General features: G+C 62.3%; 112 protein-coding genes and 3 pseudogenes (1 of these 115 only partly in view). 45 read left to right on the forward strand and 70 right to left on the reverse strand.

What is annotated here, in order from left to right; all coding sequences use genetic code 11:
* Positions 1-876 carry the 3' portion of a dienelactone hydrolase family protein gene (locus L6639_RS27785; RefSeq protein ID WP_237864810.1) on the forward strand. It extends 267 nt beyond the left edge of the window, so only the last 876 of its 1,143 coding nucleotides appear in the window; the start codon falls outside the window, past its left edge; the stop codon is at positions 874-876.
* Between the two features lie 30 nt (positions 877-906).
* Here the strand turns inward: L6639_RS27785 and L6639_RS27790 are convergent, their stop codons facing one another.
* Both L6639_RS27790 and L6639_RS27795 read right to left on the reverse strand, forming a co-directional pair.
* On the reverse strand, positions 907-1,095 hold the full coding sequence (locus tag L6639_RS27790; protein ID WP_237864811.1) for a hypothetical protein: 189 nt from the start codon (positions 1,093-1,095) through the stop codon (positions 907-909).
* Between the two features lie 80 nt (positions 1,096-1,175).
* Entirely contained in the window at positions 1,176-1,394 is a 219-nt protein-coding gene (locus L6639_RS27795; RefSeq protein ID WP_237864812.1) for a hypothetical protein, read from the reverse strand.
* A gap of 296 nt (positions 1,395-1,690) precedes the next feature.
* Here L6639_RS27795 and L6639_RS27800 point away from each other — a divergent pair, with 296 nt between their 5' ends.
* Both L6639_RS27800 and L6639_RS27805 read left to right on the forward strand, forming a co-directional pair.
* A complete protein-coding gene (locus tag L6639_RS27800) occupies positions 1,691-2,887 on the forward strand; it encodes an alpha/beta hydrolase family protein (protein ID WP_237864813.1) in 1,197 nt (398 codons plus the stop codon).
* Positions 2,888-2,961: 74 nt separating this feature from the next.
* On the forward strand, positions 2,962-3,366 hold the full coding sequence (locus L6639_RS27805) for a DUF5413 family protein (protein ID WP_237864814.1): 405 nt from the start codon (positions 2,962-2,964) through the stop codon (positions 3,364-3,366).
* On the opposite strand, the gene L6639_RS27810 is transcribed toward L6639_RS27805, so the two are convergent.
* The 3 genes from L6639_RS27810 to L6639_RS27820 form a co-directional block, all read right to left on the reverse strand.
* Entirely contained in the window at positions 3,363-4,235 is an 873-nt protein-coding gene (locus L6639_RS27810; RefSeq protein ID WP_237864815.1) for a dienelactone hydrolase family protein, read from the reverse strand. The genes L6639_RS27805 and L6639_RS27810 overlap by 4 nt on opposite strands.
* 166 nt (positions 4,236-4,401) lie before the next feature.
* Complete coding sequence (locus L6639_RS27815; protein WP_237864816.1) at positions 4,402-5,262, reverse strand: hypothetical protein; 861 nt, start codon at positions 5,260-5,262, stop codon at positions 4,402-4,404.
* 508 nt (positions 5,263-5,770) lie between these two features.
* Positions 5,771-5,956 (reverse strand): hypothetical protein, encoded by a 186-nt coding sequence (locus L6639_RS27820; RefSeq protein WP_237864817.1) that lies wholly within the window; start codon positions 5,954-5,956, stop codon positions 5,771-5,773.
* A gap of 397 nt (positions 5,957-6,353) precedes the next feature.
* On the opposite strand from L6639_RS27820, the gene L6639_RS27825 reads away from it, so the two are divergent.
* Positions 6,354-7,133: a dienelactone hydrolase family protein gene (locus L6639_RS27825; protein ID WP_237864818.1), complete on the forward strand. Its 780-nt coding sequence runs from the start codon at positions 6,354-6,356 to the stop codon at positions 7,131-7,133.
* A 131-nt stretch (positions 7,134-7,264) separates the two neighbouring features.
* Entirely contained in the window at positions 7,265-7,486 is a 222-nt protein-coding gene (locus tag L6639_RS27830) for a hypothetical protein (RefSeq protein WP_237864819.1), read from the forward strand.
* A gap of 476 nt (positions 7,487-7,962) precedes the next feature.
* Here L6639_RS27830 and L6639_RS27835 read toward each other — a convergent pair whose 3' ends face one another.
* Complete coding sequence (locus tag L6639_RS27835; protein ID WP_237864820.1) at positions 7,963-8,529, reverse strand: cytochrome b; 567 nt, start codon at positions 8,527-8,529, stop codon at positions 7,963-7,965.
* 346 nt (positions 8,530-8,875) lie between these two features.
* Here L6639_RS27835 and L6639_RS27840 point away from each other — a divergent pair, with 346 nt between their 5' ends.
* Positions 8,876-9,982, forward strand: coding sequence for an OpgC domain-containing protein (locus L6639_RS27840; RefSeq protein ID WP_271607233.1), 1,107 nt, complete (start codon positions 8,876-8,878; stop codon positions 9,980-9,982).
* Positions 9,983-10,434: 452 nt separating this feature from the next.
* Here the strand turns inward: L6639_RS27840 and L6639_RS27845 are convergent, their stop codons facing one another.
* Positions 10,435-12,477, reverse strand: coding sequence for a protein-L-isoaspartate(D-aspartate) O-methyltransferase (locus tag L6639_RS27845; RefSeq protein ID WP_237864822.1), 2,043 nt, complete (start codon positions 12,475-12,477; stop codon positions 10,435-10,437).
* A gap of 336 nt (positions 12,478-12,813) precedes the next feature.
* Between L6639_RS27845 and L6639_RS27850 the strand changes: the two genes are divergently transcribed.
* Positions 12,814-13,797, forward strand: a complete 984-nt coding sequence (locus L6639_RS27850; RefSeq protein ID WP_237864926.1) for a zinc-dependent alcohol dehydrogenase family protein — start codon at positions 12,814-12,816, stop codon at positions 13,795-13,797.
* An 850-nt stretch (positions 13,798-14,647) separates the two neighbouring features.
* Positions 14,648-14,965 carry an ArsR/SmtB family transcription factor gene (locus L6639_RS27855; protein WP_237864823.1) on the forward strand — a complete coding sequence of 106 codons (318 nt, stop codon included), beginning with the start codon at positions 14,648-14,650 and terminating at the stop codon, positions 14,963-14,965.
* Positions 14,966-14,967: 2 nt separating this feature from the next.
* On the opposite strand, the gene L6639_RS27860 is transcribed toward L6639_RS27855, so the two are convergent.
* The 14 genes and pseudogenes from L6639_RS27860 to L6639_RS27925 form a co-directional block, all read right to left on the reverse strand.
* Positions 14,968-15,519 (reverse strand): YeeE/YedE thiosulfate transporter family protein, encoded by a 552-nt coding sequence (locus tag L6639_RS27860; protein WP_338076559.1) that lies wholly within the window; start codon positions 15,517-15,519, stop codon positions 14,968-14,970.
* A gap of 12 nt (positions 15,520-15,531) precedes the next feature.
* Entirely contained in the window at positions 15,532-16,083 is a 552-nt protein-coding gene (locus L6639_RS27865) for a YeeE/YedE thiosulfate transporter family protein (RefSeq protein WP_237864825.1), read from the reverse strand.
* A gap of 84 nt (positions 16,084-16,167) precedes the next feature.
* Positions 16,168-17,253 carry a YeeE/YedE family protein gene (locus L6639_RS27870; RefSeq protein ID WP_237864826.1) on the reverse strand — a complete coding sequence of 362 codons (1,086 nt, stop codon included), beginning with the start codon at positions 17,251-17,253 and terminating at the stop codon, positions 16,168-16,170.
* A gap of 87 nt (positions 17,254-17,340) precedes the next feature.
* A complete protein-coding gene (locus tag L6639_RS27875; protein WP_237864927.1) occupies positions 17,341-17,784 on the reverse strand; it encodes a DsrE family protein in 444 nt (147 codons plus the stop codon).
* Between the two features lie 90 nt (positions 17,785-17,874).
* Positions 17,875-18,699, reverse strand: a pseudogene (locus L6639_RS27880) (serine aminopeptidase domain-containing protein); the annotation flags it as partial.
* 15 nt (positions 18,700-18,714) lie between these two features.
* A complete protein-coding gene (locus L6639_RS27885) occupies positions 18,715-19,179 on the reverse strand; it encodes a DsrE family protein (RefSeq protein ID WP_237864827.1) in 465 nt (154 codons plus the stop codon).
* Positions 19,176-19,868 (reverse strand): c-type cytochrome, encoded by a 693-nt coding sequence (locus tag L6639_RS27890; RefSeq protein ID WP_237864828.1) that lies wholly within the window; start codon positions 19,866-19,868, stop codon positions 19,176-19,178. Before L6639_RS27890 ends, L6639_RS27885 begins: the two co-directional genes overlap by 4 nt.
* Entirely contained in the window at positions 19,852-21,123 is a 1,272-nt protein-coding gene (gene soxC, locus L6639_RS27895; protein ID WP_237864829.1) for a sulfite dehydrogenase, read from the reverse strand. Before soxC ends, L6639_RS27890 begins: the two co-directional genes overlap by 17 nt.
* A gap of 6 nt (positions 21,124-21,129) precedes the next feature.
* Positions 21,130-22,821, reverse strand: a complete 1,692-nt coding sequence (gene soxB, locus L6639_RS27900; protein ID WP_237864830.1) for a thiosulfohydrolase SoxB — start codon at positions 22,819-22,821, stop codon at positions 21,130-21,132.
* Between the two features lie 27 nt (positions 22,822-22,848).
* The gene (gene soxA / locus L6639_RS27905; RefSeq protein WP_237864831.1) at positions 22,849-23,670 is read right to left on the reverse strand and encodes a sulfur oxidation c-type cytochrome SoxA; all 822 of its coding nucleotides are present in this window, start codon (positions 23,668-23,670) and stop codon (positions 22,849-22,851) included.
* Between the two features lie 28 nt (positions 23,671-23,698).
* Entirely contained in the window at positions 23,699-24,025 is a 327-nt protein-coding gene (gene soxZ, locus L6639_RS27910) for a thiosulfate oxidation carrier complex protein SoxZ (protein ID WP_237864832.1), read from the reverse strand.
* Positions 24,026-24,043: 18 nt separating this feature from the next.
* Complete coding sequence (gene soxY / locus L6639_RS27915; RefSeq protein WP_237864833.1) at positions 24,044-24,496, reverse strand: thiosulfate oxidation carrier protein SoxY; 453 nt, start codon at positions 24,494-24,496, stop codon at positions 24,044-24,046.
* Between the two features lie 18 nt (positions 24,497-24,514).
* A complete protein-coding gene (gene soxX / locus L6639_RS27920; protein ID WP_237864834.1) occupies positions 24,515-24,970 on the reverse strand; it encodes a sulfur oxidation c-type cytochrome SoxX in 456 nt (151 codons plus the stop codon).
* A gap of 128 nt (positions 24,971-25,098) precedes the next feature.
* Positions 25,099-25,719, reverse strand: coding sequence for a SoxW family protein (locus L6639_RS27925; protein ID WP_237864928.1), 621 nt, complete (start codon positions 25,717-25,719; stop codon positions 25,099-25,101).
* Between the two features lie 47 nt (positions 25,720-25,766).
* Between L6639_RS27925 and L6639_RS27930 the strand changes: the two genes are divergently transcribed.
* A complete protein-coding gene (locus tag L6639_RS27930) occupies positions 25,767-26,483 on the forward strand; it encodes a hypothetical protein (RefSeq protein WP_237864835.1) in 717 nt (238 codons plus the stop codon).
* Between the two features lie 3 nt (positions 26,484-26,486).
* Here L6639_RS27930 and L6639_RS27935 read toward each other — a convergent pair whose 3' ends face one another.
* Positions 26,487-27,218 carry a cytochrome c biogenesis CcdA family protein gene (locus tag L6639_RS27935; protein WP_237864836.1) on the reverse strand — a complete coding sequence of 244 codons (732 nt, stop codon included), beginning with the start codon at positions 27,216-27,218 and terminating at the stop codon, positions 26,487-26,489.
* Positions 27,219-27,293: 75 nt separating this feature from the next.
* Here L6639_RS27935 and L6639_RS27940 point away from each other — a divergent pair, with 75 nt between their 5' ends.
* From L6639_RS27940 to L6639_RS27955, 4 genes are all read left to right on the forward strand, one after another.
* Positions 27,294-27,665 carry a thioredoxin domain-containing protein gene (locus L6639_RS27940; protein ID WP_237864837.1) on the forward strand — a complete coding sequence of 124 codons (372 nt, stop codon included), beginning with the start codon at positions 27,294-27,296 and terminating at the stop codon, positions 27,663-27,665.
* 36 nt (positions 27,666-27,701) lie between these two features.
* Positions 27,702-28,052: an ArsR/SmtB family transcription factor gene (locus L6639_RS27945; RefSeq protein WP_237864838.1), complete on the forward strand. Its 351-nt coding sequence runs from the start codon at positions 27,702-27,704 to the stop codon at positions 28,050-28,052.
* Between the two features lie 75 nt (positions 28,053-28,127).
* Positions 28,128-29,207 carry a YeeE/YedE family protein gene (locus L6639_RS27950; RefSeq protein WP_237864839.1) on the forward strand — a complete coding sequence of 360 codons (1,080 nt, stop codon included), beginning with the start codon at positions 28,128-28,130 and terminating at the stop codon, positions 29,205-29,207.
* A 570-nt stretch (positions 29,208-29,777) separates the two neighbouring features.
* Positions 29,778-31,136: a tyrosine-type recombinase/integrase gene (locus tag L6639_RS27955; RefSeq protein WP_237864840.1), complete on the forward strand. Its 1,359-nt coding sequence runs from the start codon at positions 29,778-29,780 to the stop codon at positions 31,134-31,136.
* A 44-nt stretch (positions 31,137-31,180) separates the two neighbouring features.
* On the opposite strand, the gene L6639_RS27960 is transcribed toward L6639_RS27955, so the two are convergent.
* The 8 genes from L6639_RS27960 to L6639_RS27995 form a co-directional block, all read right to left on the reverse strand.
* Positions 31,181-32,305: a mandelate racemase/muconate lactonizing enzyme family protein gene (locus L6639_RS27960; RefSeq protein ID WP_237864841.1), complete on the reverse strand. Its 1,125-nt coding sequence runs from the start codon at positions 32,303-32,305 to the stop codon at positions 31,181-31,183.
* Positions 32,306-32,344: 39 nt separating this feature from the next.
* Positions 32,345-33,382: a tagatose 1,6-diphosphate aldolase gene (locus L6639_RS27965; protein WP_237864842.1), complete on the reverse strand. Its 1,038-nt coding sequence runs from the start codon at positions 33,380-33,382 to the stop codon at positions 32,345-32,347.
* Positions 33,379-34,329, reverse strand: coding sequence for a sugar kinase (locus L6639_RS27970; RefSeq protein WP_237864843.1), 951 nt, complete (start codon positions 34,327-34,329; stop codon positions 33,379-33,381). Before L6639_RS27970 ends, L6639_RS27965 begins: the two co-directional genes overlap by 4 nt.
* Positions 34,326-35,399, reverse strand: a complete 1,074-nt coding sequence (locus L6639_RS27975; protein WP_237864844.1) for an ABC transporter ATP-binding protein — start codon at positions 35,397-35,399, stop codon at positions 34,326-34,328. Before L6639_RS27975 ends, L6639_RS27970 begins: the two co-directional genes overlap by 4 nt.
* Positions 35,400-35,405: 6 nt before the next feature.
* On the reverse strand, positions 35,406-36,410 hold the full coding sequence (locus L6639_RS27980; RefSeq protein WP_237864845.1) for a zinc-dependent alcohol dehydrogenase family protein: 1,005 nt from the start codon (positions 36,408-36,410) through the stop codon (positions 35,406-35,408).
* Between the two features lie 7 nt (positions 36,411-36,417).
* Positions 36,418-37,245 (reverse strand): carbohydrate ABC transporter permease, encoded by an 828-nt coding sequence (locus L6639_RS27985; protein ID WP_237864846.1) that lies wholly within the window; start codon positions 37,243-37,245, stop codon positions 36,418-36,420.
* 4 nt (positions 37,246-37,249) lie between these two features.
* Positions 37,250-38,137 (reverse strand): carbohydrate ABC transporter permease, encoded by an 888-nt coding sequence (locus tag L6639_RS27990; RefSeq protein ID WP_237864847.1) that lies wholly within the window; start codon positions 38,135-38,137, stop codon positions 37,250-37,252.
* 61 nt (positions 38,138-38,198) lie between these two features.
* On the reverse strand, positions 38,199-39,497 hold the full coding sequence (locus L6639_RS27995) for an ABC transporter substrate-binding protein (RefSeq protein ID WP_237864848.1): 1,299 nt from the start codon (positions 39,495-39,497) through the stop codon (positions 38,199-38,201).
* 192 nt (positions 39,498-39,689) lie between these two features.
* Here L6639_RS27995 and L6639_RS28000 point away from each other — a divergent pair, with 192 nt between their 5' ends.
* The 6 genes from L6639_RS28000 (at position 39,690) to L6639_RS28025 (ending at position 46,903) form a co-directional block, all read left to right on the forward strand.
* Positions 39,690-40,730 (forward strand): LacI family DNA-binding transcriptional regulator, encoded by a 1,041-nt coding sequence (locus L6639_RS28000; RefSeq protein ID WP_237864849.1) that lies wholly within the window; start codon positions 39,690-39,692, stop codon positions 40,728-40,730.
* 11 nt (positions 40,731-40,741) lie between these two features.
* Positions 40,742-41,476 carry an SDR family NAD(P)-dependent oxidoreductase gene (locus L6639_RS28005; protein WP_237864850.1) on the forward strand — a complete coding sequence of 245 codons (735 nt, stop codon included), beginning with the start codon at positions 40,742-40,744 and terminating at the stop codon, positions 41,474-41,476.
* Between the two features lie 966 nt (positions 41,477-42,442).
* Positions 42,443-43,462 carry a substrate-binding domain-containing protein gene (locus L6639_RS28010; RefSeq protein WP_237864851.1) on the forward strand — a complete coding sequence of 340 codons (1,020 nt, stop codon included), beginning with the start codon at positions 42,443-42,445 and terminating at the stop codon, positions 43,460-43,462.
* Positions 43,463-43,497: 35 nt separating this feature from the next.
* On the forward strand, positions 43,498-44,973 hold the full coding sequence (locus L6639_RS28015) for a sugar ABC transporter ATP-binding protein (protein WP_237864852.1): 1,476 nt from the start codon (positions 43,498-43,500) through the stop codon (positions 44,971-44,973).
* A gap of 35 nt (positions 44,974-45,008) precedes the next feature.
* Entirely contained in the window at positions 45,009-45,956 is a 948-nt protein-coding gene (locus tag L6639_RS28020; RefSeq protein ID WP_237864929.1) for an ABC transporter permease, read from the forward strand.
* A complete protein-coding gene (locus L6639_RS28025; protein ID WP_237864930.1) occupies positions 45,956-46,903 on the forward strand; it encodes an ABC transporter permease in 948 nt (315 codons plus the stop codon). Before L6639_RS28020 ends, L6639_RS28025 begins: the two co-directional genes overlap by 1 nt.
* A gap of 99 nt (positions 46,904-47,002) precedes the next feature.
* Here the strand turns inward: L6639_RS28025 and L6639_RS28030 are convergent, their stop codons facing one another.
* From L6639_RS28030 to L6639_RS28045, 4 genes are all read right to left on the reverse strand, one after another.
* Positions 47,003-48,079, reverse strand: coding sequence for a putative bifunctional diguanylate cyclase/phosphodiesterase (locus tag L6639_RS28030; RefSeq protein ID WP_237864853.1), 1,077 nt, complete (start codon positions 48,077-48,079; stop codon positions 47,003-47,005).
* Positions 48,080-48,176: 97 nt separating this feature from the next.
* Positions 48,177-48,404, reverse strand: coding sequence for a hypothetical protein (locus tag L6639_RS28035; RefSeq protein ID WP_237864854.1), 228 nt, complete (start codon positions 48,402-48,404; stop codon positions 48,177-48,179).
* Between the two features lie 649 nt (positions 48,405-49,053).
* Positions 49,054-49,293 carry a hypothetical protein gene (locus tag L6639_RS28040; protein WP_128962246.1) on the reverse strand — a complete coding sequence of 80 codons (240 nt, stop codon included), beginning with the start codon at positions 49,291-49,293 and terminating at the stop codon, positions 49,054-49,056.
* A gap of 967 nt (positions 49,294-50,260) precedes the next feature.
* Positions 50,261-50,470, reverse strand: a complete 210-nt coding sequence (locus tag L6639_RS28045) for a cold-shock protein (protein WP_128962248.1) — start codon at positions 50,468-50,470, stop codon at positions 50,261-50,263.
* A 662-nt stretch (positions 50,471-51,132) separates the two neighbouring features.
* Between L6639_RS28045 and L6639_RS28050 the strand changes: the two genes are divergently transcribed.
* Complete coding sequence (locus tag L6639_RS28050; RefSeq protein WP_128962250.1) at positions 51,133-51,318, forward strand: hypothetical protein; 186 nt, start codon at positions 51,133-51,135, stop codon at positions 51,316-51,318.
* Between the two features lie 214 nt (positions 51,319-51,532).
* Here the strand turns inward: L6639_RS28050 and L6639_RS28055 are convergent, their stop codons facing one another.
* Complete coding sequence (locus L6639_RS28055) at positions 51,533-51,727, reverse strand: hypothetical protein (protein ID WP_237864855.1); 195 nt, start codon at positions 51,725-51,727, stop codon at positions 51,533-51,535.
* 398 nt (positions 51,728-52,125) lie between these two features.
* Between L6639_RS28055 and L6639_RS28060 the strand changes: the two genes are divergently transcribed.
* The gene (locus L6639_RS28060) at positions 52,126-52,464 is read left to right on the forward strand and encodes a hypothetical protein (RefSeq protein WP_237864856.1); all 339 of its coding nucleotides are present in this window, start codon (positions 52,126-52,128) and stop codon (positions 52,462-52,464) included.
* Positions 52,465-53,978: 1,514 nt separating this feature from the next.
* Here L6639_RS28060 and L6639_RS28065 read toward each other — a convergent pair.
* The 14 genes from L6639_RS28065 to fdhD form a co-directional block, all read right to left on the reverse strand.
* Positions 53,979-54,833 carry a formate/nitrite transporter family protein gene (locus L6639_RS28065; protein WP_237864857.1) on the reverse strand — a complete coding sequence of 285 codons (855 nt, stop codon included), beginning with the start codon at positions 54,831-54,833 and terminating at the stop codon, positions 53,979-53,981.
* A gap of 1,042 nt (positions 54,834-55,875) precedes the next feature.
* Positions 55,876-56,742: a hypothetical protein gene (locus tag L6639_RS28075; RefSeq protein WP_237864859.1), complete on the reverse strand. Its 867-nt coding sequence runs from the start codon at positions 56,740-56,742 to the stop codon at positions 55,876-55,878.
* Between the two features lie 403 nt (positions 56,743-57,145).
* Positions 57,146-57,679 carry a DUF4142 domain-containing protein gene (locus L6639_RS28080; RefSeq protein ID WP_128962254.1) on the reverse strand — a complete coding sequence of 178 codons (534 nt, stop codon included), beginning with the start codon at positions 57,677-57,679 and terminating at the stop codon, positions 57,146-57,148.
* A gap of 140 nt (positions 57,680-57,819) precedes the next feature.
* Positions 57,820-58,863 (reverse strand): SDR family oxidoreductase, encoded by a 1,044-nt coding sequence (locus L6639_RS28085; protein WP_128962255.1) that lies wholly within the window; start codon positions 58,861-58,863, stop codon positions 57,820-57,822.
* A gap of 1 nt (position 58,864) precedes the next feature.
* Positions 58,865-59,308: a PPC domain-containing DNA-binding protein gene (locus L6639_RS28090; protein ID WP_128962256.1), complete on the reverse strand. Its 444-nt coding sequence runs from the start codon at positions 59,306-59,308 to the stop codon at positions 58,865-58,867.
* Positions 59,286-60,974 carry a GMC family oxidoreductase gene (locus L6639_RS28095; RefSeq protein ID WP_128962257.1) on the reverse strand — a complete coding sequence of 563 codons (1,689 nt, stop codon included), beginning with the start codon at positions 60,972-60,974 and terminating at the stop codon, positions 59,286-59,288. The genes L6639_RS28090 and L6639_RS28095 overlap by 23 nt, the downstream gene beginning before the upstream one ends.
* Positions 60,964-61,623, reverse strand: coding sequence for a gluconate 2-dehydrogenase subunit 3 family protein (locus tag L6639_RS28100; RefSeq protein WP_128962258.1), 660 nt, complete (start codon positions 61,621-61,623; stop codon positions 60,964-60,966). The genes L6639_RS28095 and L6639_RS28100 overlap by 11 nt, the downstream gene beginning before the upstream one ends.
* Positions 61,616-62,599, reverse strand: a complete 984-nt coding sequence (locus tag L6639_RS28105) for a hypothetical protein (protein ID WP_237864860.1) — start codon at positions 62,597-62,599, stop codon at positions 61,616-61,618. The genes L6639_RS28100 and L6639_RS28105 overlap by 8 nt, the downstream gene beginning before the upstream one ends.
* Positions 62,596-63,711, reverse strand: coding sequence for an enolase C-terminal domain-like protein (locus tag L6639_RS28110; protein WP_237864861.1), 1,116 nt, complete (start codon positions 63,709-63,711; stop codon positions 62,596-62,598). Before L6639_RS28110 ends, L6639_RS28105 begins: the two co-directional genes overlap by 4 nt.
* On the reverse strand, positions 63,708-65,483 hold the full coding sequence (locus L6639_RS28115) for a thiamine pyrophosphate-requiring protein (protein WP_128962261.1): 1,776 nt from the start codon (positions 65,481-65,483) through the stop codon (positions 63,708-63,710). Before L6639_RS28115 ends, L6639_RS28110 begins: the two co-directional genes overlap by 4 nt.
* Positions 65,484-65,576: 93 nt before the next feature.
* Entirely contained in the window at positions 65,577-66,296 is a 720-nt protein-coding gene (locus tag L6639_RS28120; RefSeq protein WP_237864862.1) for a DUF4396 domain-containing protein, read from the reverse strand.
* 57 nt (positions 66,297-66,353) lie between these two features.
* Positions 66,354-67,151 (reverse strand): Crp/Fnr family transcriptional regulator, encoded by a 798-nt coding sequence (locus L6639_RS28125; RefSeq protein WP_237864863.1) that lies wholly within the window; start codon positions 67,149-67,151, stop codon positions 66,354-66,356.
* 133 nt (positions 67,152-67,284) lie between these two features.
* Positions 67,285-67,665, reverse strand: a complete 381-nt coding sequence (locus L6639_RS28130; protein WP_237864864.1) for a hypothetical protein — start codon at positions 67,663-67,665, stop codon at positions 67,285-67,287.
* A 113-nt stretch (positions 67,666-67,778) separates the two neighbouring features.
* Positions 67,779-68,618, reverse strand: a complete 840-nt coding sequence (fdhD, locus tag L6639_RS28135; RefSeq protein ID WP_237864865.1) for a formate dehydrogenase accessory sulfurtransferase FdhD — start codon at positions 68,616-68,618, stop codon at positions 67,779-67,781.
* A 398-nt stretch (positions 68,619-69,016) separates the two neighbouring features.
* On the opposite strand from fdhD, the gene L6639_RS28140 reads away from it, so the two are divergent.
* The 14 genes from L6639_RS28140 to L6639_RS28205 all read left to right on the forward strand — a co-directional run bounded on the left by L6639_RS28140 (position 69,017) and on the right by L6639_RS28205 (position 83,327).
* Positions 69,017-71,311 (forward strand): FdhF/YdeP family oxidoreductase, encoded by a 2,295-nt coding sequence (locus L6639_RS28140; protein WP_237864931.1) that lies wholly within the window; start codon positions 69,017-69,019, stop codon positions 71,309-71,311.
* A gap of 28 nt (positions 71,312-71,339) precedes the next feature.
* Positions 71,340-71,993: a cytochrome c3 family protein gene (locus L6639_RS28145; protein WP_128962265.1), complete on the forward strand. Its 654-nt coding sequence runs from the start codon at positions 71,340-71,342 to the stop codon at positions 71,991-71,993.
* Complete coding sequence (locus L6639_RS28150) at positions 71,981-74,815, forward strand: 4Fe-4S dicluster domain-containing protein (protein WP_237864866.1); 2,835 nt, start codon at positions 71,981-71,983, stop codon at positions 74,813-74,815. The genes L6639_RS28145 and L6639_RS28150 overlap by 13 nt, the downstream gene beginning before the upstream one ends.
* A 2-nt stretch (positions 74,816-74,817) precedes the next feature.
* A complete protein-coding gene (gene nrfD / locus L6639_RS28155) occupies positions 74,818-76,185 on the forward strand; it encodes an NrfD/PsrC family molybdoenzyme membrane anchor subunit (protein ID WP_237864867.1) in 1,368 nt (455 codons plus the stop codon).
* Entirely contained in the window at positions 76,182-76,700 is a 519-nt protein-coding gene (locus L6639_RS28160; RefSeq protein WP_237864868.1) for a DUF3341 domain-containing protein, read from the forward strand. Before nrfD ends, L6639_RS28160 begins: the two co-directional genes overlap by 4 nt.
* A gap of 2 nt (positions 76,701-76,702) precedes the next feature.
* Positions 76,703-77,227, forward strand: a complete 525-nt coding sequence (locus tag L6639_RS28165) for a c-type cytochrome (RefSeq protein WP_237864932.1) — start codon at positions 76,703-76,705, stop codon at positions 77,225-77,227.
* Entirely contained in the window at positions 77,224-78,294 is a 1,071-nt protein-coding gene (locus L6639_RS28170) for a hypothetical protein (protein ID WP_237864869.1), read from the forward strand. Before L6639_RS28165 ends, L6639_RS28170 begins: the two co-directional genes overlap by 4 nt.
* Positions 78,284-78,688 carry a hypothetical protein gene (locus L6639_RS28175; protein ID WP_237864870.1) on the forward strand — a complete coding sequence of 135 codons (405 nt, stop codon included), beginning with the start codon at positions 78,284-78,286 and terminating at the stop codon, positions 78,686-78,688. The genes L6639_RS28170 and L6639_RS28175 overlap by 11 nt, the downstream gene beginning before the upstream one ends.
* The gene (locus L6639_RS28180; RefSeq protein ID WP_237864871.1) at positions 78,685-79,458 is read left to right on the forward strand and encodes an SCO family protein; all 774 of its coding nucleotides are present in this window, start codon (positions 78,685-78,687) and stop codon (positions 79,456-79,458) included. Before L6639_RS28175 ends, L6639_RS28180 begins: the two co-directional genes overlap by 4 nt.
* Positions 79,455-80,396: a cytochrome c oxidase subunit II gene (coxB, locus tag L6639_RS28185; RefSeq protein ID WP_128962272.1), complete on the forward strand. Its 942-nt coding sequence runs from the start codon at positions 79,455-79,457 to the stop codon at positions 80,394-80,396. The genes L6639_RS28180 and coxB overlap by 4 nt, the downstream gene beginning before the upstream one ends.
* Positions 80,389-82,062: a cytochrome c oxidase subunit I gene (locus L6639_RS28190; protein ID WP_237864872.1), complete on the forward strand. Its 1,674-nt coding sequence runs from the start codon at positions 80,389-80,391 to the stop codon at positions 82,060-82,062. The genes coxB and L6639_RS28190 overlap by 8 nt, the downstream gene beginning before the upstream one ends.
* Complete coding sequence (locus tag L6639_RS28195) at positions 82,059-82,703, forward strand: cytochrome c oxidase subunit 3 (protein ID WP_237864873.1); 645 nt, start codon at positions 82,059-82,061, stop codon at positions 82,701-82,703. Before L6639_RS28190 ends, L6639_RS28195 begins: the two co-directional genes overlap by 4 nt.
* Positions 82,700-82,999 (forward strand): cytochrome C oxidase subunit IV family protein, encoded by a 300-nt coding sequence (locus tag L6639_RS28200; protein ID WP_128962275.1) that lies wholly within the window; start codon positions 82,700-82,702, stop codon positions 82,997-82,999. Before L6639_RS28195 ends, L6639_RS28200 begins: the two co-directional genes overlap by 4 nt.
* A 100-nt stretch (positions 83,000-83,099) precedes the next feature.
* Positions 83,100-83,327, forward strand: a complete 228-nt coding sequence (locus tag L6639_RS28205) for a hypothetical protein (RefSeq protein WP_237864874.1) — start codon at positions 83,100-83,102, stop codon at positions 83,325-83,327.
* Between the two features lie 227 nt (positions 83,328-83,554).
* Here the strand turns inward: L6639_RS28205 and L6639_RS28210 are convergent, their stop codons facing one another.
* Positions 83,555-83,785 carry a DUF6894 family protein gene (locus L6639_RS28210; RefSeq protein ID WP_237864875.1) on the reverse strand — a complete coding sequence of 77 codons (231 nt, stop codon included), beginning with the start codon at positions 83,783-83,785 and terminating at the stop codon, positions 83,555-83,557.
* Positions 83,786-84,112: 327 nt separating this feature from the next.
* Positions 84,113-84,448: a hypothetical protein gene (locus tag L6639_RS28215; RefSeq protein WP_333909305.1), complete on the reverse strand. Its 336-nt coding sequence runs from the start codon at positions 84,446-84,448 to the stop codon at positions 84,113-84,115.
* A 61-nt stretch (positions 84,449-84,509) separates the two neighbouring features.
* Here L6639_RS28215 and L6639_RS43315 point away from each other — a divergent pair, with 61 nt between their 5' ends.
* Positions 84,510-84,755 (forward strand): hypothetical protein, encoded by a 246-nt coding sequence (locus L6639_RS43315; protein ID WP_333909304.1) that lies wholly within the window; start codon positions 84,510-84,512, stop codon positions 84,753-84,755.
* 365 nt (positions 84,756-85,120) lie between these two features.
* Here the strand turns inward: L6639_RS43315 and L6639_RS28225 are convergent, their stop codons facing one another.
* Complete coding sequence (locus L6639_RS28225) at positions 85,121-85,540, reverse strand: hypothetical protein (protein ID WP_237864876.1); 420 nt, start codon at positions 85,538-85,540, stop codon at positions 85,121-85,123.
* Positions 85,541-85,591: 51 nt separating this feature from the next.
* Here L6639_RS28225 and L6639_RS28230 point away from each other — a divergent pair, with 51 nt between their 5' ends.
* The 3 genes from L6639_RS28230 to L6639_RS28240 all read left to right on the forward strand — a co-directional run bounded on the left by L6639_RS28230 (position 85,592) and on the right by L6639_RS28240 (position 89,834).
* Positions 85,592-87,997 (forward strand): EAL domain-containing protein, encoded by a 2,406-nt coding sequence (locus L6639_RS28230; protein ID WP_237864877.1) that lies wholly within the window; start codon positions 85,592-85,594, stop codon positions 87,995-87,997.
* 706 nt (positions 87,998-88,703) lie between these two features.
* Positions 88,704-88,895 carry a hypothetical protein gene (locus tag L6639_RS28235; RefSeq protein WP_128962280.1) on the forward strand — a complete coding sequence of 64 codons (192 nt, stop codon included), beginning with the start codon at positions 88,704-88,706 and terminating at the stop codon, positions 88,893-88,895.
* 717 nt (positions 88,896-89,612) lie between these two features.
* The gene (locus L6639_RS28240) at positions 89,613-89,834 is read left to right on the forward strand and encodes a DUF6894 family protein (RefSeq protein WP_128962281.1); all 222 of its coding nucleotides are present in this window, start codon (positions 89,613-89,615) and stop codon (positions 89,832-89,834) included.
* A 604-nt stretch (positions 89,835-90,438) separates the two neighbouring features.
* On the opposite strand, the gene L6639_RS28245 is transcribed toward L6639_RS28240, so the two are convergent.
* Positions 90,439-90,663, reverse strand: coding sequence for a hypothetical protein (locus L6639_RS28245; protein WP_377803197.1), 225 nt, complete (start codon positions 90,661-90,663; stop codon positions 90,439-90,441).
* 373 nt (positions 90,664-91,036) lie between these two features.
* Between L6639_RS28245 and L6639_RS28250 the strand changes: the two genes are divergently transcribed.
* The gene (locus L6639_RS28250; protein ID WP_128962348.1) at positions 91,037-91,255 is read left to right on the forward strand and encodes a hypothetical protein; all 219 of its coding nucleotides are present in this window, start codon (positions 91,037-91,039) and stop codon (positions 91,253-91,255) included.
* Between the two features lie 97 nt (positions 91,256-91,352).
* Here L6639_RS28250 and L6639_RS28255 read toward each other — a convergent pair whose 3' ends face one another.
* The 10 genes and pseudogenes from L6639_RS28255 to L6639_RS28300 all read right to left on the reverse strand — a co-directional run bounded on the left by L6639_RS28255 (position 91,353) and on the right by L6639_RS28300 (position 101,977).
* The gene (locus L6639_RS28255) at positions 91,353-91,688 is read right to left on the reverse strand and encodes a response regulator (protein WP_237864878.1); all 336 of its coding nucleotides are present in this window, start codon (positions 91,686-91,688) and stop codon (positions 91,353-91,355) included.
* A 109-nt stretch (positions 91,689-91,797) separates the two neighbouring features.
* Positions 91,798-93,900, reverse strand: a complete 2,103-nt coding sequence (locus L6639_RS28260; RefSeq protein WP_237864879.1) for a response regulator transcription factor — start codon at positions 93,898-93,900, stop codon at positions 91,798-91,800.
* Between the two features lie 287 nt (positions 93,901-94,187).
* Positions 94,188-94,811, reverse strand: a complete 624-nt coding sequence (locus L6639_RS28265; protein WP_237864880.1) for a response regulator transcription factor — start codon at positions 94,809-94,811, stop codon at positions 94,188-94,190.
* Between the two features lie 396 nt (positions 94,812-95,207).
* Positions 95,208-96,401 (reverse strand): DUF1236 domain-containing protein, encoded by a 1,194-nt coding sequence (locus L6639_RS28270; RefSeq protein ID WP_237864881.1) that lies wholly within the window; start codon positions 96,399-96,401, stop codon positions 95,208-95,210.
* Between the two features lie 124 nt (positions 96,402-96,525).
* Complete coding sequence (locus L6639_RS28275; protein WP_377818957.1) at positions 96,526-97,494, reverse strand: L,D-transpeptidase family protein; 969 nt, start codon at positions 97,492-97,494, stop codon at positions 96,526-96,528.
* A 51-nt stretch (positions 97,495-97,545) separates the two neighbouring features.
* Complete coding sequence (locus L6639_RS28280; RefSeq protein ID WP_128962288.1) at positions 97,546-98,622, reverse strand: glycosyltransferase family 4 protein; 1,077 nt, start codon at positions 98,620-98,622, stop codon at positions 97,546-97,548.
* Between the two features lie 136 nt (positions 98,623-98,758).
* Positions 98,759-98,965, reverse strand: coding sequence for a hypothetical protein (locus L6639_RS28285; RefSeq protein WP_237864883.1), 207 nt, complete (start codon positions 98,963-98,965; stop codon positions 98,759-98,761).
* Between the two features lie 716 nt (positions 98,966-99,681).
* Positions 99,682-100,760, reverse strand: a pseudogene (locus L6639_RS28290) (IS630 family transposase).
* Positions 100,761-100,907: 147 nt separating this feature from the next.
* Complete coding sequence (locus tag L6639_RS28295) at positions 100,908-101,180, reverse strand: hypothetical protein (RefSeq protein ID WP_128962290.1); 273 nt, start codon at positions 101,178-101,180, stop codon at positions 100,908-100,910.
* A gap of 380 nt (positions 101,181-101,560) precedes the next feature.
* Positions 101,561-101,977, reverse strand: coding sequence for a hypothetical protein (locus tag L6639_RS28300; protein ID WP_237864884.1), 417 nt, complete (start codon positions 101,975-101,977; stop codon positions 101,561-101,563).
* Between the two features lie 190 nt (positions 101,978-102,167).
* Here L6639_RS28300 and L6639_RS28305 point away from each other — a divergent pair, with 190 nt between their 5' ends.
* A complete protein-coding gene (locus tag L6639_RS28305; RefSeq protein WP_237864885.1) occupies positions 102,168-102,395 on the forward strand; it encodes a hypothetical protein in 228 nt (75 codons plus the stop codon).
* A gap of 117 nt (positions 102,396-102,512) precedes the next feature.
* Here the strand turns inward: L6639_RS28305 and L6639_RS28310 are convergent, their stop codons facing one another.
* The 4 genes from L6639_RS28310 to L6639_RS28325 form a co-directional block, all read right to left on the reverse strand.
* Positions 102,513-102,854, reverse strand: coding sequence for a hypothetical protein (locus tag L6639_RS28310; protein WP_237864886.1), 342 nt, complete (start codon positions 102,852-102,854; stop codon positions 102,513-102,515).
* A gap of 420 nt (positions 102,855-103,274) precedes the next feature.
* On the reverse strand, positions 103,275-103,502 hold the full coding sequence (locus L6639_RS43320; protein WP_312016861.1) for an NUDIX domain-containing protein: 228 nt from the start codon (positions 103,500-103,502) through the stop codon (positions 103,275-103,277).
* A 113-nt stretch (positions 103,503-103,615) separates the two neighbouring features.
* Positions 103,616-106,159, reverse strand: coding sequence for an excinuclease ABC subunit UvrA (gene uvrA / locus L6639_RS28320; RefSeq protein WP_237864887.1), 2,544 nt, complete (start codon positions 106,157-106,159; stop codon positions 103,616-103,618).
* A gap of 154 nt (positions 106,160-106,313) precedes the next feature.
* A complete protein-coding gene (locus L6639_RS28325; RefSeq protein WP_128962296.1) occupies positions 106,314-107,069 on the reverse strand; it encodes a DUF72 domain-containing protein in 756 nt (251 codons plus the stop codon).
* A 467-nt stretch (positions 107,070-107,536) separates the two neighbouring features.
* Between L6639_RS28325 and L6639_RS28330 the strand changes: the two genes are divergently transcribed.
* The 3 genes from L6639_RS28330 to L6639_RS28340 all read left to right on the forward strand — a co-directional run bounded on the left by L6639_RS28330 (position 107,537) and on the right by L6639_RS28340 (position 109,874).
* Entirely contained in the window at positions 107,537-107,776 is a 240-nt protein-coding gene (locus L6639_RS28330) for a hypothetical protein (protein WP_237864888.1), read from the forward strand.
* Positions 107,777-108,481: 705 nt separating this feature from the next.
* A complete protein-coding gene (locus tag L6639_RS28335) occupies positions 108,482-108,703 on the forward strand; it encodes a hypothetical protein (protein ID WP_237864889.1) in 222 nt (73 codons plus the stop codon).
* A gap of 493 nt (positions 108,704-109,196) precedes the next feature.
* Positions 109,197-109,874, forward strand: coding sequence for an HAD family hydrolase (locus L6639_RS28340; RefSeq protein WP_237864890.1), 678 nt, complete (start codon positions 109,197-109,199; stop codon positions 109,872-109,874).
* A gap of 22 nt (positions 109,875-109,896) precedes the next feature.
* Here the strand turns inward: L6639_RS28340 and budC are convergent.
* Positions 109,897-110,654 (reverse strand): annotated as a pseudogene (budC, locus tag L6639_RS43510) (meso-2,3-butanediol dehydrogenase).
* 137 nt (positions 110,655-110,791) lie between these two features.
* On the opposite strand from budC, the gene L6639_RS28355 reads away from it, so the two are divergent.
* Complete coding sequence (locus tag L6639_RS28355) at positions 110,792-111,352, forward strand: type 1 glutamine amidotransferase domain-containing protein (protein WP_237864893.1); 561 nt, start codon at positions 110,792-110,794, stop codon at positions 111,350-111,352.
* Positions 111,353-111,607: 255 nt separating this feature from the next.
* Here the strand turns inward: L6639_RS28355 and L6639_RS28360 are convergent, their stop codons facing one another.
* Both L6639_RS28360 and L6639_RS28365 read right to left on the reverse strand, forming a co-directional pair.
* Complete coding sequence (locus L6639_RS28360) at positions 111,608-111,763, reverse strand: hypothetical protein (protein WP_237864894.1); 156 nt, start codon at positions 111,761-111,763, stop codon at positions 111,608-111,610.
* An 883-nt stretch (positions 111,764-112,646) separates the two neighbouring features.
* Entirely contained in the window at positions 112,647-112,790 is a 144-nt protein-coding gene (locus L6639_RS28365) for a hypothetical protein (RefSeq protein WP_237864895.1), read from the reverse strand.
* Between the last annotated feature and the right edge of the window lie 132 nt (positions 112,791-112,922).

Here is a 112,922-nt window from a genome sequence, read left to right on the forward strand (position 1 = left end):
CATAGTCTCACCGTCAACGATCCCAGCATCAATCTGTTGGCTGACATGGCACGGCGCGGCTGGCTCGCCGTGGCGATCCATCGGCGCGGGTACGGACTATCCGACGGTCCGGCCCAGGCGGATTGGTCATGTGCAGCGGATGCATTCATGGCGTGGATGAATGCGGACGCCGACGATATCGAAGCATCAATCGGAGTCGTCGCGAAGCGGCCAGATGCCGATCCAACAAGAATGATTGCGGTGGGTGGATCGGCAGGCGGCGCAGCCTCCGTCGCGCTGGGCGCGCGGAACCTTCCGGGTCTCGCGGCCGTCGTCAACATCGCCGGCGGCGAGCATTGGGCCGGCTGCGCGGCCGTGCGCGAATCCATTCCCGTCGATTTCAGGAACCTCGGCGCGCGCAGCCACACTCCTAATCTCTGGCTGTTTGCGAAGAATGATCTCAATCATCCGCCCGATCAGATCGAGGTCATGCGGTCGTCATTTGCTGGAGCCGGAGCTGATCTCAAGCTCGTACTGCTCGAGCCGATCGGCGAGGACGGGCATACCGGGATGTATTCGATCGTCGGTCGAACGCAATGGCTGGTGGAGCTCGACAGTTTTCTCAGGGCGCACAATCTTCCGACCTGGCCGATCTCCAACGTGGACGTCGTGCTGCAGAAACTGCAGTGGCCGCAGTCGTTGCGCGCCTATGTACAGGCCTATCTAGCCGCTCCAGGCGAAAAGGCCTTGGCGCGAACGCCCGGAAAACAGAATGCCTCATACCAGAGCGCGCTCACTCTCGACGACGCGCGCAAGCTCGCCCTGGACGCCTGTCAACGAAAGGGCGAGCCTTGCGTGATCGTGATGGAAGACGATCGCTGGACTGGATCGCTATGAGCAAGACCCCACCAGTCGAGGTTAGAAAGGTCACTTCTTCTTCCTGGGGGGAGGCGGGTACATTCTCGGGTGCGCCGATGTAATCGGATGATAGTGCGTATAGACCTGTTCGTTGCGGGCGCCGAAAACCTGCGAGGGGAACGCGGACGCCGGGCTGACGGCAGAACTCATCGCTGCAATTGCAAGTGCGATCGTCAAGAGGATGGAAGCGCGGAACATGACTGTCTCCTGTTAATATGAGGTGATTGAGCATGGCGGATGTGAGCATTGGCATTTGCGGCCCAACACCTGCCATGGCCTTAGCGGTCGCCGCCGGGCCGGGGCGGCATCAGGCAGTTGTGAGTCTCGCAATACTGCGGAGCCACTTTCAGCTGGCGTGGCGGCAGCGGCAACTGCTGGCCCTGAACCTCGACCGGGTGCAGCATCGTGCCTGCGTGCGGAAATGCCGACGCCGGAGCGACAGAGCCAAGCGACGCAACACCGAGTGCGATCGCCAGCAAACATTGAGTGCGCAACATGATGACCTCCTGGGGTACGGAATGGATGAGCATCCGGGCTCGCGACCGGTCTGCACGGGATGTGAATGTTCACACCTGCACATCAGTCACTCGGCCACCGCCCAAGTTCAGGGTATTGCGCAGCGTTTGCGGCCGTTTACATCGCGTTTTCAGCCTGTTTACAGGACATCTGTGCCGCCACCCCAGAGGCCGTGATGATCCCAACGCATTCGCTTCACCTGAACCGGTTCGCCGCCGTCACCGCCGTGGCCATCCTGTGGTGTGCCATTTCGCCGCTTCCCTTTGAAGGAACACTCATGGCGTTTGCACAGAATGACGCTTCCCGGCCGACGGAAGCTCCGCTGCGAAAAATCATCGCGGATTTGCAGCAGGGAGCTCCCGATACCGGCAGCATGGAGCCGGAGCTGGGCTCTGCCGTGCAGGCGCAGGCCGCGGCGATCGCGGGATTGCTCCAATCGCTCGGCCGCGTTCAGCAGCTCGAATTCACGGGCACCGAGAACGGCACTGATGTCTACAAGGTGACGTTCGAACGCGGCGCCGCCAGCTGGCGGATCCTCATGGCGCCGACCGGCAAGATCGCGGGCCTGCTGTTCAAACCAGTCGCGGCTCCCGAAACCAGGGGCGACGACGTTGCCATGGACGGCCTGTCGGGGACGTTGCTCAAGCCCAGGGATGTCGAGCACCCGCCGGTCGTGCTGCTCATCGGCGGCTCCGGCCCGACCGACCGGAACGGCAACCAGGGCGGCACGGGTCCCGGCGAACTACGGCAGCTTGCCGAACAGCTCGCCGAAAAGGGCATCGCGTCGCTGCGCTACGACAAGCGCGCCGTCGGACGCAGTGCCGTCGCCGGCCTTCGCGAGGAAGATTTTGTGCTCAACTCCTTCGTCGACGATGCCGTCACCTGGCTTGATTGGCTGCGACGGCGCCCCGATCTCGGACCCCGCATCATCGCCGGGCACAGCGAAGGCGGCGTGATCGCCCTGCTCGCTGCCAAACGCACCTCTGTTGCCGGCATCGTACTGCTCGCCACGCCCGGCAGGAAGCTCGGCGACGTCATCCGGGAGCAGTTGCAGGGATTTAGGATGGATGCTGCGCTCCAGAGCGAGGCGTCGACTATTTTGGCCACACTCGAGCGAGGTGAGTTGGTCCCCAACGTGAGCCCGGCTCTGCACGCAATGTTCAGGCCGAGCATACAGCGCTACATGATTTCCGAACTGGCGATCGACCCGGTGACAGAGATCAAAACTCTGACCTTGCCGGTGATGATCGTCTCCGGCGGGCACGATCTTCAGATCAGCTCCGCGGACGCCGACGCGCTATCCGCCGAACGCCCCGACGCGATTTGTCTCACCATTTCTGGTATGAATCACGTGCTGAAGATGGCGCCAGCGGATCGCGCAAGCCAGCAGGACGCATATTCGAACCCGAATCTCCCGCTCGCTCCCGGCCTCAGCGATGCAATTGCGAACTTCGTTCAGCAATCGGCGCGCTGATTAGCCAAGGTTTGAATCCAGGTGACGGACATGAACAGCATAGGCAGCGCTGCCAGCATGCAAATGGAGGAAACATGAGGCGATTTGTGGTGTTCGCAGTCCTGTTTCCGCCGCTCGCATTCATCGTTGCGTTCTGGGGAATGCTGCAAATCCTGAACTGGGCATTGGGCGAGAAAGGCACGGCAGACTATGGTCAATTGGTGCTCCTGCCGCTGGCCTATATGCTCGCACTGCTGCCGGCGCTGCTGACAGCCGTGGTGGACGATGTCCTGGCAAGGAGAAATATAAGGTATCGCATCCTTTGGACGGCGTTCGCCGGGTATGTGTTCATCTTCACGCCGCTGTTGGCGGCGCTGCTGACCGGCTCAATTCACGGGCCCTACCTCTTTCTGTTTGGAATCATCGGCGCGGTGCCCGCGGCCATCTGCTCATGGCTGACAGGAAGAACAACACCCGTGCCACGCGGCACGACGTCCTAGTGCCCGGCGGCGTTGACGATCGCAATCGCGCGCGACATCGCATCGGCCTTGGCCGCGACATTACCGGGTACGGACTGACGCTTCTCGCCGGGATCGTCAAAATCATGGGTCGCTCCGGGATATAGCAGCGCATCGACCGGCGTGCCGGCAGCGCGCGAACGCTCGGCCACATGCTGGCAGATCTCCGGCGAGACCTCTTCATCATCCGTCCCGAGGAACATCGTGATGGGTGTCGTTGTCAGGACGGTCGAGTCAAGCAAAGCTTCCTTTCCACAGCCGGGATAAAAGGCCAACGCGGCACGAAAGCCTGTCTGTTTGCCCTGCCGGATCATCACGTTCAGTGTCGTGCTGCCGCCATTGGACCAGCCTTGCAGAAAGACGCGGTTCTGGACGACGTCGCCACGCGCAAGCAGGTAAGTAAGCGCGCCCTCGGCATCGAACGGCCGCACCGTCAACTCGTTGACGCTATCGCGGTCCGGATCGTGGTGGGTGAACCGGCCAAAGCCGTGCGCCTTGCCGCGCGGGCCGAAACTGTCGGGCAGGAGCGCGAAATAGCCGCGCTCCGCCCAAAACTGCCCCCACATCTGATGCCGCATCGACAGGGTCGCCGCGTTGCAGGGGGACTGGACGGTTCGTCCGACAAACGTGCACCCGGCGTTGTCGTTTGCGGAGTAAGGTCCAGCGCGGCCATGTAGCATTACGACGGCCGGATGTGGCCCGCGGGTTGCTGGCTTGAACAGGTAGGCAACGATTTCGGCCTGGCCGTCGGCGCTCTTGAAGTAAACGGTTTCGGGAACGGCCGCAGCCGCCGACACCGCGAGCCACTGCGCCAGCACGCTGCCAAGGATCCAACGCCCGAGTGCGATCATGACGCCTGCTCTCTCACTTCGCTTCCACGCGCATCGCGGGGTCGCGGCCATTTCCGAGGTGCCGCCTCTGCAGCCAGCTTAATCGAAGATGTCCGCATGCCACAATGGAGACAACGCCCTGGAGCGTTGCCTCCACCGGATCTGCTGCTTCATTTCACTTGGCCCGTCACTTGGCTTGATTGGCCTGCGTGGTTGCGGCTTGCTTCTCCCACTCGAACGTGCCGAGACCGCAACGGAGCCAGACTTTCTGGTAGCCGAGACGGTTCATGGCGTCTTCTTCAACGTCGCGTGCGGCCGCCACTTTGCCGTCCGTCGCGAGCAACTGGATCAACTGCCTGAGCTCGGTGATCTTGCTCATGTCGGCTGCGGAAAGCTGAGCGGTGGGCAGCAGTTGGTCGATCGCCGCGCCCAACGCCGGAATGTCGGCGGCAGTCACGCAGGCCGGCGTAACAACGGGCTGCGGTTGCGCCGTCGCGGTGGAGGTTGAACCGCTTCCGGTCGCAACGCGCACCGGCGCGCTGTAGGGGACGGCAGCGGGCACGGCAACCGGCACCTGAACCGGCGCCTGCGGGACGAAGATCACGACGGGATGGTGATGCTCATCCTTGTCGTTGTCGGGGCCGGGGTTGGGGAGCCCGCGCAAGCACCGTTGCAACGCCTCGCCGGACATGGCCTCACAATGCGGAATGGGTGGCCAAGGCTTGGGCGGCCAGGGCGGGGTGACTGAGGTCTGACACAATTTCGGATTGGTTGTGCAGTTGTCCAGGGCTTTTCCGACCGAGGAGATGCCCGGCGCCGGGATCATGACCTTTTTGTTCACGGACGACATTCCAGGCGCTGCCGGGATCGTCTGGGGAGCGTCGACGACTTTTGTCGGAATATGGCTGACCACCTGGCTCTCCTGCGGCTTGGTCAATACCGGCGCCGTCGAAGGGAGCTTCAGAGGAAAAGCCGCCGCCGGGACGGTGGCAGAGCAGATCGCAGTCGCGCTGAGGGCAATCGCGAGGAAGGTTGAAGTGCGTAACATGACTGTCTCCTGTGTTTGATGAACATCCAGGGCTCACGGCCCGTTGGGATGCGGTGTGACCATTCACACCTGCCCATCTGTCGTTGCGCCACGCCTGGCGTTCAGGAGATTTACGAGCGTTTACAGTCATTTACACCGAGTTTACAGCTCGTTTACGGGACACGCGAGCACCGTCAGGCTTGATTGATCAGGGAGCAGCCTCGGTGCTCGCCGGACGGCATATCGCCGCAGGCGAATGGAGCGATCAGGTCGACGCGTGTCGAGGCCTTCCAGCCGAGACCGCCGTCAAGCTATGGCGGCGCGATGCATCATTTCGATGAATTCGGGAGCAAGCCGACAGGATGATGTGCCGGCAACGTCGCTGGGATACAGGATGCGACGGCGGCCTGTGGCCGGATTTTCCAGGAGCATTTTCAAGAGATTCGAGCGACGGCAGAGGCAGTGCATAACCGCACCTCACCTCTGCCGACGCTGTTTCTTGCTGTTTCGCATGAACTGACGAACCGGCCTAGTTGAACGGATTGCGCCTCACGCGCGGCCACATCGGATCCATCGCGCGTCCCACGGTCGTCCTCATATGCGGATTGTAGGCCTTGGAGACCTGAGGCGTCTTCGTAAATCCCGCCGCTGCGGGGCCGGAGGCGTAAAGAAACACGCTGAGCGCAATCGCGAGGAAACCTGACATACGTAACATGACTATCTCCTGTGGTTGGTCGTGTTGAGCATCCAGGGCTCTCAGCCTGTCTGGACGCGATGTGAGCATTCACACCATGCCCATCTGTCACGCCGCCACGCCTCGCGTTCAGGGTATCTCCAAGCGTTCACAGCCGTTTACACCGGATTTACAGCCCGTTTACGGGACAAGGCGGCGGCGTCGGACTAGATTGATCAACGAGCGATGCGGGAACCTTGCATGGATTTCGCGCTCGCAATTCAGCTAGGCTCCCCTTCGTTTGTGATCAATCATTTGAGGTGCCGTCGTGATTTCTGCTCGCCCGTTTTCCGTGAGCCGGCTCGTTGCTATCACCGCTGCTGCACTCCTTTCGATCGCGGCGTCCCCGCCGCCGATCGGCCCGCTGCCCGACCGTGTCATGTTTCCGAGCGCCGACGGCCAGACCACGCTGGTCGGTTATGTGTTCAAGCCGGAAGGCCCGCATGCGGCACGGAGCCCGGCCGTGGTCATGATGCACGGCCGCGCCGGGCCCTATTCATCTCTTGCGGACGGCAGATACGATGCAACCACGCTTTCGCAGCGGCACCAGAAATGGGGACACCTGTGGGCGCAACAGGGTTATCTCGCCATTCTCGTGGACGGGTTCGGGCCGCGCGGTTTTCCGCAAGGCTTCTCGCATCAGGACTACAAGCAGCGCCCGGAAAGCGTGAACGAAGTGATCGTGCGGCCGTACGACGCCTATGGCGCACTCGCTTATCTGCACACGCGTAACGACGTGGCGGCGGACCGCATCGCGCTACAGGGTTGGTCGAACGGCGCAAGCGCCACGCTTGCCACAATGTCATCGGCCACGCCGGCGCTCAAATCGCCCTCGCCCAGCAGCGGCTTTCGCGGCGCGCTGGCTTTTTATCCTGGTTGTGGCCTGAAGGGACATTTCAAAGCCGGCCTGATCCCGTACGCGCCGCTGCGCGTGTATGTTGGGACGGCCGATGAAGAAATATCACCGCAGGAATGCAGCGAGCTCGTCGACGTGAGTCGGGCCCAGCAAGCCAACATCACACTCAAAATATATCCCGGCGCGACGCACGATTTCGATGATCCGGGTCCAAGCCGCCAGGACATTCCCGCCAACGCCGCAGCGACCCGGGATGCGACCGCGGAGGCGATCGCATTTTTCGCGTCGCTGTTGAAGAAGTAGGTCGGTCTTCATTGTAAAGAGGCAAAGTCGCACAGTGTCCTTGAGTGTGCACAGAATCACTGACCGTACGATCCACTTCAGTCAAAGTGCCCCCACGCCGCATGGTGCGGCCTCAACTCAGGAGCACGACAATGAAAGCCTCTCGTATCATTCTATCTACCTTCGCCGCTGCGATCGCGCTTGCCACGCTGACCGCGTCCTATTCCCCCGCATCCGCCGGCGCATTCGGTCCGGACTACGGTTGGATGGGCAACAAGCAGTATATGGCCTGCCTGAAATATGTGGGCGCCTTTGGCGCCGATTATCCGGGTAGGGACAAGAACATTCAATCCTGCAAGCGTAATTACCTCTAATGAATGCGACACCTGCATCGAAGAGGCGGCGCGGAAATGGGCAGCCTCTTCGATTGTGCTGAACGTCGTCGTTCACGGCTGCTTCAAGTGGCATAGTTTCGACGTCACTTCTATTCGGAGTTAAGAGATGCGATGGCCTCACTGGCACCCAACGCGCGCTGATATTCTGAGCATCCTGTTTGCTGTGGTGTTGGTCAGTCTCTGCGCTTTCATTGCGGTACGGCTTCCGTTTCTCCGTCAGCCGACCGGCTTCGGCCCCGATTGGAATTGCCAACCCATGCCCAAAGGCGATCCGGTGTGCACCAAGCGGCTGGATCGCTGAAGGCATTCCAAGCGCACTGCCTCTTCTTCTCGCATCAAGTTTGGTTGAGCATTTCGACATGGCGCCGGAAATCGTCCGCCTGAGCCAACGGCGTCCAGCGCACGACAGCATCGGAGTATGAGCAAGCAAAAACGTCGGCTGGTTCTAAGCCGTCTCATTCCTTGGAGTGAGGCAACATCCGAATGAGAGTGCGGTCCTGGAATACCCAATGATGAATGAGCGCGGCGATCGCGTGGAACGCTGCGATAGCCACTAGCGCATGCGCTAGCAGCTCGTGCACTTCTTTCACGTTGTGGGCAAAGGCTGCATCCTTGAGCCACGGCGACGGAATGGCGACGAGACCGAGCAATGGCAATGCATTACCCCGCGCGAATTGCAGCACAATCCCTGCGACAGGCACAGCGACAAGTAGCGCGTAAAGAGTATAGTGCGCGATCGCAGCAGCAGGATCACCCCACCTTGCGAGCCATGCGCCAAATTCGTTCGCTTCCGATACAGGTGGCGGATTGATCGATCGCCATATCAGGCGAGCCACGAGCAGAATGAGAATTGCGCTTCCGGCAGCAATGTGGATGGCAAGGCCGGTCTGGCGAGATTCGCCCTTCTGCAAGACGTCGCCAAAAATGCCCAGCATCCAAGCAAGAATGACCAGAACGACCGTCAGCCAGTGCAAGGTCTGCGCTATGGCGCCGTAGTCTTTGTCTGAATTGAGCAGCTGCATATCGGAGCCTCTCATTCACAATAGACTAAACGCGAATCAATTCGTTGACGTGAATCAATCAGCTCGAGCGCAGGCGATGTGCAGCTTCACCAATCGGCACACAAATAGCGCCGCCTGCTCGAATGACCGCAGGCGGCGGCTTCCCAGCCCTTGGGAGGATAATGCAGAATCCAGCAAACCAGATGCTGCACGACCGGGGCGGCAAGCCACTTTGCTCTAGATCAAGACTCGTGCAACCATATGGCCGCAGTCTTAAACAATGCTGGTCGCTCCCCTCTGCAGCAGGGTTACGCGACATGGTCATCTTGATCTTGCGGATCAGACAAAGTCTACATGGAGGTCACAGATACCGCTCCGTCCTGCTGATGATCGTGACTTCCGGCTAGACGCTTGTCGCGGGTTGGCGCTGTGGTTTGTTTTCATCGACCACATCCCAGGCAATGTGTTCGACTGGCTGACCCTTCGCAACTACGGATTTAGCGACGCCTCCGAAGTATTCGTCTTCGTATCGGGCTATACGTGCATGGTCTCTTATGGTGGCGCACTGCGTAGCCAAGGCTGGCCAACCGTCATTGCTCGCAGCCTCAGGCGCAGCTTTGAGATCTACGCTGCTTTCCTGCTGCTCGTGATCGTCTATCTTGGGCTCGCCTGGCTAACGAGCTCCTACCTCGACGAGACCAATACGAGGCGGTTTTTCGACAATCCGGGGACGGCTCTCCTCCGTCTCCTGGCTCTTCAGTACGCCCCCGTCAACACGGACATATTGCCCACGTTCGTCTTACTGCATCTCGCATTTCCGATCGTGCTCTGGCTCATTGCCCGCAATGCGGCAATCGCGCTCGCTGCATCATTCATGCTCTATCTAATGGTGCAACTGTATAGCTGGCATTGGCCTGCCTGGCCTACCGGCGAACTCTATTTCAATCCATTTGCATGGCAGATACTTTTCGTCATCGGCGCTTGCTCCGCCGGTCCATGTGCCGAGAAGTTCGCGACTATCCTACAACGGCGCGTCACCATATCGCTTGCCGCAGCCTATGTATTGTTCAGCCTCGTAATTGCCTTGAGTTGGCGTCTGGATGCGTTCAAGTGGCTGATCCCGCAAATGATCGAGGACTGGCTCTATCCGATCTATAAGAGTCACTTGGACCCAGTTCGGATCATCCACTTCTTGGCAATCGTTGCGCTATTGACGCGCATCGTGCCCCCGGACGGCCGTCGCTCGCCGGGGCTTTGGACTACGGCACTGATCCGGTGTGGCGAAAACTCGCTACCGATCTTCTGCTTCAGCGTACTGGCTTCTTTTATGACATTCGTTATCCTGAACCGCGTGTCCGATGGGCTACCGATGCAAGCCGCGGTCACCGCGCTCGGCATCGCTCTCATGGTCGCGGTTGCCAACATTCTGACATGGGAAGCCAAGCTCGACCGGCGCGCGCCAGCGTTGTTCTAGGTGCCGGTAGTCAACCTCGATTGGCTGCAAACAGGCTTACACATACCGGCCTGGGCGGGCTCAATGTCGCTTGTTGGACCCGTTGCGTATTCAAGGGAGATGGCCCGATATCGGCAATTGACGAAACCAAGTCTCGCTCCGCTACCCGTTTGAGCCGTTGCTCCAAAAACGCGAGCGCCCGGTCGGAGGCTTTCTTAGTGCCTGCATATTCCGGATGAAAATCGAGGCCGTGCGGAGCACCGCGGTAGATCAGCTGTTGAGCCGGCCCGCCTAGCTCCGTCACCAGTCAGATGAGGTCGCCGGCGTTTATAGGGACACGGGCTGGTGCTCTGCGAGTAGGACTTTCCGTCATCCAACGTCACCTCGATGTCGATGCCACTCGTCCCCTGTCCCCGGTCACTGTTGTCGAGATTGAGACCAACAAGACCATGCCTTGATATCCGCTAGCGCGATCACACCCCAAACGGGTAGGTGTCCGGAAGCCCGACGATCTCGGCGGTATCAAGCGGAGTTATCGCCCGGGTGTCGTCAAACCAAATGTATTCGTCGAACTGTTGCGGCAGGCTGGCCCGGAAGTAGTGGCTCGCAAGTTCGGTTTCGGGTCTGTAGATCACGCCAATGGCTCGCTCGAGCCGTTCCTTGCCAAGCCCTCTTGCGCCACAGAGATCGCCGCAACCGCGCAAGCCCAGCATGAAGCGCGGAAGCCCCACCGCGTGACATAGCCGTTCATAGCTGTTGGACAGCGACGGGCGAACGGTCTTGACCTCCATCGGACCGCCCCAATCGGACGCTGCGGCGACCGTGCCGCTGTGGGTGCCGAAGCCAACCAGATAGGCCTGGTCGCCAAACGCCGTGCGGCAGTGCTGCCCGATATTGTGCTCGCCGCGAGCCGCCATCTCAGTCGCCGCGGCATTACCGACGTGCGAGTTGTGCGCCCAGATTACAGCCTTGCTGTCCGGCCCATGGAATGCCAACAGGTTCTTGAGGGTGTCGAACATATGACTGTCGCGCAGGTTCCATGACGCGCGAGAGCCGTAGTACATGATCCGGTAATAGCGTTCGGCGTTGGCTACCAGGCGCGCATTCTGCTCGGCATCGAGAAAGCGCTCGCCATCGTGCTCGGCATAGGCCCGGCGCTTTGCCAGCAGATCAGCGAGTGCGCGTGCTACGTCGGATTCGCAGGTCGGATAGGATCCGGTCAGCGCTGCATGGCCGTACGTGGCGGGATCGCGCTGCCACGGAGTCAGGCAACCATACCGCTCGCGGGCGACGCGCGCCGAGGTGGGATCGACTTCATCGAGGTAGTCGAGAACCGACCGAATTGAATCGTAGAGGCTGTAGAGATCGAGACCGCGAAACGCGACGCGCTCACTCTTCTCCACCGTGCCATTATGCTTGCGCAACCAGATGACGAAATCGCGCACCTCGGTGTTCCGCCACATCCATGTCGGAAACCGCGCGAACGCAGTCCACTCCGAGGGCGGATACTCGAAATGCCGCACGTAGTGATCGACCCTGGCGGCATCCGGCCAATCCGCCTCGATCGCCACGAGGCGAAAACCCTTCTTGACGATCAGATCGCGGGTGATGCGCTCGCGCATCCGGTAGAACTCCGAGGTACCATGGGTTGCCTCGCCGAGCAGCACGATGCGCGCCGACCCGATACGTTCCAGTAGTGGGCTGAGATCGGCCGCTTCGATGGATGGAAACGATTCTGCGGCGTCGGCGAGATTACGGACAAGCGTTTCCTCTTCCGGAGCGACCGGCCGAAGCGCTCGTCGTACGGGAACGCTAGTCTCGCCTTTTGCGGTCGCCCACCCCTCTTCTCCGATCAATGGAACGAAGCGGACATCGGCAATGTCTTCGCTTCGATACTCATCCTTCGAAACGCGGACGATGCATACCAATTCCTGAGCCTGCTGATCGGTGCCAACTGGCATTACCAGCCTGCCACCGACCTTCAACTGCTCCTTGAGCGCTTTTGGAACCTGCGGACCGCCGGCGGCCACCACGATGGCGTCGTAGGGCGCATGTTCGGGCCAGCCTTTGGTGCCGTCTCCATGCAGGACGTGGACGTTATCGTAACCGAATTCGGCAAGTGCGACCGCCGCCTTTTCGGCGAGGGCACCGAGGCGTTCGACCGTGTAGACATGGGCCGCAATCTCCGACAGCACCGCAGCGGCGTAACCTGAGCCGGCGCCGATCTCGAGCACCTTCTCGCCGCCCTTGAGCACGAGCGCTTCCGCCATGAAAGCGACGATGTAGGGCTGAGAAATGGTCTGCCCCCCGGCGATCGGAAGCGGCGAATCCTCATAGGCAAATTCACGAAGCTGCTCTGGCAAGAACAGCTCGCGCGGCACCTTTCCCATTGCCTCGAGAACCAGCTCGTCACGCACACCGCGCGCAGCGATATTGTGCCTGACCATCTCTGCCCGGAGCGCGGGAAACGACTTAAGCTTATCAGAGCGATCCGGATTTGGCGCTAACGATCCCATCACGATGGCTCCTGCATCTCGCTTGCGTTGAGTGCGCCTGCAAACGTCTCGCTATTTTGCAATAGTGCCGTCGACCGTCGCCCATATGTCCCGCTAACCGGTCGAACGAATGAAAACGAGCCAAACGCACGACTGCCACTGAACTCGGACTGGCGCCGCTCAACAAGGCGGCGGCAACGATCACAGTTGGAGTTGCAGCGCGCCTGCTAATCTCCAATGTTCAGTTTGGGACCATTGCTCATCCATCAATTTGATCGACATCAAACCGAGCAATGATGGACCCGTGAGAATTGTATGAATGAACGCCCCGGCACCCCCCAAGGTCAGGATGACGACATGTATGCAATGGTCCTATCCAAGCGCGGCGGGCCGCTAACGCTCCAACAACGACCGGACCCCACACCTGGTCCGGGCGAAGTCCGCGTCAAGGTCGGCGCCTGTGGTGTTTGCCGTACTGATCTGCACGTCGTCGACGGTGACCTTCCCGATCTTCGCTATCCAATTATCCCGGGCCACGAGGTCGTCGGCCGCGTCGACGCAATGGGAGAAGGCGTTACGGATCTGGTGCCGGGAATGCGTGTCGGCGTTCCCTGGCTTGGATACACCTGCGGTGATTGCTTCTACTGCCGCGCAGATAAGGAAAACCTCTGCGATCACCCAAGATTCACCGGCTACACGCGCGATGGCGGCTTTGCAAGCCACTTGGTCGCCGATGCCCGATATTGCTTTCCGCTCGACGAACACGGCGATGATGCTGCCATCGCGCCGCTGCTTTGCGCTGGCCTGATCGGCTGGCGGTCTCTGGTGATGGCCGGCGAGGGGAAAACATTGGGCATTTATGGCTTCGGAGCGGCTGGCCATATCGTGGCGCAGGTTGCGCGAGCCCAGGGGCGGTCGATTTACGCCTTCACCCGCAGCGGCGATCGAGACGCGCAGCAGCTCGCGCTTTCGCTTGGCGCGGCTTGGGCGGGCGCGTCCGAGGAAAGACCGCCGATCGAGCTGGATGCCGCCATTATATACGCGCCGGTCGGCAAATTGGTGCCGCTTGCGCTGCGTGCGGTGAGAAAGGGTGGTCGCGTCATTTGCGCCGGCATTCACATGTCCGACATTCCCGCCTTTCCCTACAGTATCCTTTGGGGCGAGCGGCAGGTCATATCGGTAACAAATCTCACGCGACAAGATGGCATCGATTTCCTCGCCGCGGCGGCGAACGCCGAGATTCACACACATACGACAGTGTTCCCGCTCACCAAAGCCAACGAAGCGCTCGCCTGCCTAAGAGACGGCAAGCTTATTGGTGCCGCCGTGTTGCGCCCATAATCGTAGCCGTCGGTTTCTGGCCACATCGCAGGCCGCCCAATCAGCTTGACCGGAATGCGCGGCCAAAAACTCCTCTATCCGTCAGAGAGAACGGTCGTTCGCTGTATTCAAAGGTGGTCCTGACGACCTGGAGCGGGCAGCGAATGGAATCCCCGACGCGAACAATTCGATTCCGGTTCTGCAGCAAACCGAATCCTGCGGCGATGGGGAGAACAGATCATCCATTTTGTTCGCCCCGATATCCTATTCGGCGACGGGTACGCGATTGGCCTGTACCACCGGATCTACGCACCGTATCGCAGGGGTGAAGGTACGGAAACGAAAGGAAAGTCGCACGGCAATCTGGCCCCAAACCTCCTCGACGTGAAAACGTCGCCCGAGACCCATTTTGTTCTCGGCAGCTCTTCCCGTTACTTATTGAAGAAGAATGCTTTTGAAATGGTGGGCGCACCAGGGCTCGAACCTGGGACCCGCTGATTAAGAGATAGCCACCTGTTGAAAACAATTAATGACTTGACCGTCGCACCCATGGACCTATCCGACCGACGATGGGCTTTATCGCACGATCAAAGTGCCGCACCGCCATAGCTGATGGAGCGAGACGTCGGAGCATTCGTCCGCGTTCAGTGTGCCAGCCCACTTCGCGATCCAAGCCCCCCTTTGCGGCAGTCCGGCAATCAATACCACTACGGAGGATTGCCCAAACCGGCGTAATGGTAGCTCGACGGGAACGAGGCTTCTCGCGCCAAAGTCCGGTCGGAACGCACCCGCATCGCTGGTGCGAGCCGGCCCACGCGTTTGACAGCCCGCGCACGGATGCTATTGACGACTACAGATAGGCAGAGCGAACATGAGCAAGGCCGACACGCGCGCGCTGGAACGGCAGGCCAAGGAGGTGGCCGCCCTGATGCGCATGCTCGCGAGCGAGCATCGGCTGCTGATCGTCTGCAAGCTGGTCGAGTATGGCGAGGCCAGCGCCGGCACTCTCGCCGAGGAGGTCGGCCTATCCGCCTCGGCGCTATCGCAGCACATGGCCAAGCTGAAGGCGGAAGGCGTGGTCGCCGCCCGGCGCGATGGCCAGGTCATTTGGTACCGCATCGCCGACCGGCGGGTCGAAGAGCTGTTCTCAACCCTGCACCGTCTGTTCTGCACCTCGCGCAAGCGCTGAAGCTAGCCGCGCTTCTGCTTCGCTTCGGCGGATTCAACCCACCAGAAGAACAATCCGGCGCCGACCGCAAGCGCTGCGAACCACGCGACATCCGGAATGTTCGTGACGTCCGGAAGGCGAACCTTGCCCAACGCCCACACGTTGAGGACATGGGCCTTCAGCCAGTCGAAGCTCAGCGCGTAGAGGATGGCGCCGGCGACCATGCCGAGAGCGCCAACCAAGGCATGGACGCTGCCGGTGGCGATGGCGCCGAGCGCCGTTCCCGGACAATAGCCGTAGACGACCATACCGACACCGAACAACGCGGCGCCGAGCGCGACCGCGAGCATGTTGGCATCCTTGACGTAGTATTTGGTGTTGCCGGTATCGACGAGCAGCAGCACGCCGAGCCCGCCGACCACGATCGCGGTGCCCATCACCTTGAGCACGGTGAAGTCGCGCAGGCGGAACTGGTTCTCGATCACGTTGCAGTTCGTCACTTTGCCGCGCTGGAGCAGAAAGCCGAACGCCGCGCCCATCAGCAGCGGACCCAGAATTGTCATCATCGCAGCCATCTCCATTTCTCCCTAGCGCTTGCGGAACATGAGTGCGGAAATGCCGAGTCCAGTGGCGAACATCACCGCAAGGAACAGCCAGCTCGACACCGCGAGTTGCAATCCACCGGAGATCCCGTGTCCACTGGTACAGCCGCCAGCAAGCCGTGCGCCATACATGATGACGATGCCGCCGAGGAATGCGCCGACGAAGCGCTTGGCGATCGACGGCCCGAACCGCTCCTTCCAGACCTCCGGCACCAGCTCGAGCCGCCATGTCCCCGACATAACAGCCGCGATGAACGCGCCCGCGGGAATGCCGACGAGGAACCAGACGCCGTAGTCCCACTTCAGCGGCATGCTCTTCCAGTAGGAATTCTGCGCCACAGCCTCCGGCCCGATCACCGGGAGGGCGAACAGCGAGGCAACGCGGGAATAGGCGGTGGTGACGCCGAGCGGGTCGCCGAACACCGCAAAGGCAATCCAGCTCAACAACCCGATTCCCGCGCCGACGAGATAGGGCGACCAGTCGATCCGTGCGGTGCGCGGCGCTTCGCGAACGTAGCTTTCCGTGATGGTGGTCATGTGCGTTTCCCTGGATAAGCGGCGCGACCGGCCCGCATCGGGGAAATCATATTCAAAAAATATAATTTAGTAAATTCTAAAAGACTAGGCGCCTGGCGAACCCATCGCTTGCTGCGGTTGCGGCATGTCGGCGCGGTCGACGAAGAGATCTGTGAGCCCTGCCCCCAGCCACATGCCACCGAGCACGAGCCAAGCGGTGAGCGCGAACACTGAGGCCCCGGTCACACCGGCGCCGACCGCGCAGCCGCCGGCGAGCATCGCGCCGAACCCCATCAGCACCGCTCCGAGCAGATAGCGGCGCATGCCGAGCCCGTCCGAAAACCCCTCGAGCTTCAGTTCACTCGCGCTGGCCGCGGCGATGAACGAGCCGAGAAAGACACCGGGAATGATGCCGAGATCGAAGCCGAGCCGCAATTGCGAGCTATTCAGCACCAGCATCAGCAATTCGGCCGATGGCCCGCTGAAGGTGAGGCTCTTCAACGTCACCGGCGCGAAGGAGGCCTGTGAGAGCTGATAAGTGAAGAACCAGCCGGCGACCACCGCCACGCCCGTGGCCAGCGCGGCGAGGATCAGCCGGCGCTGCAGATGACTGCGAAACGCAAAGGCGAGCCCCGCGAGCAGCCATAGTCCGCCGAAAGCGAGCTTCTCGGGCGTGCCGCCGCCGAACACCGCCATGATGTCACGCGAGGGCCCGCCATCGACCAGCCACAGATTGGTCACCCACTCGCGGGCCGGCAACAGCAGGCCGCGATAGGAAGCCTGCGCGGTGACCGCGAACACCAGGCCCGACAGCAGGGCCCGGAGATTGCCGTTGGCCGAGAGCACGAGCAGCCGACTGGCGCAGCCGCGGGCGAGGATCATGCCGCAGCCGAACATCACGCCGCCCAGAAGCGCGCCGGAGATGCTGCCCTGCTGCGCGAGCTGGCGCGCCTCAGACACGTCAAGCAAGCGGAGCGCGACCAGCGCCTGGGTACCGACCAGCGCGGCGCCGAAGGTCAAGAGCCACACTGCAAGGCGCGGCCCACCCTCGCCGCGAGAGAATTCGACTGCCGCCGCGCGCAGGCAGAAGCGGCTGCGCTGGGCGAAGAACCCGAACAGGCCACCGACCAGGAGGCCACCCAGCCATGACAGCCGCTCTTCCCCCATGAAATCGATGAGTGTGGTCAGCACGGCCGTCTCGGTATTCCCTTTAACACTTGCCAGTTTACCGCACGCCTTGGCCCCGCCATATGAGCCAAATCAAGGCTCGCGCATCACTCATGGCCGCAGATAGGCGTATCCTTGCTGCTGCAGTTCGGCGAGCCGCACCACGCCACCCTTCTCGGCCACCACGAAGCCAGGCGTGAGGTCGTCGAGCTTGACGCCCTGCGCCTTCATGGTGTTGGCGCAGGCATCGAAGCCGACGCCTGCGTCAATGAGCTTCTTCATCATCGCAACGGTGTGGTCATCGGCGGCGAGCGCGTGGAAGGCACGCAGCGCCGGCCCGTGCACAACCAGCCTGATGTCGGCCTTGCCAGGCCCGCCGACGCCGTCAACATGGTTCTGGAGATTGCCGAGAACGAAGACGACACGATCGGAATCGGCGAGGTGATAGACGACGCGCTGCCGCACCGGTGCCTCCGTCGCAGCAGCCGCCTCGCGCACGGCGAGAACACCAAATAGTCCGGCTAGGCTTACGCGAAGCATGGATCGACGCCGCATGGTCCCTCCTATCGTGATCTGCTTGATGAATTCCGCGATGCGATCGGCCACGTCTTCAGCGAACAGGTCGCGAAAGAAATGATCGGCGCCTTCAATCCTGTCGAGTTGCACCCTGCCGCCGCTCGAATCGGCAAGCGGTGCGAAGGACACAGCCACATCGGGCACGACCGTATCCTTGGTTGCCGCGAGCACCAGCACCGGCAACTTCGTCCGCGCCACCAGCGCCGCCGTGTCCTCCCCGGCATCAGGGCTGTAGAAGGATTTAAAGGCCCGCGCCGTCACCACGGCGTTGCGGCAATAGATGAAGCCCGGCGCGTCCATCCATTCTCCACCGCGCCCCGCCGCGACGGCCTTGATTGCCTTCTCGAGCAGCGGTTCGAGCGGCTTGCCATAGGTCTGGGCGTAGGCGGCGCGCAAATCGACCTCGACTTTCGCGGTCGCCGGCGCCAGCAGCACCGCACCCGCAGCGGCCGAGCTTTCGCTCGCCGCCAGATAACGCGCCACCTGGTTGCCGCCGCGCGAATGACCAAACGTGAACACGAACCGGGACATGCTCTTGGCTTTTGCAACCCAGGCGCCGATTTCGCTAACCGCATCATCGGTGACATAGTCGTGTCGCACGGCGCAGTCGTACATGCCTTTACGATGGTCGAGCCCGAGCGAAAGCGTATGGGCGAGCGACGCGATGCCGCGCTGCTCGAGCGCCCTGGCGACGCCCTGAATGACCTCCATATCTTTGTGCGCGAGCGTACCGTGGGTCATCACAACGAGCGGTGTGTCTTGCCCCATCAGAGTAGGCGCACGCAGAGTCGCCAAGGTCGTGCGGCCGTTAACCGACAGTTCGAGTTCCTGCTCGGTCGCGCCAACAGGCTGCGCAAAAAGGAGCAAGACGGCCAGTCCCATCAACCATCGCATCGGCCGCTCTCTCCCTCAGGGACGGACAATCGTCCAGTTCTTTTCCGCAAGATCCATCAGCGCGGCAACCCCGACCTGAGTGACGCTGACGCCATCGATCAGAGGCGGTCTCCTGCCTTCCTTCGCCGCCAGCGTCTCGAGCGTATTGCCGCAGGCGATGAAGCTCACATTGGGCATCGACTTCAGGAAGTTCACCAGACGCTCCTTCACCGGCGAGCGGTCCTCGAGCAGCATGTCGAGGCCGCCATTGAAGGCGATCACCACGATCTCGACGTCCCCGCCCTCTCCCGAATAATGCCGCGAGACGTTGGCCGCAACATCGAGGACGGCGCGCATCTTGACCGGATCGTCGTCACTGATCTGCAGCGCGAGCCTGTGCGGCTCCGCCGCCCGCGACGGGGCGGCGAAACCCGTCACGATGAAAGCGGCGGCGACCAGCCCGCGAAGCAATCCGCGGCGGCTCGCCTGCCTGCGGTTCATTCCACGCCCCGCGACTTCTTGTCCTTGCTGTCCTCAGGCGTCACGTCGATCGCGGCCGCGCGCGCAGTGATCTTCACCGGCGCGATGCAATCCTTCATGCAGGGGTCCTTCTGCCAGAACGACTTCTCGGTGGCGGCGCGGTCGTCCATCACAAAGCCCTGCTCGTTCGGCATCCTGATCGTGGCAAGATTCTTGTTGTTCAGCTCGAAATTCTGGTCGGTGATGACGTCGTTCAGATAGAGGACGTAGGCGACCAGCGCATAATATTCGTCGACCGAGAACGACTCCGCATTGCCGTAGGGCATGGCGTGACGGACATAATCGAACACGGTCGAGGCGTAGGGCCAGTAGGAGCCGACCGTCTTGACCGGATTGTCTGACGTCAGCGAGCCCTTGCCGCCCGCCAGCACCGGCCAGCGGCCGTTGCCCTCGCCAAACTCGCCATGGCAGGTCGAGCAATTGTCCATGAACAGCTTCTCGCCCTGCGCGACGGTGCCCTTGCCTTCCGGCAGGCCCTGGCCGTCGGGCCGCACGTCGATATCCCAGCCGCGGACCTCGTCCGCGGTCGGCGCGCGGCCGATGTGATAGCGCGGACCGCCCTTGGCGTCTGCCTTCTGTTGCGCGAGCGCCGGTGCGACCAGCGCGCAGGCGAGCAGCGCGGCTGCGATGAAATTAGGCGACTTCGACATTCTCGACCTCACCATTGGCCTGCACATGCCAGGTCTGGATGCCATTGTTGTGATAGATGGAGTTGACGCCGCGGATCTTGCGCAGCTCGGCCTTGCTCGGCTGCACATAGCCGGTCTCGTCCTGCACGCGCGATTGCAGCAGCAGCGGCTCGCCGTTCCAGTCGAACTCGTAGTAGAATCGGGTCAGCGCCTTATCAAGCACCGGGCCATCGATCCGTGCCGGCCACCAGTTGCGGCCCCCATCGAGCGACACGTCCACGCGCTTGACCTTGCCGTTGCCGCTCCAGGCGAGCCCCGAGACGATGGTATAGCCCTTGCCGTGCTTGATCGGCGCCTGAGGGCTCGGGCTCGTGATGACAGACTTGGCGTCCATCGACCACGTGAAGCGGCGCGCCTTGCCATTCGGCAGCAGGTCCGTGTATTTCGACGTTTCCTCGCGGGTGTGCCAGGGCTGGTCGCCGACCTTGATGCGACGCAGCCACTTGACCCAGAGATTGCCTTGCCAGCCCGGCACCACGAGCCGCATCGGATAGCCCTGCTCGGGATAAAGCGCCTCGCCATTCATCTTGTAGGCGATGATGCAGTCGTCGAGCGCCTTCTCGATCGGCAGGCTGCGATCCATCGCGGCCGCATCGGCGCCTTCGACCAGCAGCCACTTGCCGTTCGTCTTGACGCCGGCTTCTTCGAGCAACGTGCGCAACGACACGCCGGTGTACTGCACGCAATGGATCATGCCATGGGTGAACTGGCAGCCATTGAGCTGCGCGCCGCGCCACTCCATGCCGGAATTCGCCGCGCACTCCATGAAGTGGATGCGGTTGACGCGCGGATAGCGCTTCAGCTCGTCCAGCGTCAAGATTAGCGGCCGCTCCACCAGCCCGTGGATCATCAGGCGATGATCGGCCGGATCGATCTCGGCGATGCCGCCATGATGCCGCTCGAAGCAGAGGCCGTTTGGCGTGATGATGCCTTCGAGCTCGTGCAGCGGCGTGAAGCTGACCGAGGACTCGCGGGAGGCCGTCAGCCATTCCACATCGCGCCGGATGACCTCCTTCTCGAACTTCGATGGCTTGCCGTAGGGGCGCACGGCGACGCCCTCGCCGAGCGACTTGCTCCATTCGGGAACATTGGGCGGCTGGTTCGCCGGATTCCCGCCGCCGGCGAAAGCCGGCTTGGCGAGCACCGATGCGGCAACGCCGGCACCAGCGGCCAGAAAGTTGCGTCGGGATTGCCGGGGACTGTCCATCTTCGACATCGCTTCTTACGCTCCGGTGACTTTGACGGCTCTATTGGGCTCGAGGCGAACCGTCTTCTGTCGGGTCAGATAATTGGCCACGACCTCCCAGATCGGCGGTCCCTCGGTTCCTTCGTTGACGCTGGCCCAGCCGGCGACCTGGTATTCCCTGTTCGGGTCGATCGGCGCGCCGGTCTTGGCCATCTGCATGTCCGAGATGCGACTACCTTGCGGCTTCGTGACATCGATCGCGTAAGACAGCCCGCCGATCCGCACCATGTCGCCGCCCTGCTGGTAATAGGGATCGACGTTGAAGAGATTGTCGGCGACGTCCTCGATGATCTCCTTCAACCGCGAACCCGTCATGCCCATGCGGTAGACGGCCGGATAGGTGATCGCGGTCGCATTGGTGACGTCCTCGAAGGTGATGTCCTGCCCCGGCAGCACGCTGGTGCCCCAGCGGAAGCCCGGCGACAGCGCGATCTCGGCGTCGCGCTCCTGCATCAACGCCTGGCAGATCAGGTCGTCGAACGTGCCGTTGAAATTGCCGCGGCGGTAGAGCAGCGAGTCTGTCTTGCCGAGGACCTTGGACAACGCGGCCGCAAAGGGCTTGCGCACCTCGGCGATCTTGGCGGCCATCTCGGCGTCCGCCGCGATGACGTCGGAAAACAGCGGGATGAGCTTGTAACGGAACGCCTTCACCTCGCCATCGCGGACGTCGAGGTCGAGCCGCGACACGAACTTGCCGGACGAGCCCGACGCGATCAGCAGCGTCTTGCCGACCTTGACCGCCTCGGGCAGCGCGTCATGGGTGTGTCCGGTCAGGATGACGTCGATGCCCTTGACGCGGCTCGCAAGCTTGCGGTCGACGTCGAAGCCATTGTGCGACAGCAGCACGACGAGCTGCGCGCCATCCTTGCGCGCCTTGTCGACCTGCGCTTGCACGTCCTCTTCACGGACGCCGAACGACCAGTTCGGAATCATCCAGCGCGGATTGGCAACGGGCGTATAGGGGAACGCCTGGCCCAGCACCGCGATCTTGACGCCGCCGCGCTCGATCATGGTCGAGGCGTCGAACGCCGCCTCGTTCCATTCGGTGTCGCGGATGTTAAGGCCGAGGAACGGGAAGCCGAGGCTTTCGATCGCCTGCTTGACGCGCTCGGTGCCGTAGGTGAATTCCCAGTGACCGGTCATCGCGTCGGGCTTGAGCAGCGCCATGCAGTCGATCATGTCTTGGCCGCGCGTCCTCAGCGAGGACCACGAGCCCTGCCAGGTATCGCCGCCGTCGAGCAGCGCGACCTTGTCGCCGCGCTCGGCGCGGATCGCCTTGATCACCGTTGCGGCGCGATCGAGGCCGCCGATCCGGCCATAGCTCTTGGCGAGCGCCTCGAAATCCTCCGACGTCAGGGCGTAGGCCGCGGACGAACCGGGCGCGATGCCGAAGCGCGCAAGAAACTCCTTGCCGGTGACGTGCGGCGGAAGGCCCTTGGCCTCGCCGACGCCGAGATTGGTCGAGGGCTCGCGGAAATAGAGCGGCATGAGCTGGCCGTGAATGTCGGTCACATGCACCAGCGTGACGTTGCCGAGCGGCTCGAAGGCCAGCAACTCCTTCTCGGTCAGACGCTGCTGCGCGACCGCCCGGGTCAGGCCCGAGCCCACACCGGCCGAAAGGGCGGCCGTCGCGGCGGCAACCTGAATGAACTCGCGGCGAGAGATCATGCGCAATGCTCCTGCATGCTCATCGTTTCAATTGCGCACCGACGGCGTCTCGACCGGCAATCCGATGCCGCGCCAGGCGACATAGAGCTCAAGCGCAAGGAATTCGTCCGACAGCGGCTTGAACGGCTCGGCGCGCACGTCGAACATGCAGCCTTCGAAACGCTCATGCAGCGGCACCAGGCGCTGGTCGCGCAGCCGGTAGGTCGGAAAGCCGTTGGTCTGGCCCTGGCTCAGAAAATCGGCGCGCATGAACTTGCCGTTGTTGCGCTCGTGACAGGACTCGCAGGCGAGATCGAGCTGGCCGTAACGCGTGTAGTAGATCTGCTTGCCGCGCTCGAACCAGGGCGACATCGGACCATCGGTCTTTACCGTCACGGGCATGCCGTGGGACTGGTAGCGCACGAAGGTGGTCATGTCCGTCAGTTCCTGGGACTTGAACCTCCAGGGCTCCGCCTTCATGTGCTCGGTGCGGCAGATGTTGATGCGCTGCTCGAGATTGACCGGCTTCTTCAGCTTGTCGTCCCATTTCGGCATGGCGGCACCGACGCCCTTCATGCTGGTCTCGGCCTCGCCGTGACAGCTCATGCAGGACTTGCCCTCGCTCCCTTCGACCTTCTTCCAGACGTCCGCCGCGCGCTCCACAGCGAGGAAACCCGGATTTTCGAGATCGTCGTCCTGCAGCGCACGAGTCTCCTTGCTGCGGAACTCGTAGCCCGAGATGATTGTCTTGAAGACGTGGCCGGGCGGCGCCGGGATGCCCTTGCGCTCGGCCTCCTCTGCGAAGGCGACCGTCGCGATCGATGCGGCGGCCACGATCGCAGCGGCTATCCCAACATATCGTGGCGCCATCCGAGCCTCCCTCAATGCGCGATGCGCATCATGCCTTGAGCGCGATCTTCTCTTCGGCCGTGATCACCGTGCCGTCGTCGTCAGTCCAGGAGAACTTGAACGTTCCGGCCTCATCCACCTTGGCGTCGAACTGGATGTAGGGATTGGCCGAGATCGCCGGCTCCAGCGCGCAAGAAAACACCGGCTTGCCGTTGAACTCGCAGGCGAACTTGTTGATGATCTTGCGCGGAATGGTCTTGCCCTGCGCGTCCTTGCGCTGGCCCGATTCCATGACATGCGAGACCAGGGTCTTGATCTGGATGACCTCACCCTTGGCGGCTTCCTTGGGAAGCTTGATGCGCGGTTTGTCTGCCATCTTTTCTCTCCTCAGCCCTTAGCCGCCGCAGCCGCCGATGGTGACCTTGACGGTCTTCTGTTCCGTGAACAGCGAGCCGTCGCTCATCTTCGCGATCGCAACCACGTTTTGCGTGGTCGCGAGCCGGATGCGGATCGAGGCTTCCGCCTTGCCCGACAGCGGCGTGAAGGACAGCGTTGCGACACCCGCGTTCGGGTTGCCGTCCGCAATGATCATGACGTCCGTGACGTAGGAGTCCGCCGTCATCGGGCTCTCGATGTTGATCGACAGCGGCACAGTGTTGCCGTTCTCCGCGATCTCCGGCAGGTCGAGCGAGATCTTGCCCTTTGCGGGCTGCTTGCCGCCCGTGAACTTCTCGATCCACTTGGCCGCGTCGTTCGTCACTTCGGCATCGGCCGCCATGGGCATCAGGGTCAGCATGACGAAGCCGCCCCCGAGCGCAAAAGCCTGCCGTCGATTGATGGCCTTCATTCCTGGTCCTCCTCGCCGTCAGTTCAGCGTCTTGAGAAAAGCAACGACGTCCTCGACTTGCGCGGGCGTCAGAATGGACTTGCCGACGAATTCCGGGCGCACGCGACTCAAGCCGTCATTCTTGAAGAACGCGGGCATGACCGTGTCAGTGAAGATGCGCTTGGGGTCGGCAACGATGAGGCGCAGTTGCGCCTCGCTGTAGCGGCCGGCCACGCCATCGAGCGACGGACCGAACTCGCCGTGGAATTCCTCGGATCTCAGGCTGGTGACCTGATGGCAGGCCAGGCAGTTGCCGAGCGTGCGCGTCAGAAACACCTTCTTGCCGGCCTCGGCATTGCCGGGCGTGTCAGTCAACGACTTCGGAAGCGAGTCATTGACGACGTCGAGCTTGATCGGCGCCGCGGCGTGCTGCTGGGCAAGAGCGCCTCCGGCCGACAGACACAGTGCAAACGCAGCCACAAGCGAGCGCCGCATGTTCCCTACCCTTACAGCGGGGTGACGCCCGCTCTTGATTGCGATGAACTCACAGTCCATCAAATTCATGTATTATGATATGTTTATATAAAAGGCAAGGTCAAGCGAAATTCGCAAGACGCGATCAGCTAACCGTTTGCAGCGAGGAAATCCCGGAACGAGCCGCGCTCATAGGCCCGCTCTCGCACGAAACGAAACATCGAAAGGAAGTGCGGCGGCTTGAGATAGCCGGGCGCCCGCGCCACTTCCCGCGCCATCGCTTCTTTCGCTTCGATGGCGTCGGATGACGGTGGAAAGAACTGGAAGGTCGGGGTGAACCTGATCCCGTATTTCTGTGCGAGCTCCTTCTCGGACAATTCCTGGCGATCGAAATCCGTAACCTTGCGGGAGCCAATCAGATTGAGCTGCAAGACTTCGAAATTGTTGTGGATGTATCTGGTGATGTCAGCGTCCGCGAAGTTCACCAAATGTGTCTCGCGGCAGTAGGGACAGCCGCGCAGCTCCCACATGATGGCGAAGCGCTTTCCGCTGGCGGCGGCGCTGTCGAGATCCTCGCGCAGATCGAGGAAGCTCTGCAGGAACCAGGGTTCATGATAGAGTCCATCTTCCCCGAGCGCTGGCTCTGCTGCGGCCACGCCACGACCCACGGCAAGGGCGGCGCCGGACGCCAGGGCGAGGAAGCCGCGCCGCGTGGCTGCGCGAAGCGAGATCGGGGATTCGTGCTCTGAGAGATCTTGCGCATCGGTCATTTTCATTATGATATTCGAATACACGAATATAACAAGGATTTCCGATCATGCGCTGCATCATCGTCCTGCTGGCATGGCTGGCTTCGGACGCGCTCGCCCTGGGCGCGGACGCGGCAAAATCCGCGGATTTCGTATCGGCGATGGCACCGATCATGGCCAACCTGCGCACCGCCGCGAGCTATGCGCGCACCGGTAACGTCGCGCTGGCGCAGATGGAAACCGACGAGGCAGTAGCCGCGTGGAAGCGGCTCGAGCCGAATACATCCATCCCCCTCGTCTATGCGCCGGCCGCGTCGTCGGACTTTCTCGACCGCGGTCGCGAACACCTCACGGTAGCAACGCGTGCGCTCGACAGTGGAGACACCGTCGCTGCCGGCCGCGAGCTGCTTGCGCTTCGTCAGTCACTTCATGAGCTCAGGCTTCATGCGGGCCTCTACGATCTCGGCGACTGCGTCTTCGAGATCGCGCCGGCGATGGAGAAGCTGCGGGTCGCGGCCATGCGGTACGGCGAGCAACCTGCACCGGCGAACGCCGAGGACACCGTTGCCGCCGGGGGAGCATTTCGCGATCGCCTGCAGCGCTGCAACGAGTGGGCGAGCGCGGAGATCGCGAAGACAAGCGAGTTCCGCCGCCTGATCGATGGCGCGATCGCGAGCAGCGGTGCGATTGCGCACGCGGCAATGGCCGGCGACGGCCCGCTCGTGCATCGTTACCTGATCGAGCTGCAGTCCTACGCTCAATTGCTCGATTTTCGCTTTGGTTGAGACTTAGCCGATGCTGGTGAGGCTGGGGAATCGCTCCAGCAGCCACTCCGAGACCGCTGGCATCAGCCCGGTCAGGAACATCAGGCCGGTCACGACCAGGAAGGCACCCATCGCCTTCTCGACCAGGCCGAGATGCCGGCGGGCACGGCCAAGCACGACAATGAACTTGCTGGTGAAGGCAGCCGCGATCAGGAACGGAATACCGGTCCCAACTGAATAGGCGAGCAGCAGGAGCGCCCCCCGTCCCGTCGTCTCCTCCGAGCCTGCCATCAGCAGGACGGCAGCGAGGATGGGGCCGGCGCAGGGTGTCCAGCCGAACGCGAACGCCACCCCCATGACGAAAGCCCCCGCCACGCCGGCTGGCCGGTTGTCGACCTGCACGGTCGCGCTGCGATAGAGCAAGGGAATCCTGAACATCCCGAGAAAATGCAGGCCCATCACGATGATCAGGCCGCCGGCGATGATGCCGAGCGTCGACAGATGCGCCGAGATGAAGCGTCCGGCGAGCGATGCGGTCGAGCCGAGGGCGACGAAGACCAGCGAAAAGCCCGCCACGAAAGCTAGTGCAGAAATCAGGACGCGTGGCCGCAGATTCGGGGTGTCGCCGGACAGATCCGTAACCGAGACGCCGGCCATGTAGCACAGGAAGGGTGGCATCAGGGGCAGGATACAGGGCGACAAAAACGACAATAGGCCCGCGACGAAGGCTGCCCCCAGCGTGACGTCCAAAGTCATGGCGTCTCATCCCTAGCACATATACGAATTTAATGATATAAAGCGCTCAGGAAGTCCAGAGGCCTGTTGCCTAGAATGAACCGAATCATCGCCTCGCTCGCAGTTGCCATCGCGCTCGCGCTGTCCGCGACGGAATCGCGCGCGGCTGAGCTCATTATGTTCGAGCGTGCCGGCTGCGTGTGGTGTGCGCGCTTCAATGCCGAGATCGCGCCAATCTATGCCAAGACCGAGGAAAGCCAGGTCGCGCCGCTGCGCCGGGTCGACCTGAACAGTCCCCTGCCCCCGGACCTCGCCGGAATCGATCCCGGCATCTTCACGCCGACCTTCGTCGTGGTAAAAGAAGGCCGTGAGATCGGGCGCATTCGCGGCTATCCCGCGGATGCATTCTTTTTTGGCCTCTTGGACCGGATCCTGTCTAGTACAGTACTGGAGCCAGCCAAGTCGTGACCGCTCTTTGGATTTTTCTCAGAGGACTTTGACGTAATGCCGTTGCCAAAGCTGAAGGAGATCGAGGGCTCTGCCGAGCTCGAGCAGATGATCGAGAAGGCGCGCGAGGCGAGCGACATGCTGAAGGCGCTGTCGCACGAGTCCCGTTTGTTGCTGCTTTGCATCCTCGCTGAGAGCGAAAAGTCCGTAACCGAACTCGAGCAGTTCCTCGGCGAGCGGCAGTCGACCGTTTCCCAGCAGCTCGCGCGGCTCAGACTCGACCGCCTGGTGACGACTCGCCGCGACGGCAAGACGATCTATTACAGCCTCGCCAACGAGGACGTCCGCAAGATTCTCACCGCCGTCTATGATGTGTTCTGCGAGCCGGTACGCCGCCGCCGCCGGTAAATTTTCCGCGCTGGATTTTCGCAACCCTCCGGCGCAAACTGCCCAAAGAGGCAGAACAAACATCTTGCGGGAGGAATGCTCAATCCCTCGACCATAGCGTTCGCATGCGGGTTTGCCGCCGGTGCCGTCCTCGGTATTGCCGGCAGAGCGGGCCGTTTCTGCACGCTCGCGATGCTTGAGGATGCGTTCTTCGGATCGGATTACCGTCGCCTGAGATCCTTTGCGCTCGCTGCGGCGGTGGCGCTGCTGTTGACGCAGGCGCTCGCAGCTTTCGGCATCGTTGACCTGTCGCGGTCGATCTATCTCACGGCATCGATCGGGCTTGGCGGCGTGATCATCGGCGGGCTGATGTTCGGCGTCGGCATGGCACTGGTCGGCACTTGCGGCTTCGGCACCCTGGTACGCGTCGGCGGTGGCGATCTGCGCGCCATCGTGGTCTTTCTCGTGCTCGGCCTGTCTGCGCTCGCGACCATGCGCGGCATTACCGGCATGCTGCGCGTGGCATTGATCGAGCCACTTTCCCTGCAGCTTGCAGAGGGGCGCAACCAGACTCTGACATCGCTGCTCGGCGCAGGCAGCACGGCACGCGCGATTCTCGTCGTGACAATTGCCACCGCGCTCGCCTTTTGGGCGCTTGCGGACGGCAGGCTGATTCGGTCACCACGACTGCTGGCCTCCGGTCTGGCCGTCGGCGCCGCGATCGCATTCGGCTGGTTTGCGACCGGATGGCTTGCGGACGACGAGTTCGATCCCGTGCGGGTCTCTTCCCTCACCTTCGTGGCCCCACTCGGCGACACCATCCTCTACATCGCCACGTTCTCAGGCGCGCGGCTGAACTTCGGGATCGGTTCTGTGGCCGGCGTGGTCACAGGCTCGTTTGCCGCCGCGATATTCGCGCGCGGCTTTCGCTGGGAAGCCTGCGACGACGCCCGCGAATTGAAGCGTCACATGATCGGCGCGCTCCTGATGGGCGTCGGCGGCATCATGTCGATGGGCTGCACCATCGGTCAGGGCCTGAGCGCATTCTCGACGCTCGCCGTATCGGCTCCGATAGCGATGCTGGCCATCGCCTGCGGCGCGTACCTTGGGCTCGAGTTCACGATGACGGGCGAATGGCTGCCAGCCTTCCGGAGGCTGTTCGGCGCATCGACCTAGACGAGTTGGAGACAGCCCCCGCTTCTGAGGCCGCCGTCGTCGTGCTTTGGCTCGTGCAGCGGCGCGACCAACTGGCCCGGGCATAGTCCGGCTACAGATACCTCGCGAAGGACGGAGCAGCGCAGACTGTCCGCTTTACTCGCCCCAATGTCCTATTTTACGACGGACACGTAATCGATCTGTCCCATAAGATCCGCGCACTATATCGAATGCGGAAAGGTACAGATACGAAAGGAAAGCCGAACAACGAACTGGCCGCGTCCGCCCTCAGAAAATCGCCGCGCGAGACCATTCTTGTTCGCGGCGATCTCTCTGCGAAGGGCTTGGAAATTAAGGGGTTTCCAATGGTGGGCGCACCAGGGCTCGAACCTGGGACCCGCTGATTAAGAGTTCAAAACCGGCGCCTCTCCGCGATTTCTGAATCTGCGCCACACTACGACGACGTCCAAGAAGGACTTTAATTTATAGGGACTTGGCGCATAGCTTCGCAGTTGAGCGAACCCAGACCTTCAAACACCTCGGCTCGCCAAAACCGTTTGAAAACCGTTTTAGCAGTTCACGCCCGCCCTCATGACCGACATTCGCATTGCTCTCAGCGACAAGGCCATCGCTCAGCTACCGGCTCCTGAAGACGGCTGGTATCTCGCTCGCGACACTGAGTTGAAAGGTTTCTTCGTGGTCGTGGGGAAGCGAAAAAGGACCTTCACTGTTCAAGGTGATCTTAGGCAACGAGGAAAGCGGGCCTCATCCATCAGAGTGGCCATTGGAGATGCCAGCGAGTTGACGACCCGGGCGGCCCGCACGATTGCCAAGGAATATCTTGCTCAGATCAGCAAAGGACAGCACCCGAAAGCGAGGCAAGACGGAAAGGCCCAACAGGCTGAGACCGATGGGAATGGTGCTGTAGCGGTTGCTACCCTGAAGCAGGCTTGGCAACGCTATCTGGAAGCCCACTTGATCCGAAAAGGCCGCAGCGAGAAAACGATAAGCGGGTATCGCGATCATGTTGAACGTCTCTTTTCGGAATGGCTGGACACGCCATTACTGGATCTCGCGAATGATCCCGCTCGCGTCGCCGAAAAGCATGATCAACTTACCAAGGAGAACGGTCCCTACATGGCAAATGGCAGCATGCGGACGCTGCGGGCCATTTACAATCATGCGCGTAAGACCAATCGATCGCTGCCGCGTGACAATCCCGCAGATGCTGTCGATTGGAATCAGGAGGAGCGCAGGAATACTGGTATGGGCACCGGCGATTTGAAAGAATGGTTTCTCGAACTGGCCAGCCTAGATAATCCAATCCGGCGTGAATTCCATCTCTTCACGCTGGTGTGTGGGTCTAGGCCTACCGCATTGCAGCAGGCCAAGCCCGAACACGTCAATTTTCGACGGCGGACTCTCCACATCCCAAAGCCCAAGGGAGGCAGCAAGCGAGCGTTCGACATCCCGTTGTCTCGGGAAATGATCCTGAGTCTCATCCGGGTGCTTCGTTTCGGCAGGCAAATGCATTCGTCTCAGGCGCAAAAATGGTTGTTCCCAGCTGAGAGCGCCTCAGGACACTTAGCGGAAACAAAGGAGGGTCGAGATGTTTTGTCAAAATGGGGCAATGACCTTCGTCAGACATTTCGGACGATTGCCACCGCTGCCGGCGTTTCCGAATTCGATGCTAAGCTCCTCATGAACCATTCTATCCCTGGTGTGAACGCAGGCTATGTCACTCGACACAAGCTGGTTGAAGACCACCTGCGCAGTCAACAACAAGTTATCAGTACCGTCGTGTTTTCCGCACTTGGTAATTCGCTCACCGAACAGGAAGCCCTGATCAATTGGCTTGGCCGCGGAGCTAGCCGAAGAGCCGTACCCCAATTCCGGTTGGAGCCAAACACTCTGGGCGAGCAGCAAGAAAGAATTCGGCAGGCCGCATGACCTTCGATTTGGCCGCCGGAAACTCTGGAGCCTCATCTTCTGGCCTAGATGCTGCGATAGCACTCGATAGCGGAGAGATCAGGCACTATTCCAAGCCCGAGATTTTGGTTCAATTCAATCGTGCCCTCCCTCACATCGGCAACCGGGCCACAAAACAAATCGCGCAACGGATTATCATTGGTATCGACCTCCAGCCAGCCATCACCGCCGACAGCGGCAAGGAGATGTGCAGACGCAAGCAGGCCGATGCCTCCACCGAGATAGTGCGGACAGAACGTCTTGCCTACCCCCAGGATCTGGCGGGCGAGTTCTACACAGACGGTAAGCCCGCCCCATTTTGCGATGTCGGGCTGAATCACGCCGAGCACATCGTCCCCGAGAGCCGCCGCGAAATCTTCGACACTGGAAATGTTCTCGCCCGCGGCGATCGGCATATTTGCGTTCGCGCGCAGCTTGCGCCACTCCTCGCGCGGCCGGTCGGCGCGGATCGGCTCCTCCAGCCAGTGTAGATCGAACTCGGAGAGCCGCGGCAGCATCTCCAGCGCCTGATCCACCGACCAGCCCTGATTGGCATCGGTCGCGAGCATGCCGGCACCGACGATGGTTCGCAGCGCCGAGAGGTTCGCAATGTCGGTTTCGGCGCCAAAGCCGACCTTCAGCTTCAACGCACGATGGCCGCGCTTAAGCGCCGCTTCAGCCGTCTGCGCGGCGCCGCCGGGATTGATGCCGCTGGCATAGACCTTGATCTTGCTCGACTGGCCGCCGAGCAATCGCCACAGCGGCAGATTCCGACGCCGCGCGAAAAGATCCCACAGTGCGAGATCAATGCCCGAGATTGCCTGCGCGAATGGTCCGGGCTCGCCACATTGAAGTGCAAGGACTTCGGTACCTTTACTCATGGCCTCGAAGGCCCGAGCGGGATCTTCGAACTTGCGACCGACGAGGCCGGGCGCAAGCACCTCGTTGACCAGCCGGGCACGATGCTCCGCGCCCGGTGCCGGGAAGTTGGACCAGGCTTCACCCCATCCCTCCACGCCGTCTTCGTCGACGACACGAACGAAGACGGCGGGACGATTCAGCATCTTCCCGAACGACGTCACGATGGGCGTTGCCAGCGGGTAACGATAGCAGAACGCCTCCATCGAGCGGATGGTGAAGCTGTCAGTCATGTTGCAGATCCTGCGAGAGCACGCAGCACCGCTATCATCTCAGTAGGCGCGCGCGAAGTCACCTTCCTGCTTGATGTCGGTGAAGCCAGGATAGCGCGCCTTCCACTGGGAGCCCTTGGCCGTGGTCAGCTCGCTAAGCCGGTCGAGCACATTGAGACCATCCTTGCGCAGGCTGGCCGCGACCGCCGCACGGTCCGGGAAGTTTTTGAGGACGGCGTCGAGCCAGATGGTGCGGCCGGCGAGGAAGCCGCTTGCGCCAGCGGCATAGGAATAGTCCAGCACGCGCTCGAACTTCTCGGGCGCAGCGCCGCCGGATAGCAGCACCCAGGGAATATTGCGTGCGCGGCAGATGTCGCCGATCGCATCGAACTCCTTTTGCGCGGCCTTGGCTTCTGCGCCGCCGTCACGGGCCGGCAGGCTGTTGGCCGCCAGCGGGCTCTCCAGCTTGAGCAGATCGACATTGTACTCGGGCTTGGCAAATTCGCGCACGCTGTCGATAACGAGGGCCGGAAGCTTGCCGGGCGATTCCACGTAGTCTGCAGTGTGATTGGCGCTGCCGAGGAACGGATAGACCAGCAGTTCCAGCACATAGGGAATGTCGTGACGGGCGCAGTCCTCCCCGATCTCGCGCACGAACTTCTTCTGGTGCTCGTTCACCGCGGCATCGGCATCGGGCCGGTACCACGCCAGCACCTTGACGGCGTCGCCGCCCATGGCGCGGATCTTGTCGACGCTCCAGTTGGTGATGGCGCGCGACTTGCGGCCGCCGGCGGTCTCCTCGACGCGGTGCTCTTCGAGAGTCATGATCAGGCCGCAGCGCGGCGGCAACAGATCGATCGCGGCGGGTACCGCAAAATTCGGGTCGAATAGCATCGAACTGCAATGCGGCGCGAGGTTTTCGACCAGCAGGCGCTTGGCCGCAGTCACATCGGAATATTCGACCTGGTCCCGCGTGATGCCCTTTGCCTTGGCGATGGCATCGAACAATGGCGGCCGCTGATCCAGCGCGACCATGCGAAAGCGGCCATCCGCGTCAGCGAGCCGTGCCAGGCCGCGGTTCTTTCCAATCGTTCTCATGGTTTCGTCCTCATGAATACAAGACACTCGTTGATGGTGGGGATTCCATTGCGGCCGCCGGCATGGCGGCATTTCATGGCGGCCGTTGCCGCCGAAAAATTCATAGCGGCGCGCACGTCGAGACCGGCGCCGATCGCCAGCGCATAGGCGCCGTGGAAGACGTCGCCTGCGCCGGTGGTGTCGACGACGTCGACGCTAAAGGCTGCCTGCCGTTGTAGTTCGTCGTTCTGGTACCAGCTGACGCCACCCTCGCCGCGCGTCACCGCAATGACGCGGCAGCCGAAGCGCGCAAGCGCTGCGAGAGACTCGTCCTTGGCCGAACCGGCGAAGGCGGTGAGCGCGGGCTCGGAGAAGATGGCGTGATCGGTCAGCGGCAGCAGCCGCTCGAACACCTCGGGGTCAGCCATGTCGCCGTCGAGCACGGTCGGGATTCCGCGCGAGCGCGCTTCGCGGAACAGCGTCGCGGCGCCCTCGACCCAGCGCGGATCGGCCAGCACGGCGGATGCGCGCGCGACGGCGTCGAGCGGAAGCCAGTCTGCGGCTTCAGGGAATAGACCGCGGAAATTGACGATCTGCCGCTCGCCTGAGCTATCGACGATGATCCCGGAGACGGAGGAACGTCCATCGGGAAACAGCCGGAAGTTCTCGACATCGACGCCTTCAGCGGTAAAGGCCGATTTCATCTCATGGCCGGCGGCATCGTTCCCTGCCCGGCCCCAGAACGCGACGGAGGCGCCAAGCTTGGCCACGGCCACGCTCGCATTGGCGGCCATACCGCCGCCGAGTGTGCCGTACGCGACGGCCTTGATCTTCTCGCTACCGCCTGCGAACGGCCGATCAACGCGCCAGACCTGATCGAGCGCGGATAGTCCGAGGCAGATCACATGCACGGGCTTCGCGCCGGATGCGACGTTCGCGAGATCTCCGATCTTCGCTGACGCACTCACCGCAGGACCTCTCCGCTTGCCGGGTCAAACAGATGCGTCTTGCCCGGCTGTGGCCGCAGATTGATGCGATCGCCGACCTTCGGCCGTAGCGCCGGATCGACCCGCGCGATGGACGAGCCGCCGGCGAGGTCGAAATGGATCAGCGTGTCGGACCCGAGCGGCTCGACCAGCTTGATGGTGACGGCAATGCCATCGGCTCCATCGGCCGCGACGGCGAAATGCTCAGGGCGGATGCCGAGCACGGCGCTGCCGGACTTGCTCAGCCGGGCCGCCGGCTCGCCTTCCAACGGCACCAACGCTCCACCTTCCGAGAGAACTGCGCGCTCCTGACGCCATTCGACCGGGAAGAAGTTCATCGCGGGCGAGCCGATGAAGCCGGCGACGAACTGATTGGCCGGCCGCTCATAGACCGTCTCGGGCGTGTCGTATTGCTGGATCGTGCCGCTCTGGAGCACCACGATGCGGTCGGCCATGGTCATGGCCTCGATCTGGTCGTGGGTAACGAAGACCATAGTGGTTTTCAGCTCCTGCGACAACGCCTTGATCTCGGCGCGCACCTGCCCGCGCAACTTGGCGTCGAGATTGGAGAGCGGCTCGTCGAACAGGAAGGCCTTGGGATTGCGCACGATGGCGCGGCCCATGGCGACGCGCTGGCGCTGCCCGCCGGAGAGTTCCTTCGGCTTGCGATTGAGATAGGGCTCGATGTGCAACAGGGCGGCCGCGCGCTTCACGCGCGTGTCGATCTCGCTCTTCGGCGTTCCCCGCAACTCCAGGGCAAACGACATGTTGTCGTAGACGCTCATGTGCGGATACAGCGCGTAATCCTGGAACACCATGGCGATATCGCGGTGCGCGGCCTGCACGCCGTTGACGCGCTTGTCGCCGATATAGAGGTCGCCCGATGAGATCGGCTCGAGGCCGGCGATGATCCGCAGCAAGGTTGACTTGCCGCAGCCAGACGGGCCGACGAACACGACGAATTCGTGGTCCGCGATCTCCAGGTTGAGGTCGGGGATCACGGTGAAATTGCCGTAGCGTTTGGTGAGGTTGCGGATCGAGATCGAGGCCATGATCGCTCAGTCCAGCGCCAGCACAGGCTTGATCAGCTCGCCCTTGGCGAAGCGGGCGAAATTTTCAGGCAGAGCCGAGAGGCCGAACTCGCCGTCAACGAGGACGCGGTATTCGTCCTTGTACCTACGCAGCAGCTCGACATTCGGCTCGAAATCCGAGACCGGGAAGTAGAAGGTCCGGATCATATAGAAGTCCTTGCGGCGGAAGACCTTGCCTTCCTCGATGGTCCAGGGCGCGGCGTTCTCGCCGACCAGCACCAGCGCGCCGCGCGGCAGCACGAGCTCGATGCCGAGGTTGCGCGCTGCGTGCGCGCCCGAGCACTCCATGATGAGGGCGAAGCGCTTCGAGGTGTCACCGACGGGATGCGCCTTCGCGCCGAAGGATTGCGCGATCTTCAGACGCGCCGCATTGGGATCGGCGACGTAGATATCGTCGTAGCCGAGCGCGCGGAGCGCCAGCACGACCCCGAGGCCGACGGGCCCCGCGCCCATCACGAGAACAGGTCCAGCCTCGCTCGCCGACACCACCCGGCTGACGAAGCGCACGGCATGGCCTGACGTACCGATCGTGTCGAGCAGCAGCGGGGCGAGGCTGTCCTCGATGTCATCGGGCACCGGCAGCAGGCAGTTCTCCGGCACCGGTACATATTCGGCATAGCCGCCCGGCCTGTTCCAGCCGATCAGGCTGGAGACTTCGAGGCACATCTGGGTATCACCGCGCTTGCAGGCGGCGCAGTGACCGCAATGCAGCGGGATATAGACGGCGCAGCGACGGCCATGCAGGCGATGGCCCGGCTGCTCGACGACGCCGAAGATCTCGTGGCCGGCGGTGAACTCGGCGCCCTTGTGCCAGAGCTTGAAGTCGGAGCCGCACAGCGCCGTGCGGGAGACACGGACCAGGACTTCGCCGGCACCGACATCAGGCATCGCCACGCGCTCGATGGTGATGCGATCACTGCCGTGGAAGACCGCGGCCTGCATGACCGAATTCGGACGGGATGATATGTTCATCAATTACCTAGCCTTTCACCGCGCCGAGCGTCAGCCCCGACACCAGCCAGCGCTGAACCAGGGCGGCCAGCACCAGCGGCGGCAACGCGATCAGCGTCGCTGCAGCCATGAGTGCGCCCCATTGCGTCGAGCCTTCGCCGATGAAGTTGAAGGCCGCCGCGATCAGAGTCTTGGTGTCGCCATTGGAGAGCACCAGCGCAAACAGGAAGTAGTTCCACGAGAATACGAAGGCGAGGATCGCCGAGACAGCGACGCCGGATGCCACCAGCGGCAGCGCGATGCGCCAGAGGATGCGCGTGACGCTGCAGCCGTCGACCTGGGCGGCCTCGAACACGCTGCGCGGGATGCCGTCGAAAGACGGCAGCAGAACCCAGATCACAATCGGCAGCGTGATCACGGCATGGCTGAGAATCAGCGCGGTGTAGGAGCCGATCATGCCGATCTGCCGGAACATAACGTACCAGGGCAGCAGGAACAGCGTGCCGGGCGCCATGCGCGCCGCCAGTGTCAGGATCGCCGGCCACGAGATCCGCGTCCAGGAGACGGCGAACGCGGCGGGGATTCCAAACAGCAACCCGAGCGCGGTCGAACCGACGGTGACGATGAGGCTGTTGAGCGCGTAGCTCAGGAACGGCGTCGTCCTGGTCAGCTCGACATAATTGTCGAGCGTCGGCGAGAACACCAGCGTCGGCGGATAGGCTGTCACCTCGAAAGACGGCTTGAACGAGGACAGCACCATCCACACCGTTGGCGCCATGATCAACACGCCAGCGATCACGAGCTGCAGCGTATTGAGCCAGCGAATCCAGCGGTCGGTGTTGGCGGCATCGTTCATGACATCACCACGCCACTGCGCCGCGGAGGCGGTTGAAGGCGAGCACAGCGCCGAACACGATCGCCGTCAGCGTCAGCATCAGGGCGCTGGCATAGCCGATGTTGAAGAACTCGAAGCCGACCCGGAAGCCATAGATGTTGAGCGTGTTCGACGCATTGCCCGGACCGCCCTGGGTGGTGATGTAGATGATGTCGAAGAAGCGCAGCAGATCGACGCTGCGCAGGATCGCCGCCGTGACGATGGTCGGCAGCAGCAGCGGCAACGTGATGCGCTGGAAGGTCTTGAACGGCGATGCGCCGTCGATTTGGGCTGCCTCATAGACGCTCGGCGGGAGTGACTGCAATCCGCCCAGCACGATCAGTGCGACGTAAGGCGTCCACTGCCAGCTATCGATCAGCGCCACGGTCGGAATCACTAGGGACGGCGAAGCCAGCCAGTCCGACGGCGGCAGACCGAGCGATTGGAGAACGTAGTTGGCTGCGCCCAGCGAGGGATCGAGGATCACGAGCCACATCATGCCGGCCACGACAGGCGGCATCATGAAGGGCGAGATGAACAGCGAGCGCACGATCCCAGGCAGCCGCTTGGCGTGGAACAGCACCAGTGCGAGCCAGATGCCGAAGACGAGTTGCAGCGCCAGCGACAGCACGAACAGCGCAATCGTGACCCACAGTCCGTGCCAGAACTCGACGTCGGAGATCAGCTTCGAATAGTTGGCAAGGCCCGCAAAGGACTGCTTGCCCGTCGAGGAAAAGGTCTGGAAGCCGAGCCAGATCGTATAGACGACCGGAAACGCGATCATCGCGACCGTGAAGACCACGGCCGGTGCCGAGAGCGCCGCCATTTCCAGCTTCTGCCGGTCCTGCGTGAGTGTCGCAGCCGTGTCCGACATGTATTCCTGTCCTCGATCGGGTTAGGTGCCGGCAGGCGGCAAGCCTGCCGGCATCAGGCGGTCAGTTCAGCGAGATCAGCGCGTCCAGCGCCTTGTCGGCATCCGCGCAGGCCTGGTCGATCGGCTTCTGCTTCAGGATCAGATCCTGCACCGCCTGGCCGATGAACTCGCGCGATTGCGGATTGGCGACGATGGGATAGCCGACTTCGGACGAGCCCTTGGTGGCAAGCACGTCGAGCGCGGCTTGCCATTCCTTGCGCACCGGCTCCTCGTCGATCCACTTGCGATATTCGGGATCGTTGGCAACGGAGGGACGCGGCGGCGCGATGCCCTGCAGCGCCATCTTCTTCTGCACCTCGGGGCTGGTCGCCCATTGCACGAAGTACCAGGCTGCATCCGGCTGCTTGCTGTGCGAGGACACCGCCATGCCCCAGCCGATCGTGGTCGGTACCTGGCCGGCATCGCCCGCCGGGAACGGCAGCAGGCCGGTGTCCTTGAGGCGCGCGCCGCCTTCCATCACGGTGCGCAGCTCATTGGAGGATTCGAACGCCATCGCGGCGCGACCGCCGCGATACAATGCGGAAATCTGCTGGAAGCTGTAGTTGACGACGCCGGGCGGTCCGAAATCGCGCAGCAGCCGGCTATAGGTGTCGAGCGCCTCCTTGCCCTTGGCCGAGCAGAGGTTCGACTTGCCGTTGGCCATGTAGGAGCCGCCGATATTGTGCAGCAGGTTGCTGAATGTGTAGGCGACCGCGGGCTTGAGGCCGCGCGAGACGAAGGGCGTCACCGTGCTGTCGCATGTCTTGATCTTCTCTGCCGCAGCCTCGACATCCTTGATCGTCTTCGGCGCCTCGAGGCCGCACTTCTTGAAGATGTCGGTGCGGTAATAGAAGATCGGGCCTTCGAGATTCATGGGCATGCTGGTGAGCTTGCCGCCGAAAGTCGCAGCCTTCAGCAGCGCCTGGCTTAGGCCGGCGGGATCGTAATCCTTGGCGACGTCATTCTTGGCCATCGCGGTGAGATCGGCATACCAGCCGGCGGCGGCGAACTGCTCGCCTTCGCGCGACGGCAGCGTCATGTAGACGTCGACCTCGTCGCTGTTGGCGTTCATGACCGTGACCAGACGCTGGCGCATCTGCTGTTCCTGATATCCGTCGACCTTCAGGGTCATGCCGGTCAGCTTCTCGAAATCGGCCTTGTAGGTCAGCAACGCCTGCGAGACCGGATTGTTGTTGGCGAGAAAGGTGACGGTCTTGCCCTTGAACTTCATCCAGTCGAAATCGGCCGCATGCGCCTGCGCGCTGACGGCAATCGCGAGAACGGGCAACGCGACATGCGTCGCGAGCATTTTGGCCTTCATCGAACTCTCCTCCCGGCTGGCCGCCTTAAGCTGGCGGACCATTTTGAACGCGCTTAAGCACAATCTGAAAACGGTTACAAAATAGACCTCGTAATCGTGGAGTCAAGCGGTGGACAAGCCGCACAATCTTCGGCAGATTTGCTACATTCTCGCTACCTTGCAGTTCGCGCTGCATTATGTAACGTTACATTCATGAGACTGAGCAACGCCAAATCTGCGAAACAAGGCATCCGCGCCGTGGCGGCCCGGGCCGGCGTCTCGACGGCCTCGGTCTCGCGCGCTCTCAACAATCCCGATGCGGTGAGCCCCTCCCTGCGCACCCGCATCGAGCAGGCCATCGACTCGCTCGGCTACATTCCGCATGCGCCTGCACGGAATCTTTCGTCGCGGCGTTCACGCACGCTCGGCGCAATCGTGCCGACGATCGACAACACTATGTTCGCGCGCGGCATCGCCTCGCTGCAGCAATATCTCTCCTCGGTCGGCTACATGCTGTTCCTGACCACCAGCGGCTACGATCTCGACATAGAGCTGCAGCAGGCACGAAACCTGATCAGCCGCGGCGTCGATGGCCTCGTGCTGCGCGGCGACTGCCATCACGACGCATTGCGCAAGCTGCTGGCAGACAATGCGATGCCCTTCATCAATGTCGGCATCTACCAGCCGGACCGGCCTTATCCTTGCGTCGGCACCGACAATGAGGCCGCTGCCCATCGCGCTGCCGCGCATGTCATCGAACTCGGTCATCGCCGCATCGGCATCGTCTCAGCGCTCCAGCGCAACAACGACCGCGCCAGCGCCCGCGTCGCCGGCTTTCGCCGCGCGCTTGCCGAAAACGGCATCGAGCTGCCTCCGCAATGGCACGTCGAAGTGCCCTATACGCTGGATGATGCCCGCGAGGCGGCGCGCTATCTCCTGAGTCTCAAGGACCGCCCGACCGCCGTGGTTTGCGGCAACGACGTCATCGCCTACGGCGTGCTGCTCGAAGCCGAGCGCGACGGCTTCTCCGTGCCGCGCGACCTGTCCGTCGTCGGCTTCGACGACCTCGATTGGAGCCGCCATTTGCGGCCGAGCCTGACCACGATCCAGGTGCCGACTGCAGAAACCTGGCAGCGTGCCGGCGAATATCTGGTGCGCAGTCTCGCTGGCGAGCAGGCCATCATGCATCGCGAGATCGATTTCTCGCTGGTGGTGCGCGAATCCACCGCTGCGCCTCCGAAGTCCCTGAAGTGAGAGACCTTCCCATGAATTCGAACTTTTCCCTCGCGCCCGGCTTCCATGCCATCGTGATTGGCGGCGCCGGGGACATTGGTGCAGCAATCAGCAACCAGTTTTGCGACCTCGGCGCGACGGTAACGGCCACGGGCGCCAATGAGGCGGATCTCGCCCGCACTCTCCTCAAGCCGCGCGCGGGCCTGGCGCTCGCAACGCTCGACGTGACCGATGATGCTGCCGTCACGTCGTTCGCGGGGAAGCACCAGCGCGTCGACGCCCTGATCAATTGCGCCGGGATCCTCGCGCGCGACAAGGAATTCGAAATCGAGACCTTCATGAAGGTCCTCGACGTCAATCTCACCGGCACGTTCCGGACCTGCATGGCGTTTCAGCCGCGGCTCGCGGAGACGAAGGGCTCGATCGTCAACATCGCCTCGATGAACGCGACGCTGGCGCTGCCGCGGATTCCCGCCTACTGCGCCAGCAAGGGCGGCGTCGTGATGCTGACCAAGGCGCTGGCCTTGAAATGGGCCGAGCAAGGCATCCGCGTCAACTCGGTGGCGCCCGGCTATGTCGAGACCGCGATCAACGCCGGCGGCCGCGCCGATCGCGCACATTATCAGCGCATTGCCGACCGCACCGCATTCAAGCGCTGGGGACAGCCGGAAGACATCGCGGGCGCAGTCGCCTTCCTCTGCATGCCGGCCTCGCAATATGCGACCGGCACCGCTGTCGCCGTGGATGGCGGGTTTCTTGCGGGATGAGGGGCTGACGCACAATTGAACCCCGGTTCGTGCGGCGGTGCGGCGTGAGCCAAGAGACTTTGCAAGGCGACAGGAATGGACACGACTGATCGCGAGTCGATTCGCACCCTCGACAACATGGCTGCGCTGTTTGCAGACGTGGTCTCGACGTGAGAACTCGTCGAGAGTCTGCGATTTAATCCACGCCGCCCCCTGCGTCCCGAACGCAGTGAGCATCTTCTAAGCTATTGATCTTTCTGGATGTGGCAGTCACGCCAGCCCCGTTCTGTTCGCGGTCGTTTCACCCAATTCGTTGCGATTTCGTTGCGGCTTTCATAGACGAAAACGAGAGCTGCTGAGGACCTTGGGAGTTGGATGCGGGCCGGGATTAGTTAGATCCTTCGTCGTCGACGGAGTGCCATTTCCAAATGCCAGTTTCCAAATGAACAACGGAAGCCGGTCGCAGATATTAGATTTCATTGGCAACGTTTGGTTCGACCAACGTCAGGATGGCGGAATCAAAACCTGCTTGATTATTCAACGATTTCAAAGCGCATTTGGAAGAGATGGTCGATTCCCGATCCAGTCATTTCAATAGGTTGGTTGGTGTTTCCAAATGAAAAAGAGCGTCACGGGCAGCTTGAAACGCCCGATTGAGCAACGCCTGTTGTCGAGATTCACTTGGCCATGGCGCTCGCGTTATCGCGCATGGAAGCGCCTTGACGTAAGCAACTCCCGATAGACAGCCGCGGGCTTAATTCACCGGCGTCGTAGAGGAGCGTAGGCGAGCGCATAAAACCGTGTCGGGTGGTAGCGCAGCCTCAAAATTATTGCCGCACTGCGGGGGACTTACCATTTGACGGAGGATCACTGAAAATGAGACTAACGGGGAAGCGCGACCTCGGGCGGGGACTTGCTTTTCCGCCAGCCTTTCGTGTGCAGTCTCTCGTCTTCGAGAATATCAAACAATGACTTGGGAGAGAAACCATGAAACCTGCTATCCGACTCGCGGCCATGTCAGCTATCGGCAGCGCGATCCTCGCCGGATCGGCCCTGGCCGATACCAGCGGCAAAAAGATCGCGTTCTCCAACAACTACGCTGGCAATTCCTGGCGCCAAGCGATGCTCAAGAGCTATGACATCGTCACGAAGAAAGCAGTCGCGGACAAGGTCGTCGCCGCAGCGGACGTGTTCACCACCGCCGACAAGGAAGTGCCGACCCAGGCCGCGCAGATCCAGAACCTGATCCTGCAGGGCTATGACGCGATCGTCATCAACGCGTCTTCGCCGGACGCCCTCAACGGCGCCATCAAGCAGGCCTGCGACGCCGGCATCGTCGTCGTGTCTTTCGACGGTATCGTCAGCGAACCCTGCGCCTACCGTGTCGTTGTGGATTTCAAGGACATGGGCAAGCAGGAAGTGGCGCAGATGGCGAAGTTCCAGCCCAAGGGCGGAAACCTCCTGGAAATCCGCGGCCTCGCTGGCACCTCCATTGACGAAGCCATCCACAACGGCATCCTTGAAGGGGTCAAGGATCATCCAGAGTTCAAGATCGTCGGATCGGTGACTGGCGATTGGGACCAGACCACGGCGCAAAAGGCGGTTGCTACCGTGCTGCCTTCGCTGCCTGAGGTCGTCGGCGTGGTCGACCAGGGCGGCGACGGCTACGGAGCGGCCCAAGCTTTCGCGGCGGCTGGCAAGCCGCGGCCAACCATCATCATGGGCAACCGGCAGGACGAGCTGGAATGGTGGAAGGAGCAGAAGGCCAAGGACGGTTACACGACATGGTCCGGCTCGATCGCACCGGGCGTATCGACACTGGCATTCTGGGTCGCTCAGCAGGTGCTGGATGGCAAGAAGGTTCCACACGATCTTCTGGTGCCTTATCTCGCCTTCACTCAGGCCGACTTCGAAGCCGAACTGCCGAAGATCCCGAAGGGCAGTGTCGCGAGTCACGAATACTCCCAACAGGACGCCATCGACGCAATTAAAGCCAATATGAAGTGATGAGGCCATGGCTGACGGCTGCTCGCAGGCAGTGAATGACCCTCGAAGAATCTGATATCGTCAGACTGGGCGGCGTCGAAAAGCATTTCGGCGCCGTCCGTGCGCTGGATGGCGTCGATCTGACAGTCCGGAGTGGTGAGTGCCTCAGCCTGGTCGGACACAATGGCGCCGGGAAATCCACGCTGATGCATATACTGGCAGGGACTGTCGCGGCGGATCGTGGACGCGTGGTCATTGGCGGCGACGAGCAGAGCGTCTACTCGCCGGCGCGGGCCAAGCAACTCGGCATCCGGTGCGTCTTCCAGGAGCTGTCGCTCTGCCCCAACCTGACGGTGGCCGAGAACGCGCGGGTGTTTCATCCGGCACTGACCGGCCTCAACTGGCGTCGCAAGGCTGGCGCGCTGATCACAAGCAAGCTCGACGAGATCTTCCCGGGTCACGGCGTCGGCCCCTCCGACCTGATCCAGGATCTTCCGATTGCACGCCGACAGATGGTCGAGGTGGCGCGGGCCTTCACTGCGACCGATGAGCCGGTGCGTCTCGTGATTCTGGACGAGCCGACCTCCTCGCTCGATAGTCACACTGCCGGGCAACTGCTCGCCTTCATGCGGCGGGCCGTCGCCGACGGCATCAGCTGCATTTTCATCTCGCACCTGCTCGGCGAGGTCCTGCAAAACAGTGACCGGATCGTGGTAATGCGTGACGGGCGGACCATCGCGGCTGATCGCGCCGAGGCCTTCGACCGCAACCGGCTGGTAGCCACTATGGGCGGCTCAGAACCGCGCCCGACCGAGGCGAACGCCAGCGACCGTTTGGCGCGAGGGAAAACTCGCCTGCATGTTCGCGCGCGCCCGCGGCAGCAGGGCGGGTCCACAGACTTGGTAGCCCACGAGGGAGAGATCATCGGCCTTGCCGGGCTTGCCGGCCACGGGCAGACCGAGTTGCTGCTAACAATTTTCGCGGCTGCGACGCGCCAGTGCCCAGGCGTCGCGGTCAACGCAACGGTTGCTTTGGTGGCCGGCGACCGCCAAGCCGACGGCATTTTCCCTTTATGGTCGATCGCGGAAAATATCGGCATATGCTCATTGCGCAAGCTGCGCCAGGGAGCTTTGATTTCGCGCCGGCTGGAGGACAAGCTGGCCAATTTCTGGCGCGACAGGATCAAGATCCGCACTCCCGATATCCACAATAACATTCTATCACTGTCAGGTGGCAACCAGCAGAAGGCGCTGTTTGCACGCGCGCTTGGGTCGGAGGCGCGCATTGTGTTGATGGACGACCCGATGCGCGGCGTCGATATCGGCACCAAGCTCGAAGTTTATGATCTCATTCGCGAGGAGGCGCGCGGCGGGCGGACCTTCATCTGGTACACGACGGAGACCGACGAATTGAAGAAGTGCGACCATGTCTACGTGTTCCGCAATGGCGCTATCGTCGCCGACCTCGCCCGCGATGAGCTGACCGAGGAAAAGGTGATCCAGTCCTCCTTCGTCGGGGCCGACCCGAGATGACGGCCAAGTCGATTGTCGCGGCCCGCCCAGCATTCATGCCTTTCGGCAAGACCGATTCACCGCGGCTGCTGCGCGCGTTGCTGCCAGCCCTGTCGCTGGTGCTGGTGCTGCTGGCCATCGCCTGGCTGAACCAGCGCGCGATCAGCTATTTCGGCTTCACCCTAATGCTAAATCTGGCGATCCCGATCGCGCTGGCGACGGTCGCGCAGATGTTCATCATTACCGGCAACGACCTCGACCTGTCGATCGGCGCTTTCGTGGGTTTCGTCGGCTGCGTCACGGCGACCTGGCTGCGCGACACCCCGATCTTGGGGACCCTCACGCTGTTGGGCTGCGTCGGCGTATATGCGGCGCTCGGTGCGCTGATTTATTGGCGCAACCTGCCGTCGATCGTGGTGACTCTCGGCATGAACTTCGTCTGGCAAGGTCTCGCCGTACTTCTGCTGCCCAAGCCCGGCGGTCGGGCGCCGGACTGGCTGTTGGCGTCGATGAGCGCCAAGCCGCCCTTGGTTCCGTTTCCGGTGCTGGCCGCGCTGATCATCGCTGCGGTCACGTATTTCGGCCTGATGCGTACATCCTATGGAGCTATCCTGCGCGGATCTGGTGGCAACGCCGCCGCGATCGGTCGCGCCGGCTGGTCGCTGCTGAAGGCTAAGATCGTACTTTACGCGTGCGCCGGCCTGTTCGGCGTGCTGTCGGGGCTCTCATTGATCGGCATCACGACGTCCGGCGACGCCAACATCGGCAACGGCTACACCCTGCTGTCGATCGCGGGCGTCATCCCGGGCGGCGGCGAATTCGTCGGCGGACGGGTATCCCCAATCGGCGCCGTGATCGGCGCGCTGACGCTGGCGCTGGCGGCTTCCCCGCTTCTCACCTTCATGCATCTTCCGCCGGACTGGCAGGTCGCCGCCAACGGCGCCATTCTGATCGTGGTGCTCGCCGCGCGCGCTTTGATCAGCCGCAGGGAGGTCGAGCAATGATGGCGGTGCGCCGTTGGCTGTCCACGAATCCCTGGATGTGGTCCTATCTCGGCGCGGCCGTCGTGTGGATCGCGGCGATTACCTTCACTCGCGGCTATGGCGCTGGTGGCATGCTTATCGCGGCGCTGTCGCTTGCGGTGTTCACGGTGGTGGTCGGCATCGGGCAGATGTTCGTCATCACGCTCGGTCCCGGCAACGTTGATCTGTCGTTGCCGGCCAATATCGGGCTTTCCAGCGCGGTGGCGATGACCGTGATGGCCGGCGATGACCGTCTGATCGCCCTCGGCCTTGCCGCCGCACTCGGCTGCGGGCTCGCCATCGGGGTCGTCAACTATCTCCTGATCCGCGCGCTAAGCATCCCACCAATCATCGCGACGCTTTCGGCGAGCTTCATCATCCAATCGATCGACATCAGCTACGGGCGCGGTCTGCAGATCAAACCACCGCCGGGCTTTGCCGATTTCACGAACATCCAGATCCTCGGCATTCCCTTGCTCGCCATTCTCACGGTGGTGTTCACTGTGGCCGCCGGCATTGCTTTGCAGCGCACCGTTTATGGCCGATCGGTGCTGGCGATCGGCCAGAACATTCGGGCAGCAAGGCTCGCGGGAATCCAGGTCGGATGGGTGCGCTTTGCCACCTACGCGCTGTCGGGCACGCTTGGCGGTCTCGACGGGGCATTGCTGGCCGGTTATTTCCGGGGCGCGAACGTCGACATCGGCAATGAATATCTGCTCGCCTCTGTCGCCGTAGTCGTGATCGGAGGCACCTCGGTTGCCGGCGGCAAAGCCAATGTCACGGGGCTATGGGGCGCGGCGCTCTTCCTCGTCCTGCTTCTGACCATGTTGAACACTTTTGGAGTCAGCGCCGGCATCCGGCTCTTGGTAACCGGCCTCGTCATCGTCGCCGTCATTTCGGCCGCAGGGGGAGAGAAAAAGCGGGCCTAGTGTAAGGCACGATTGGAAAGGATCCTGTCCTGGTCTTGCGAAGCTGCGTTGGCCCCTTGATTCACGGCCGACTCTTACGAGCCAAGCAGCAAACGACCTTCACTCAGCAGCGGCTGCACGACGATGCGCTTGACTTGAAGCATTCCTCATTTGTCTCGTCGGTAGAAGGCTCCGCGGCCGACCAATGAGATATCCCTGCATCTCGTCGCAGCCCTCCTGAACCAGGAGAGCCATCTGAGCGTTCGTCTCGATTCCTTCCGCGAGAACCGGAACTCCGAGCCCATGCCCCTGGCGGACCTGCCGATCGAGGTTTTCGCGCCGGAACTGAGCGGCCGAGACGTTTACCGCGACCCGTAGTGGCTGATCCCAGGAAGCCGCCTCCAGGCAAGCCTCCGTAAGGACCCAGTCGTCAATTTGCGCGATCGTGCCGCTCTGTTCGGCGATCGGAATGAAGTCTCCAGGTGGAATGACGCCGCGCACCGGATGCCGCCAGCGAACCAGCGCCTCGTAGCCCATCAGAGAGCCGTTGCGGTCCTGCTGCGGCTGATACTCCAGGTATAGCTCCCCCCGCTCAACAGCGCCTCGCAGATCGTGCTCCAGCGCACGGCGGTTGCGCAGCTGTTGGTCCATGGCGCTGGTGAACAGGCGAATGGCACCCCTGCCCTCGTGCTTGGCCCGATAAAGCGCTGCATCCGCGTTTGACAACAGCGCTACAGCATTGTCCGCATCTCTCGGATACAGGGCGACGCCGACACAAAGGTCGATCTTCAGCGCATGACCCTCGACCTCGATCGGTTGCTCGAACCGTTTCCGCATGCGCCTGGCGAGCAATTCGGCGGTCGCTGGTAGTGGCAACTGATCGGCGATCCCGATGAATTCGTCACCGCCGACGCGTGCCACGTACGCCCCTTGCGCGGCCTCCTGCAGCCGCCTTGAGGCTTCGCGAAGGACGGCGTCGCCGACGGCATGGCCGAAACGGTCGTTGATCTCCTTGAAATGATCGAGGTCGATGCAAAGCACAGCGAAGGCGCCGTCGGTGATCTGCGCGCGCTCGACAGCGGTGCCGAGCTGCTCGTCCAGAGCGGCCCTGTTGGGGAGCTCAGTGAGGGCATCATGACTCGCGAGATAGCTCACCCGCTGCTGTGCTCGATTTCGTTCGGTTACGTCGAAAGCCACGCTGACATTGGCGGGTTCACTTTGCCATCGGCGCCAAGTCGCCGAAAGCTTCAGCGAGAGTCCAGCAAGGTCGACTCCTGTAGCCGTCCGTGCGGGTTCATTTCTTCTTCGCCTTGGGTTGCTTCTTTGGCACCGGGCTCGCTACGGCTTCCCGTGCCAGCCGCTCGGCCTTCAGTCGCTCTCGATTCTGAGCAAAGGCCCTCTGGGCGAGCGCGTGCTCGGACATGGCCTTCTCCGCGTCGACTTGGCGGAAGGCCTTGCGTGCTTCACGCTCCGCTTTACTGATTGGTTTCGGCGGTTCGTATTCACCAACTAACTTTGTCATCTTTTTCGATCGGATCCTTCGCTCGAATGGGTTGGGTCAATTCTTGCTTTTGAGCCCGGCCTCTCGCGCCAGGCGCTCAGCCCTGAGACGTTTATCGTTTGCTGGAATTCGGGATCGTCGTGCTGTCCGCTATCGTTTGCCGCTCACCAAACGGGGTTTTGCGCCTTTCGGTCTGCTTCATCCGCCGTCGTAAGATGTTTCCTCCTGACCCCTGCCAAGCGAATCCAACGTTCATCCGCTGCCAGCGGGTAACCCGGACGCCGGTCGACAATAGCAAGTGCGAGGCAGCTTATCCGGTTCGAACCATCGTCCGCATTTTCGTCGGATTGTTGGTTTCGGATCAGAAGATCATTGAAAATACGAAAGCTGATCTTCCGTAACGACCCGCTCGATTTTCTCCGACTTACACTTGATGCGGTATCTAACTCGTCCATCGGACTCGATCGGCATATGTTGGATGATGGTGTAAATCACTGGCGGTTCAATGGTGGCACGTCCTTGCGGACCTTGGGGTTGGTGGCGAACCTCTTCATTTAGCCTATAAGCGTATGGCATGTGTTACCTCAAGGTTGCGGCTGCTCTAGCGTAGAGCGTGGGACGTAACGCATATGTCGCTCCGGCTCTGGCTCTTATATCGAATAAGGATACTCTAGTCCTCAAGAATGGATTTTGTAGCCTCGAATATCTGTTCCGCTGTGCCGTTGATCGTGCCCTTGGCCCAGGCCCGAAACACGGTCACGTACGCGTTCTTGTAAGCCTCTTCGTCTGCAGAGAAGTAGACCTCGTCCGTGACGGTATCCAAAACAAGCGCTCCTTTATCGATGCAAATTTCCTCGATTAGAACCAGGCGCTCTTCTTGCTCGGCGAGATGCCGCTTTACAATGCTCATTGAATCTCCTGCGTTGCGCTGACACGTTCTTCGGATGCACCGCCGCCCAATGCACTCGCGAATGGCTTCCTGTAGAGCTGGAACAAACCGCTGAAAGGGGTGAGCGATATCACCAAAGGAATGACGCGCGTGCCGGCGGGACCAGGATGGCTCAGCAGGCTGCAGCGTCACATGTCGAGAGCGCCAGCGGCCGGTGCACTACTCTGGCAGTCTGTAAATATCCCCCGGCCCAAGTTTTAGATCTTCGAACAACCTTTGCTGTTGTTGCGTGAGGGGGTGGGCCAGAAGTTCAGCTGTCCAGCCTTCAGGGACGGCTGCGAGTACCAAAGTCAGGGCCTGGCTTGGCTTGGCGAACGCAATCCAAAGCTGCTCTATCGGCTCCGTCGATATATCGTCCGACCTCACTTCAACGATTGTAAAGGAGTTGCCAAATGACTCTGCCATGAACGGCCAATGCGATCGCCGGCTGTTGGTTCATTTGCCCGTTGAATCATCCTTCGGACGGAGAATGCCCAACGGGGCCGACAATCAACCTGTAGGTGGGCACACAAGCAGTGTTCCACGATTCCAGGGTCGCTCCGCAAACCGCGCATTCGAAGCTGGCGATCTGCCTACCGGGGGCTATTGCCTCAGTTCGGCTATAGACGGCGCCGCACCGACAGGATCGGTTATGAGATTCGAGCATGCACGGTTATGCGCCCGAAAGACAAATTAAGCCACTTCGAAATTCGATCTAGCCCATTGAGGTCCGAGACAGAGACGCCTCGTGGTCCCACCTTTTCAATCTGTTCGTCTACTAGCCAGGCGATCACAGGGGCCGACGATCGAAAAGAAGCCACGACAAGCCCGCTTCCAGACGCTCGAAGGCGAAGCAAAAACCCCGCCCCTGATGACTCAGGCGCGGGGCAGGACCACAAGCTCAGCCAGTACATCCGTGGCTAGAGCGACAGGTCTGTCGTGCGCTTAACTAAGCAGCACGAAGATTTTCGGCAGCAGACTTGCCGGTGCGACGGTCTGCGACGACGTCGTAAGACAGCGTCTGACCTTCGTTCAGAGTGCCCATACCCGCGCGTTCGACCGCGCTGATATGAACAAAAACGTCGTTGCTGCCGTTTTCCGGCTGGATAAAGCCGAAGCCTTTTTGGGTGTTAAACCACTTCACTGTACCTGTATTCATCAGGTCTTCCTTTCGCATACGCGCAGGAGCTGGCGCGCGGACTTGCGGCCAGCGTTCCGGTTAGTCGATGTTTGGAGAATGTCTGAAACGTGCGCGCCGTCAGGAACTGAGGCGAAAGCGGAACAGTTGTTCGGCCAGTATCGATGTTGAGATCATACATCAGCAGTTGAGAGACTTCAAGAAGAAGCTGCCGGTTCTTCTCATCATGGTTGGTGTAGTTGTTCCTTAGCTAAGAGCCGGTCAAACCCGATGACTGATCACGGGAGCGACCCGAGATGCTCGGAAATGCAAACGCCTCCTCATTTGCACGACAGAACAATAACTGCCGGCCGTGGCCGCAAGTTGCTTGAATGCTTACATGAGGTTCCCTTTTCGCGCCTTTTCCTGCATAGTTCGGCATGGCAAAAGTAAAAGTGAGCTTCAAACCACTCCGTAACTCAGAGGGCGACTGGACAATTATTGCCGAGTATCCGGGGGCAGAACCCCGAGAAATCACCGGCTTCACGAGCAAAGCCGAAATTGACGAATGGATAAATGGCGAGCGTCGGATCGCGTGGCTCCGATCACAGGGTTACGCGAAGTGACACGAGACTCTTTCCTTTAATTGTCGCGTCCGTCTTGCAAGGCGATACGACCCCGACCAACGGGGTAGGGATATAGTATTGACCGAACGGAAACGCTCCGCCCAGCAGCAGGTCGCCGACGAGGCGGACCGAAAGGCCCAAAACCCGAATGGCGCTCGGCAAACGATCGCGGACAGCCAGGCCGATCCAGAGTTTCAAGAAAACCACAGACGTCTCAGAGCTGAGCGGTTAGCGCGAGAGGTCGCGGGCAAGATCGGCAAGTAAGGCGTCTTGAAGTTTCATTCGGTGACGCTTTGAGCCACGGAAAGCTGCTCGGGCAACCGAATGTTCGCTCCGAACCGAGGAACGAAGGCGCCAGCGCCAAGTTTTTCCAGTGCCCCTGCCCCAGGGCGAACCCCGTACTGGCCCCAGCTCATAGCCCCCTAGCCCCAGAGCTGGGGCCGACTTCATCCCCGGCAGGATGCCCTTCGGAAAAGCTTCAGGGAAATCGCTCGCCGAGCACTATTCGTCGGCCGCGGCAGCAGCGGAATCCTGGTTTGCCCACCAACTTCAGCCCCGTCTCGATCTTCGCGAGAAACGCCTGGATTTCGGCGCGCTCGTTCAGGCCCGGATCGTTGTCGAGTCGCGTGAGCAACTGCTCCTTCTGGTTCAGGAGCTTCGCAACAGCAGACAATCTCTCTTCTCCGCGAAAGCGAGGATGACGTCGAAGGGGCCGCTCCGAGAGCGGCCCCTTCTCGAGATCACCAGCTTCGGGTGCCGAAGCTGAAGCCGATGCTCGGGCCACCGCCATAGTAGCCGTAGCCACGATCGTAGTAGCCCGGGCCGCCATAGTAGCCGTAGCTTCGGCGGACCACGTACCCGTCGTCCCCGCCGTAGTACTGCCGGACATAGCGGGGGCCGCGGCCGACTGCGCAGGGGCGAAGACAGCCTCTTTGGTAGGCAGCATCCCTGACCCACCCGCACGGCCCGTTTGTTTTCACGCGCACGAGAATACGCGAGAAATATATTTCCTGCCGTCCGGGGCCGCTGCAAAATGGGGCCTAAAGTTGGAGCTTGGACTAGGGGGTCCGATTGCACCGATTTGTTGCCAAAGCCAACGTCGATCACTTCATTGGCCTTCTGAGCAGCAGTGATCTGACGCCTAACAAGAGACGGGACATCACCGCGCTATTGGTCGCAGAGCTGCATAAGCTCGCGCATGATCTAGAGCATCTTGACTTTGCCGAGAAGAAAGTCGCAGAGGGCCGAGAGAAGGTGAGCGGCGTCAGAAGCATGCGCAATAGCCACCGCTTTGGCACGACGGAGCGCCAACAAGCGGAAGATCTGCTCGTGGCGCACGAAAATTTACAGACGGTGCTCGAAGATTTTTGTCATCGTCTGCGCGTAAAAGTTGTTGGACGACCGCTCTGAGTTCGACGGCAGTATCGTCGGCCAAACGGACCCTCCGCTGCGTCGGCGATCTCAAGGACTACATTGACCGTTGGCTGACGCGCAAACTCGCCGAGCGATCACCGAACGCTCTGACCGAAGTGCATTGATCCAAGTCATCGCAAGAGTGCTTCCAGCCCGAGAGGATGCCTAAACCCTGCTCGCTGGTCTACGCGCCCTGAGCAGCGCCGTGTTTTCAGTTCGAGATCGCAATTTCAACTAGCGGACGAGCGGCGTCGGCGACCTTTCGGCTGAAATGAGCCGGTCTCGTTGCGAGCGGCGAAAAGGAATGAAGGGCGGGGTAGTCCTACTTAAGGGAGGACCTTGATCTTCACTCCTGCGCAACTGCCGAGCACGTTAGTGGCGCGCGCAGGCCTCCGCATTTGATACAGGTCAAACGCCGCACTGCCTGCTACCCAAATTGGTGACGGCAAGATGTCGCAGTGTCACGTCGCCGTCGGCACGCTTGCTCGTCGTCGCCAGCCAGCAATGGCCGCGCAGCTTGATGGGGTTATCGAGCGGGCGGCCCCAGCCCTTCACCTAAGCCATGGCGCTGTTCTATCAAGGACGGGCCAGAGCCGGGCGTCGGGTTCATCCGCCGTCCGCCCGGCATAGGCGCAAGGGGGGCCGCCAGCGTCCGCCCAAAATGACCAGCGACCCTGCCGACCACTTTCAATTGCCCTGCCCCGAAAGCAGCAGCCATGGGCGACGATGAGAGGCTATGATGGTATCCGAACAGCAGTCAAACTCCGCGCAGCATTGACGTAAATCACCATGCTCACCCTCCGCGCAATCGGCGATCCCGACGATTTTCACGGTCCTCGAAGACGGCCAAACCATCGGCCGCATCCGTCAAACTACGGTAAGCGCGGCGGAATGCGGCCAAAGTTTCCGAAGAGGTGAGTGCACAAATTTCGTCCAAACTTCGCTAATTGTGTTACAGTTTTCGTATCACCGCCCATCCTAGGCCGCTATCGGTGACTGAGAGTGTAGCGCTCCCGCCTTCTTCGGGAGTTTGGCTATGCCAGCCTACCTCATCTACTTTGTTGATGCCGACGGCCACATCTATCAACCGCCGCAACCGCTGAAGTGTGCTGACGAGAGGCCATCGAAAAAGCGCGTCAGTACATTGACGGAAAAGACATTCAGGTTTGGGAGAAGAACCGCTTAGTGGCGAGGTTCCCTCATCAACACCACCCCGTTGGCCGATTGGCCCGAGAGCGCAATCACCGAACGCTCTGACCGAAGTGCATTGATCCAGATCATCGCAAGAGTGCTTCTAGCCCGAGAAGATGGCTGCGGCTGCGAAGGCTATTTCATTTCAGTACCGCAACTATGGAGCGTTCCATACTGAACGGTTTCCGGGGGCCGCCTGCCGCCGCCGCAAGTCGGCGTCCAGCGACTAATTCTGCCTCCAGATGTTTCGTTCCTTTTACCCTCACGCTCGCCAAAAAATGTGTAGATTTAGCCCTGTGAAGCGCGAGGCGCGATCTGGATCAGGTTCCCGTTTCGATTTCGTTGCGGACCTGCCCGTGCGCCACGACAGCGAACAAGCCGGTCCCGCCGATGAGATTGCCGAGGAGAGCCGGAAGTATAAAGCCGCAGGTTGCGGCGATCGTGGCCTGCCCGGTTAGCATCAGCAACCAGGCTTCTGCCGAACCCGCTACGACGTGACTAAACCCTCCCAGCGCTATCGCGTAAGTAACGATCAGGATGACCCAGAACTCGCTGCCGCGTGCGTTCGGCAGTGTCCAGGCGATCGATGCGATGAGAAAGCCCGCCGGTGTGGCGAGTAGTAGCGTCGTTAGCCAATCGTGGGCCATGATCGGTGTTGAAACTTCGATGGCTGCGACAAGCTGATCGGGCCTGACGACGATGCATCGCGCGATCAAGAAGGCGACGAACATGGTGCCAGCCATGTTCGCCACGAATACCGCAATCCACAGCCGGAGCAGGCGTCGCAGATTGCGAAAAGTAGGATGGGTTGCGAGCGGCAGGACCGCCGTCACCGTGCTTTCCGTGAACAACTGAAGTTTGCCCAGAATGACGATGATGAAGCCAACCGGATAGCCGAGGAAGACAACCAGGTCGGCCCACTCGGCTTTCGGCATATGCATGTGAAGCGACGCCTCGACCAGAAGCGACGCGGAGATCGCCACGCCAGCCGCAAAGCCGGAAAGTATCAGCGATTGAAGAGGTCGGCTGAGTTCTTCGTCTCCCTGCAGCCGTACTACCTCGTGGACGACCTTCGCGGACCCGGAACTCATCTCGCCCACCGATCTCTTGTCGTCGTCGGACATGGTGATCGACGGTTGTTGCTCGCTCTCTGGGGGTCTTCTCTTGTCGGACATATTTTATTTCCGGTTCTTATCGATGATAGCCGTGCCGCCAGCCGTGTGCCGGGGCGGCCCCGCGCCGCGCCAAGCAACCGGGACTGAAGTTCGATCCTGGGTCGAGTAGCTGTGATCGGTGGCGAAGTGTGCTTACTCGTGCGAGAGCCTAAAGATTTCGCCCGGCTTGAGCTCGACTTCTTCGAACATCCTTTGCTGCTTTTCGGAAAGCACGGCTGGAAGTATTTGCGCTGTCCAGCCCTCCGGAACTGCCGCGAGGACCAGCGTCACAGCCTGATTTGGCTTAGCCAGGGCAAGCCAAATCTCGGTTGTGGACCCCGTATCAGAGGTCGCTTCTATGAGAGTGAACTCCTGACCGAACGATTCTGCATGAGGGTCAACGCCCCCTTGGAGCAACAGTTGCTGGGTTCAGTGGCCTCAACCGGGCGGCTTTAATCCAGGCGACTCCAGCCACCCGCTCATATGCGAGCCAGTCTCACATTGCCGGGCCTTCCGGATGACTTGCTCGCGTGCGGGCCCGTCTGGAAGCAATCTGGCTTGTTCGCGCAGGCGTTTTGCCTCTCCGGCAAGCCGCTCTTCCAACGATTTCGTCTGCTTGAAACGACGCCGCTTCAGCATGGCGCTGCTCCCTTGCTCGAGAGGGCAGAGCGCTATCGACGTTCTCATCACAGCCAGTAGCCAGAACTGGGCTGTGATGTGCACAACCGTGCGCCCATGCCAGTAGCCGCGCAACGCCTGTGTTTCGCACCCGTTCCGGAGCTCTTCAGGAACGGCTCAGGGCGTAAGCGGCTAAGTCCGATGATTAAGTCCAAAAGTATCTCCACCGAGTTCAATGAGCTTCTATGCTCACGACCGGCGCAGGCGCTGGCGTGGAGTGTGTTGAACGTCGGCCGTCGTGTTGCAGGTCCCGAGGGGGGACAGGGCGGCCGCCGCACGCCTAAAGCGCGCGACGGCCGTGACGTCACCGAAGCAGCATAATCAGGATGATGAGTGGGATCGGAATGCCGACGAGCCAAAGCAAAATGGGCATAGTTCTATCTCCTCAGTTTATTGCCAGTGATGATTGAGCGGTCGCGGAGCGTTTCTTCCCCCATGTCCCGTCGCGAAGTCCGCCGCCTTCCGTGGCGGCAAGAGTCGCGGAAAATGCACCGATGAACAGCGACAGCGTCAGCCAGATGGCCGTTTGCATCGCGGCCTTGCGAGCGGCATCGAGGTCGGCCTTGGCTTGGGTCACGACGTCGTTCACGCGCTTCTCGGCATCGGCCTGGCTGAGGCCGGTGCGCGCGGCCACTACTTTGGCGATGTAGGCCCTGTCGTTCGCGTTCACATCGCTTCCGGTACGGAAGTCGGTAGTCAGCAGGCGCACCATCTCTGGCCGCGGATCAGATTGTCCCTGTGGCTGTGCGGACGGATCGTTGGGACGGAGCAGCGTGTCGACGTAACCGGCCATCGGTCCGGAGTTCGCGGCGCTCGCCGCGCCCTGAGCGGCGCCGTCGAGAGCGTTGCCGAGAAGCGTAGTGGCGGGTGAGGCCAACAGCATCGCTCCGAGGACGGATGCGACCGCCCAGGCCAGGAAGCCGTGGGCCGTGTCCCTGAACAGGACCTCGGTCGTGTGGACGCCGACCCACTTCGTCCGGAGACGCCCGGCGAGATAGCCGCCGATCGAGGACGACAATATCGCCATCACGATGAAATAGAGGCCTGTGCCGATCTTGAACGTCGTCGCCGATACGCCCGAATTGCCCCACGGCGACACGACCGCGAAGCCCATGCCCAAGCCGAAGGACAGCAGGACGAGGGTTATGGCGAGCGAAGCCGCGGCACCCGCCAATACGGCTGCCCATGACACGCCGGCAACCGACGGTTCGACGATCTCCTTTGCCGCCGTCTGTGCGAATCCTTCTGCCATGGAGCTTCCTTCCTTGAGACATTGATGCCCAAGAAATGCGCAGCTTGGCGGTAAGTTCCTCCGATGAAACTTGCGAGACCACGACTTGAGCCATCCCCGGCGATTTCGATGCCAGTGGCGTCGCGAGCGGCGGCCCATTGAGATTGGAGGTCGCCACTCCGGGCGGACGAAGGATGAGCCGACGAGATCGCCCATCAGGTTGGCGACGGCCGTGACGTCGTCGCCGAAAGAGCGTCGGATCAGTCCGTTGGCCTCCCGCGTCCGCTGGGGGCGCCTCCGGCCGGCTGCGCCTTGGCGCCGACCGTGCAAGCGCAAGCCAGGCGCATGCGATAACGAGAATTCTGCTCACGAAAATCTCCGAACTTTATCGCGATTCACGTCATCGCAGCGACGTCTTCCAGCTCTACCGGGACGCGCTCTTCTGAAGGGACTTGGCCGTCTCCAAATGCTTTTGCAGCAACGGAACCGTCCGCTTGGCGAAATCGGCGACGGGTGACTGCGATTTTGCTTCCCTCTGAAACTTGCGCACGTCTTCCTCGTGGTCCTTCACCATGCTACGCGCGAAGGCGGCATCGAATTGCGCGCCGGACAGCCCGTTCAGCTTGTCGTAGATCGCCTTCTGCTCGCTGTTCGGCTCGCTCGGCGCCTGAACGCCCTGCGCGTCGGCGAGCTGCTGCGCCTGGTTCAGATTGTCCGAGTGGTCTTGCTCGAGCATCTTTCCGAACTGCTTGGCCTGGTCGCTCTGCGCCTTCTGCTGGGCGAGCTGGCCGACCTTCACTTCGGAGAGGTCGCCCTGGATGGCTTCGACCAGGAAATGCTGATCGTGCTTGCTGGCCTTGCCTTGCGGCGCGGCGGATGCGCCTGCAATCGTCATGAGACAGACACCGGCGACGGCGACGACGCCCTTCGAGATCTGATTTCGGACTTTGGTTTGCATGGTGCGCCTTCCTGATTGTTGCTTCGGGGATAGCGTCCGGGCGCGAGGTCGCGAAAGCCGACAGGGCGCGCGGGCTGTTCGTATCAACAAACCGGTCCCGCGCGGCGCGTTCCTATATCGGCGTGCAGAGCTAACCTTTGTTAGCGGTCACGCACCGTTCGCCGCACGAAGGCTTGCTTCGAACCGCGCCCTTGCGCCGTACTCGCGGCGAGCATCCCGGCAACGAGCGCAACACACCCTCCGATCAGCACCGGCGCGATCCGCGCGACCCCGCCGCTCGTCACCACCGCGTGATCACCCGCTTCCTTGCCGAACCGTCCGCGGGTCCGATGCAGTGAGGCGACCGGCGTCATCAGATTGTCGGCGCGATCGGATCCGACCGGCTGCGCCGTTTCCTGCCCCTTGAAGGCCACCTTGGCCAGATAGCGGTCCAGGAAGGCCGGCAGCAGCATGTTGCCGAGGATTACCTTTAGCGTACTGGTGCCGATCCAGACTTCGCGGCGCGGCTGGCGCACCGCCTCGAACACGGCCCGCGCGATCACCTCGGGCTGGAAGACCGGCGCGACCGGGCGCGGCTGCCGCGGCATCCGCGTTCGCGCCCAGTCGAATTGAGGCGTGTTGACCGCGGGCAATTCCATGATCGTCAGCCGGATCGCGCTGCCCTCGTGCAGCAATTCGGTCCGCACCGCATCGGTGAAGCCCCGGATCGCATGCTTCGCGCCGCAGTAAGCCGATTGCAGCGGAATGCCGCGATAGGCCAGCGCCGACCCGATCTGGATGATGTGGCCGCGGTCATGCGGCCGCATGTGGCGCAGCGCGGCCATGGTGCCGTGAACCTGGCCGAGATAGGTGACCTCGGTGATCCGGCGAAACTCTTCCGGCGTCATCTGCCAGACCGGCGCAAACATCGTCACCATGGCATCGTTGACCCAGACGTCGATGCCGCCGAAAGGTTTGGCGATCGCTTCGGCCGCAGCGAACAAAGCCGTGGGATCAGCGACATCCGCGGCCGCGACGACGGCCGAACCGCCGAGTTCGCGAACCTCGCGCGCGACCGCCTCCAGGGCGCCGACGTCGCGGGCAATCAATCCGATACGCCAGCCCTCCCGCGCAAACCGGTGCGCGATGGCACGGCCGACGCCGGCGGACGCTCCGGTGATCGCCATCACCCGCAGCCGGTTCATGTCACTGCTCCATGCGGATAAGGGCGAGCCCGGTGGTTGGGTCCATCTGCTTCTGCAAATGCGCGGGGCTCTCGGTCAGGATGATCTCGAGGGTCGGCCGCACATGGGCCGTGCCGAGATGCCCGGCCATGGCCGTGCCGTCGCGCTTTCCGACGACGATGTGGGCGTGCAGGGCGGGCTTGCCCGACGGTGCGGTGGCCACGTCGCCGACCAGCGACGCGACCTCGATCTGCTCGCGAACCTCGATGTCGCGATAGGCCTTCGTGTCCCAATCGAAATATTTAATCACCACATCGCTGAGGGCGCCGATCGCCGTGAACTGCGCGGATGCGATGCGCTGATCTTCGATGAAGCCCTGCAGGGATTTCAGCACATCATCGCCGGTGTCCAGCACCACCGCGAATGTGCGTTGACTATGCCCGTCATTGAGCAGTTTGTGCTGCATAGCGTCTCCTTGCAGGTTGATCCAACTCTCCCCGTCCGGCCAGATCCCGGATGCGATCTGCGGTCCGGCAGGCGATGGCCTGGATCGTCAGTGACGGGTTGGCGCCGCCGACGGTTGGGAACACCGAACCGTCGCAGATCCAGAGGTTGGGGATATCCCAGCTCCGGCAATCCGCGTTCACGACGCTGCGCGCGGGATCGCTGCCCATCCGCGCCGTTCCGTTGAGATGGCAGGTGTCGTCTTCCTGGGTCCAGATGTCGCGTGCATCGGCCGCCTGCAGAGCCTGCGTCATGAACTTCAAAGCATGAGCGATCAGGCGCTTGTCATTGTCGCACCAGGAATAGGTGACCCTCGGAATCCTCAGCCCGAATTGATCGACCTCATCGGCGAGCGTGACCCGGTTGTTCTCCTGCGGCAGCATTTCGCCGACGATCTTCAGCCCCGCGACATGGTTGTAGTTCTGCATGTCGGACATCAAACGCGCACCCCAGAGGCCGCGCGCGGCCATCTGCGTGTTGGCCCAGAGCTGGGGCAGCGGACCCTGGCTCATGTAGCTGTAGCCGCCGAAGAAGTCCTTGCCCTTGTCCTCGTAGTTCCAGTGCTCGGTGATCGCGAGCGAGGGCGGCCCCTTGTAAGATCGGATCTCCTGGTCCATCAGGCCCCAGACGGCCTGGTTCGACTGCGCCATCAAATTCTCGCCGACCAGGCCGGAGCTGTTGGCGAGACCGTCCGGGAATTGTCCGTTGGTCGAATTCAGCAGCAGCCGCGGCGTCTCGATCGCGTAGCCCGCGACGACGACATGCCGCGCCCGCTGGAAATGCCAGGTGCCATCACGATGGAAGTGCACGCCGGTCGCGCGCCCGGCCGCATCGACCTCGACCCGGCCGACCATCGCGAGATCGCGGATCTCGGCGCCGGCCGCCAGTGCGCGCGGGATCCATGTCACCAGCGCGCTCTGCTTGGCGTTGGTCGAGCAGCCGGCGACGCAGAAGCCGCGATAGACGCAAGGATGAGCCAGCCCGCGCGGCGCCGACAGCGTAGCCAGCGGCGTTTCCGTCCAGCCGATGCCCAGCGCCTCGCAGCCCTTGGCGAGCACGCGCGCCGCGGCGTTCAGCGGATGCGCACGATAGGGATAGCGCGGCCGCGGCGGGCCCCAGGGATAGTTGACGGGCCCGGCGATCTTCAGCGCCTGCTCGACCTCGCGGTAATAGTTCCACATCTCGCGCCAGTCGAGCGGCCAGTCCGCACCATAGCCGAGCAGGCTGCGCGACTTGAACCATTCGGGGCGAAAGCGCAACGACACCATCGCGAAATGGACGGTCGAGCCGCCGACCGCCTTGCCGCTGTTGTTGCTGCCGAGCTGGAGCGGATTGGCGCCGTCGACGATGCGGTCGTCGGTCCAGTACAGTTTGGTCTGCTCGGACTCGTCGGACGCGAAATCCTCCAGCGGGCGGAAATACGGGCCAGCGTCGAACGCGACGACGGAGAAGCCGTATTCCGCCAGCTTGCAGGCGAGCGTGCCGCCGCCTGCCCCGGTCCCGACGATGGCAAAATCGACCGTCTCGTCTTCCCCATACTCGCGCATCGGCACCCAGCCGCCGGGCCGGAACACGTCCGGCGCCCGTCCGCGCCGCGCCCGCGGGGTGTGCTGCGGATTATCCGACATGGCGATTGATCCGGCGCACCTCCACGGCATCGCCGCTTCCGGCTTCCGCCGCCTCCCAGGGATCGCGCTCATCGAAATCGAGGCGCACATAGCCGCGCGGGCTTGCCGGCCCGCCCCAGCCGATCTCGCTCCAGGCGGTCGGATGCGCGTAATAGGCCAGCACGACGTCGCGCGCCATGCGCCGCTTGAAGAAGTCTTGAGGCGACATGCGGCCCCAGGCCGGGGAAGTCATGTCGCCGCTCTGCATGCGGGCCAGGAGACCATCCTGCCGTGCTGCGCCGATGGCGTGGAACGCCGCGCCATAGGCCGCCTTCGCCTCCGCATCAAGCGCCTGCAATCCCTGCCGCCACGCCTCGCGCTCGCGCGGCATGCCCTCCGGCCGATAACCGTCCGAGGCGCCACGAAACAGCTTCTCGTCGATCAGCGCCGCGACCGGAACGGGCGGACGCCCGTCGGGCTGCGGAACGATCCGCGCGGCCACAGAAGCGACGGTGCGAAATTCGTCCGGCGTGAAGAATCTCGGTTCTGCAGGCACGGCAAGGCGCTGCGACACGACGCGGCGGGTCTGCTCATTCCAGGACGGTCCCTGACGCTTGGTCAGCACATCGTAGCCGGGATAACGAGGTTCGGGGCGGCCGCGATCATGCATCGGGATGGTCCTCCATGAGTTCGAGCGCAGCAAGGCCGGCGAGCGCGAGGCCGGCGAAGCTCGGTGGCGCCGGAAGCGGCGGCCCGTTTAGGATGTTCTGGCTCCAGTTGCGCCAGCCGCCCATGTTGCGAGACACGCCGTAGGCATGCAATCCAACGCCGGCAAATCCCATCGCCGCCAGCACGCGCATCCACCAGCGCGTCGCGCGATGCTGCTGCCCTGGACCGGCTAGCGCAGCCCGGCCGAGCAGCGCCGCACCCAGCGGCGGCAGCGTCACCGGCAGCAGCATGAACGGGTTGTGGAAGGCGCCGCGGAAATGCAGCAGGCCCGCCTCGCCGCTGGTGCCGAGCAGGCCCGCGCCAATCACCGCTGCCATGGTTCGTCCGGCCGGCAATTGGAAAATCTCGGGCCGCGTCCCTTTCCTGCTCTCGCGCACGCGCTCCGAGCAGAAGCCGAGCAGGCCGGACAGCAGAATCGCCATGGGCGCGCCAATCGGCGCGCCGTAGAAGAAATTCTGCCAGCTGAACCCGCCCACCTTCTTGCCGACGTTGTAGATGTGGAAGCCGGTCCCGATCAGGCCGGTCACCGCGGCCGTCAAGTAGGTCGCATCCCTGAACCAATGGGCGGCCGGTCGCGCGTCGGCGGTGCCGTGCAGGCTGGTGGCGAGAGTCGATGCCGAGACGATCAGCGGCGTGTACATCGCCTTGTTCTTGAACGAGCCCCGGTAGTGCTCGACACTGCTGTCGGCGAGCACCGAAGCGGCGAGAACGCCGGCCGCACGGTTCAGGCGCCGCGCGGCAACGACGGTCGGGCGTTTCCGCGAGCTGCGCCGCGGAGGCAGCGCTGCGGCGCGTCCGTTCCGATGTCCGTTTGCAGGCGCGCGGCCGGCCGCGAGCAGCAACACCGAGCCGGCTAACAGACCCGCGATAGCCAGGCCCGCGTTGAGGGATCCGCGATCGGTATCGAACTCGGTCATGCCGCCTCCGACACCGCATAGCGCGCCGCATCCTTGTGTTTAAAGGTCAGGCCGTTTCCAGGCCGCGACGGATCGGGGCGGATGCGGCCGGCGGCCGGCACCGGTGCACCATCGAACAGCATGTGTTCGATGCGGACGTGATCGTGAAACCATTCGAGATGGCGCAGGCGCGCCGCGGCGCAGGCGACGTGAAGATGCAGCGCCGGCGCACAGTGTCCAGACAGGTCGACGTGAAACGCCTCGCACAGCGCCGCGATCCGCAGGAACGCGGTGATGCCGCCGCAGCGGGTCACGTCGGCCTGCTGCACATCGACGGCCCTGGCCTGCAACATGCCCCGCACATCGTCGATCGTGTAGGAATACTCGCCGGCCGCAATGTCCATTCCAACCGGCGCGCGTCGGCGAACGTCATGAAGCCCGGCGAGGTCGTCGGAAGAGACCGGTTCTTCGAACCAGGCAACCTCCTGCTCGGCGAACAGAGATGCTTGCTGCAGCGCCTGCCGTACGCCATAGGCGCCGTTGGCGTCGACGAACAAGGCCGCGCGTTGGCCGATCGCGGCGCGGGCGAGGCGGACGCGTTCCGGATCTTCCGCAGGATTCGATCCGACCTTCATCTTGACGAAGGCGCAGCCATCGCGCGCGACCCATCCGGCCAGTTGCTGGCAAAGCTCCTCGTTGGAATAGGAGGTGAAGCCGCCGCTTCCATAGATGGGCACCGAATCGCGCAGGCCGCCCAGCAGCACGAACAACGGCAGATGAAGCAGGCGGGCCTTCAGATCGTGGATCGCGCTGTCGAGCGCCGAGATTGCCGTCGCCGCGAGCCCCTTCTGGCCGAGATTGCGGACCGAACCCATCATCGCCGCGTAGACGGCCGGCGGATGCAGGGCGTCGAGGCCGGTCACGACGGAGGCGAGCTTGCCCTTGATCAGACCGACCAGCGATGCGCTCGCGTAGGTGTAGCCCAAGCCGATCCGACCGCCGCCGGACACCTCGACGAGGACGAGCGTCGTCGAATCCCAGCTGATGGTCCCATCCGCTTCAGGCCTGTCGGTCGGAATCCTGAAGGCCATGGCACGGACGCCGTCGATGCGAGCGCCGGACAACACGATCATTCCTTTCCGGGCAGGACGTTCGCCAGCAGCTCCTTGGCACTGTTCTTGAGGACACTGCCGAGTTCAGGCTCGGAGGGAATCATGCTGACGAAGTTCTTGGCGTCCTTGAGCGTGATGTGCGGCGGCAAGGGCGGCACGTTGGGATCGGTGTAGGCCTCCAGGATCACAGGCCGGTCCGCCGCCAGCGCCTCGTCCCACGCCGCGCCGACGCGATCCGGATGATCGACGAAGATACCCTTCAGCCCGATCAACTCGGCATAGCGGTGGTAGGGAAAGTCGGGAATGCTCTGGGTGGATTCGGTCTTGCCGACGCCGAGCTGGACCCGCTCCTCCCAGGTGACCTGGTTGAGATCGCGATTGTTGAGCACGAGCACGATCAGGCGCGGGTTCGACCACTTCCGCCAATATTTGGAGATCGTGATCATCACGTTGAGGCCGTTCATCTGCATGGCGCCGTCGCCCATGCAGGCGATCACGGTGCGGTCCGGGTAGGCCATCTTGCCGGCAACCGCATAGGGCGTGCCCGCGCCGAGCGAGGCCAGCCCGCCCGACAACGAGGCCTTCATGCCGCGCCGCATCTTCAGATCGCGTGCGTACCAATTCGCGACGGATCCCGAATCCGCCGTGATGATCGCGTTGTCCGGCAGCCGCGGCGACAGCTCCCAAAACACGCGCTGCGGATTGAGCGGCTCGGCCGAGGTCATCGCGCGCGCCTCCAGCGTCTGCCACCAGTCCTTCAGGCCGCTTTCGATGCCACGCCGCCACGCGGACTCCTTCTTCTGGCTGAGCAGCGGCAGCAAGGCGCGCAACGTGGTCGCGCTGTCGCCGACCATGTTGACTTCCATCGGATAGCGAAGGCTCAGCCGGCTGCCGTCGATGTCGATCTGCACGCCGCGCGCATCCCCGGGCTTCGGCAGGAATTCGCTGTAGGGAAACGATGATCCGACCATCAGGAACGTGTCGCAGTTCTTCATCAAGTCCCAGCTTGGCTTGGTGCCGAGCAGGCCGATCGAGCCGGTGACGAAGGGCAGGTCGTCGGGCAGCGCCGCCTTGCCGAGCAGCGCCTTGGCGACGCCGGCCTGCAGGCGCTCGGCGACCGCCAAGACCTCGTCGGTGGCATCCAATGCGCCCGCTCCGACCAGCATGGCGACCTTCTCGCCGCCGTTGAGCACGTCGGCGGCGGCGCGAAGCAGGCTTTCGTCGGGCAGCTTCGCCGGCCCGGCGTAGCCGATGCCGGTGTGCGTCGCGCCATGCGCCATCGGCGGGTCCTTGTAGTCGAGTTCCTGCAGATCGTTGGGCAGGATCACGCAGGTGACAGCGCGCTTGACGTGCGCGATGCGGACTGCGCGATCGATCAGATGGCGCACCTGCTCCGGCACGCTCGCCAGCGCGACATATTCGGTCACGTCGGTGAACAGCGACTGCAGGTCGACTTCCTGCTGATAGCTGGCCCCAAGGCCGCTGCGGGCCTGCTGGCCGACCAGCGCCACCACGGGGACATGATCCATCTTCGCATCATAGAGCCCGTTCAGGAGGTGGATCGCGCCAGGCCCTGAAGTCGCGTAGCAGAGGCCGACCTGGCCGGTGAACTTGGCATGCGCCGAGGCCATGAACGCTGCCATTTCCTCGTGCCTGACCTGGACATATTCCATCTTGTCGCCGGCCCGCTCGAGCGCGACATCGAGCCCGCCCACGCCGTCACCGGGATAACCATAGACGCGGTTCAAGCCCCACTCGGACAGGCGATGCCATACGAACTCGCTGACATTCATGACATGTGCTCCAGATCAGCCGACCTACGCGCTTTAAACGTCGCGTGACGATGAACGTTGCAACGTGAACGCGTTTTAAGCTGCAGCGCGCCGCTACATGCGCTCCTTGACGCCGGTCGCGATGAGCCACCAGTTCACGGGATAGCTCGTGGCAAATCCTGCGAGCATCGCAATCTGCATCATGAACCAGAACTCGGGCATGACGGGCTCGAGCTTCGCGCCGAAAGCGTGCCGGAAGATCGCGAACTGCGCGACGGCCATGAAGCCGTACATACCGACTTGCCAGGCCGTGAGGGACAGCGCGTCGGCCTTCACCGCCTGAACGATTCCTTCACCCGGCGAGAGGTCTCGCATCGGCTTGATCGTGAAGTACTGGAAGGCGACGCCGATCACGAAAGCGAACACGAAATCCACCACCCAGATCGCGAAGATCTTCTCCGTAAACAGGCTCTTCCATCCCGCCCAGATCGCGATGACCGGAAACACCAGCGCAAGGCCTTCGGCAATGAGATCTCCCACCGAGCAACCGGCCCCGCAATGCATAGCACCTTTGGCGACCATGATCGGAAACGGCGTCTGGCGACCTTTGTCGCCGTGCATCTTATCGTCGGCGTCGCGCGATGCGAGCCGCCCAAAGCGATAGTACAACCACAAGGTCAGTACGGTACCGAACAGAGCGTTCACCGGCCAGACCACGTTCATGATCCACATGCGCTGGCGATGGCGCGCGAGGTCGATCGCGATGACGATCGCGCACGCGATCCCAGCGAGAAGGCAGGCCTGCGACACGACATGAAGCCAGTCGGGGATCATGGTCTTCTTTCTTGTTGGGAGGGCGCGCTGGCCGTTTCTTTTCAGCGTCCCGCGGGTTCAGCTTTCATCCGGGTGTTCGGGGCTGGAGGTCGTGATCAACCGGCCGATTTGCCGGTCGTAATCGCGCTGGATCAGTCCGGAGCACGAGCACGCGACATGCTGGAGGCCACTCCGGTTCGTCAGGCGGATCGCTGCGCGGGTGTTGCGGATAATCCCGGCCTGCTCGAACGTCTCGAGACACTCGCTGACGCTGGCCCGGCGTATCCCAAGGAGCTGCGCCAGCACCGCATGCGTGATCGGCAGATCGTCCGAGTCCATCGCCGCCGCCGCGACGAGGAGCCAGCGGCCGAGCCGCTGCTTCACCGAATGCAGCGCGTTGCAGGCGCCGATCTGCGAGGTCTGGAACAGGACGAGGTTGACGTAGCGCAGGATCACGCTGCGGAGCACGGTGAGGTCGTCGAGCGCCGCAACGAATGTCTGCGCCGGAATGCGCAGCGCCGTTCCGGCGACCTGCACGATGCGCCGGTGCGGCGTCGGATCCTCCGGCGCCAAAACGCAGGGCGCGCCGATCATGCCTTCGGAGCCGACCAGCCAGGCTTCGACGAACCGATTGGCTTCAACCTTCACGGACACGGATATCAAGCCTCGCTCCACGAAGTAGACGTGGTCCATCGGCAATCGCCAGTGATGCAGGACCTGACGCGGCTTCAGCTCAACCTCGGTCGCGATCGAACGAAGCAATGTCAATTCGCCATCCGGGATGCACCTCAGCAGCCGGTTCTGGGCGGCACGCGGCCTGACTTCCAGGGCCTCGGTCGACCCTGAAAGCAAACTTGCCGCCTGACCGTCCTGCATCGTCGCTGCTCCCCGGTCCCCGCGACGGTTCGCCACGAGGGACTAAGGAGAGTACGCAGCCACCTGGGGCGGGTTCCCTCGGGCCGCCAAGGCGGCCCTCACAACGCCGCGACCTGCGCCCGGCGCGCCGGCTCTATTTCGAAGCCGTACCGCTGCTCGAGGTATTGCCGTTGTTCGAGGTGCTGGGGCCGGTCGTGCTGTGGGTATTAGCGGAGCCTGACCCCGTCGTGGTCGTGTTCATCGCTTCGAACACAGACATGCCGTGAGGGCCGATGGTCATGACCATGGGATTGCCGTCCTTGGTCTTGGCTTGCACGACAAAGGACTCGGCGACGACTTTGATGTCGGTGAAGCCGGCCTTCTTCAAGTCGTCCTGGATCTTCTCGATCGCCTGGTTCTGGTTCGAACTCGCGGTGGATTGCGAAACATTCGTCGAGTTGGTGGACGTTTGAGCAAGCACCGGGCTGGATACGGCTGCGGCGAGCAGGAAGGTCGCCAGAAGCGTCGTTTTCATCGCTGTCTCCTTGTTGTGGATGGGATGCCAGCAATAGCGCCGATGCGCCTCGGTCGTTCCGCTTGCGAGATCGGTCGAGCCGCGAAGTCGGTACGAGACCGAACGAATGGTGTTCAGCGGGCAAGCCGTTCGAGCTCGGCCTTAGGCTCCGTTGCTTCGAACTTCAAGCGGTCGGCGTGGCTGAATATCTCGTAGCCATCGTCGCGCGCGATCCCGATCAAGGTGAGGCCGGCGCGCTCGGCGGTCTCGATCGCCAGCGACGTCGGTGCCGATACCGCAACGAGAAGAGGCACGCCAATGCGCGCGGCCTTCTGCACCAGTTCGACGGAGACCCGGCTGGTCATCAGGACGGCACCGCGCGAGGTCGTCAGCCCGGCTCGTGCGATCGCGCCGGCGAGCTTGTCCAGCGCGTTGTGACGCCCGACATCTTCTCTCACCATACGGATTGCGTTGCCGTCCCAAAACGCCGCGGCATGCATCGCACCCGTCGCCTGGTGATGCCGCTGCAGCGGCCGCAACGCGCCCATTGCCCTCAGAATATCACCGGGACGGAATTTGGCGGGGGCTGCAACGCGCGCCGGCGGCGGGCAGGCCTGCTCGAGACTTTCGATCCCGCACAGGCCGCAACCGACCGGCCCCGCCATCGCGCGCCGCCTTTTGGCGAGACGTTCGGCATGGGCCTCCGCGAGCCAGATCCGCACCTCGCAACCGAGCGCGAGGTCGACGGTTTCGATGCTGAGGATGTCGCGCGCCGTCTCCACCAGGCCTTCGTTCAGGCAGAAGCCGATGCCGAAATCCAGGAGATCGGCGGGCGAGGCCATCATCACCGCGTAAGTCGATCCGTTGAACGTGAGGGCGACCGGCCGCTCCTCGGCGACGCTGCGCGACGACGCCACAGGCTCGCGCCCGCGCCACACCAGCTCGGGCTTGTCGAGGCTACAGCGATCGTCCATGGCGCGCTCCAACACTGGCGTCTCGGTGCGCCGGCCCATTTCCGTGTCAGGCAAAGCTCATCTGTATCGAGCAGCCGCTCACGTCGCTTGACAGCGACGCGCTGACACGCATGAAGAACGTTGCCGCGCGGCACAGGTTCCGTGCGGTTCCCCTGCTCGCGCCATCTGAACGAATGATCGGCGCAGCCCGCCGGCTGCAGGCGCGTATCAACGTACGGCAGCGCGCAAACTTTCGTTCCGGCACGCCGACGAATTTCCCTTGATCCGAACGATCTCTATGACCGCATTGAGGATTTTGTCCTCGCGCGGCCTCGCCAGCGAAAGTTCATGCCGAGGAACCGCAGCCATCAACATACGTTGGCGAAGCGGCTGACGACTTCCCGACGAGAAGCATGACCATGGTGCAATCCAACGAAGCTGGTAACGACGCAACGGAAACGGTCGAATATGACGGCCCGGCTGGCGGCTGGGGGTCTCTCAAGGGAATCGCGCGGATCTTCGGCAAGGAATGGGATTCGCCGACCGCACTGGATACGCTTCGCCGGCAGAACAAGCCGAAGGGCTTCATGTGCGTGTCCTGCTCCTGGGCCAAGCCGGCGGACTATCACGCATTCGAATTCTGCGAGAATGGCGCCAAGGCGACGCTCTGGGAATTGACCTCGCGCCGCTGCACGCCGGACTTCTTTGCCGAACACACGGTGAGCGACCTGCTCGCCTGGAGCGATTACGACCTCGAGCAGCAGGGCCGGCTGACGCATCCGCTGCGCTACGACAGCGCGACCGACAAATACGTCGCCTGCTCCTGGGAGGAAGCCTCTCAGACGATCGGGACGCAATTGAAGGCGCTCGATCCCAAGTCGGTGGTGTTCTACTCGTCGGGCCGCGCCAGCCTGGAGACATCCTATCTCTACGCCCTGTTCGCGCGCGTCTACGGCAACAACAACCTGCCGGACAGTTCGAACATGTGCCACGAGACGACGTCGGTCGCGCTCAAGAAGCTGATCGGCGCCGGGGTCGGGACCGTCGTGTTCGACGACCTGAGCAATTGCGATGCGATGTTCTTCTTCGGCCAGAACACCGGATCGAACAGCCCGCGCTTCCTGCATCCGCTGCAGGACGCGGCCAAGCGCGGGGTGCAGATCATCACCTTCAATCCGGTTCGCGAGAAGGGCCTGGAGTTCTTCGTCAATCCGCAAAGCCCGACCGAAATGCTGACGGGTCACAGCACCCAGATCAGCAGCCAGTATCACCAGGTGAAAGTCGGCGGCGATATCGCGGTCATCGTCGGCATCTGCAAGCACGTCTTCGCCGCCGACGATGCGGCCAAACAGCAGGGAAAACGCGTCATCGATGCGCCCTTCGTCGAACAGCACACCCAGGGCTTCGAGGCGTTCGAGGCCAAGGTCCGGGCAACTCCGTGGAGCGAGATCGAAACTGCCTCCGGTCTCAGCCGGGAGGTCATCGAAGGTGCCGCCCAGGTCTATGTCGAGGCCGACCGCGTCATCGGGATCTACGGCATGGGGCTGACCCAGCACGTGCACGGCTTCCAGAACGTCGCCATGCTGGTCAACATGCTGCTGCTGAAAGGCAATATCGGCCGCGACGGCACCGGGATCTCGCCGGTGCGCGGGCATTCGAACGTGCAGGGCCAGCGCACGGTCGGCATCTCGGAAAAGCCCGAACTGGTTCCGCTCGACAAATACGCCAAGCAGTTCGGGTTCGAGCCGCCGCGCGACAAGGGCATGAACACGGTGGAGACCTGCGAGGGTGTGCTCGCCGGCAAGGTCAAGGCCTTCGTCGGATTGGGCGGCAACTTCGTGCGTGCGATTCCCGAACGCGCCAAGATGGAGCAGGCCTGGCGCGACCTCGAGCTGACGGTGCAGATCGCGACCAAGCTCAACCGCAGCCACCTGATCCATGGCAAGGCCGCCTATCTGCTGCCTTGCCTCGGCCGCACCGAGGAAGACGTCCAGGCGAGCGGGCAGCAGGCCGTCACCATGGAGGACACGTTCAGCTGCATCCAGGGCTCGATCGGGCTGCGCAAACCGGCGAGCGAGCATCTCAGATCCGAGGTCGCGATCGTGGCGGGTCTTGCCAAGGCGACGCTGCGGCCCTACCCGAAGCTGACCTGGGATGCGTGGGTCGGCAATTACGACCTGATCCGCAACGAGATCGCCGAAACCTATCCGGACGAATTCCACGATTTCAACGCGCGGATGTTCACGCCGGGCGGCTTCTACCGCGGCAACTCGGCCCGCGAACGGATCTGGAAGACCGAAAGCGGCAAGGCCGAGTTCACCGTGCCGGACACGCTGACCTCGACCGGCTTTTCCGATGCGCCCGGCCGCTACCGGCTGCTGACCATGCGCAGCAACGACCAGTTCAACACGACCATCTACGGCTACAGCGACCGCCTGCGCGGCATCGAGGGTACGCGGGACGTGCTGCTGATGAATCCGGACGAGATCGCGCGCGCCGGCCTGCAGGACGGCCAGATGGTCTCGCTGGTCAGCGACGCCGAGGACGGCGTCGCGCGCGAAGTGGGACCGCTCAAGGTGACCCCGTTCAAGCTGCCGGACGGCTGCGTCGGCGCCTACTACCCGGAAATGAATCCGCTAATCCCGCTGTCGCACCACGACAAGCACTCCAAGACGCCGGCGGCAAAATCGGTCCCGGTTCGCATTCGCGCGTGACGGCACGGCTACGGCAGGGGGCCGACGGATGCAGCTTTTTCGTCCCGGCGCGAACACGATCGCCATGCTGGTGATCGCGGCGATTGGAGCAACTCCGGTGCTGGCCGTCGGCCTGTCCTATCAATTGATGCGCTCGCCCTATGCGACCGACCAGAACGTCACGCGGAACCAGCCCGTGCCGTTCAGCCACGAGCATCATGTCTCAGGGCTCGGGCTCGACTGCCGCTACTGTCACACCTCGGTCGAGAAGGCGCGCTTTGCCGGCATGCCGCCGACCGAGACCTGCATGACCTGCCATTCGCAGATCTGGACCAACGCGCGGATGCTGGCGCCGGTGCGCGAGAGCCTCGCCAAAGGCCAGCCGATCGCATGGACGCGCGTCCATCGGCTGCCGGACTACGTCTATTTCGATCATTCGGTTCACGTCGCCAAGGGCGTCGGCTGCACTACCTGCCATGGCGAGGTCGGACAGATGCGGCTGATGCGGCAAGCGGCGCCGCTGACGATGCAATGGTGCCTCGACTGCCATCGCAACCCCGCGCCGCATTTGCGTCCCACCGAGGCGGTGTTCGACCCCAACTGGCACGCCCCGAAGGACCAGGCCGAGGCCGGCGCGAGGCTCGCCGCCACCTATCACATCCACACAGACCATCTGACGGACTGCACGATATGCCACCGCTGACCGAACTGCCGACGCGGCCCGAACCGGCGCGGCGCAGCAAGCTCAACCGGCGCCAGGCCCTCAGCCTGCTCGCGACCAGCATGGCCAGCAGCCTCGCGGCCTGCAGCAAGCCGGACCAGCAGATCCTCCCCTATATCCGGATGCCGGAGCGGATCGTTCCCGGCGAGCCGCTGAAATTCGCGACGACGCTCGGACTTGCCGGACTAGGGCGCGGCGTCATCGTCACCGCGATCGACGGACGGCCGATCAAGGTGGAAGGCAATCCGCGCCATCCCGGCAGTCTCGGCGCCACCGACGTGTTCGCCGAGGCCGCGGTGCTGTCGCTCTACGATCCGGACCGCTCGCGCACCATCCTTCATGACGGCGCCATTGCGTCGCGCGAAGCGCTGCAAGGTGCGCTGGCAAGCCAGCTCGCCGACGCCCGCAATCGTCAGGGCGACGGCCTGCGGCTATTGACCGGCCGCACCACATCGCCGACCGCGCTCCGCCAGATCGATGCCCTGCTCCAGGCGTTCCCCGCCGCGGCGTGGCACGCCTACGACCCGACCGACGACGACAACGCGCGCCAGGGAAGCCAGCTCGCGCATGGCCGGCCGCTTCGCGGCGTAGCCGACCTCGCCAAGGCGCGCGTGATCGTTGCGCTGGATGCCGATCCGATCGGGCACGGGCCCGACCAGATCCGGCACGGCCGCGGCTTCGCCGAAGGCCGAAGCGATGCCAACAGCTTCTCGCGTCTCTATTGCCTCGAAAGCGGCTTCACGCTGACAGGCGCCAAGGCCGACCAGCGGCTGGCACTGCGACCCGAGGCCATCGAACGCTTCGCGATGAGTCTGGCGGGGGAGCTCGGTGAAGCTCGAGGGGCAACGGAGCTCCCCGAGCGCGAGCGCGCGCTGCTGCGCAAGATGTCGACGGACCTCAGCGCCCACAAGGGCGCAGCGCTCGTCATAGCGGGACCGACGCTGTCGAAGGAGATCCATGCGCTGGTTCACTGGATCAACGCGCAGATCGATGCACCAGTCCGTCTCATCGAGCCGATCGATCGCACGCCGTCGGGCCAGCAGGCCGCCACCCTCGAACAGCTCGCGGGCGATCTCGCGGCGGGGCGCGTGCGCCAGCTTGTCATCGTCGGCGCGAACCCTGTTTATGACGCGCCGGCCGATCTGCAATTCGGGGCGCGGCTGCAGCAGGCGCCGTTCCGTTTGCATATGGGCGAGTATGTCGACGAGACGGCGGCACTCGCAACCTGGCATGTTCCGCAGCATCATGCGCTCGAAGCCTGGTCGGATCTGCGCGCCAGCGACGGCACCGCGAGCATCGTCCAGCCGCTGATCCGGCCGCTCTACGGCAGCCACGGCGTTCACGAGCTGCTGGCCTGGCTCGCCGGGGAGCAGGATGCGAGCGCCTACGACCTGGTGCGGCAGACCTGGCAAAGCGCGGCCACCGGCGATTTCGAGGCGTGGTGGAAGCAGGCGCTGCACGACGGCATCATGGCCGGGCCCGGCGCCGCCGCCGTCAGCGCGGCCCCGCAACTACTGCCGATGCCGGGCGGCGACGCGCAGGACACGCACGCCGGCGGCATGACCCTGGTCCTGCGTTCCGATCCCTGCCTGTGGGACGGCTCCTTCGCCAACAACGCCTGGCTGCAGGAGTGCCCCAAGCCGCTGACCAAGCAGGTCTGGGGCAATGCGCTCGCGCTGCATCCCGACGACGCGGCAAGGCTCGGCATCGCCTCCGGCGATATCGTCACGATCGGCGCCGGCGACCGAACGCTCGACGTGCCGGTTCTGACCGAACCGGGGGCCGCCGCCGGCGTCGGCACGCTCACGCTCGGCGGAGGCCGGCACAGCGCGGGCGCGATCGGCAATGGCGTCGGCGCCAATGCCTATGCGCTGCGAAGCGCCGACAATCGCTGGCGCATTGCGGGCGTCTCGGTCACGCGAACCGGCCGCCGGGAGCCGATCCTCACGACGCAGAACGTGGTGCGGACGCCGGACGACGTTCGCGAACTCTATCCGCTGTACGAGCTCGGCCATACGCCGGCCGCGGCAGCCTCGGACGACACGCCGAGCCTGATGCCGCGAACCATCCAGTCGAGCGACGGCCATGCCTGGGCGATGGTGATCGATACGTCGGTCTGCATCGGCTGCAATGCCTGCGTGGTGTCGTGCCAGGCCGAGAATAACGTTCCGGTCGTGGGACCGGAGCAGATCGCGATGGGACGCGACATGCACTGGATGCGCGTCGATGTCTACGATCACGGGGCCGCGAACGGGAGGCCACTCGGCTTCCAGCCGGTCCCCTGCATGCACTGCGAGCATGCGCCGTGCGAGCCGGTCTGCCCGGTCGCGGCCTCCGTGCACGATCACGAGGGCCTCAACGGGCAGGTCTACAATCGCTGCATCGGGACCCGCTTCTGCGAGGCGAATTGCCCGTACAAGGTCCGGCGCTTCAATTTCTTCGGCTACGCCGACGGCGAGGAGTACGCCAATCTCGGCGCGGACTCCTATCGCGGGCAGAAGAATCCGGAAGTGACCGTTCGCGCCCGCGGCGTGATGGAAAAGTGCACGTATTGCGTCCAGCGGATCAGCGGCGCGCGGCGCAGCGCGGAGCGCGACAATCGTACGCTCGGTCCCGACGAGGTGCGTACCGCCTGCCAGAACGCCTGCCCGACGCGCGCCATCAGCTTTGGCGACCTCAACCACACCGATGCCGAGATCAATCGCGATAAGGCCGATCCGCGCCACTATGCCCTGCTCGGGCATCTCGGCACGCGGCCGCGGACCACTTATCTGGCCGACCTGCGCAATCCCGCGGAGGAGTAGACATGAGCCAAGTCCTCGTGCCGCAACAGCCGCCCGCGCATCGCTGGATTTCGGCGGAGCGCGCCGACGACGTCGCGATCACCCAGGCCATCGCTGACCCCCTGTTCACCGGGTTCGGCAAACGGTGGTGGCTCGCGCTGCTCGCCACCGCGCCGTTCGTGCTCTGGCTGCTGGTCGCGATCGTCTGGCTGTTCTACCGCGGCATCGGCATCTGGGGCGTCAACTCCACCATCGTGTGGGGCGTGGCCATCGCCAATTACGTCTGGTGGATCGGCATCGGCAACGCCGGCACGCTGATTTCGGCGATGCTGCTGCTGACCAGGCAGCGATGGCGAGCCTCGATCAACCGCTTTGCGGAAGCCATGACGCTATTCGCGGTCGCGATCGCCGGGCTGATGCCGATCATTCATCTCGGCCGGCCGATCTATGCCTACTGGCTCGCGCCCTATCCGAACACGATGGCGCTGTGGCCGCAATGGCGCAGCGCGCTGGTCTGGGACTTCTGGGCCATCGTCAGCTATCTGCTGTTCTCGATCCTGTTCTGGTACGTCAGCCTGATCCCCGACCTCGCCACCCTGCGCGACCGCGCGCCGCGGCGAGGGGCCCAGCTCGTCTACGGCGCATTCGCGCTGGGCTGGCGCGGCTCGGCGCGGGAATGGTCGCGGCTCCAGACGCTGCACAGCACGATGGCGGCGCTCGGCGTGCCGCTGGTCTGTTCGGTCCATTCGATCGTCGGCCTCGATTTCGCCGCGAGCCTCATGCCCGGCTGGCAGGAGAGCATCTTCCCGCCCTATTTCGTGGTCGGCGCAATGTATTCCGGCTTCGCGATGGTCGTCGTGCTCGCAGCGGGGATCCGATGGGGGCTCGGCCTCCAGGCCATCATTACGCCCCGGCATTTCGACGCGATGGCCCGCATCCTGTTGATGGCCTCCATCGTGATGTTCTATTCCTATGCGACCGAGTGGTTCATGGGCTGGTATGGCGGCGAGCATGCCGACCGCGCCGTTGTGCGCTTCGAGTTCACCGGCACCTACGCGCCGCTGTACTGGGCGCTCCTGACCTGCAACTGCCTCGTGCCTCAGCTCCTGTGGTGGCCGTTCGCGCGACGTTCGTTGCCGGTGCTCATTCTTGTCGCCATCGCGATCAACATCGGAATGTGGCTCGAGCGTATCCTCATCGTCTGGAATACGCTGTCGCACGACTACATGCCTTCGCTATGGCGCAGTTTCCATTTTACCTTCTGGGACTGGAGCTTCCTGATCGCGCCACTCGGCTTCTTTGCCCTCCTGTTCCTGCTCTTCATGCGGCTGATCCCGAGCGTGTCGATGTTCGACATGCGCGAACTCGCCCACGAGGAGGCCGCCGCATGACCGCGACGCTGGTAGCGCAGTTCCTCGACGCCGAAACACTGCAAGCGGCCTTGCGGCGCGTGAAGAGCACGGGCCATGCCGCACTGGACGCCTTCACACCCTACCCGATCGAAGGGCTGGCGGAACAGCTCGGCCTCGATCGCTCGCGGATAAGAGTGGCGATGCTGATCGGCGGGCTCGCGACCGCCGCTTTCGCGTTCGGCCTGCAATGGTACAGCGCCGTGATCGACTATCCGATCGACAGCGGGGGCCGGCCGCTCAATTCCTGGCAGGTGTTCCTGCTGGTCCCCTTCGAGGTTGGCGTGTTTGCCGCCGCCCTCACCGGCGTGATCGCCTTTCTGCGGTCGTGCCGCCTGCCGCGGCTGCACGATGCCCTGTTCGAAATCCCGGGTTTCGAGCGCGCGACCCAGGATCGCTACATCCTGGTCGCCGCCTCCGAAGCCGATCCCAGAGATTTGCGGACGGTACTCACCGAGGCCGGCGCGGTCGTGGTGACGGAGCTGCGCGCGCCATGACGATCCGCCGGCTGCTCTGCTTGATGATGCTGCCCGCCGCGCTCGGTGGCTGCGGCGACCACTCGATGACGCAGCAGAACCGCTACGGCACGTTTACGAAGGCGGCGCTGTTCAGGGACGGCACCGAGGCCCAGGTCCCGCCACAGGGCGCGGTCGCGCAGGGCGAGCTCGATCGCGCGCGGCAGGTCGCGACGCCGCCGCCCGTCGACATGGCGCTGCTGGCGCGCGGCCGCGAGCGTTTCGGCATCTACTGTTCGCCCTGCCACGGACTCTCCGGCCATGGCGACGGCATGATCGTGCAGCGCGGCTTTCCCGCCCCGCCGTCGTTTCATTCGAGCCGGCTGCGCGCCGCCGACGCCCGGCACTTCTTCGACGTGATCACCAACGGTTACGGCGCGATGTATTCCTATGCCGCGCGCGTCGAGCCGCGCGACCGCTGGGCCATCATCGCCTATATCCGCGCGCTTCAGCAGTCGCAGCGGACCGATATGACCGAGGTCCCGCAGCTGAGGAGCAAGCTGCCATGATCGCGGCATCGCATAGGCAGACTCTGTCGGCATTCGGCAACCGGCATGCGGCGGCCGGGCTTGCGCTGCTGACGCTCACGGCCGCGCTGTTGCTCGTTCTCGGGCGCCTGGCTATTTATCCACCCCTGCTGCAGGGCTGGCTGCTGGCGTTCGCCATCTGGAGCTGCGCCCCGGTCGGCAGCATGAATTTGCTGCTGATCCACCGCCTGACCGGCGGGGTCTGGGGCATCGCTGCTGCACCGGTCCTGCGTCCGCTCGCCGCCATGATGCCGCTCGTTGCCATCGCCTTCGTTCCGGTGCTCGCCACACTGCCGGCAGTCTATCCTTGGGCTGCGGATCCCGGCGAGATCAAGCCGGATGTCGCGGCCTGGTATCTGAGTCAGGCATCCTTCATCCTGCGCGCGGTGGTCACCCTAGCGGGGTGGTCGGTTCTGGCAGTGATCTTTGCGTCCGGCCTCGGCGGAAGGCTATTGTCCGGGCTCGGCCTCGCCTTCTTCGGGCTCACCATCAGCGTGGTCGCGATCGACTGGTTCCTGTCGGTCGAGCCGCACTACGTGTCCACCGCCTTCGCATCGATGATCGCCATCCAGCAGTTGCTGGCGGCGCTCGCCGTGCTGGCCGTCGTCGGGATCGCCAATGTCGCAGGCCGGGCGAGGAGCGACATCGGCAAGCTGCTGATGCTCACGCTGCTGGGCGTTGTCTATCTCACCTACATGACGTTCGTGGTCGCCTGGTATGGCGATCTACCGCACAAGGCGGCGTGGTTCCTCAAGCGCGGCACCGACACATGGGCTGCGGTGCTGATCGCAACTTTCGTCATTGGGGCAGTTCTGCCGTTCACGATGCTTCTGCTCGCGGGCGTACGCGCCAGCCGTGCCGGCCTGCGTGCCGTCGGTGTTCTCCTGCTGCTCGGGACCGGCCTGCACTTCGCCTGGCTGATCCTGCCCGCGTTTGCCCGGCAACCCGCCGTCGCCCTGGCCGGCCTGGGTTCGCTCGTCATCCTGACCGCGTCTTCCATGCTGTTCGGTCGAGGCCTCGCATTCGGAGGCAAGCGCCATGCCGGTTGAGGAGATGGGACATCGCGCGCTGCCGCAGCCGGCCGACGTCGACAACCTCGTTGTGCTGGCGATCGTCGGCGGCTTCCTGCTGTTCGTGGCGGCCGCGATGGCAGGCATCCTGCTGTTTCTGAACGTGCAGGTGCCGGGCGCCTTCTTCCCGCGCACGGAGCGGCGGTTTCCGGCGCCGGCGTTGCAGACATCGCCGCAGGCCGACCTCGCGCGCTTCGAGGCCGAGCAGCAGGCCCGGTTCTCCGGCTATGCCTGGGTGGATCGCGACCACAATAAGGCGCGCATCCCGATCGATCAGGCGATGCAGTTCATCGCCGGCCGTGGCCCGCATGCCTATGATGCGATCGGGGATCACGACGCTCAACCGCCCCCTGCCGACGGAGGCAAGCCATGAGGCGGGCTCTCCTCGTTCTTTCGCTGGTGCTGTGGCCAGCGCTTGCGCGGGCCGGATTGACCGAGCAGGAGATCGGGCGCGTCGCCTTCGATCCGCGAGCCGATGCGCATGTCCCACTCGCCTTGCAATTCACCGGTCTCGACGGCCGTCCCGTGTCGATCGGCGATGCGGTCGCCGGGCGTCCGACGCTGCTGATCCCGGCCGACTTCACCTGCCGGCAGATCTGCGGGCCGGCGCTGACGATCGCGAGTTCTGCCTTGCAGCAGAGCGGGCTCGCAGCGGGACGCGACTACAGCCTCGTCATCGTCGGGATCGATCCGCGCGACAGCCGCGACGACGCACGGCGCTTCACGGAGGGACAGATCGGCCAGGCCGGGACATCGGTGTTGACCGGATCGCCCGGCAGCGTCCGCACACTGCTCGACAGCATTGGTTATCACACCGCATTCGACCGCAGCCGTGACGCCATCGCGCATCCGGCAGCCTTCGTCACGCTCGCACCGGATGGACGGGTCGTCCGCTCGCTCTCCAGCCTTGCGCTGCAGCCCGCCGATCTGCGTCTCGCGCTGCTCGAGGCCGGCAACGGCCGCATCGGCGGCCTCCCCGGCCGAATCGCACTGCTATGCTACGGATTCGATGCTGTGCACGGCATCTACACCAGCAGGATCGCGGTGATCCTGCAGCTTCTCGGCGGCGCCACGGTCGCCGCGATGGCGGGTCTGATCGGGCTGTTGCTGGTGCGCGGCAGACGACGCGGAGCTTCGGCATGAACTCGCTGTTCAGCCTGCCCGAGGCCAGCACGCACGCCGTCACGGTGGATCACATCTTCTACCTGCTGCTCGCGTTGTCCGGGGCGACCGTCGTGCTGGTATTCGGGCTGATCCTGCTGTTCGCCGTGCGCTACCGGCGCGGATCGAAGGCCAAGCGCGGTCCGATGCCGGAGTTTCTCGGCCGCGAGTTCGAGATCGGCTGGACGCTCGCGACGCTCCTCACCTTCGCCTTCCTGTTCTGGTGGGCCTCCTCCGCCGACCTCAGTAGCCTCGCGGCGCCGCCGCATGCGCTGGAGATCCATGTGGTCTCGAAGCAGTGGATGTGGAAGACGCAGCACGCGAACGGGGCCCGCGAGATCAACGCGCTGCATGTTCCCTTGCACGAGCCGGTGCATCTGCTGATGAGTTCGCAGGACGTGATCCACTCCTTCTACGCGCCGGCGTTCCGCGTCAAGCAGGACGTGGTGCCCGGACGCGATACCGACATCTGGTTCGAGGCGAGCAAGACCGGCACCTTCCCGCTGCTCTGCGCCGAATATTGCGGCACCAACCATTCGGCGATGCGTGGCGAGATCGTCGTCATGCAGCCCGAGGATTACGCCAAATGGCTGACCCGCCAACCCGAAGGCGACGACCTCGCTCATGAAGGTGCCAAGCTGTTCGTCTCGCAGGGCTGCTCTGGCTGTCACGCCACATCCTCCAATGTCCACGCGCCGCGCCTTGCCGGCCTCTATGGCCGCGCGGTCCAGCTCGCCGACGGGCGCACTGTCACCGCCGACGACGCCTATCTCCGCGACTCCATCCTGCAGCCGAAGCGCGACGTCGTCGCCGGCTTCGAGCCGATCATGCCGAGCTTCAAGGGGCTGCTCGACGACGGCGAGATTCAGAGCCTGACCGCCTATATCCGCTCGCTCGGGGAGGAGCCGCCCAATGACTGATTCCCTGCTCGCCGGAGAGCTGCCGCTGCCGCCGCGCCCGGATTACCTGCGCCACGGATCGACGGTGTGGTCCTGGCTTTCCACCACCGATCACAAGCGCATCGCGATCCTCTACGCGGTGACTATCACCATCTTCTTCTTCCTCGGTGGCGCGGCGATCACCGCTGTGCGGCTCGAGCTGTTCCAGCCGAACGGCTGGCTGATGACCTCGGACAGTTACAATAAGCTGTTTTCGTTCCACGGCATCATCATGGTCTGGTTCTTCCTGGTGCCGTCGATCCCCAACACCCTCGGCAACTTCCTGCTGCCGCTGATGATCGGGGCGCCGGACGTCGCCTTCCCGCGCCTCAATCTGTTCAGCTGGTACCTGACCATCGCGGCCGGCGCGTTCACCGTCTATGCCCTCGTCGCCGGCGGCGTCGACACTGGCTGGACGTTCTACACGCCCTATTCCTCGATGTTCTCCAACACCCACGTGTTCGCCGCCGCCGCCGGCGTGTTCGTGGTCGGCTTCGCCAGCATCGCCACCGGCGTCAACTTCATCGCGACCACCCACATGCTGCGCGCCCCGGGCATGACCTGGTTCCGGCTGCCGCTGTTCGTCTGGGCGATCTACGCGACGTCGCTGATCATGGTGCTCGCGACGCCCGTGCTCGCGATCTCGCTGCTGCTGGTGATCGCCGAGCGGGTGTTCGGCCTGCCGATCTTCGATCCCGCGCGCGGCGGCGATCCGATCCTGTTCCAGCACCTGTTCTGGTTCTACTCGCACCCGGCGGTCTACATTATGGTGCTGCCGGCCATGGGCGTGGTGTCCGAGATCATCCCCTGTTTCGCGCGGCGGCGGATCTTCGGCTATGACTTCATGGTCTATGCCATGCTCGCGATCGCCGGCATCGGCTTCTTCGTCTGGGGACACCACATGTTCGTCTCCGGCCAGTCGCCGCTCGCCAGCCTTGTGTTCTCGTTCCTCTCCTTCATCATCGCCGTGCCGTCGGCGATCAAGGTGTTCAACTGGACGGCCTCGCTCTATCGCGGGCAGATCAGCTTCGAATCCCCGATGCTGTACGCGCTCGGCTTCGTTGGATTGTTCACCACCGGCGGTCTCTCCGGGCTGTTCCTCGCGTCGATCCCGGTCGACGTCCACGTCACCGACACCTATTTCGTGGTCGCCCATTTCCACTACATCATGGTCGGCGGCTCGGTCTCGGCCTTCTTCGCCGGCATGCATTTCTGGTGGCCGAAGGTGACGGGCCGGCGCTATCCGGAGAGCTGGGCGAAATTCGCCGCGATCCTGATGTATGCCGGCTTCAACATGACATTCCTGCCGCAATTCTTCGCAGGCTATCTCGGCATGCCCAGGCGCTATCACACCTATCCGGCGGAATTTCAGATCTACAACGTCATGTCCTCCGCCGGCGCGGCGGTGCTCGCCATCGCCTATCTGCTGCCGCTCTTCTACCTCACCTGGTCGCTGTTCTACGGCGGCAAGGCCGGCCGGAATCCGTTCGGTGCGACCGGCCTCGAATGGACCACGAGTTCGCCGCCGCCGCCGAAGAATTTCGACTGGCAGCCCCGGATCGACCGGGCGCCTTACGACTATCACGCCGAGGGCATGTCGGCGGGAACCGATCCGCCGGAAATGCAGAACGCGAAAGAGACGCAATGAGTGACGAAACCGCAATGCTGCGAGAGCCCTGGGTCGATTTCAGCCGCCAGCGCGAAGCCGGCAAGTTCGGCATCTGGGTATTCCTCGCCAGCGAGACGCTGTTCTTCGGCGCCCTGATGCTGACCTACTCGGTCTGCCGGATCGAGCATCCGGCGGCGTTCGCGGCGGCCGGCCGCGAGACGAACATCTGGTACGGCACGATCAACACGGCAGTGCTGCTGACCAGCAGCCTCACCATTGCGGTCGCAGCGCAAGGGGCGGAGAGCTACGCGCGGCTGCGGCGGCTGGTGATCGCATGCCTGGTGGTGACCGCGCTGCTCGGCCTCGCCTTCATCGTCATCAAGAGCTTCGAATACAAAGAAGACATGGACAAGCATCTGGTCCCGGGCGCTGGATTTGCGCTACCGGAGCGAGCAGCGCAGCTGTTCTTTGGATTCTATTGGCTGGTCACGTCGGTCCACGCCATCCACCTGTCGATCGGCATTGCGCTGGTCGGCCGCCTGGTCTGGGTGTTGCTCCGCCGCGAGCTTCCGGTGACGGAGAATCCTGAGATCGAGGTCACCGCGCTGTACTGGCATCTCGTCGACATCGTCTGGATCTTCCTGTATCCGCTGATCTATCTACCGGGACGTTCGTCGTGAGCGAGCCAGACAAATCGGGCCTTACCGTCCGCCGCCTGTGGACGCGAAATCTGGTGATCTGGGCCGCGCTGATGGCGCTGCTGCTACTCAGCCTCGTCTCCGCATACATTCCCATGGGCCGGATAACGACAGCGAGCGGCATCGTGATCGCGATCGCCAAATCGATGCTCGTGGTCCTGCTGTTCATGGAGCTGGCCTCCGCCAGACCCCTGATCCGGCTTGCCGCGATGGCAGGATTGGTGTTCCTGGCCGCGATGTTCGCATTGACGCTGTCCGACATCCTCGCACGCCTGTGAGGTTCGACTTCCAGCTGCGTACAACCTAGCTGCACGACCGGCTTTGGGTTCAAATCGGGAGCCCCGAGGAACATGCCCGCCTCGGACTTGTTTCTTTTCGATGAGTGAGCCTTTGCCCGTCGTCATGGAAAATTCGATTCAGATCGCCTGGGATTATCTTGAGCGCACCGGTGACCTCGGCGATCCGTCGGTTGCGAGCAAGGTTCTGCTGGAGTCGGTGGAAAAACTGGTTCGTCGCGGTGAGCGTCGGGTATTGATGCTTTCGAACACGGCCATCAGAGATTACAAGAAATTTTGTGCCGACCGCTCGCTGGAGTTGGTCACCTGATAGATCCAGATTGTCAGATCTGCTTCGGTTTGGGCTGGGTCTGCGAAAACCACCCGTTCCAGCCTTGGGATGAGAAGGGATGTCAGTGCGGGGCGGGCATGCCATGCGAATGCCAGCAGGCGACCGGATTGGAAGAACTCGATGTCTCGAAGGTCATAGCGCGATCACCCACACCGAAAACGCGATGAGCGCCGTGAGAACGATCGCCGCTACTATCACAAGCTTCGTCACTTCGGCTTCTCGGCGCTGATGCGCAGGGTGTAGAGCGGGTTCTGAAACTCGTCGACGACCTCCATGCTCCAGTCCTCCTGCGGGCGCAATCTGCCGTCGAGGCCTTGCAGAATCTGTCCCGCGGTCACCGTCGCCTCCCGCCATGCCGCATGCTTGTCGGGCAACTCCTCGCCCTCTTCGTCTAGCTCGGTGTGGCCATGATGAACGTGGAAAAAATACTTTGGCATAGCAGTCCTCACATGCCGCTCTTTAGGGTCGGAGAGTCGGCCCCGGTTGGGGGGCTTGGGGGCAAGTAGACCGGGGCCGCTCCGCCAGCATCGGCGGCGATGCTCGGCGGGTTATCAATCGGCCTGCGATGCCGGTGGTTCCACGTTGTCGACGCAAACTGGAGATTCGTGGCCGGTCGCCGCCGAATGTGCGAAGCTCGCGGCGATGTATTTTGGCGTCTCGGAGGGATGCCGATGCGCCTTGCATTGCCTTATCTGGGTATCGGTCTCTGTGCGTCGCTGGCAGCGTGGCTACCGGTGCTGCTGCTTTACTGACGCGGAAACAGATTAATGCTTGGCGGTAGTATCCGCACGTAGGTGCCGCTCTCGTGCAGTTCGAGCCCAGCCTCGCTCGCCGGCGAACTCGAGGCAGGCGCCGAACTTGCTGCCTGTTGCCTTCAGCGCGAACAGGAATGTGCGTTGATTTTCGATATGAATGCGACCGTCCTGGACCGGCGCGACACCGGTCGCCAACTCCACCAGTTTGCGGGCCGCGGCTTCCGAATTGGCATAAGGACGGATCTTCACCGAAGCCGAGAGCAAGCCGGACGGATACGGGCAGCTTTTTTCCACCTTCAACGGCCGGGCCAACATCACGATACAGGCTGCTCCGAACGTCTCCAACGATTCACCGGCAGCCTTCCTTTAGAAAAAGGGGCCGCCTGCGCGCATCCAGTACAAGCGGGTGACGTCGCGTTTCTTCGCGCTCTCCAGCTACAAGGGCGACAAGGTTTGGTACGACCGCTGCAATTCGGCTCGCCTGGTCACTATCAACTATCCAGCCAGCGAAGAGCGCGCCTGGACCGGCGTGGTCGCGCGCATCAGCCTCTCGCTCCTGGTAGATAGCGGCGGCCGCCTACCCTGTCTTCAGAACATTCTCGACCCCGATCAGCAACTAGCGGGCGCAGCAGCCGCATCGGCCGCGCGATGAGCCCGCCCGAAACAACCCTCGCGAAGCGGTTCCTTCGCAATTGCGCCAGACGCGTTAAGACCAACGTCACCAAAACATCATCTAGTCCGGCGGGCGGTCGCCACCTTTACGTGTCGTTCGACACTTGGTCCCTAGCCTGTTGATCTGCTGGGGATTTCCCGATGGACTTGTTCTCTCGAATGCGCGCCGCCTTCTCCGTGGGCAGCACGACCGATCCGCTCGGTCGTTCGCTGCTCGTGGAGCAATTCCGCGTGCTGCGCAAGCAGGTGCCGGTTCTCTACGCGGTCCTGCTGATCGACAGCATCAGCGTGGGACTAGTGCTCCCGTCGAACGTTTCGCCGTGGCTCCGGTTTGCGGTCCCGGCCCTACTGCTCGCGATCTGCATGGTCCGGCTGATCCAGTGGCTTCGCCTGAGCGGCGTCGAATTCACCCCCGAGCACGCCTATCGCGAGCTCGTCAGAACCCGTGTCGTCGCGATCGTCCTCAACACGGGCTTCGTGCTCTGGATCCTGGCGCTGTTCGGGGTCGTCGACCCGGAGCTCCGCGCGCCGGTCGCGCTGCTCGTGTTCATGGGCTGCGTAGGCACGGCCTACTGCCTCGGCAGCTTTCCGCCCGCATCCCTCCTGACGATGATTATCGCCGGCACCCCGATCGCGACTGTGCTGCTGCTCTCGGGCGATGGCATGATGATCTCGCTGGGGATCAATCTGCTGCTGCTGCTCCTCCTGCTCGGACGGATGATCAGCACCAATTTCCGATCCTTCGTTCAACTCGTCGGAACTCACGGCCGACTGGCCGAGGAAGGAGACCGCGCACGCGTTGCGGAGAAGACTGCGATGGCCGTGGCCGAGCGCTTCGACCGGGCGCTCAACAACATGTCACAGGGTCTCTGCTTCTTCGACGAGGACCAGTGCCTGATCGTCTGCAACAGGCAGTACCTGGAGATCTACGACCTCGATCCGGACGCCGTCCATCCGGGCATGAAGCTGAACGACATCGTCGATCTGCGCTATGCCGTGGGCAGCGCCCCCAGGATGTCCAAGGAAGACTATCTGGTCTGGCGTAACAGTTCTCCCGTCATCACCGAGGATTCGGACACCACGGTCGAACTGACAAACGGCCGCATCGTGCGCATCCGGCATCGCCCAATGCCCGGCAACGGCTGGGTCGCGACCCATGAGGACATCACCGAGCAGCACCGCACCGAAACGGCACTTGCGCAAGCGAAGGCTGCAGCCGAGCAGGCGGAAGCGAGCGCTCGAGCCGCCCACGCCCATCTGACCAACGCGCTGGACGTCGTTCCCGAGGCGCTTGCCATCTTCGACAAGGACGATCAGCTGATCCTCTGGAATCGGCGCTACGCGGAGCTCTATTGCATCAGCGGCAGTGCCCTCACCGTCGGCACGCCGTTCGAGGCGCTCATCCGGACGGGTCTGGAGGCCGGGCAGTATCCAGAGGCGATCGGCCGGGAGGCCGAGTGGCTCACCGAACGCCTCGCCCGGCATGCGCTGCCTCGCCACTCGCATGAGCAGCGTTTGCCCGGCGATCGATGGGTTCGGATCGAAGAACGGCGCACCGCGGACGGCGGCAGCATCGGCATCCGGATCGACATCACCGACCTGAAGCGGCGGGAAGCATCCTTCCGACTTCTCTTCGAGGAGAACCCGCTTCCGATGTGGGTCGCCGATGCGAACACCCGCCAACTGATCGCGGTGAACGGCGCCATGTGCCGTCACTACGGTTACCCCCGCGAAGCTCTCCTTACCATGATCGAGGGGCAACTTCAGTGCGGGGAAGCTGACAGCGCGGAAAGTGACTTCGAACTGCACAGAACGGCCGACGGCGAGCCCATCCAGGTCGTCATCGAATCCCGGCCTCTCGTCTATGGCGAACGGGCAGCGCACGTTTCCGTCGCCTTCGACGTGACGGACAGGAACCGGGCCCAGGAGAAGATCAGCTATCTGGCGCGACACGATGCCCTGACGGAGTTGCCCAACAGAACGGCCCTGGATGAACACCTTGGATCCGCAATCGAACGAGCGCGGATCACCGACAGCCCCTTCGCCGTGCTCTGCATCGATCTCGATCATTTCAAGGAGATCAACGATCTTTTCGGCCACGCCGTCGGCGACGCCGTGCTGCGGGAGACCTCAAGACGCCTGAAGGAGGTGGCGGAAGGGGCCTACGTCGCGCGCGTCGGCGGCGACGAGTTCATCGGCATCGTCGATCGGCCTCCTTTACCCGGAGCCGCAGAACTGCTGGCCACGCGCATGCGCACCCAGTTCGAGCGGCCGATCGAGATCGACGGTCACGCGCTGAAGATCGATCTCTGCGTCGGAATAGCCCTCTATCCACGGGATGCCAACGACGCGGTCTCGCTGCTGGCGAACGCCGATGCCGCCCTCTACCGCGCAAAGCATGAAGGGCGGGGTGCCATCCGCCTGTTCACCAGCGCCATGGACAAGCAATTGCGAGAGCGGCGGGCGCTGGACCACGATCTGCGGGCGGCCGTCGAGCGAGGAGAGCTCTTTCTGGAATATCAGCCGCAGCAGCACCGGGACGGCACGCTGAAGGCCTATGAGGCGCTGGTCCGCTGGCGTCATCCTCTTCGCGGCATCATTCCGCCCGGGGAGTTCATTCCGGTCGCCGAGCAGAGCGGCTCGATCGCGCAGATCGACGACTGGGTCCTGATGGAGGCGTGCAGGGAGGCGGCGTCCTGGACCGAACCTCTCAGGATCGCCGTCAACGTCTCGGCGGCGCAATTCCGTCGGGAGAATCTCGATGCGCATGTCCGCAAGGCGCTGCGCGAGAGCGGCCTGGCGGCCTCGCGGGTCGAGCTTGAGATCACCGAAGGAGTGCTGATCGAGGACATCGCGCGCGCCAAGAATACGATGCAGTCGCTCAAGGCGCTCGGGGTTCAAATCGCTCTGGACGACTTCGGCACGGGATACTCCTCGCTGTCGTACCTGGAGGCGTTTCCCCTCGACCGGATCAAGATCGACCGGTCCTTCGTAATGGCGCTCGGCCAAAGTGATCGCTCGCTCGCCATCGTCCGGGCCGTCATCGGCCTTGCCCATGGTCTCGGGCTTCCGGTACTCGCTGAAGGAATCGAGACCGACGCCCAGATGTCTCTTCTGCTGAAGGAAGGTTGCGACGAGATGCAGGGCTATCTGATCGGCCGCCCCCGAAGCCTTCTTGCCGCCAAGGACGATAAGGAGTCCCGTTTGCGCGCGGTCTCCTAAGACCTTTGGCCGGCTATTGAGCGCGTGGCAGCTGCACGCTCGCGACCGAAGTCAGATCTCGGCCCGCCTACTGATGGACGTGCAGTATTGACGGGATGGGAAGCTCCCATGTCCTTCAGGAAACGGGCGAACTCATGTTCCGGTTTGGTGTCCCGCCTCCGCCTCTCTAAGCTCGGGTTCAGGTGCGCGGACTGGGTTGGGGGGCGGAGCTGCCTGCGGCGTCGAAGGCTGCTGTGCGTCTTCCTGTTTCAGTGCCGCGGGCTGCGCCCCGATTGCAGCGATCCAAACCTCGCCAGATGATTTTTGAACCCGCCAAATTCCCTCCTCTGTCGCCAACGCTGCGCTTGTTGCGGTGAGAACCAATGCAAATGCCACCGCACCAAGCAGTCCTCTTTTGAGCCCCATCCGAAATTCCTCGCTCCAAGATGCCGCGGCGTTGACGTTCCGACGATGTCTTATTGAGCGATTAACCGTTAGGTTCTGCCGATACACACGCCTCTAAAGCTTCGCGAAATGGGTTAGGGGAGTCGTCTAGGATTAAGCTGTGTGCACTTTTGCACCGAGCGCACGCAGCAATCGTACCCATATCACGCATCAGCTGAATCGGATATCGCTGATGCTCGCGAGATCCTACGGTGAAGAGACTTTGACTGCCCCGCCACCCTTATCTTGCGGTTTGAGCCGTCTACATGAGCCCGCTCTTAACATGAAATCCACCTACCCCCTGTTGAAGAAGTGGACAACGGAACAGCACGAGCGGCTGGTCACCATGGCAGAGGCGGGATGGCGACCGAGCCAGATCTCCGCAGAACTGAACAGGAGTGAGGCCGCGATAAGGGTTCGGGCTTGGCAGTACGGCATTGTGCTGCGGTTGGTCACGACAAAGCGCATCAAGTGAGGAGCTTGCCATCTCGCCCGCGAAGTTAATCCAGAACCTAATTAATGTTAACGCGGTCTCAGCGGTCCGCTCGTCCCAAACCGGGAGGTGCTTAAGTCGCGGCGCTTGCGGAACTCTATCGGCGATGCATCGTTCCTTTGATAGCTCGGCAGTACCGAGCCCGAACTGTGGGTGTACTGCCCCGGACGCTGATCCCCCAGCGCCGGGGTTTTTTATGCCGCGGAGCCGACAAGTGCAGCCCTGCTGAACGTTCATGAGCCGTAAAGCACGCGCATGAACATCACCACGCCAATGTTCAAAACTGGACATGAGACAGACCGAGCGAGATCTACGATTGCGCCGCGACGGTTGGATTCGCCTCCGTTCCGAAGCGACAGCAGCCTCAGCTCATCACCCTTCCTGGAGCACGCCGCAGGATTAATGGCTCTTCGTGACTTGGTAGCATCGCGGAGGCCTCTTGGTGACCCACCTTCGCGGACTGCGCCGAGGCTCCTACTGGGCACCAATGTTCTAAAGCAAGATAGTTTGAGCCTGGTGCGCGTTTAGCAACCTTGCGTACAGAGCCGCGTTGCTCAATGCACTGCCGGGTGACAACCGGACTCAATGGGGATGTTGGACGCGGAGCATTTTTCCGGTTTCTGCCCACGACATCAACGCATCGGTACGCGCTGACAACTAACCCATTCTCGGCATGTGCACCCTCTATGAATGAAGGCCATGGCCCGCTTCTATTTCCATCTCGTGGGCGATACGCCTGCTCATGATGTCCTCGGCCAGGATTGCGCGGATAACCGCGAGGCGCGGATCCACGCCAAGGCACTGGCGCGCGCTCTCGCGACCGAAAAGCCCCATTTGGTGCGAGATGGAAATTCGATTGCAATTGTTACGGAGGGCGGCCAGGAGATCGACCGGATTGTTCTGGCTTCGAGTAGCTTCTAGATCGTCGGAGTATGAGCGGCGCCTCTACCCGTGAGCGCGCCATGCTTCGATGAGCGGGCGAAACTCACCCATCCTCATTTGCGTTCGGACGCTTTCAAGGAGGAAGGTGGCAGTCGCGTCGGGCCGCGAGATCTCTCCGGACTTCGCGAGAATGCCCCAGGCAATATCGAAGGATTGCTCGACGACACTAGACATGTGCATGACCGGGAAACAGGCAACTCTCCGCAGTTCCTGTGAAATTGAAACGTGTCGCGATGTTAATCTCGGAACTTCACATTTGTGGGCGCGCAAAGGCTGCACACAGTAGAAGGTCTCGAGTAGCGCGCTGGTGTATGCGAGTTGGTGCGCTCTCGGCCCCGGTGCCTCTACTCCTCACCAGCCCCAGAGTACCTGGGCTGCTCGACTGTGGGCAGGCTCTAACGCAGCAGCTCGTCGAACGTCGGTATCCGAAAGCCCGGCTGTGTTTCGGCGGGGAATAAGGGCTCTGACGCCGATTGACAGGGTTACTCCCTTCGGCGACCAAGCCCCACTCCCCCGTTTCGTTCCTAAGAGTGAAAACCCCACATCGTTGCCGATGTTGGGCAATAGCGTTAGGCGCTGTGCGTTATCGTTTTGCGGGCGGGCCGCTTTTGTTTCCTGGCAGGCCTTTTACGTTCGCCGGATCTTGTTCCTGCACCGAGAGGTTCTGCGACGCGGAGCCAACCGTACCCTGTTGCGAGGGACCGTTCTTGCCGCCAGGCGCTCCGCTAATCCCGACTCCAGAATTCTGGGCGCTTGGAGCTGTTGAAACCGTGCCAGCTGTATCCGATCGATTGGCATCGCCTGGCATATGCGAAGCCGAGCCGGGCTTGTCCTGTTCACCGACGTAGCCCGAGGCGCCCGAGTTTTGTGTCTTGATGCCCTTATCCGCCTCGTCCTGGAGGCTCCGCGATGGCGTCGCCTGTTGAGCAAGGGCTCCTGTCACACTGGAGATCGCCACGAGTGCTGCGAGTGCTAATAGCCGCATGATGGAAGGTCCTCCGTAGGTTGTTATTGTCATCAACGTGCGGGAAACGCGACGTTTCCTAAGCAGGGGCAAAAAATAAGCCGGCCGTTTATTAAAGCGGAATCGCAAAACCGAGCGAGGACAAAAACCTTCAAGGCGGAACTGCACGTCCGAAAGACCATTGTTTCAGGCGCATGGGCGCATCGAGTGCCAAATTATGCAAAACTTTGCCAACGCGGCGTTTTCCCCAGATACGGTCGAGGCTATGACCGCCGCTCTGCGCGCTGCCTTGGCTACGCTGCCGGAGCCAGTCCATTCGGCGCACGTCAACATTCTTGCTGAATCAATCCTGCGCACGGCCAAAAGTGGAGAGCGAGACATCGTGATTCTGCAGAGAATAGCGCTTATGGAATTACAGCTGACGGGTCGGGCGTAGCCTTCCCACAAGCAACTCCCGCAGGCGGAATGCAGTCTTCGATCTCACCGGCGTGCTTGTCATTGAGGCGGCCACTGAACCCCCGGTCGACGGCGCGCTAATCGCGTACAGCCTCAAGCAAACGCTCAGCTTGAAACGGCTTTGGCAGGAAAACGGTATCGCGCGGCAGTGACCCTAGGCGATCGCCGGACATCACAACGATATTCAGGTGTGGATGTTTCGAACGAGCGTAGGCTGCAAGCTCGGTGCCTTTCATCACGCCGGCCAGATTTTGATCGACGATCAGCGCCTGCAAATCGACGCCGGTCGGCGTCACAATGACCTCGCCCGCTTCGGCCGTCGTGCATTCGACGACTTCGAAACCTTCGCCTCTCAGGATGTCGGCAACAAAGCTCTCCTTGCAGAGAGTCGTCCTCGACCAGCAGCGTGACAAAATTCGACATCGCTTGCATCACCCTATTTGCTGGATAATGCGCAGAAACTCTTTGGTTCATCGCTGGCAGCGTAGAAAGCATGAACCAGGCCCGGCCATTCAGTATTTGCTACACAATCAGATCGTGAGCCGCATGAAGATCGACGTGCCAGGAGTGGTCATGGTGCGTATCTGGCGGCCCCTCGGGCGCAATAGCATGCCGACCATCTCCATGAGCTTTTCCATTTCCGAGGCTCAATTGCTGAAGGTCATACATGTCTGACGACGTATTATCGGCGCCAGTTTTAAAATGAAAGGAATCGCCAAGTTTAGTGGCAATCACTGATGTGGCCCGCTCTGCCTTGTCGGAAGAAGGTCCGCCCTCGTTCTTTAATCCCGAATGTGCGTCGCTGGCAGAATTTTCGGGCGCCATTGGCATATCGTGCTGCGGTTTGCCACTATTGAAATCACCTGCCTGCGGATGCTGTCCGTGTTGCTTGCCGGCCGCAGAGCGATCTTCGAAATTCTGAAAATCGCCGTGCGCCTGTCCGTGATTGGAATCTTCTGTTGGGATCTCATTCTTAGCGTGCCCCTTGGCGGCTCCGGATGTGTGGCCGGATTCATGCACGGCTTTCTGCGATTGACCGTGAGTTAAACTGTCTACAGCGGCCTCATTCTTGGCGTGTCCCTTTGCAGCTCCGGAAGTGTGTTCGGACTCTTGCACGGCTTTCTGCGAATGACCGTGATTTAAACTGTCTACTGCATCCTCATTCTTGGCGTGCCCCTTGGCGGCTCCGGAGGTATGGTCGGACTCATGCAGGGCTTTCTGCGATTGACCGTGATTTAAATCGTCTCGCGGGGCCTCAAGCTTCGCGGCTTCCGAGTTGTTGTCGGGAGTGCACAAATCAGATTGCGAGCGACCCTGATCAATTTCCCGGCCTGTCTGCGTGGCGTCACGTTCCGCGGCTTCCTGCGCCGCTACCGCAACAAAATCAATTGCCCCGGAACCTAGATGAATAGCGTTTTCTCGGCCACTGCCGCCATCTTCCGCATGGGCGTTGCCGACATAAAGCTCGCTGTGGTCTGTGGCGGTTATATCGCCTTGGGCGAACTCGAATGCAAACGCCTCACCGTACACCGCCATACTGCCAAAATTTGCGAAGCCAGGAAGCGCGGATGCTGATCCGTTGACGACGCTTGCGGTAGATGAATTTACGATGCCATCGCCGAAATCGAACGCCTGCACGGCATGGTTGGCACCATCGAGCTCGTAGATCAAGGCGGCGAAAGCCGCAACCATGAAGATGCTGTAGCTGCTCGAACCCGGCCTCGGCGCGTTGAGTGCTGCCTGGGCAAATACGCTCGCAGCAATCTCGGCCACGGGGTCGACGAGCTTGCCAGTCGGCGACGAGGTCCCCGCTGCGACGCCGGCGCGGTCCTTGCTCGCGCTTCTGCCCGGGGGGCCACCTGATACTGCTTCCTTGCGGCCGATCTTAAAGGTAACGATCTCCGCGCGGCCGTCTTCGGCCATGACCGTGAAACTTTCGGTTGCGGCATGACCGGGCGAATCGTCCAACGCTGCCAGGAGCGCAGCTGTCAAGATACTCATCGCGCCATAACGGCGCGACAGCGCCAGCGCGGCGAGCTCAGTCCGGTTGTTAATTCCAAGCTTCTGTCGCGCGTGGTCGATGTGAATCCTGACGATCTCCAGAGAGACACCCAGGACCCGACCAATTTCACTGTCCGACAAACCTTCGGCGACGAGATCCATGATCGTCCGCTCGTTGACGGTCAAAACCGCCTGAACGTTATCGCCGAACGATTCAATTCCATTAGCTTCGTTACCGACCCTCGCCAGGTCTGATCCCGCTTTTTCTAGCCTTAGGTACTGAACCAGCGCCTCTGGTTTGGCGTTCATCGGAATCGCGCCGCAAGCACCCGTCGCAAGTGCACTGGCGAGATCGCCGCAGGCGACGGTAGCAGTGAAAAACACCAGCCGGGAGGAGAGACCTTCGACGTCCGCGATGGCAAGGATGTCGGAGGCGGTTACATCGGTGAATCCGTCCTCCAGCAACACCACATCTGGGGTCACACTGCGTATGGCCGCAAGACAACTTGCTCCATCAAGACAGCATGCAACTACTTCGAAATCGGGCTGGGCGCCCAGTAGCGATGCAAAACCCTGGAGAACAATCGGACGTCGATCTGCTATCACCAGTCGAACGCGACGCATGGGCTTCCTTCGCTCGGCCTCGCACAAAGCATGACAAGCAAATTAAGTCCGCTCGACTGATTGAGTTCCTAATTGTGAAATGGATTCGTACGGACAGTTTGACGATGAGGTCGTTCAGTAGTGACGGCTCCAAATGGATTGCCTCTTATCCGTCCGTCAGAGGTTACCGCTCCGCGGAGATGCAACTTGAAGCGATCTGTACCCCCGCATTTGCGATCAAGGATGGAAGCGCGTTTCGTAGAATTTCTGATGCGCTTATGGCCGAAAAACGGGCCCCAACCGTTTCTTCAGCGGTGCAAATCGATCTCGACTGCAATCCGGACGAGATCGGAGTGATTCTTTGCGCCGAGCTTCGACTTCAGCACGGAGGTCGTGTTGGCAACGGTTTTATATGAAATGCCGAGTTCGGACGCGACTTCTGAGATGCGGCCGCCGCGACCCAAAAGCCTCAGGATCTCGAGTTCGCGTGGGCTCATCTGTGTCAAGGGACTAGCCTTGACCGCCGCTCCCGCGAAGGTCGTCGTCTCTGCCAAACGCGGTGAGACGAAGCGCTCACCGGCTGCAACCTTCCGAATGGCCGTGGCCAAAAGCCGGGGATCATCGCTTTTTGAGACATATCCTTGAATGCCCATCTCAACAGCGCGCACCACAAACGCCGGATCTTCGCTCACGCTGAGCATGACTATTTTAGCGGCCGGATCATCCCTGCGGATTCGCCGGGCCAACTCGAAGCCAGTAACGTCTGGAAGCCTCGCGTCAACCACGGTGACATCGGGATGCTTCTGCAAGTACGTACGATGGCCGTCCTTTGCATCGGAAGCCTCCAGGATCTCAACGGAGGGGTCCGACTCAAACAAGGCTCGGCAGCCGATCACGACAACGGGATGGTCGTCGACGATCAGTACCCGCATGTCGATCTGGTCTGTATTAGCACGTTGTCACTTCCTCAACTGTGGAGAGGTCGCGAGCACTGTAATGTTCAAGTATCTGAACGGACTTCTGGCGAGCCGACCGAAGAAGCCGCAAATTGCAGAAGATCTGGACAGCTCGTTCCTTTCGGCCCAGCCCGCATCCGACGCGCTCGGCAATTGCATTCCGACCGGCGTCTCGCTTTCGAGCGGACCAGCTGGAAGGCTCTTCGGGACATCCCGGGACAGGAAAGTATCTAAGCGGCACATGAAGAGAGTTTGGCTGGTTGGATCGGCTCTGTCGCGAACTTTCGACGGAACGAAATCCTGTCCGACAGGAACCGCCGTTCAGATGGAGCGGCCGTCACCAAGGGACGGCCGCTTGAATGAGGATTGCCGTTACCGTGTCTGCGGCTCGAGCGTTACCGTGCAGTCGCTTTGCCCTTGGGTCGCGACCACGACATCGCCGGAGGGAGCTCCCAAAGCGATCGGCCCTGACGAACCGCCGCCTGGAAGCTGGACGGTCACGCTCAACGAATCGGAGCGGGCGCTGGAACCGACCGTCGAAGGCTCGACCTCGACGACGTTTCCTGATGCATCACGACGCATGATCTTGCAATTCACGTTGCCGCCGGCCACCGTCGTGCTTGCTCCGCTGGACTGCGATCCTCCGTTCATTTCGGCGCGCGCGCGTGAGGGGTCGCGAGGCACCTGGCTGACGATCCGATGCGTGCCGGGCTCTACGATGACGATGTCGTCGTCCGTGGTGAAGTATTCGTAGTCGCGATACTCCGGTTCGATCGACACGACTTCGGGCGGAAGCCGATTCAGGCGGACACGCTCGGGCGCCGCCTCGCCGACCCGGATCGAGATGTTCAGATCGCGTTCCGGTGCGGCCAGCCTTTCACGACTGAACGTTTCCGACAAGCGCACCTGCTTTTCCGGCGTGGTCCGGGCCTGCCGATCGCCCTGCACTCCGTTTTCCCGAGTGGCTTGGTTGGTCTGAGCGCCGCCCGCTGGCGAAGTGTTTTGCGCATTGCCGGTCGAGGCGGGGCGGTTCGTATCCGTCGCAGTCGACGGGCGGCTTTGCTGTTCGGAGGGCTGCTTCTCCGCAGAATTCCGGGTCGGCTGGTTCCGCTCGCTCTGGTTCGCCGCACCCGCCCGCTCCTTCTGCTGGCCGGCGGCTCCGCTCTTGGATTTCTCCGTCTCTGCTGCGGATTTCTGAGTCGGGGAGTTCTCCCTCGTCTCGGCGCTGGACTTGCTGTCTTCGCGACCCTGCTTCGCCCTCTCGGCGTCACGTTTCGGTTCACGCGACTCCCGAGAATCCCTGGCCTGTTCGCTGCCTTTGGGCAGATTGTGCTCCGCCGTGTCGGGACGGCCCTGCTCCTCGCGGCCCTGCGCGCGTTCGCCGCGCGACTGCGCGCTCGGCTCACGCTCTTGGGTCGATTCTTGGCCGCGTTGCACGGCACCCTTGGCGGGTTCTTCGGCGCGCCTCGGTTCTTCTTTTCGATCGCTCGACGACTGAGCGTAAGCGAGACCGGACGACAGCATGAGCCCGATGGCCGCGGTGGAGAGCAACAGATTTCTACGCATTCTCGACTCCTTCGACGTTCGAAAAACGACCGGGGCGAACGTTCCAAAAGTCGCGATGTTCCATTCGGGAAATTGTGGCAGTTGCCTCTTGATGTGAGGAAAGCTCCCATATCCCCGGCATAGCTCAAGGTCTCTGTTTTCGATCGGAACTCTCTAGGAAAGCGACCACTGTACCTTTCGCCACGCGTGCGGCGACCCGCTCCGCATCCCAGTTCGTCAAGCGGACGCATCCATGGGATTCCGCCTTCGAAACCTTGCCCGGCGTCGGTGTGCCGTGGATCCCGTATCCTTCGGCGGAAAGGTTGATCCACATCGTGCCCACCGGGTTGTTGGGACCTGGCCTGATGGTGAAAGGTTTTCGGGAGCGGACGCCTTTAAAATGATAGTCCGGATTGTACCGGTAGGTCGGGTTCTTATCGATCTCGGTCACCTTCAAGGTCCCGGTCGGCGAGGGCTTCTCTTCGCTTCCAACCGTTGCCGGGTAGAAGCCGATCAGCGCATTCGACCTGTCGAACAGCTTCACCGTCTGACGGCTTTTGTCGACTTCGACCCTGTCCGCTTTCGAGGACGCCTCGGCTTCTTCACCGCCGACATCTACGACGACAATGGTCTCTCCGACACGGTCGAAGCGACGTCCGGGATTGAGCGCCGACAGTAGTTCCTCGTTCATATGGAATTTCTCGGCCAATGCTTCTCGCGGGCTGGTGAAGCCGAGATTCGGCAGGTCCTTCATTTCCTCGATCTTTGAAGGGAGTTTTTTCAGAAACGGCCCGGCGATATCCTGCTGCGTGATGGTGTAATTTGCCGTGACCCGCCGATCATCGGGGTGGAGTGCGTTCCAGACGTCATCAGTCGGAATGTCCGAGCTTGACAGCTGGTGCGCTTCCGCGAAGGCCCTCAGCGCCTTCTTGGCGTTTTCGCCGAACCTTCCGTCGATCTCGCCTGGCGAAAATTTGGCCCGGTCGAGCAGCACCTGCAGGCGAACCCCCGCCGGCGTCGGCTTTGTGTTCGATAAGGTCTTGTTCGTCGGTTCGGCAGCATCGATGGCGGCGGACCCCATCTCGGCACTCCACGCCGGCCTGGCCACGACCATCAGCAGCACGGCAACCAGCTTGGCTTTTTTGAACCACATGGCCCTACCTTTTCATGGCTTTGATGAGTCCGGATCCTCGCGAAAACGGGCTTCCTTGGCGCTCGATGCGGCGATCAGATTGCGGTATGCGCGTTCATAATCTCGCGCCATTCGGCCTGCCGCGAACTGCGCTTCGAAGCGGGCGCGCACCGTGCGCCGGTCCAGACGGCCAAGGTCACCAACCGCCCTTACCGCTTGGTCTTCGTTTTCGACGATGAAACCCGTCACGCCGTCCTCGACGACTTCGGGCACGGACCCGGATCGGTAGGCGATCACGGGAGTTCCGCAGGCCATCGCCTCGATCATGACGAGACCGAAAGGCTCTGGCCAATCGATCGGAAACAGGAGGGCCGCGGCGTCGGCGAGGAACGGCTGCTTTTTGGCGTCGTTCACCTCTCCCACAAGTTGGACCGCGCGGCCGTCGATGTGCGGTTCGAGGCTCTTTTTGAAGTATCCGGTCTCGCCACGTGGGATCTTGGCGGCAATGCGCAGCGGGCGCCCGGTCGCCCGCGCGATCCGGATCGCATCCTCAGGGCCTTTCTCCTTGGTGAGGCGGCCGAGGAAGGCGAGATAGGATCCAGGGCTGAAAGACGGCTTGAACAGGTTGGACGGTAGGCCATGCCTAATGGTGGCAATCCAGTTCGCTTCTGGGAGCGGCACGCGTTGATTGTCCGATATCGAGACGAAACCGGCCCCGGGAAATTGTCTTACGACGTCGGCAAGGCCCGGAAGGTCCAACCGCCCATGCATCGTTGTCAGAAAGGGGACATCAAGACGGCTCAGCAGCGGAAGCGGCAGCCAATCGATGTGCGCGTGGATCACGTCGAAATCCTTTGCGTGCTTGGCGATGGCTTCCAGCAGCACCGCGCTAGCCGCGTTGGGATCGACGCCCTGACGCCCTAAGCGCAGAGCGTGCGGCCATACCGGATGGAGCCGGCCCTTCGTCCTGGAATCGCCGCTCGCAAAGAGTGTAACGTCGTGTCCGAGCTCGACCAGTTCGTCCACCAACCAAGCCACGACCCGCTCGGTGCCTCCGTAGAGCTTGGGAGGAACGCTCTCGGCAAGGGGGGCCAGCTGAGCTATGCGCATGAATGCCCCTAAACCGGAAAAAACGATCGGAGCAGCAGCACGACGGCAATCGATAATAGTTCGGAGATTGCTAGGAGCGTCCACTCCGGTCGGGCGGTGCCCTCGGCAATTCGCTTGGCGAAGGTCTCCATGAGCCTCAACATTCGTCTGGGAGACGGTCGAGGTACGCAAGGCCGAACCCGGTGAGTTCGTCGACCTCGTTTACGCGCGCCTCGCACCTTCCTTGAAGATGACGTTCCATCAAATAGCGACGGCTGTCAGCGGCATCGATGTCGCGATGTTTCGCTCTATAGAGGGACCACACGGTATCCACGGCTTTTTTCAGCGGGATGTCGTCGACCATCTTCCGGCTCCGTCAAACACTGGTCGACGGCAACTCCTGCCACGGCCAAGGTTTCCACTTTTTCCCGGAAAACTAATGGGCGAGACGAGATTGCGTAGAAGCCAGGTTCAATGATGGAAGTCGCCCTCGTCGCCGAAGCTTAATCCCATCATGCCGAGGACGCGCGGCTCAGAAGCTGCGATCGCTCCAGTTGAGGGGACGTCTCTTGAAGAAGAATGCTAAGAATGCGTCCTGGACCGCTCAAAGATTGGCTGCCGTTACCAGGAAACTCCAATCGAGTTCGACATTCTCCCTCCGAAGCCCTTCTTGAAGCATAGGACGACGATCGTGCAGGTATTGATCTCGATGATCATCGAGTGGTCATATGGGGCTGCTGATCCCTGTTTGCTGCGGACGCTTCCGTCCAGATTCGGAAGCGTCCGCAGCAAATACCGGCTATCTTGGCTTTTTGCAGGAAGCATTCCGACGTGACCGTGATCGACACTGGTCTTCCGATCGATCCGGACCCGAACTGGCGCAGCGGCGCGGGAGAGCGCTTCATCTCCTCTCGCCTTTGGGAGCAGACCGTTGCTTCTCTGACATCTGTTGGAGCGAGGTCGCCGGATCGCGGAAGTCACCTCAGAACTCGGCGTTTCCTACAAGACGGCGGCCAATTCGACGTCCATGCTCAAAACCAAACTCGGCGCTAGTGTCCTGAACCAAAAGTTCGTGGCATTTTAGACCTTCGCGGGCGAGTTGTAAGCGCAGAAGCGTTCGATTGAGCGGAGAATGTCGTCGGCTGATTTGGTCCAACGGAACGGCCGTGGGTCTGCGTTGTGAAGTTCGATGACGGACGTAATCTCGGCCCGTAGCGCCGCTACGCTGCGATAGATGCCGCGCCTGATCTTGCGCTCTGTGATGAGGGCAAAGAAGCGTTCGACCTGATTGGGCCAGGACGCACTTGTAGGCGTCAGATGCACGTGCCAGCGCGGCCTCTTTGCCAGCCAGTTGCGGATTAGCAGCGTCTTGTGGGTTGCGTAATTATCCATGACGAGATGGACGTCCAGATCGCCCGGAACAACGGCTTCGAATCGAGAAATTTGCGGAACTCTTTGGCGCGATGGCGTCCATAGCACTTGCCGATGACCCGCCCTGTTGCAATGTCGAGCGCGGCAAACAACGAGGTGACGCCGTGCCGCTTGTAGTCGTGACTGTGTCGCGCCGCCTGATTAGGTCGCATCGGGAACATGGGTTGGCTGCGGTCCAGCGCCTAGATCTGCGACTTCTCGTCGGCGCACAGCACGATAGCACGCTCGGGCGGAGCCACGTAGAGGCCGACGACGTCACGCACCTTGGCGACGAAGTCGCGGTCGGTTGAGAGTTTGAAGGTCTCCAACCGATGCGGCTGCAGGCCAAAGGCACGCCATATCCGCTGGACTGTTGAGACTGATAGCCCACTGGCCCGCGCCATACCCCGCGAACTCCAGTGGGTAGCGTCAGGCGGCTTCGTCTTAAGGGTGCGGACAATTACCGCTTCGATCCGGGCATCCTCGATCGTGCGCGGCGTTCCCGATCGCGGCTCGTCCCAAAGACCTTCAGGCCGATGCTCGGCGAAGCGCCAGCGCCACTTGCCGACCGTGTCCTGATCGATACCCAGGCGGGCCGCAACTACCTTGCTCTGCTCGCCTTCAGCGCAGGCCAAGATGATCCGAGCCCGCTGCGCCAGGCCTTGGGCCGTGCTTCGGCGCGCGGCTAACGACCTCAACTCTGTGAGTTCAACCTCATTCAGTTCCAGCGGAGCAAAGCGTCGACCCATAACCAATCCTCCCCAAAAGGGGAGAGTCCGCCATCTTCGAGTCGATTTGGAGTCCGCTGAACTTCAGATTCAAGACACTAGAAACCATTCCGATCGCCGTGGAGATCGACCTTTGCGGCGCGTGAAGAGCGGGCGGACTTCTTCCTGCTACCATTGGATTTCCTTGAATTGCAGTCCACGCTGCAGTAATGCGGCCCGCAGCACCTGCGCTCTCGTCTTGGCCGCCTCTCCGACCAGGCGATACCTGCCGCCCATCGCTCTATCGGCCTCGACCTGATGGCGTATGCTTTCGTACAGACGTAGTATGCTCTGGTCGCTCAGATGCTCGAAGTTCGCTGACGAAGTGGCCGCGGGTGGATTTTGCGCGCCGGTTGATCGAATATCTGACAGTACCTGTTTGAGCGGTTTCTTCTGATCCATGTTGCTTCGCTTCTCTCCAAGCGCCCGTGGCAGAGGCGCACGCGCTGCGGCGCCTCTGTCACGGTGGTTCGTCAACGATAGCGATGCGGGTTGCCGCGGCCCCTGAACCAGCCGTAATGATGCCCGCGTCCGCCATGCCAGCCATGGTGCCCAAGGCCGTGTCCGCCCCCGCGGACTTGGATCACCGTTTCGTCCTGCGGGGCAGATGATGGCGCCATTCCCAACCTTGCCGACGCTGGCCCCGCAAGCGTCACCATCGCACTCAGCACAACAGCCGCAGTCACTCCGATTGCTTTCATATTTCTCTCCTAAAGTTCGTTCCGCCTATCCCGATCACAACGACCTCGTTGCGGGGGGCTCGCCCGCCTTCCACGTTCGTTTCATTCACCATGCGCCAAACAATCCGCGATCTTCTGCAACCAGTCTACGCTCGGGCTCCTTCCGGACTCGGCGTTGGGGGTGACCGCGTGACGCTGCGGCACTCCTTTTGCCGCCGATATTCGCGACGGTCCGGCCGGCGAAGAGACCTCGTCCGTGGCCAACGCCACCGACCGCCTAAGATTGTCGTCGCCGGGATCCTTCACGAGTGGCGCGGCTGCCACGACGACGGGCGGATGCGCAGTGTTGAACACGATCTTTTCGGGGAGATGCTGCGCCGAGCGGATCCGGATGATGGAGCGGTCGACGTCGATCGGCGCGACGGTCTCGGACGACGGCGGAAGATAGCGATCGGCGACGGAAAGCAGCGCCAGTAGGACGCTCCCGGTGAACAAAAAATATCTAAGCAGAGGCATCATCACCCGCAATCGGCCGCAGCATTAGCGGCTGCGGAATCAACGGGAATTTTCGGCAGTTGTTCCCTCCGAAATGATGGCGTTTTCCTGCTAACTCACTGCTGCTTGCCTGTATGGTCATCGGGAATAAGCGGAACCTCCGGCCCACCATGCCGTTGGCGATGACTACTAAGAGACCATTGGAGGAGAAATCATGAAGAAGCTGATCCTGTGCGGCACTCTCGCCGCCTTCGCCTTCGCCACCCAGGCCGCCAGCGCCGCCGAATTCTACGTTGTGCGCGATGCATCGACCAAGAAGTGCACCGTCGTGGACACCAAGCCCACGACCACCACCACGACCGTGGTAGGCGACGGCGTTTACAAGACCAAGACCGAAGCGGAGTCAGCCGTGAAGACCACTAAGGTCTGCACCGAGCAGTAATTCCTGAACTCACGTGTGACTTTCGCTCGGACGGCCTGCCCGATGATTGGACAGGCCGTTTGTCTTTTGGGGGTGGAACGCCGCCCGCGCCGCTGAAGCAATCGGGGAGTCTTTCAATTAGGAGGGCTTGGCGCGGGCCCGTTCTCGAGCGGCTTGGCGTCGCTGTTGGCGGTTGGGCCGCCCGAGCCGTACCGAGGCAGCAGGTCGGGGAGCGCCCTCTATTGGTTGCTCGATTACACCAGATTCGCCACGCGTCGCCGACTCGGACGGCCGTGCTTCCTTGATAGCAAGGATCGCGCGCCCCTTCTCGCTGACGCGCCAGCCGCCGTTCAAGCGCTCGATCAATCCTTGCGAGAAGATGTCCAGGTCGGGGACGCGAGCCGCCATGCGCTTGGTCCATTCGATCCAGTCCCTGCCGCTGGTCGCAAGGATCGCCATATCCCGCTTGAGATCGGCCATTGCCGCGAAACCGTCGGGATAGCTCACCGGGGACTTCAGTACCGTCACCTGGACGCTGTTGAGAAGGATCCTTGAGCTTCCTGCCGGTGGCCGAGATTAGGATGAGCGCCGCCGCGCTTGGCCCAACCCGCGCCGCGTGCGCCAGGATGATCGCGATGGTCTTGAAGCCCTCGGCGTCGCCAGTCGAACGGACTGCAATGGACACTATAGTTAGTAGAGCGCCATGACGCTGCGGCGAGCCTATCAATGAGCTCAGCCTGGCCGGACAGAATCCTCGACCTCGCAGTTTCCAGATCGGGCCATTCAGCGCAGTCCATCTCCGGAAAGGACTGGCGCCGACCGCTCCTGAGCGGCCACTCGATCTCGAGGTGTTGCTCGATAGCGTTGTCGCATCGAAGTCTACCTCACCGTAAAAGGCGATTACGCGCTTGCCCCGCGCTGCTGGACCCCTCCCAGACCTTCTAGCGAGCCGATCGTGGTTGCGGGGCCGAGCTCTTCGGCAAATTCGCGATGGGCCCTCTCTTCGGCCGAACCGTCGATCTCTCCTTTCGGTATCGACCAAGCGCCCTCGTCCATGTTGCGCCAGAATGGACCGCCAGGGTGAACCAGCAGCACCTCGAAGCCGCGCGGTCCACGGCGATAGCCCAATATACCGCGCTCACATTGGCTCTTGCGGGAGTTCGCTGGACACGCCCACGCTTTCTCTTCCACCAAATGAAGCCGCAGGCAGGTAATACCTCTAAGCCCGAACCCACACCCTTTCAAGCTCGATCGAGCGAGCCGCCGATGCAATCAGCGAGATACCGCGCCGTTCGACTTCGAGAGTCGGCTGCAACCTGCTCCGGCGTACCTACCGCAACAATCTTGCCGCCCTCGTCGCCGGCCCCCGGGCCGATGTCGATGATCCAGTCACTGGCCGCGGCGACAGACATGTCGTGTTCGACGACGACGACGGTGTTTCCAGCCTCAACGAGCCCGCCAAGTTGCTTCATCAGCTTCGCCACGTCCGACGGATGCAGCCCTGTCGTCGGCTCGTCCAGAACATAGATCGTACCCCCTCGCTGAGCCCGCTGTAGTTCGGTGGCAAGCTTGACACGCTGCGCCTCCCCTCCCGACAGCTCCGTGGCAGACTGGCCAAGCCGGATATAGCCCAAGCCGACCTCGCTGAGGACACCCAGCGATCGCCGCAACGACTCGTCGGCGGAGAAGAACTTAAACGCTCCGTCGACGGTCATTCTAAGCACGTCGGCGATCGAATTGCCGCGAATCTTGATCTCCAGCGTCTTGGCGTTGTAGCGAGCGCCCTTGCAGGTCGGGCAAGGCGCATAAACGCTGGGAAGGAAGAGCAACTCGACACAGACGAAGCCCTCACCTTGGCAGGTTTCGCATCGCCCTTTCGCGACGTTGAACGAAAACCTGCCGGCATCGTAGTGCCTGACGCGCGCCTGCTTCGTGGATGCAAAGAGCTTGCGGACGTGGTCCAGCAGGCCTGTGTAGGTTGCAAGGTTCGACCGGGGCGTGCGCCCGATCGGCTTCTGGTCGACAACGACGAGACGCTTGATCTGGTCGAACCCTTCGGTGATCTCCCCACCCAGGGTCTCAATCGGGGCTTCGAGACCGTCATCATCGTCGATGACGTCCACGCGCTGGCCCAGGCCGTCGCTGATCGTGTCCACCAGGAACTGGCTTATGAGACTGGATTTTCCCGATCCTGATATTCCAGTGACGCATGTGAACACGCCAAGGGGAATGTCCACGTCGACGCTATCAAGATTGTTACGGGCCACTCCCCGCAATTTCAACCAATTGGCTGCTGAACGCGTTTTTCTGATGCGCTTCTCGGCCTCACCAAACAAATATAATCGCGTTCGCGACGCCTTCACGTCGGCGAGGCCCAACAGCGGTCCGCTGTACAGGATCTGGCCGCCGTGCTCTCCGGCGCCCGGCCCGACGTCGACAATCCAGTCCGCTCGCCTGACAACGTCAAGCTCGTGTTCGACGACGAACAGCGAATTGCCGGCAGCCTTGAGACGGTCCAACGCGCGCAGCAGCGCCTCGGTATCCGCCGGATGCAGACCAGCCGAAGGCTCGTCCAGTACGTACACGACACCGAACAGATTTGATCGAACCTGCGTCGCCAGGCGCAGCCTCTGCAGTTCGCCCGGGGACAGCGTCGGTGTGCTACGTTCCGACGTCAGATAGCCGAGCCCGAGATCGAGCAATACGTCAAGGCGCGCGAGCATGTCCTCGAGGATCCGCCGGACCACCAAAACCTTTTCGGGATGGTCGCCGGAGGCGGCGCCCCCACTGAGCGCATGCGATCGCAGAAGTTCGTTAAAGCCTTTGAGCGGCAACCGCGAGATGTCAGCAATGTCCATCCCGGCGAAGGTGACCGACAGAGCCTCCGGCTTCAACCGCTTACCCCCGCAGACAGGGCAGTACGAGCTCGAAAGAAACCGCGATACCCGTCGCTTCATCATTGCGCTCTGCGTCGTGGCGAAGGTCTGCAGGACATATTTTCGGGCTCCCGTGAAGGTGCCTTGGTAGCTCGGCTCCTCCTTGCGCTTCAGAGCCCGCTTCGTCTCGGCTGCTGTGTATCCGGCGTAGACCGGCACGGTCGGCTGTTCATCAGTGAACAAGATCCAGTCACGATCCCGCTTCGGAAGCTCGCGCCATGGCCGGTCCACGTCGTAGCCAAGGGTCACCAGGATGTCCCGGAGGTTCTGGCCCTGCCAGGCCGTCGGCCATGCGGCCACGGCCCGTTCCCGGATGGTGAGGGAGTCGTCGGGCACAAGCGTGCGTTCGCTGACCTCATGGACCCGGCCGATGCCATGGCAGGTGGGACAGGCACCCTCGGGCGTGTTCGGCGAGAACGACTCCGCATAAAGCAAGGGCTGCTTGCGCGGATAGTCGCCGGCACGAGAATAGAGCATACGCAGCAGATTGGACAACGTGGTCACGCTGCCGACGGACGACCTCGTGGTCGGCGAGCCGCGCTGCTGCTGCAATGCCACCGCGGGTGGTAACCCCTCTACTGAATCCACCTCGGGCACTGCCATCTGGTGAAAAAGCCGCCGGGCATACGGCGAGACTGACTCGAGGTAGCGACGCTGGGCCTCTGCATACAGCGTCCCGAAAGCCAAGGACGACTTTCCGGATCCGGAGACGCCGGTAAACACCACGAGCGCATTGCGAGGAATCTCGACCGAGACGTCCTTGAGATTATGCTCTCGAGCTCCGCGAACGCGAACAAAGCCGCCATCTGCGATGTCTCGTCCGATTACGGAGCTGACCAGCTTGTTCATGCGACCTCCCTAGGCGCTCGCGAAAGCCGCGGCAGCTCCGACATGGGAAAGTCCCTACGAAACAGCCCGTTCCTTGCCCGTCGGTTGATTCATTTGGCTCTTTGGTCATTCCGGAACGGGTTGCGTGGTCCCGAGCTCTGAAACATCGCCACAGCTACGATAGCTCCAGAGCATTTCCCAATGCGGCCCCAGCCGCCGTATTGTCGAAGATGCACCACGTCTCGGCTCCCCGAAGGCGAGCGCTTTCGAGACGCCGCCCCAGTGAGAAAAGGGCCTGGCGGTCGTAGTCGGAATAGTACATGCGGGGGGACCCGTGCCAACGGAAATAGGCCAGACCGCGCCAACCACCTGGCTCTCCGGAGCCCGGCACCCTAGCGGGATCCGCTGCCACCCGCGCGACGCGTCGTTCAATCAATCTGCTTTCGACTTCCTCAGTGAACCAAGTGGCATTCCGCGGCTCGACCGCGACCATGGCATCGCTGCATCCGTTGACCAAGTCGAAGAAGCTGTCGAATGTCTTCGCGTCGAATGCGAGCTTCGGCGGCAGCTGAATGAGCCACGTCCCGAGTTTCGATCCCAAGCCCGCAGTTTCAGCCGCAAAGATTTTCAGGATTTCATCGCAGCCGACCAGGCCCCGATCGTGGGTGATTTCTTCCGGGAGCTTCACAGAGAACTTGAAGTCTTCAGGCACCGAACTCGCCCAGCGCTCGTATGTCCTTGGTTTGTGCCTTCTTCGGAAAGAGGAATTGATCTCGACGGCGTTTAGACGTCGCGCATAGCGTTCGAGATGACTTCCTGGTGCTGGAAGTCCGCCGGCATAGCGTTTGTCGATGCTCCACCCGGCCGTACCGATCCGCAGCGCGGGCCCTGCTTTGGCCCGACCTCGCCGACCACTCGCTAAGGCACTCATGATGAGCGCCGCGACATGATGCCTCTCATCGTCGATAGCCCAAGCAGCCTACGATAGGCGACAAGGTTCTCCATGTCTGGCAGACTATTCCTGAGCTAATCGTACCTGTCGAAGATGCCCCGTCCCTGAGACGCGTGCTCGGCAAGCCTTTCCCACTCCTCAGCGAGCCGAAGCCAGGCGTTCTTGTCCGCTTCGCTTCCGGCCCGTGCCGCCAGGTGGCGACTCCTCCGCCTTGCTTGTGAATCGGTCGGCATTCGATGATGACACCACGTTTCCCTCCGTCCGATAATGGAGAGCGGCACGTGTCGTTCCTGATGACAGCCCACGTGCCTGGATCGTTGCTCGGAGCTCGCGCCCAAGAATACCGTCCCGGAGTGCCAGGTCTGACTTAGGAACAACCGTTTTGCCGTATGCTTGGTTAGGGACATATGGCCAATCGGCTCAACATCTGGGCCCGGAGTTCTAAAATGCTTTTCTGGTATCCCGCCCTGACGCTGATGATGGACGCCATGCAGGTCATCGACATGCGCCTGAAGCTTATCGCGGCCGGGAAAGGCACATCTGAAGAGATGTTCCTGATGGTGAACGAAAAGGTCAACGCGATGGCGGAAGCCCGCAACATTCTCATTCAAGGCGGGCATTCGGGTCACGTGATTGACAACTATCGCAAGACAGTGGCGGCCAATGTCGTGCGGCTATCTGCCTAGGCTAGGCACGTTAAGCGATCGGCGTCGCGGAGCGCTCAAAATTCCTCAACAACGATGACAGCCGACGCTCGCGGCAGCGGGCCAGTCCAGTCTCTTGCCTCGACCGCCGCACGTTCCGTCAACGTCCGAGAGCCGCAATCGACAGTTCTTATTCGCGGTCGATTGCTCGCACCCCCTCCTCTTGCGAGGGCCGGGCAACAGGCAGTGGAAGCGACCGTAAGGAAACCAAGCGCCGGGGATAACGCAAGTCGGCCAGGAACCGGTGGGTCCCAAGACGCTTGCTTTGTTAGACGTAGGAGGACGGCATGGACGCCAGCGAAACCGCAGCGATGACGAAAGCGTCCGCGCTGACGGCCTTCGTGTTGGGACTGTGGTTCGCCCGTCGGCGTTGAGATGACGTTGCGACCGGTGGGTTAAGGTTCCCTTTTTCTCGGGAGCACGCACGGGGCCGCTTCGACTCGGAGAGGATTGCAGCGCCACCGTCCAAGCCCCAGACTCTGTGCCGGCCTTTTGCCGCGCGCGCGTTTCCGAGTCCGCCGCCCTGAGGAAAACCGGATCTCGGGATTCAGGAATTTCCCCAGCGAGGCACGAATGGGAGGTTCCGGTGCTGCGAACCGTGCAATCAGCGACCATCGGCTGCCCGAGCGGAACGACGATCCCCCATGCGACTTGATTCTCCGAACGTCGCCAAATCGGAGAACGATCATGAGAACAATCTTGGTCATCACCTGCCTGTCCGTGCTCGCGCTGGCTTCACCGGCGGAAGCCAAAGGATGTATCAAGGGCGCCATCGTTGGCGGCGTCGCTGGCCACATGGCGGGCCATGGCAAACTTGGCGCTGCGGCGGGATGCGCGGTCGGACATCACGAAGCCAATAAGCAAAACCCGAATAATTCGAACACCCAGGCTCCATCGGGGCAGAAGTAGCGCGGGGCACCTCTGGGCCGCGCCATGAAGATCAGATCGCACTCCGAGAGCCACCTCGTCGAGCTTGAGGATGGCTCGCGCTGGCGAATTTCCCCGGCGATCTCGATCTGGCGCTGAACTCGAAGCCCGAGACGGAAATCGTCGTCATGCCGGCCGACGATGATCTGAGTTCTCAGCTGGTCGGCGGAGACGCAAAGGTCCGCGTGATCGCGGGGGCGAAAGCTGGCCGTGCGTGAGGTCAAGTCGGCGTTGAAGGAAGGGTAGGACCGGGCTCCGCCAATTCAGCGGAACGAGATCCGGAGCGATCGAGACGCGAGGCCGTCGTCGGATCCGAATGCGGAATCCGCCGCGCGTCGAGCCGTCGACGATGCCAAGCGCGCGCTGGGCGACCGTGGACCTTATGTTGGAACGACGGCGCTCCAGACCTCAACCGGCGCATGGGTGAAGAACACACGCTACGCCGAGTGGTACGTGTCGCTCGATAGTTTCAGTCATGGAGGATCTCGAATTGCCTAAAGCAGCCATTTTCGATCTTGACGGCACGCTTCTGGACTCGGTCGATCTCCACGCGCTCGCTTGGCAAGAAGCGATGGTCAAGTTCGGTCACGACGTCACCTTCGAGCAAGTGCGCAGCCAGATCGGGAAAGGCGGCGATAAGCTGATTCCCGTTTTTCTGTCCGAGCAGCAGCAGAATGAACACGGCAGAGATCTGGAGGAGTGGCGCGGCAATTGGTTCAAGTCGACTTATCTGCCCCTTGTCCGTCCCTTCTCGGCTGTTCCGAAACTCCTGCAGCGCGTCCGCGAGACCGGTCTCCGCGTCGCCGTGGCTTCCTCGGCGAAGAAGGATGAACTGAAGAAGTACCTCGACATCGCGGCCATCTCAGGTTTGGTAGACGTCGCGACGTCCTCAGAAGACGTCGACGAATCCAAACCAGCCCCGGACATCTTTGAGGTCGTGCTAAAGAAGCTAGACATCGAAGGAGCCGAAGCGGTCGCGATTGGCGACACGCCGTACGATGCCATCGCGGCCCGCAAGGCCGGAATCCCGACGATCGGCGTCCTCTGCGGCGGATTTACCGAACATTCGCTGCGGGAGGCCGGGTGCGTCGAAGTGTACTCAGGACCGAGCACCCTCTACGCACGCTTCGACGACACGGCGCTCGCAAAGTAGAACGGTGGACGACGCTCGACGGCTATTCCTGAGGCGGTTGTCCATTGGAGGCGGATACGCCCCCGTCGACCGCGACGTTGGCACTGGTCATGAAGCTCGCGTCGTCGCTTGCCAGGAACACGATGACCGCGGCGACTTCCTGCGGTTCGCAGACGCCACCCAACGAGATCCGCTCGGCGAACTTTGCCAGCAGCTTCTTGTCGTCCATCATATCTTCCGTCATGCCGGTTCCCGTCAGGCTGGGACAGACCGCGTTCACGCGGATGCCCTTCTTGCCGAGGTCCAGGGCGAGGGCACGCGTCAGATTGACCACGACGCCCTTCGCCGCGTTGTATGGGCTCATGCCCCAATCGCCGCCGATCACAGAGACCGACGCCGTGTTGACGAGCGCGCCCCTGGTCTTTTCGAGGTGGGCAGCGACGCGCGGCAGCCATAAAACACGCCATCGATGTCGGTCGACATGACCTTCCGCCATTTCTCGTCAGTGATTGAAGCGGGATCTTCACGGACGCCGGCGTTGTTCACGATGACGTCTAGCCGTCCGAAGGGGCGGACGACGGCCGCGACCATTCCATCGACGGCACGCGAATCCGACACGTCGGCCGTCTGAACCATGACCTGGTCGGCAGGCAGGCTCTGGCCACCTTTTCGAGTGAGGCTTCCTCGCGGTCGACCAGCGCCTTTCGCGCCCTCCGTAACGAAGCGGCGCGCTGTCGCTTCTCCGATGCCGGAAGCCCCTTCAGTGACTGCAACGACCTTGCCGTGGAACCTGTCGGCCATGCGAAACTCTCCTGCTGCTTTCAATTCTACCGTCGCCGCGACGGTCGGGTCATAATTCCCGCCCGATCCGGCTTTTCAGGAACGATGCTCGAGACGATCGATTGTTGGAGGAAACCCCGAAATGAAGGATTGGACCCATGGATCTGACCGGCAAAAAGATCGCCATTCTCGCCACGAACGGTTTCGAGCAGGCCGAGTTGGAAGTGCCGCAAGAGCGCCTGAAGCAAGCTGGCGCGACGGTCGATGTGGTGTCGCTCGCCGTCGGCGAGATCAAGGGCTGGGACCAGAAGGATTGGGGTCGGCCCGTGAAGGTCGACAAGACGCTCGACGAGGCGTCGGCCGCCGACTACGACGCGATCGTATTGCCTGGCGGGCAGATCAATCCGGATCTCCTGCGCGTCGAGCCCAAGGCGCTGAAGTTCATCAAGGATATCTTCGATGCCAAGAAGGTCGTGGCGGCCGTCTGCCACGCCCCATGGCTTCTCATTGAGACCGGAATCGCAAGAGGTCGCAAGATGACGTCCTTTAGGTCGATTAAGACAGACGTCGCGAATGCCGGTGCGAAGTGGGAAGATGCAGAGGTCGTCGTTGACCAGGGCATCATCACCTCGCGCAACCCGGGCGATCTCGAGGCCTTCTGCGCCAAGATCGTGGAAGAGGTCAAGGAAGGTCGGCACACCCAGCGCAGCGGGGCATGAGACGAGCGCCCAACTATCGGACGAGGCGGGCTCGGAAGCACGCGTCGCAATCCTCGAATCCGGCGAGGCAGCATTCACGACACTCGCGAAATTCGCCCACGACGCTAGAATCCCGGCGGCATCGCTTACGGCCATCGGCGCCTTGAAGGGGCTGCGCTCGGAAGCTCAATCCAGCAAGTAGCACGTCCTTGGGATGCAGCCACCCTACCGCCGACGGAAAATCTGGCCACGCTCCGCCGCGAGCGCGAGTTCCGCCTATTCGCGGGCAAGCTTTGCCCAGCCCTCGCGATCGACAGCGTTGAGGCTTCGAGATGCCTCTTCGCGGCAGGCCGCCGCCTCTTTGTAGAATTGCTGAGCGGACGATGTCATCTGCGCATAATGTGAGAAATCACCAGGTAGGTCGATCTTCATAGGTGCCTCGCGCGATTTAGCGCCCGAGTGGGGCTGAATGTCGCGATCAGAAAGCGAACCACGCCAATACCGCAATGATGGGGACGATCGCGATGCCGAAAATAATCAACGGCGAAGGTTCATTGCCTGTACGGTCACTCATCGTAGGCTCCTTAAAAGACAAGCCCCGCAGCGGCGGCGCCACGGGGCTCTCAGTACCGACATCTCAGGGGGCGGAGATGCCAGCACCTCAAGGAACCAACGGCTGGGTGCCAGCCTCGTTCCTATCGGGGGTCAGTGCGGCTTTTGCGGCTGATCGCTCTGCGGCCTTACTGCCATATTGCTGTCCGGCATTCTGTCTCGCCCCTGATCGCCGTTGTCATCCTTCCCGCCGGACGTGGACGTGCCGCTACCGCTGCGCGAGCCTGGTGACATGCCAGTCGTGCTGCGCGGATCCGCGTTCGGCGCTGTCGAGCTGGCCGCGGGATCACCGGTCACCGCTCCTCGTCCGCTCGGAGCGCCGCCTGATTGCGCCGAGGCACCGGCAGTCGAAAGGACGATCAGGCCTGCTGTTATCAACGGGACTATTTTCACGGCGAACCTCCAGAGTTGTTGCGCTCAACCGGCGCCTGTGTCGTCCGTTCCTATCGTCGCGCCTTCTTCTTTTCGCGGCCTTCTTCTCGACCCGCACGCCCTTGTATTTTTTTGGCAGCCTTCTTGCCCTTCGCGGGCTTCTTGACGCCTATGAACTCGCCGGAAGCCTTGTTGCGCTTGCTCGCGCTGCTCCTCGATGCCCTCGCGGGCCAACTCTCGAAAGTCGTTCAGCCCCTCGGGCTCCTTTTGAGCAGGAGGCTTTTTTAGGTAGATCCTTTTCTCTTATGTCTGCCCCTTTCGGAGCGCCTGCTCATTCATCAGCGAGACGATTGAGGTGCTCCCATAGACGATTGAATACTTCACGTTTTGCTTCATCCATAGCCGAGTCGCGGATCAGCGCCGCCTCGGCAGCATCCTTGCGAAGCTTTTCAATGGAGGCTTGATAATCCTTCACGTTATTTCGGCGGCTGCAAGCCAGGCGAATTGATCCAGATCGCAGCGCGGGCCGTGGTGTCAGCCTGTCCCGCCTTGCGAAGCAGCTCGTCTTTCTCTGCGCCAGGCGGGAGAGACGACGCCTTTTCTCGCG

Source organism: Bradyrhizobium zhengyangense (assembly GCF_022012555.1).
GTDB classification, from domain to species: domain Bacteria; phylum Pseudomonadota; class Alphaproteobacteria; order Rhizobiales; family Xanthobacteraceae; genus Bradyrhizobium; species Bradyrhizobium zhengyangense.

Bases quoted from the DNA above. Each gene is read 5' to 3' on its own strand.
- L6639_RS27790 (WP_237864811.1), bottom strand. From the start codon at position 1,095: ATGTTCCGCGCTTCCATCCTCTTGACGATCGCACTTGCAATTGCAGCG.
- L6639_RS27795 (WP_237864812.1), bottom strand. From the start codon at position 1,394: ATGTTGCGCACTCAATGTTTGCTGGCGATCGCACTCGGTGTTGCGTCG.
- L6639_RS27800 (WP_237864813.1), top strand. From the start codon at position 1,691: ATGGCGTTTGCACAGAATGACGCTTCCCGGCCGACGGAAGCTCCGCTG.
- L6639_RS27805 (WP_237864814.1), top strand. From the start codon at position 2,962: ATGAGGCGATTTGTGGTGTTCGCAGTCCTGTTTCCGCCGCTCGCATTC.
- L6639_RS27810 (WP_237864815.1), bottom strand. From the start codon at position 4,235: ATGATCGCACTCGGGCGTTGGATCCTTGGCAGCGTGCTGGCGCAGTGG.
- L6639_RS27815 (WP_237864816.1), bottom strand. From the start codon at position 5,262: ATGTTACGCACTTCAACCTTCCTCGCGATTGCCCTCAGCGCGACTGCG.
- L6639_RS27820 (WP_237864817.1), bottom strand. From the start codon at position 5,956: ATGTTACGTATGTCAGGTTTCCTCGCGATTGCGCTCAGCGTGTTTCTT.
- L6639_RS27825 (WP_237864818.1), top strand. From the start codon at position 6,354: ATGTTTCCGAGCGCCGACGGCCAGACCACGCTGGTCGGTTATGTGTTC.
- L6639_RS27830 (WP_237864819.1), top strand. From the start codon at position 7,265: ATGAAAGCCTCTCGTATCATTCTATCTACCTTCGCCGCTGCGATCGCG.
- L6639_RS27835 (WP_237864820.1), bottom strand. From the start codon at position 8,529: ATGCAGCTGCTCAATTCAGACAAAGACTACGGCGCCATAGCGCAGACC.
- L6639_RS27845 (WP_237864822.1), bottom strand. From the start codon at position 12,477: ATGGGATCGTTAGCGCCAAATCCGGATCGCTCTGATAAGCTTAAGTCG.
- L6639_RS27850 (WP_237864926.1), top strand. From the start codon at position 12,814: ATGTATGCAATGGTCCTATCCAAGCGCGGCGGGCCGCTAACGCTCCAA.
- L6639_RS27855 (WP_237864823.1), top strand. From the start codon at position 14,648: ATGAGCAAGGCCGACACGCGCGCGCTGGAACGGCAGGCCAAGGAGGTG.
- L6639_RS27860 (WP_338076559.1), bottom strand. From the start codon at position 15,519: ATGGCTGCGATGATGACAATTCTGGGTCCGCTGCTGATGGGCGCGGCG.
- L6639_RS27865 (WP_237864825.1), bottom strand. From the start codon at position 16,083: ATGACCACCATCACGGAAAGCTACGTTCGCGAAGCGCCGCGCACCGCA.
- L6639_RS27875 (WP_237864927.1), bottom strand. From the start codon at position 17,784: ATGCGGCGTCGATCCATGCTTCGCGTAAGCCTAGCCGGACTATTTGGT.
- L6639_RS27885 (WP_237864827.1), bottom strand. From the start codon at position 19,179: ATGAACCGCAGGCAGGCGAGCCGCCGCGGATTGCTTCGCGGGCTGGTC.
- L6639_RS27890 (WP_237864828.1), bottom strand. From the start codon at position 19,868: ATGTCGAAGTCGCCTAATTTCATCGCAGCCGCGCTGCTCGCCTGCGCG.
- soxC (WP_237864829.1), bottom strand. From the start codon at position 21,123: ATGTCGAAGATGGACAGTCCCCGGCAATCCCGACGCAACTTTCTGGCC.
- soxB (WP_237864830.1), bottom strand. From the start codon at position 22,821: ATGATCTCTCGCCGCGAGTTCATTCAGGTTGCCGCCGCGACGGCCGCC.
- soxA (WP_237864831.1), bottom strand. From the start codon at position 23,670: ATGGCGCCACGATATGTTGGGATAGCCGCTGCGATCGTGGCCGCCGCA.
- soxZ (WP_237864832.1), bottom strand. From the start codon at position 24,025: ATGGCAGACAAACCGCGCATCAAGCTTCCCAAGGAAGCCGCCAAGGGT.
- soxY (WP_237864833.1), bottom strand. From the start codon at position 24,496: ATGAAGGCCATCAATCGACGGCAGGCTTTTGCGCTCGGGGGCGGCTTC.
- soxX (WP_237864834.1), bottom strand. From the start codon at position 24,970: ATGCGGCGCTCGCTTGTGGCTGCGTTTGCACTGTGTCTGTCGGCCGGA.
- L6639_RS27925 (WP_237864928.1), bottom strand. From the start codon at position 25,719: ATGACCGATGCGCAAGATCTCTCAGAGCACGAATCCCCGATCTCGCTT.
- L6639_RS27930 (WP_237864835.1), top strand. From the start codon at position 25,767: ATGCGCTGCATCATCGTCCTGCTGGCATGGCTGGCTTCGGACGCGCTC.
- L6639_RS27935 (WP_237864836.1), bottom strand. From the start codon at position 27,218: ATGACTTTGGACGTCACGCTGGGGGCAGCCTTCGTCGCGGGCCTATTG.
- L6639_RS27940 (WP_237864837.1), top strand. From the start codon at position 27,294: ATGAACCGAATCATCGCCTCGCTCGCAGTTGCCATCGCGCTCGCGCTG.
- L6639_RS27945 (WP_237864838.1), top strand. From the start codon at position 27,702: ATGCCGTTGCCAAAGCTGAAGGAGATCGAGGGCTCTGCCGAGCTCGAG.
- L6639_RS27950 (WP_237864839.1), top strand. From the start codon at position 28,128: ATGCTCAATCCCTCGACCATAGCGTTCGCATGCGGGTTTGCCGCCGGT.
- L6639_RS27955 (WP_237864840.1), top strand. From the start codon at position 29,778: ATGACCGACATTCGCATTGCTCTCAGCGACAAGGCCATCGCTCAGCTA.
- L6639_RS27960 (WP_237864841.1), bottom strand. From the start codon at position 32,305: ATGACTGACAGCTTCACCATCCGCTCGATGGAGGCGTTCTGCTATCGT.
- L6639_RS27965 (WP_237864842.1), bottom strand. From the start codon at position 33,382: ATGAGAACGATTGGAAAGAACCGCGGCCTGGCACGGCTCGCTGACGCG.
- L6639_RS27975 (WP_237864844.1), bottom strand. From the start codon at position 35,399: ATGGCCTCGATCTCGATCCGCAACCTCACCAAACGCTACGGCAATTTC.
- L6639_RS27980 (WP_237864845.1), bottom strand. From the start codon at position 36,410: ATGAACATATCATCCCGTCCGAATTCGGTCATGCAGGCCGCGGTCTTC.
- L6639_RS27985 (WP_237864846.1), bottom strand. From the start codon at position 37,245: ATGAACGATGCCGCCAACACCGACCGCTGGATTCGCTGGCTCAATACG.
- L6639_RS27990 (WP_237864847.1), bottom strand. From the start codon at position 38,137: ATGTCGGACACGGCTGCGACACTCACGCAGGACCGGCAGAAGCTGGAA.
- L6639_RS27995 (WP_237864848.1), bottom strand. From the start codon at position 39,497: ATGAAGGCCAAAATGCTCGCGACGCATGTCGCGTTGCCCGTTCTCGCG.
- L6639_RS28000 (WP_237864849.1), top strand. From the start codon at position 39,690: ATGAGACTGAGCAACGCCAAATCTGCGAAACAAGGCATCCGCGCCGTG.
- L6639_RS28005 (WP_237864850.1), top strand. From the start codon at position 40,742: ATGAATTCGAACTTTTCCCTCGCGCCCGGCTTCCATGCCATCGTGATT.
- L6639_RS28010 (WP_237864851.1), top strand. From the start codon at position 42,443: ATGAAACCTGCTATCCGACTCGCGGCCATGTCAGCTATCGGCAGCGCG.
- L6639_RS28015 (WP_237864852.1), top strand. From the start codon at position 43,498: ATGACCCTCGAAGAATCTGATATCGTCAGACTGGGCGGCGTCGAAAAG.
- L6639_RS28020 (WP_237864929.1), top strand. From the start codon at position 45,009: ATGCCTTTCGGCAAGACCGATTCACCGCGGCTGCTGCGCGCGTTGCTG.
- L6639_RS28025 (WP_237864930.1), top strand. From the start codon at position 45,956: ATGGCGGTGCGCCGTTGGCTGTCCACGAATCCCTGGATGTGGTCCTAT.
- L6639_RS28035 (WP_237864854.1), bottom strand. From the start codon at position 48,404: ATGACAAAGTTAGTTGGTGAATACGAACCGCCGAAACCAATCAGTAAA.
- L6639_RS28040 (WP_128962246.1), bottom strand. From the start codon at position 49,293: ATGAGCATTGTAAAGCGGCATCTCGCCGAGCAAGAAGAGCGCCTGGTT.
- L6639_RS28045 (WP_128962248.1), bottom strand. From the start codon at position 50,470: ATGAATACAGGTACAGTGAAGTGGTTTAACACCCAAAAAGGCTTCGGC.
- L6639_RS28065 (WP_237864857.1), bottom strand. From the start codon at position 54,833: ATGTCCGACAAGAGAAGACCCCCAGAGAGCGAGCAACAACCGTCGATC.
- L6639_RS28075 (WP_237864859.1), bottom strand. From the start codon at position 56,742: ATGGCAGAAGGATTCGCACAGACGGCGGCAAAGGAGATCGTCGAACCG.
- L6639_RS28080 (WP_128962254.1), bottom strand. From the start codon at position 57,679: ATGCAAACCAAAGTCCGAAATCAGATCTCGAAGGGCGTCGTCGCCGTC.
- L6639_RS28085 (WP_128962255.1), bottom strand. From the start codon at position 58,863: ATGAACCGGCTGCGGGTGATGGCGATCACCGGAGCGTCCGCCGGCGTC.
- L6639_RS28090 (WP_128962256.1), bottom strand. From the start codon at position 59,308: ATGCAGCACAAACTGCTCAATGACGGGCATAGTCAACGCACATTCGCG.
- L6639_RS28095 (WP_128962257.1), bottom strand. From the start codon at position 60,974: ATGTCGGATAATCCGCAGCACACCCCGCGGGCGCGGCGCGGACGGGCG.
- L6639_RS28100 (WP_128962258.1), bottom strand. From the start codon at position 61,623: ATGCATGATCGCGGCCGCCCCGAACCTCGTTATCCCGGCTACGATGTG.
- L6639_RS28105 (WP_237864860.1), bottom strand. From the start codon at position 62,599: ATGACCGAGTTCGATACCGATCGCGGATCCCTCAACGCGGGCCTGGCT.
- L6639_RS28110 (WP_237864861.1), bottom strand. From the start codon at position 63,711: ATGATCGTGTTGTCCGGCGCTCGCATCGACGGCGTCCGTGCCATGGCC.
- L6639_RS28115 (WP_128962261.1), bottom strand. From the start codon at position 65,483: ATGAATGTCAGCGAGTTCGTATGGCATCGCCTGTCCGAGTGGGGCTTG.
- L6639_RS28120 (WP_237864862.1), bottom strand. From the start codon at position 66,296: ATGATCCCCGACTGGCTTCATGTCGTGTCGCAGGCCTGCCTTCTCGCT.
- L6639_RS28125 (WP_237864863.1), bottom strand. From the start codon at position 67,151: ATGCAGGACGGTCAGGCGGCAAGTTTGCTTTCAGGGTCGACCGAGGCC.
- L6639_RS28130 (WP_237864864.1), bottom strand. From the start codon at position 67,665: ATGAAAACGACGCTTCTGGCGACCTTCCTGCTCGCCGCAGCCGTATCC.
- fdhD (WP_237864865.1), bottom strand. From the start codon at position 68,618: ATGGACGATCGCTGTAGCCTCGACAAGCCCGAGCTGGTGTGGCGCGGG.
- L6639_RS28140 (WP_237864931.1), top strand. From the start codon at position 69,017: ATGGTGCAATCCAACGAAGCTGGTAACGACGCAACGGAAACGGTCGAA.
- L6639_RS28145 (WP_128962265.1), top strand. From the start codon at position 71,340: ATGCAGCTTTTTCGTCCCGGCGCGAACACGATCGCCATGCTGGTGATC.
- L6639_RS28150 (WP_237864866.1), top strand. From the start codon at position 71,981: ATGCCACCGCTGACCGAACTGCCGACGCGGCCCGAACCGGCGCGGCGC.
- nrfD (WP_237864867.1), top strand. From the start codon at position 74,818: ATGAGCCAAGTCCTCGTGCCGCAACAGCCGCCCGCGCATCGCTGGATT.
- L6639_RS28160 (WP_237864868.1), top strand. From the start codon at position 76,182: ATGACCGCGACGCTGGTAGCGCAGTTCCTCGACGCCGAAACACTGCAA.
- L6639_RS28170 (WP_237864869.1), top strand. From the start codon at position 77,224: ATGATCGCGGCATCGCATAGGCAGACTCTGTCGGCATTCGGCAACCGG.
- L6639_RS28175 (WP_237864870.1), top strand. From the start codon at position 78,284: ATGCCGGTTGAGGAGATGGGACATCGCGCGCTGCCGCAGCCGGCCGAC.
- L6639_RS28180 (WP_237864871.1), top strand. From the start codon at position 78,685: ATGAGGCGGGCTCTCCTCGTTCTTTCGCTGGTGCTGTGGCCAGCGCTT.
- coxB (WP_128962272.1), top strand. From the start codon at position 79,455: ATGAACTCGCTGTTCAGCCTGCCCGAGGCCAGCACGCACGCCGTCACG.
- L6639_RS28190 (WP_237864872.1), top strand. From the start codon at position 80,389: ATGACTGATTCCCTGCTCGCCGGAGAGCTGCCGCTGCCGCCGCGCCCG.
- L6639_RS28195 (WP_237864873.1), top strand. From the start codon at position 82,059: ATGAGTGACGAAACCGCAATGCTGCGAGAGCCCTGGGTCGATTTCAGC.
- L6639_RS28205 (WP_237864874.1), top strand. From the start codon at position 83,100: ATGAGTGAGCCTTTGCCCGTCGTCATGGAAAATTCGATTCAGATCGCC.
- L6639_RS28210 (WP_237864875.1), bottom strand. From the start codon at position 83,785: ATGCCAAAGTATTTTTTCCACGTTCATCATGGCCACACCGAGCTAGAC.
- L6639_RS28230 (WP_237864877.1), top strand. From the start codon at position 85,592: ATGGCCGTGGCCGAGCGCTTCGACCGGGCGCTCAACAACATGTCACAG.
- L6639_RS28235 (WP_128962280.1), top strand. From the start codon at position 88,704: ATGAAATCCACCTACCCCCTGTTGAAGAAGTGGACAACGGAACAGCAC.
- L6639_RS28240 (WP_128962281.1), top strand. From the start codon at position 89,613: ATGGCCCGCTTCTATTTCCATCTCGTGGGCGATACGCCTGCTCATGAT.
- L6639_RS28245 (WP_377803197.1), bottom strand. From the start codon at position 90,663: ATGCCAGGCGATGCCAATCGATCGGATACAGCTGGCACGGTTTCAACA.
- L6639_RS28250 (WP_128962348.1), top strand. From the start codon at position 91,037: ATGCAAAACTTTGCCAACGCGGCGTTTTCCCCAGATACGGTCGAGGCT.
- L6639_RS28260 (WP_237864879.1), bottom strand. From the start codon at position 93,900: ATGCGTCGCGTTCGACTGGTGATAGCAGATCGACGTCCGATTGTTCTC.
- L6639_RS28265 (WP_237864880.1), bottom strand. From the start codon at position 94,811: ATGCGGGTACTGATCGTCGACGACCATCCCGTTGTCGTGATCGGCTGC.
- L6639_RS28270 (WP_237864881.1), bottom strand. From the start codon at position 96,401: ATGCGTAGAAATCTGTTGCTCTCCACCGCGGCCATCGGGCTCATGCTG.
- L6639_RS28275 (WP_377818957.1), bottom strand. From the start codon at position 97,494: ATGGTCGTGGCCAGGCCGGCGTGGAGTGCCGAGATGGGGTCCGCCGCC.
- L6639_RS28280 (WP_128962288.1), bottom strand. From the start codon at position 98,622: ATGCGCATAGCTCAGCTGGCCCCCCTTGCCGAGAGCGTTCCTCCCAAG.
- L6639_RS28285 (WP_237864883.1), bottom strand. From the start codon at position 98,965: ATGGTCGACGACATCCCGCTGAAAAAAGCCGTGGATACCGTGTGGTCC.
- L6639_RS28295 (WP_128962290.1), bottom strand. From the start codon at position 101,180: ATGGATCAGAAGAAACCGCTCAAACAGGTACTGTCAGATATTCGATCA.
- L6639_RS28300 (WP_237864884.1), bottom strand. From the start codon at position 101,977: ATGATGCCTCTGCTTAGATATTTTTTGTTCACCGGGAGCGTCCTACTG.
- L6639_RS28305 (WP_237864885.1), top strand. From the start codon at position 102,168: ATGAAGAAGCTGATCCTGTGCGGCACTCTCGCCGCCTTCGCCTTCGCC.
- L6639_RS28310 (WP_237864886.1), bottom strand. From the start codon at position 102,854: ATGGCCGATCTCAAGCGGGATATGGCGATCCTTGCGACCAGCGGCAGG.
- uvrA (WP_237864887.1), bottom strand. From the start codon at position 106,159: ATGAACAAGCTGGTCAGCTCCGTAATCGGACGAGACATCGCAGATGGC.
- L6639_RS28325 (WP_128962296.1), bottom strand. From the start codon at position 107,069: ATGAGTGCCTTAGCGAGTGGTCGGCGAGGTCGGGCCAAAGCAGGGCCC.
- L6639_RS28330 (WP_237864888.1), top strand. From the start codon at position 107,537: ATGCTTTTCTGGTATCCCGCCCTGACGCTGATGATGGACGCCATGCAG.
- L6639_RS28335 (WP_237864889.1), top strand. From the start codon at position 108,482: ATGAGAACAATCTTGGTCATCACCTGCCTGTCCGTGCTCGCGCTGGCT.
- L6639_RS28340 (WP_237864890.1), top strand. From the start codon at position 109,197: ATGGAGGATCTCGAATTGCCTAAAGCAGCCATTTTCGATCTTGACGGC.
- L6639_RS28355 (WP_237864893.1), top strand. From the start codon at position 110,792: ATGGATCTGACCGGCAAAAAGATCGCCATTCTCGCCACGAACGGTTTC.
- L6639_RS28360 (WP_237864894.1), bottom strand. From the start codon at position 111,763: ATGAAGATCGACCTACCTGGTGATTTCTCACATTATGCGCAGATGACA.